The 115343-nt window shown below is 64.1% G+C and carries 99 protein-coding genes (1 of these 99 running past the window's edge); 33 read left to right on the forward strand and 66 right to left on the reverse strand.

Annotation, left to right across the window (positions count from 1 at the left end; translation table 11 throughout):
• The 5 genes from BLU15_RS25090 to BLU15_RS25110 form a co-directional block, all read left to right on the forward strand.
• On the forward strand, nt 1–1037 hold a 1037-nt coding region (locus tag BLU15_RS25090; protein ID WP_143034256.1), incomplete at its 5' end, for an amidohydrolase family protein.
• Between the two features lie 23 nt (nt 1038–1060).
• Nucleotides 1061–1276, forward strand: a complete 216-nt coding sequence (locus BLU15_RS25095; RefSeq protein WP_060520016.1) for a hypothetical protein — start codon at nt 1061–1063, stop codon at nt 1274–1276.
• A 54-nt stretch (nt 1277–1330) separates the two neighbouring features.
• The gene (locus BLU15_RS25100) at nt 1331–1786 is read left to right on the forward strand and encodes a DoxX family protein (protein WP_090299074.1); all 456 of its coding nucleotides are present in this window, start codon (nt 1331–1333) and stop codon (nt 1784–1786) included.
• Complete coding sequence (locus BLU15_RS25105; RefSeq protein WP_090299078.1) at nt 1783–3384, forward strand: MFS transporter; 1602 nt, start codon at nt 1783–1785, stop codon at nt 3382–3384. Before BLU15_RS25100 ends, BLU15_RS25105 begins: the two co-directional genes overlap by 4 nt.
• 85 nt (nt 3385–3469) lie before the next feature.
• Nucleotides 3470–4300 (forward strand): alpha/beta fold hydrolase, encoded by an 831-nt coding sequence (locus tag BLU15_RS25110; protein ID WP_060520010.1) that lies wholly within the window; start codon nt 3470–3472, stop codon nt 4298–4300.
• A 218-nt stretch (nt 4301–4518) separates the two neighbouring features.
• Here the strand turns inward: BLU15_RS25110 and BLU15_RS25115 are convergent, their stop codons facing one another.
• Together BLU15_RS25115 and BLU15_RS25120 are read right to left on the reverse strand one after the other, a co-directional pair.
• Entirely contained in the window at nt 4519–5160 is a 642-nt protein-coding gene (locus BLU15_RS25115; protein ID WP_090299081.1) for a Vgb family protein, read from the reverse strand.
• Nucleotides 5161–5170: 10 nt separating this feature from the next.
• Entirely contained in the window at nt 5171–6391 is a 1221-nt protein-coding gene (locus tag BLU15_RS25120) for a hypothetical protein (protein WP_034790274.1), read from the reverse strand.
• Between the two features lie 320 nt (nt 6392–6711).
• Between BLU15_RS25120 and BLU15_RS25125 the strand changes: the two genes are divergently transcribed.
• Nucleotides 6712–7926, forward strand: coding sequence for an MFS transporter (locus tag BLU15_RS25125; protein WP_090299083.1), 1215 nt, complete (start codon nt 6712–6714; stop codon nt 7924–7926).
• Nucleotides 7927–8011: 85 nt separating this feature from the next.
• Here the strand turns inward: BLU15_RS25125 and BLU15_RS25130 are convergent, their stop codons facing one another.
• The 11 genes from BLU15_RS25130 to BLU15_RS25180 form a co-directional block, all read right to left on the reverse strand.
• On the reverse strand, nt 8012–9316 hold the full coding sequence (locus BLU15_RS25130; RefSeq protein WP_090299086.1) for a CynX/NimT family MFS transporter: 1305 nt from the start codon (nt 9314–9316) through the stop codon (nt 8012–8014).
• Nucleotides 9313–9990, reverse strand: a complete 678-nt coding sequence (locus BLU15_RS25135; RefSeq protein WP_090299089.1) for a FadR/GntR family transcriptional regulator — start codon at nt 9988–9990, stop codon at nt 9313–9315. The genes BLU15_RS25130 and BLU15_RS25135 overlap by 4 nt, the downstream gene beginning before the upstream one ends.
• A gap of 234 nt (nt 9991–10224) precedes the next feature.
• Nucleotides 10225–10566 (reverse strand): slr1659 superfamily regulator, encoded by a 342-nt coding sequence (locus BLU15_RS25140; RefSeq protein WP_034790268.1) that lies wholly within the window; start codon nt 10564–10566, stop codon nt 10225–10227.
• 13 nt (nt 10567–10579) lie between these two features.
• Nucleotides 10580–11140 carry a slr1658 superfamily regulator gene (locus BLU15_RS25145; protein WP_034790266.1) on the reverse strand — a complete coding sequence of 187 codons (561 nt, stop codon included), beginning with the start codon at nt 11138–11140 and terminating at the stop codon, nt 10580–10582.
• A gap of 4 nt (nt 11141–11144) precedes the next feature.
• Entirely contained in the window at nt 11145–13505 is a 2361-nt protein-coding gene (locus BLU15_RS25150; protein ID WP_090299092.1) for a SpoIIE family protein phosphatase, read from the reverse strand.
• The gene (locus BLU15_RS25155; protein ID WP_090299095.1) at nt 13502–14674 is read right to left on the reverse strand and encodes a class I SAM-dependent methyltransferase; all 1173 of its coding nucleotides are present in this window, start codon (nt 14672–14674) and stop codon (nt 13502–13504) included. The genes BLU15_RS25150 and BLU15_RS25155 overlap by 4 nt, the downstream gene beginning before the upstream one ends.
• Nucleotides 14674–15192 carry a ubiquinone biosynthesis methyltransferase UbiE gene (locus BLU15_RS25160; RefSeq protein WP_090299098.1) on the reverse strand — a complete coding sequence of 173 codons (519 nt, stop codon included), beginning with the start codon at nt 15190–15192 and terminating at the stop codon, nt 14674–14676. Before BLU15_RS25160 ends, BLU15_RS25155 begins: the two co-directional genes overlap by 1 nt.
• Before the next feature lie 149 nt (nt 15193–15341).
• A complete protein-coding gene (locus BLU15_RS25165) occupies nt 15342–17018 on the reverse strand; it encodes a putative bifunctional diguanylate cyclase/phosphodiesterase (protein WP_060606168.1) in 1677 nt (558 codons plus the stop codon).
• Between the two features lie 530 nt (nt 17019–17548).
• Nucleotides 17549–19345: an adenine deaminase gene (gene ade / locus BLU15_RS25170; RefSeq protein ID WP_090299101.1), complete on the reverse strand. Its 1797-nt coding sequence runs from the start codon at nt 19343–19345 to the stop codon at nt 17549–17551.
• 67 nt (nt 19346–19412) lie between these two features.
• The gene (locus tag BLU15_RS25175; protein WP_090299238.1) at nt 19413–20813 is read right to left on the reverse strand and encodes an NCS2 family permease; all 1401 of its coding nucleotides are present in this window, start codon (nt 20811–20813) and stop codon (nt 19413–19415) included.
• A 60-nt stretch (nt 20814–20873) separates the two neighbouring features.
• The gene (locus BLU15_RS25180) at nt 20874–22673 is read right to left on the reverse strand and encodes an adenine deaminase (RefSeq protein WP_090299104.1); all 1800 of its coding nucleotides are present in this window, start codon (nt 22671–22673) and stop codon (nt 20874–20876) included.
• Between the two features lie 111 nt (nt 22674–22784).
• Between BLU15_RS25180 and BLU15_RS25185 the strand changes: the two genes are divergently transcribed.
• Nucleotides 22785–23726, forward strand: a complete 942-nt coding sequence (locus BLU15_RS25185) for a LysR family transcriptional regulator (RefSeq protein ID WP_090299107.1) — start codon at nt 22785–22787, stop codon at nt 23724–23726.
• Between the two features lie 34 nt (nt 23727–23760).
• On the opposite strand, the gene BLU15_RS25190 is transcribed toward BLU15_RS25185, so the two are convergent.
• The 6 genes from BLU15_RS25190 to BLU15_RS25215 form a co-directional block, all read right to left on the reverse strand.
• Nucleotides 23761–24723, reverse strand: coding sequence for a pyridoxal-phosphate dependent enzyme (locus tag BLU15_RS25190; protein WP_090299109.1), 963 nt, complete (start codon nt 24721–24723; stop codon nt 23761–23763).
• Nucleotides 24720–25697 (reverse strand): ornithine cyclodeaminase family protein, encoded by a 978-nt coding sequence (locus BLU15_RS25195; RefSeq protein ID WP_090299112.1) that lies wholly within the window; start codon nt 25695–25697, stop codon nt 24720–24722. The genes BLU15_RS25190 and BLU15_RS25195 overlap by 4 nt, the downstream gene beginning before the upstream one ends.
• Nucleotides 25694–26305, reverse strand: a complete 612-nt coding sequence (locus tag BLU15_RS25200; protein ID WP_226020738.1) for a helix-turn-helix transcriptional regulator — start codon at nt 26303–26305, stop codon at nt 25694–25696. Before BLU15_RS25200 ends, BLU15_RS25195 begins: the two co-directional genes overlap by 4 nt.
• Nucleotides 26306–26458: 153 nt before the next feature.
• The gene (locus BLU15_RS25205; RefSeq protein ID WP_090299117.1) at nt 26459–27964 is read right to left on the reverse strand and encodes a tripartite tricarboxylate transporter permease; all 1506 of its coding nucleotides are present in this window, start codon (nt 27962–27964) and stop codon (nt 26459–26461) included.
• 24 nt (nt 27965–27988) lie between these two features.
• A complete protein-coding gene (locus tag BLU15_RS25210) occupies nt 27989–28447 on the reverse strand; it encodes a tripartite tricarboxylate transporter TctB family protein (protein WP_060606191.1) in 459 nt (152 codons plus the stop codon).
• Nucleotides 28448–28576: 129 nt separating this feature from the next.
• Entirely contained in the window at nt 28577–29548 is a 972-nt protein-coding gene (locus BLU15_RS25215; protein WP_090299120.1) for a Bug family tripartite tricarboxylate transporter substrate binding protein, read from the reverse strand.
• 279 nt (nt 29549–29827) lie between these two features.
• On the opposite strand from BLU15_RS25215, the gene BLU15_RS25220 reads away from it, so the two are divergent.
• Genes BLU15_RS25220 through BLU15_RS25230 form a run of 3 tightly spaced genes read left to right on the forward strand, consistent with a single transcriptional unit; the run spans nt 29828 to nt 32977 of the window.
• Complete coding sequence (locus BLU15_RS25220; protein WP_034790222.1) at nt 29828–30502, forward strand: response regulator transcription factor; 675 nt, start codon at nt 29828–29830, stop codon at nt 30500–30502.
• Nucleotides 30489–31874, forward strand: coding sequence for a sensor histidine kinase (locus tag BLU15_RS25225; RefSeq protein ID WP_090299122.1), 1386 nt, complete (start codon nt 30489–30491; stop codon nt 31872–31874). Before BLU15_RS25220 ends, BLU15_RS25225 begins: the two co-directional genes overlap by 14 nt.
• Nucleotides 31875–31876: 2 nt before the next feature.
• Complete coding sequence (locus tag BLU15_RS25230) at nt 31877–32977, forward strand: ABC transporter substrate-binding protein (RefSeq protein WP_090299127.1); 1101 nt, start codon at nt 31877–31879, stop codon at nt 32975–32977.
• A 45-nt stretch (nt 32978–33022) separates the two neighbouring features.
• Here BLU15_RS25230 and BLU15_RS25235 read toward each other — a convergent pair whose 3' ends face one another.
• From BLU15_RS25235 to BLU15_RS25250, 4 genes are all read right to left on the reverse strand, one after another.
• The gene (locus tag BLU15_RS25235) at nt 33023–33532 is read right to left on the reverse strand and encodes a DoxX family protein (protein WP_371590044.1); all 510 of its coding nucleotides are present in this window, start codon (nt 33530–33532) and stop codon (nt 33023–33025) included.
• Between the two features lie 4 nt (nt 33533–33536).
• A complete protein-coding gene (locus BLU15_RS25240; RefSeq protein ID WP_090299130.1) occupies nt 33537–34313 on the reverse strand; it encodes an HvfC/BufC N-terminal domain-containing protein in 777 nt (258 codons plus the stop codon).
• 13 nt (nt 34314–34326) lie between these two features.
• Nucleotides 34327–35253 carry an MNIO family bufferin maturase gene (locus BLU15_RS25245; RefSeq protein ID WP_090299133.1) on the reverse strand — a complete coding sequence of 309 codons (927 nt, stop codon included), beginning with the start codon at nt 35251–35253 and terminating at the stop codon, nt 34327–34329.
• Between the two features lie 126 nt (nt 35254–35379).
• Nucleotides 35380–35703, reverse strand: a complete 324-nt coding sequence (locus BLU15_RS25250) for a BufA1 family periplasmic bufferin-type metallophore (RefSeq protein ID WP_176960351.1) — start codon at nt 35701–35703, stop codon at nt 35380–35382.
• Nucleotides 35704–35911: 208 nt separating this feature from the next.
• Here BLU15_RS25250 and BLU15_RS25255 point away from each other — a divergent pair, with 208 nt between their 5' ends.
• Together BLU15_RS25255 and BLU15_RS25260 are read left to right on the forward strand one after the other, a co-directional pair.
• Nucleotides 35912–36448, forward strand: a complete 537-nt coding sequence (locus BLU15_RS25255) for a sigma-70 family RNA polymerase sigma factor (RefSeq protein ID WP_090299139.1) — start codon at nt 35912–35914, stop codon at nt 36446–36448.
• 2 nt (nt 36449–36450) lie between these two features.
• Complete coding sequence (locus tag BLU15_RS25260) at nt 36451–37089, forward strand: NrsF family protein (RefSeq protein ID WP_090299142.1); 639 nt, start codon at nt 36451–36453, stop codon at nt 37087–37089.
• Nucleotides 37090–37343: 254 nt separating this feature from the next.
• Here BLU15_RS25260 and BLU15_RS25265 read toward each other — a convergent pair whose 3' ends face one another.
• Nucleotides 37344–38126, reverse strand: a complete 783-nt coding sequence (locus tag BLU15_RS25265) for a DeoR/GlpR family DNA-binding transcription regulator (RefSeq protein ID WP_371273763.1) — start codon at nt 38124–38126, stop codon at nt 37344–37346.
• A gap of 248 nt (nt 38127–38374) precedes the next feature.
• Between BLU15_RS25265 and BLU15_RS25270 the strand changes: the two genes are divergently transcribed.
• On the forward strand, nt 38375–41674 hold the full coding sequence (locus tag BLU15_RS25270) for an autotransporter domain-containing protein (RefSeq protein ID WP_090299145.1): 3300 nt from the start codon (nt 38375–38377) through the stop codon (nt 41672–41674).
• Nucleotides 41675–41762: 88 nt separating this feature from the next.
• On the opposite strand, the gene BLU15_RS25275 is transcribed toward BLU15_RS25270, so the two are convergent.
• From BLU15_RS25275 to BLU15_RS25305, 7 genes are all read right to left on the reverse strand, one after another.
• A complete protein-coding gene (locus BLU15_RS25275) occupies nt 41763–42425 on the reverse strand; it encodes a histidine phosphatase family protein (RefSeq protein ID WP_060606209.1) in 663 nt (220 codons plus the stop codon).
• Between the two features lie 88 nt (nt 42426–42513).
• Nucleotides 42514–43614: an ABC transporter ATP-binding protein gene (locus BLU15_RS25280; RefSeq protein ID WP_060606212.1), complete on the reverse strand. Its 1101-nt coding sequence runs from the start codon at nt 43612–43614 to the stop codon at nt 42514–42516.
• A gap of 14 nt (nt 43615–43628) precedes the next feature.
• Nucleotides 43629–45338: an ABC transporter permease gene (locus BLU15_RS25285; RefSeq protein ID WP_090299148.1), complete on the reverse strand. Its 1710-nt coding sequence runs from the start codon at nt 45336–45338 to the stop codon at nt 43629–43631.
• 121 nt (nt 45339–45459) lie between these two features.
• The gene (locus BLU15_RS25290) at nt 45460–46779 is read right to left on the reverse strand and encodes an ABC transporter substrate-binding protein (protein WP_060643977.1); all 1320 of its coding nucleotides are present in this window, start codon (nt 46777–46779) and stop codon (nt 45460–45462) included.
• Nucleotides 46780–46938: 159 nt separating this feature from the next.
• On the reverse strand, nt 46939–48279 hold the full coding sequence (locus tag BLU15_RS25295) for a sigma-54-dependent transcriptional regulator (RefSeq protein ID WP_090299151.1): 1341 nt from the start codon (nt 48277–48279) through the stop codon (nt 46939–46941).
• Nucleotides 48276–50177 (reverse strand): ATP-binding protein, encoded by a 1902-nt coding sequence (locus BLU15_RS25300; protein WP_090299154.1) that lies wholly within the window; start codon nt 50175–50177, stop codon nt 48276–48278. Before BLU15_RS25300 ends, BLU15_RS25295 begins: the two co-directional genes overlap by 4 nt.
• A 2-nt stretch (nt 50178–50179) precedes the next feature.
• Complete coding sequence (locus BLU15_RS25305) at nt 50180–51535, reverse strand: ABC transporter substrate-binding protein (RefSeq protein ID WP_060529140.1); 1356 nt, start codon at nt 51533–51535, stop codon at nt 50180–50182.
• A gap of 511 nt (nt 51536–52046) precedes the next feature.
• Here BLU15_RS25305 and BLU15_RS25310 point away from each other — a divergent pair.
• Complete coding sequence (locus BLU15_RS25310) at nt 52047–53861, forward strand: ABC transporter ATP-binding protein (protein ID WP_090299157.1); 1815 nt, start codon at nt 52047–52049, stop codon at nt 53859–53861.
• 54 nt (nt 53862–53915) lie between these two features.
• Here the strand turns inward: BLU15_RS25310 and BLU15_RS25315 are convergent, their stop codons facing one another.
• The 4 genes from BLU15_RS25315 to BLU15_RS25330 form a co-directional block, all read right to left on the reverse strand.
• Nucleotides 53916–55130 carry a TIGR03862 family flavoprotein gene (locus BLU15_RS25315; RefSeq protein ID WP_090299161.1) on the reverse strand — a complete coding sequence of 405 codons (1215 nt, stop codon included), beginning with the start codon at nt 55128–55130 and terminating at the stop codon, nt 53916–53918.
• A gap of 80 nt (nt 55131–55210) precedes the next feature.
• The gene (locus BLU15_RS25320; protein WP_060585750.1) at nt 55211–56284 is read right to left on the reverse strand and encodes an amino acid ABC transporter permease; all 1074 of its coding nucleotides are present in this window, start codon (nt 56282–56284) and stop codon (nt 55211–55213) included.
• The gene (locus BLU15_RS25325) at nt 56281–57471 is read right to left on the reverse strand and encodes an amino acid ABC transporter permease (protein WP_060585823.1); all 1191 of its coding nucleotides are present in this window, start codon (nt 57469–57471) and stop codon (nt 56281–56283) included. The genes BLU15_RS25320 and BLU15_RS25325 overlap by 4 nt, the downstream gene beginning before the upstream one ends.
• Before the next feature lie 20 nt (nt 57472–57491).
• Nucleotides 57492–58535, reverse strand: a complete 1044-nt coding sequence (locus BLU15_RS25330; RefSeq protein WP_034790164.1) for an amino acid ABC transporter substrate-binding protein — start codon at nt 58533–58535, stop codon at nt 57492–57494.
• A 374-nt stretch (nt 58536–58909) separates the two neighbouring features.
• Between BLU15_RS25330 and BLU15_RS25335 the strand changes: the two genes are divergently transcribed.
• Nucleotides 58910–59992 (forward strand): DUF930 domain-containing protein, encoded by a 1083-nt coding sequence (locus tag BLU15_RS25335; RefSeq protein ID WP_113135503.1) that lies wholly within the window; start codon nt 58910–58912, stop codon nt 59990–59992.
• Between the two features lie 200 nt (nt 59993–60192).
• On the opposite strand, the gene BLU15_RS25340 is transcribed toward BLU15_RS25335, so the two are convergent.
• A complete protein-coding gene (locus BLU15_RS25340) occupies nt 60193–61395 on the reverse strand; it encodes an MFS transporter (RefSeq protein WP_051659184.1) in 1203 nt (400 codons plus the stop codon).
• A gap of 108 nt (nt 61396–61503) precedes the next feature.
• On the opposite strand from BLU15_RS25340, the gene BLU15_RS25345 reads away from it, so the two are divergent.
• Nucleotides 61504–62442 (forward strand): AraC family transcriptional regulator, encoded by a 939-nt coding sequence (locus BLU15_RS25345; protein WP_090299167.1) that lies wholly within the window; start codon nt 61504–61506, stop codon nt 62440–62442.
• 21 nt (nt 62443–62463) lie between these two features.
• Here the strand turns inward: BLU15_RS25345 and BLU15_RS25350 are convergent, their stop codons facing one another.
• The 4 genes from BLU15_RS25350 to BLU15_RS25365 all read right to left on the reverse strand — a co-directional run bounded on the left by BLU15_RS25350 (nt 62464) and on the right by BLU15_RS25365 (nt 70899).
• Nucleotides 62464–65262, reverse strand: coding sequence for an autotransporter domain-containing protein (locus tag BLU15_RS25350; protein WP_176960352.1), 2799 nt, complete (start codon nt 65260–65262; stop codon nt 62464–62466).
• A gap of 309 nt (nt 65263–65571) precedes the next feature.
• Nucleotides 65572–67137 (reverse strand): arginine/agmatine antiporter, encoded by a 1566-nt coding sequence (gene adiC / locus BLU15_RS25355; RefSeq protein WP_060519942.1) that lies wholly within the window; start codon nt 67135–67137, stop codon nt 65572–65574.
• A gap of 22 nt (nt 67138–67159) precedes the next feature.
• A complete protein-coding gene (locus tag BLU15_RS25360) occupies nt 67160–69460 on the reverse strand; it encodes an Orn/Lys/Arg family decarboxylase (RefSeq protein ID WP_090299172.1) in 2301 nt (766 codons plus the stop codon).
• 56 nt (nt 69461–69516) lie between these two features.
• Nucleotides 69517–70899: an amino acid permease gene (locus BLU15_RS25365; RefSeq protein ID WP_234824512.1), complete on the reverse strand. Its 1383-nt coding sequence runs from the start codon at nt 70897–70899 to the stop codon at nt 69517–69519.
• A gap of 288 nt (nt 70900–71187) precedes the next feature.
• Here BLU15_RS25365 and BLU15_RS25370 point away from each other — a divergent pair, with 288 nt between their 5' ends.
• Nucleotides 71188–72246, forward strand: coding sequence for a P1 family peptidase (locus BLU15_RS25370; protein ID WP_060585760.1), 1059 nt, complete (start codon nt 71188–71190; stop codon nt 72244–72246).
• 71 nt (nt 72247–72317) lie between these two features.
• Nucleotides 72318–73178, forward strand: a complete 861-nt coding sequence (locus tag BLU15_RS25375) for a D-amino-acid transaminase (RefSeq protein WP_090299175.1) — start codon at nt 72318–72320, stop codon at nt 73176–73178.
• Between the two features lie 27 nt (nt 73179–73205).
• Here BLU15_RS25375 and BLU15_RS25380 read toward each other — a convergent pair whose 3' ends face one another.
• Both BLU15_RS25380 and BLU15_RS25385 read right to left on the reverse strand, forming a co-directional pair.
• On the reverse strand, nt 73206–74105 hold the full coding sequence (locus BLU15_RS25380; protein WP_034790308.1) for a LysR substrate-binding domain-containing protein: 900 nt from the start codon (nt 74103–74105) through the stop codon (nt 73206–73208).
• 84 nt (nt 74106–74189) lie between these two features.
• Nucleotides 74190–75710: a serine hydrolase domain-containing protein gene (locus BLU15_RS25385; protein ID WP_090299183.1), complete on the reverse strand. Its 1521-nt coding sequence runs from the start codon at nt 75708–75710 to the stop codon at nt 74190–74192.
• A gap of 244 nt (nt 75711–75954) precedes the next feature.
• On the opposite strand from BLU15_RS25385, the gene BLU15_RS25390 reads away from it, so the two are divergent.
• Complete coding sequence (locus tag BLU15_RS25390) at nt 75955–76995, forward strand: dipeptidase (protein ID WP_090299186.1); 1041 nt, start codon at nt 75955–75957, stop codon at nt 76993–76995.
• A 25-nt stretch (nt 76996–77020) separates the two neighbouring features.
• Here the strand turns inward: BLU15_RS25390 and BLU15_RS25395 are convergent, their stop codons facing one another.
• Nucleotides 77021–77890 carry a LysR substrate-binding domain-containing protein gene (locus BLU15_RS25395; RefSeq protein ID WP_060519931.1) on the reverse strand — a complete coding sequence of 290 codons (870 nt, stop codon included), beginning with the start codon at nt 77888–77890 and terminating at the stop codon, nt 77021–77023.
• Between the two features lie 166 nt (nt 77891–78056).
• On the opposite strand from BLU15_RS25395, the gene BLU15_RS25400 reads away from it, so the two are divergent.
• Nucleotides 78057–79028 (forward strand): quinone oxidoreductase family protein, encoded by a 972-nt coding sequence (locus BLU15_RS25400; protein WP_090299189.1) that lies wholly within the window; start codon nt 78057–78059, stop codon nt 79026–79028.
• A gap of 58 nt (nt 79029–79086) precedes the next feature.
• On the opposite strand, the gene BLU15_RS25405 is transcribed toward BLU15_RS25400, so the two are convergent.
• From BLU15_RS25405 to BLU15_RS25415, 3 genes are all read right to left on the reverse strand, one after another.
• Nucleotides 79087–79767: a helix-turn-helix domain-containing protein gene (locus BLU15_RS25405; protein ID WP_063891316.1), complete on the reverse strand. Its 681-nt coding sequence runs from the start codon at nt 79765–79767 to the stop codon at nt 79087–79089.
• Nucleotides 79768–79894: 127 nt separating this feature from the next.
• The gene (locus tag BLU15_RS25410; RefSeq protein WP_034790124.1) at nt 79895–80140 is read right to left on the reverse strand and encodes a DUF2798 domain-containing protein; all 246 of its coding nucleotides are present in this window, start codon (nt 80138–80140) and stop codon (nt 79895–79897) included.
• A gap of 45 nt (nt 80141–80185) precedes the next feature.
• Nucleotides 80186–81055, reverse strand: a complete 870-nt coding sequence (locus tag BLU15_RS25415) for an NmrA family NAD(P)-binding protein (protein ID WP_034790122.1) — start codon at nt 81053–81055, stop codon at nt 80186–80188.
• Nucleotides 81056–81167: 112 nt separating this feature from the next.
• Between BLU15_RS25415 and BLU15_RS25420 the strand changes: the two genes are divergently transcribed.
• Nucleotides 81168–82061: a LysR family transcriptional regulator gene (locus BLU15_RS25420; RefSeq protein ID WP_034790120.1), complete on the forward strand. Its 894-nt coding sequence runs from the start codon at nt 81168–81170 to the stop codon at nt 82059–82061.
• Nucleotides 82062–82095: 34 nt separating this feature from the next.
• Here BLU15_RS25420 and BLU15_RS25425 read toward each other — a convergent pair whose 3' ends face one another.
• Entirely contained in the window at nt 82096–82959 is an 864-nt protein-coding gene (locus BLU15_RS25425) for a DMT family transporter (RefSeq protein ID WP_034790119.1), read from the reverse strand.
• Nucleotides 82960–83060: 101 nt separating this feature from the next.
• On the opposite strand from BLU15_RS25425, the gene BLU15_RS25430 reads away from it, so the two are divergent.
• Complete coding sequence (locus BLU15_RS25430) at nt 83061–84476, forward strand: aminotransferase-like domain-containing protein (RefSeq protein WP_090299192.1); 1416 nt, start codon at nt 83061–83063, stop codon at nt 84474–84476.
• 339 nt (nt 84477–84815) lie between these two features.
• Nucleotides 84816–85856: a glutamine synthetase beta-grasp domain-containing protein gene (locus BLU15_RS25435; RefSeq protein WP_034790086.1), complete on the forward strand. Its 1041-nt coding sequence runs from the start codon at nt 84816–84818 to the stop codon at nt 85854–85856.
• A gap of 121 nt (nt 85857–85977) precedes the next feature.
• On the opposite strand, the gene BLU15_RS25440 is transcribed toward BLU15_RS25435, so the two are convergent.
• The 9 genes from BLU15_RS25440 to BLU15_RS25480 all read right to left on the reverse strand — a co-directional run bounded on the left by BLU15_RS25440 (nt 85978) and on the right by BLU15_RS25480 (nt 94484).
• A complete protein-coding gene (locus BLU15_RS25440; RefSeq protein ID WP_090299244.1) occupies nt 85978–86877 on the reverse strand; it encodes an ABC transporter ATP-binding protein in 900 nt (299 codons plus the stop codon).
• A 5-nt stretch (nt 86878–86882) separates the two neighbouring features.
• A complete protein-coding gene (locus BLU15_RS25445) occupies nt 86883–87686 on the reverse strand; it encodes an ABC transporter ATP-binding protein (protein ID WP_034790084.1) in 804 nt (267 codons plus the stop codon).
• On the reverse strand, nt 87683–88573 hold the full coding sequence (locus tag BLU15_RS25450; protein WP_034790082.1) for an ABC transporter permease: 891 nt from the start codon (nt 88571–88573) through the stop codon (nt 87683–87685). Before BLU15_RS25450 ends, BLU15_RS25445 begins: the two co-directional genes overlap by 4 nt.
• A 1-nt stretch (nt 88574) precedes the next feature.
• On the reverse strand, nt 88575–89552 hold the full coding sequence (locus tag BLU15_RS25455; protein WP_060529168.1) for an ABC transporter permease: 978 nt from the start codon (nt 89550–89552) through the stop codon (nt 88575–88577).
• 193 nt (nt 89553–89745) lie between these two features.
• On the reverse strand, nt 89746–91395 hold the full coding sequence (locus BLU15_RS25460) for an ABC transporter substrate-binding protein (RefSeq protein WP_090299195.1): 1650 nt from the start codon (nt 91393–91395) through the stop codon (nt 89746–89748).
• Nucleotides 91396–91435: 40 nt separating this feature from the next.
• Nucleotides 91436–92458 carry a glycoside hydrolase family 3 N-terminal domain-containing protein gene (locus BLU15_RS25465; protein ID WP_060529129.1) on the reverse strand — a complete coding sequence of 341 codons (1023 nt, stop codon included), beginning with the start codon at nt 92456–92458 and terminating at the stop codon, nt 91436–91438.
• A gap of 21 nt (nt 92459–92479) precedes the next feature.
• The gene (locus tag BLU15_RS25470; RefSeq protein ID WP_034790046.1) at nt 92480–92959 is read right to left on the reverse strand and encodes a GNAT family N-acetyltransferase; all 480 of its coding nucleotides are present in this window, start codon (nt 92957–92959) and stop codon (nt 92480–92482) included.
• 447 nt (nt 92960–93406) lie between these two features.
• A complete protein-coding gene (locus BLU15_RS25475; RefSeq protein ID WP_090299196.1) occupies nt 93407–93775 on the reverse strand; it encodes a YbaN family protein in 369 nt (122 codons plus the stop codon).
• 19 nt (nt 93776–93794) lie between these two features.
• Nucleotides 93795–94484, reverse strand: a complete 690-nt coding sequence (locus BLU15_RS25480) for a DUF2161 domain-containing phosphodiesterase (RefSeq protein ID WP_060585768.1) — start codon at nt 94482–94484, stop codon at nt 93795–93797.
• Between the two features lie 275 nt (nt 94485–94759).
• Between BLU15_RS25480 and BLU15_RS25485 the strand changes: the two genes are divergently transcribed.
• Both BLU15_RS25485 and BLU15_RS25490 read left to right on the forward strand, forming a co-directional pair.
• On the forward strand, nt 94760–96094 hold the full coding sequence (locus BLU15_RS25485) for an NfeD family protein (protein ID WP_090299198.1): 1335 nt from the start codon (nt 94760–94762) through the stop codon (nt 96092–96094).
• A gap of 54 nt (nt 96095–96148) precedes the next feature.
• A complete protein-coding gene (locus BLU15_RS25490) occupies nt 96149–96934 on the forward strand; it encodes a slipin family protein (protein WP_034790039.1) in 786 nt (261 codons plus the stop codon).
• On the opposite strand, the gene BLU15_RS25495 is transcribed toward BLU15_RS25490, so the two are convergent.
• From BLU15_RS25495 to BLU15_RS25515, 5 genes are all read right to left on the reverse strand, one after another.
• On the reverse strand, nt 96935–97747 hold the full coding sequence (locus tag BLU15_RS25495) for an inositol monophosphatase family protein (RefSeq protein WP_060585772.1): 813 nt from the start codon (nt 97745–97747) through the stop codon (nt 96935–96937).
• Between the two features lie 33 nt (nt 97748–97780).
• Entirely contained in the window at nt 97781–98842 is a 1062-nt protein-coding gene (locus tag BLU15_RS25500) for an ABC transporter ATP-binding protein (RefSeq protein ID WP_090299246.1), read from the reverse strand.
• Between the two features lie 8 nt (nt 98843–98850).
• Complete coding sequence (locus BLU15_RS25505; RefSeq protein WP_090299200.1) at nt 98851–101085, reverse strand: ABC transporter permease; 2235 nt, start codon at nt 101083–101085, stop codon at nt 98851–98853.
• A gap of 140 nt (nt 101086–101225) precedes the next feature.
• A complete protein-coding gene (locus tag BLU15_RS25510; RefSeq protein ID WP_034790034.1) occupies nt 101226–102251 on the reverse strand; it encodes an ABC transporter substrate-binding protein in 1026 nt (341 codons plus the stop codon).
• 128 nt (nt 102252–102379) lie between these two features.
• Nucleotides 102380–103402: an ABC transporter substrate-binding protein gene (locus BLU15_RS25515; RefSeq protein WP_234798799.1), complete on the reverse strand. Its 1023-nt coding sequence runs from the start codon at nt 103400–103402 to the stop codon at nt 102380–102382.
• Between the two features lie 218 nt (nt 103403–103620).
• Between BLU15_RS25515 and BLU15_RS25520 the strand changes: the two genes are divergently transcribed.
• Nucleotides 103621–104361, forward strand: a complete 741-nt coding sequence (locus tag BLU15_RS25520; RefSeq protein ID WP_034790032.1) for a response regulator — start codon at nt 103621–103623, stop codon at nt 104359–104361.
• Complete coding sequence (locus BLU15_RS25525; RefSeq protein WP_090299201.1) at nt 104358–106451, forward strand: two-component system sensor histidine kinase NtrB; 2094 nt, start codon at nt 104358–104360, stop codon at nt 106449–106451. Before BLU15_RS25520 ends, BLU15_RS25525 begins: the two co-directional genes overlap by 4 nt.
• Nucleotides 106452–106475: 24 nt before the next feature.
• On the opposite strand, the gene BLU15_RS25530 is transcribed toward BLU15_RS25525, so the two are convergent.
• Nucleotides 106476–107366 (reverse strand): phosphatase PAP2 family protein, encoded by an 891-nt coding sequence (locus BLU15_RS25530; protein WP_162741420.1) that lies wholly within the window; start codon nt 107364–107366, stop codon nt 106476–106478.
• Between the two features lie 278 nt (nt 107367–107644).
• Here BLU15_RS25530 and BLU15_RS25535 point away from each other — a divergent pair, with 278 nt between their 5' ends.
• From BLU15_RS25535 to BLU15_RS25545, 3 genes are all read left to right on the forward strand, one after another.
• The gene (locus tag BLU15_RS25535) at nt 107645–108340 is read left to right on the forward strand and encodes a response regulator (RefSeq protein ID WP_060643952.1); all 696 of its coding nucleotides are present in this window, start codon (nt 107645–107647) and stop codon (nt 108338–108340) included.
• Entirely contained in the window at nt 108337–109509 is a 1173-nt protein-coding gene (locus BLU15_RS25540; RefSeq protein WP_034790027.1) for an ATP-binding protein, read from the forward strand. The genes BLU15_RS25535 and BLU15_RS25540 overlap by 4 nt, the downstream gene beginning before the upstream one ends.
• 200 nt (nt 109510–109709) lie before the next feature.
• Nucleotides 109710–110702 carry a DUF535 family protein gene (locus BLU15_RS25545; protein ID WP_090299206.1) on the forward strand — a complete coding sequence of 331 codons (993 nt, stop codon included), beginning with the start codon at nt 109710–109712 and terminating at the stop codon, nt 110700–110702.
• Between the two features lie 28 nt (nt 110703–110730).
• Here BLU15_RS25545 and BLU15_RS39590 read toward each other — a convergent pair whose 3' ends face one another.
• A complete protein-coding gene (locus BLU15_RS39590; protein WP_156624128.1) occupies nt 110731–110889 on the reverse strand; it encodes a hypothetical protein in 159 nt (52 codons plus the stop codon).
• A gap of 14 nt (nt 110890–110903) precedes the next feature.
• Between BLU15_RS39590 and BLU15_RS25550 the strand changes: the two genes are divergently transcribed.
• Nucleotides 110904–111173: a GFA family protein gene (locus BLU15_RS25550; RefSeq protein WP_244546810.1), complete on the forward strand. Its 270-nt coding sequence runs from the start codon at nt 110904–110906 to the stop codon at nt 111171–111173.
• A 54-nt stretch (nt 111174–111227) separates the two neighbouring features.
• Here BLU15_RS25550 and BLU15_RS25555 read toward each other — a convergent pair whose 3' ends face one another.
• The 3 genes from BLU15_RS25555 to BLU15_RS25565 form a co-directional block, all read right to left on the reverse strand.
• Nucleotides 111228–111851, reverse strand: coding sequence for a LysE family translocator (locus BLU15_RS25555; protein ID WP_060529120.1), 624 nt, complete (start codon nt 111849–111851; stop codon nt 111228–111230).
• Between the two features lie 96 nt (nt 111852–111947).
• Nucleotides 111948–112400 carry an Lrp/AsnC family transcriptional regulator gene (locus BLU15_RS25560; protein ID WP_090299210.1) on the reverse strand — a complete coding sequence of 151 codons (453 nt, stop codon included), beginning with the start codon at nt 112398–112400 and terminating at the stop codon, nt 111948–111950.
• A gap of 88 nt (nt 112401–112488) precedes the next feature.
• The gene (locus BLU15_RS25565) at nt 112489–113547 is read right to left on the reverse strand and encodes a LacI family DNA-binding transcriptional regulator (RefSeq protein WP_034789995.1); all 1059 of its coding nucleotides are present in this window, start codon (nt 113545–113547) and stop codon (nt 112489–112491) included.
• A gap of 244 nt (nt 113548–113791) precedes the next feature.
• On the opposite strand from BLU15_RS25565, the gene BLU15_RS25570 reads away from it, so the two are divergent.
• Complete coding sequence (locus BLU15_RS25570) at nt 113792–114784, forward strand: autoinducer 2 ABC transporter substrate-binding protein (protein WP_090299213.1); 993 nt, start codon at nt 113792–113794, stop codon at nt 114782–114784.
• Between the two features lie 140 nt (nt 114785–114924).
• Nucleotides 114925–115343 carry the beginning of a sugar ABC transporter ATP-binding protein gene (locus tag BLU15_RS25575; RefSeq protein WP_090299215.1) on the forward strand. It continues 1096 nt past the right edge of the window, so the window shows 419 of its 1515 coding nt (coding positions 1–419); its start codon is at nt 114925–114927; its stop codon lies off the right edge, out of view.

Below are 115343 nucleotides of genomic sequence, written 5' to 3' on the forward strand. Positions count from 1 at the left end.
TCAAGTACAAGCAGGGTAACGACTATTTCCGCCACAACGGTGCCGGCGAGATGCTGGTGTTTTCCGCCGCCGACTTCGAGGACTTCCGCGAGCCGCGCCCGGACATGCCGCCGGAGATGGAGGGCGAACTCGAAGAGGTCGTGCGCATTCTTGCGGAGAACCGCTGGCCCTGGCGACTGCATGCCACCTATGACGAGACGATCACCCGTGCGCTCGACGTCTTCGAGAAGGTCAACCAGGATATCCCGCTTGAGGGCATCAACTGGTTCTTCGACCATGCGGAGACGATCTCTGACCGCTCGATCGACCGGATCGCCGCCCTTGGCGGCGGCATCGCCGTGCAGCACCGCATGGCCTATCAGGGCGAGTACTTCGTCGAGCGCTACGGCCATGGTGTCGCTGAAGCGACGCCGCCGGTGGCCAAGATGCTGGCAAAGGGCGTCAACGTCTCCGCCGGCACCGATGCGACCCGCGTCGCATCCTACAACCCCTGGGTTTCGCTGTCGTGGATGGTGACCGGCAAGACTGTCGGCGGCCTGCAGCTCTACCCGCGCGCCAACTGCCTCGATCGCGAGACGGCGCTTCGGATGTGGACCGAGAAGGTGCAGTGGTTTTCAAACGAGGAAGGCAAGAAAGGCCGGATTGAGAAAGGGCAGTTCGCCGACCTCATCGTGCCGAACAAGGATTTTTTCAACTGCGCCGAGGACGAGATTTCCTTCCTCACGTCAGAGCTCACGATGGTCGGCGGCAAGATCGTCTATGCGGCCGGCGAATTTGCCTCTCACGACGAGAACAAGGTGCCGCCGGCAATGCCCGACTGGTCGCCGGTCCGCACCTTCGGCGGTTATGCCGCCTGGGGTGAGCCCGAGGGCGCCGGAAAGCGCTCGCTCCGGCGCACCGCGATCACGTCGTGCGGCTGCGCCAGCGATTGCGGCGTCCATGGCCACGATCATGCCGGCGCCTGGACGTCGAAACTGCCGATCGCCGACCTTAAGGGTTTCTTCGGCGCGCTTGGATGCTCCTGCTGGGCGGTGTGACGATAGCGGAAGGGAAACGCAGAATGCGCACGAAAGCCGGCGCCGTCGCGATGGCCGCGGTCTCAATCTTGCTCAACGCATCGCTCGGACCGGAGCAGGCCTCGGCCTCGCCGACTGAGGGCGTCCGGCACCTCTCGGCGAAAGTCGTGGTGAACCATCCGCCGGCGAAGCATGGAGCCTACTACCAAGGCATATCCCAGAGCGCGATCACCGCTTTGAAATGGCCGAAAAATCGATGAGGGGCGGCTTTGCCGCCCATCAAGCCGAAGACCGCCTGACAAGGAAACGAAAGATTGAGCCCCTCTTCCCTCGAAAACCGTCTCGCCGTTCGCCTCCGGCCGGGCCTTTCCGGCAACCGTGTCATATTCGTCGGGTTGCTGGCGCTCTGCTCGGCCTATATCCAGGGACCCTTGACGAAAATTTTCGACTTCCCGGGCGCGCTTGCCGAGATGGAGCATTTCGGCCTCTATCCGGCACCGCTCTTTGCTGTCGGCGTCATCGTGTTTGAGCTTGCGATGTCGGCTCTCGTTCTCTCAGGCTTCTACCGCTGGGCGGCGGCAAGCGCGCTTGCGGCCTTCACGCTCGCCGCCACCTTGCTCGCATTCCGCTTCTGGGAACAGCCGCCCGGCATGGAGCGCGCGATGGCGACAAACGGTTTCTTCGAACATATCGGCCTTGCCGGCGCATTCGTGCTCGTTGCAGTCTATGATCTGCGCGAACGTGCATCCACGGAGAGGGGCGGCCAATGACGCAGGCAGCGACCAACAACGCCGGCACTTTCGCGCCCTTGCGCCAGAAGGTTTTCGCCGTGCTCTGGGTGGCGACCATCATCGGCAACACCGGCAGCTTCATCCGCGATGTCGCAAGCTCCTGGCTCGTCACCGACCTGTCGGCAACGCCCGCCGCCGTCTCGATGATCCAGGCGGCCGCGACGCTGCCGATCTTCCTGCTCGCCATTCCCGCCGGCGTGCTCTCCGATATTCTCGACCGACGCAAATTCCTGATCGTCGTGCAGTTCCTGCTCGCATCTGCGAGCCTCTGCCTGTTGTTCCTCTCTGCAAGCGGGCTGCAGTCGGTGACCTCGCTGATTGCGCTTACCTTTGTCGGTGGCATCGGCGCAGCGCTGGTTGCCCCCACCTGGCAGGCGATCGTGCCGGAGCTCGTGTCGCGACCGGACGTCAAGGGCGCGGTCGCGCTGAACTCGCTCGGCATCAACATCTCCCGCGCGATCGGCCCGGCGCTTGGCGGCTTGCTGCTTGCCTGGTTTGGCGCGGCCGTCACCTATGGCGTCGATGTCATCAGCTATGTCTTCGTCATTGCCGCATTGGTCTGGTGGCGGCGGCAGGTGCCGGAGGACGACGCGCTCGCCGAGCGCTTCCTCGGCGCCTTCCGGGCCGGCCTGCGCTATGCGCGCGCCAGCCGCGAGCTGCATGTGGTGCTTTTGCGTGCAGCCGTGTTTTTCGCTTTTTCAAGTGCGATCTGGGCGCTGCTGCCGCTGGTCGCCCGCCAGCTTCTCGGCGGCGGCGCCAGCTTCTACGGCATCCTGCTCGGCGCCGTCGGCGCCGGCGCAATCGGCGGCGCGCTGGTGATGCCGCGCTTGCGGGCCCGGATGGATGCCGACGGATTGCTGCTTTTGTCCGCGGTCCTGACCGCCGCCGTCATGGGCGTGCTTTCCTTCGCGCCGGCGCAATGGGTGGCGGTGGCGGCGCTGCTCGTCTGTGGTGCGGCCTGGATCACGGCGTTGACGACGCTGAACAGCACCGCGCAAGCGATCCTGCCCAACTGGGTGCGCGGACGCACGCTCGCCGTCTATCTGACCGTCTTCAACGGCGCGATGACCGGCGGGAGCCTTGCCTGGGGCGCGACCGCCTCGGCGATCGGCGTGCCCTTCACGCTCGCCGTGGCGGCCATCGGCCTTCTCTGCGTCGGCTTCGCCTTCCACGCCATGAAGCTGCCGAAAGGTGAGGCGGATCTCATACCTTCCAATCATTGGCCGGAGCCGCTGACCAGCGAGCCGGTCGAACACGACCGCGGACCGGTTCTCGTCCTGATCGAATATACGATCGACAAGGCTGATCGGTCCGAGTTCCTGAAGGCGCTCGCCCGCCTGTCGCACGAGCGGCGGCGCGACGGCGCCTATGGCTGGGGCGTGACCGAGGACGCGGCCGATCCCGGACGGCTGGTCGAATGGTTTATGGTCGAATCCTGGGCAGAGCATCTGCGCCAGCACAAGCGCGTGTCGAAGGCCGATGCCGACATCCAGGACGATGTCCGCCGCTACCACAAGGGGCCGGCCGCGCCGGTCGTCAACCACTTTCTCGCGATCAACCACCCCCATCTCGGTTGACGCCGACCGCACGTCCCGGCGCGGATCTCGCGCCGCGGCCACATCTGGAAGACATACACCCAACCCAAACAAAGGAACCGTTCCCATGACCGAGAACTTCGTCAGGACTGAAGACGGCGTCGATATCTTCTACAAGGATTGGGGCTCGGGCCAGCCCATCGTCTTTCACCATGGCTGGCCGCTGTCGGCGGACGATTGGGATGCGCAGATGCTCTATTTCGTCAGCAAGGGCTACCGGGTCATCGCCCATGACCGCCGCGGCCATGGCCGTTCGACGCAGGTGAGCGAGGGACACGACATTGCACACTACGCGAAGGATGTTGCGGCGCTGACCACCAAGCTCGGCCTCAGCGATGCAATCCACATCGGTCACTCCACCGGTGGCGGCGAAGCGGTGGCTTACGTGGCGCGCCACGGCGGCGGCCGGGTTTCCAAGCTGATCATCGTCGGCGCCGTGCCGCCGATCATGGTCAAGACCGAAAACAATCCGGGCGGCCTGCCGATCGAGGTGTTCGACGGTTTCCGGGCGGCGCTTGCTGCCAACCGCGCCCAGTTCTTTCTCGACGTTCCGGCCGGCCCGTTCTACGGCTACAACCGCCCGGGTGCCGAAGTATCGGAAGGCGTCGTCCGCAACTGGTGGCGTCAGGGCATGATGGGCAGCGCCAAGGCCCATTACGAAGGCATCAAGGCCTTCTCCGAAACCGACTTCACCGAAGACCTGAAGGCGATCGACGTGCCGACGCTGGTCATGCACGGCGACGACGACCAGATCGTGCCGATCGACGACAGCGCGCGACTGGCGGTGAAGCTGCTGAAGAACGGCACGCTCAAGGTCTATGAGGGTTATCCACATGGCATGTTGACAACCCATGCCGATGTCATCAATCCCGACCTGCTCGCCTTCATTAAGGCCTAAAGCTCGGGCACGGTCCGCGGTGTCCGGGTATTGCGGACCGTGCCGGGACAACGCTACTGCATGGTTCCCTATTCATCGCCGGTTTTGCGGACGGAACATGCAGCGCTTCGAAGCGCTACAGCGCCCTCTATGCGCCTCAAAGGCGCGCGGCGCTGTAGTGCCGGCGCCGCACCGACAGCGTCGCGCAGCCGCGCCGATCCTGGATCTTATCGCGAGTTTCAGCGCGCCCGCTTCGGCCGGCGAACAGCCCGGACGACGCCGCTCGGCCCGCCGCCACAGAAGAAGCGCTCGCCGCCATCGGACTCCAGGCCCGATACGCCCATTCCGGACGGCATGGCGACCGTTTCGAGCACGACTCCCGTTTGCGGATCGATGCGCCTGATATCGCTTTCGTCACCCTCCCAGGTGCCGTGCCAGAGTTCGCCGTCGACCCAGGTCACCCCGGTCACGACGCGCTTGGATTCGATCGTGCGCAGGATTGCGCCGTTCTCGGGATCGATCTGATGAATTTTGCGGCCCCGATGCTGCCCAACCCAAAGCGTGCCCTCGGCCCAGGCAAGGCCGGAATCGCCGCCACCGCCTGGCGCCGGGATTGTCGCGAGAATTTTCCCGGTTTCCGGATCGATCTTCTGGATGCGATCTTCGGCGATCTGGAAGAGGTGCTTGCCGTCAAACGCCGTACCGGCATGCGCGGCGACGTCGATCGAGCGGACGGGCGCACCGTTTTCCGGGTCGAAGGCGTTGATCGTGTCACCGGCGGCGAACCATACGTTCCGGCCGTCGAAGGTGACGCCATGGACCTGGTCTGCCCCGGGGAACGGGCCATATATCTGGATGATTTCGGCTTCGGATCTTTTCATGGGTCTGATCCTATTCGTTTGGCAAAGGGCCAGGGAGTAACAACACTGTCGGGAATGCGGCAATCGGCGGCACGACCCAGCGCCGTGCCCGCCCGCGCCCGATCGGCATAACCTTGCCTTGCGAGGCGAGCTCTTCGAGCGCCCGCTGCACGGTGCGCGCGCTGGCGTCGAGCGCGATTGCGAGCGCCGAACTTGACCAGGCCTCGCCGTCCGCCAGCAGCGCCCGCATCGTCGCATGTCGCTCGTCGACCGGCGGGGCAAGGACGACGACCGTGTGCTTGCCGTGCGGCACCAGCCGGAAGCCATCGCTCGTCGCCGTGATATCCGCAAGCGGGCGCAGTTCCTCGCGCAGCCGGCCGATTTCGACACGCAGCCTTGCCCGGTGGGATTCGTCGACATGTCGTGCGCCGAAGGCCCGGGCGAGCAAGGTTCGCCTTGAGACGTCTCCCGGCCAGGCTTCGCCCAGCGCGCGCGCCAGCGCAAAGAGCACCGGCCGAGTGGCAAGCGTGCACAAGGTCGCTTGTCTTCGGACGAGGTTCCGGCAGGCGTCGATGACGAGGGCGCCGGAAGCAAGCAGCTCTTCGACCTCGCCAAGCAGCAGCGAGCGCTCTTCCCCATCCGCCATGAGGCGGGCAGCCGGCGCTTTAAGCACGGCGGCCGCGTTTTCAACTTCCAAGATCAGGGCCGGAATGCCGGTCGCCCGTGCCGCTTCGCCCGCCCGCCCGAAGGCGGCGGTGGCGGCCTCGGTTCGCAACCGGCGCACGGCGATGCCGGCGAGCGCCAGGTCGTGGGCGGCTTTCGACAGCGGTGTCAGCCGCGCCGTATCGATATCGGCAAGCAAGTTCTCGGCCTCGTCCAGACGGCCGATCAAGAGCAGGCGCCGTGCCCCGAGATTGCGGGCGTGGGCGGCGTTGAGGTGGTCGCCATGGGTTTCGAGCGTCGAGCGGGCGGCGTCGAGCGCCCGCATCGGCCAGGAAAGATCACGGGAGACGATGGCGATCTCTGCCTCGGCGACGATGCACCGCGCCCGCGCTACCGCTTCCTTCGTGCCGAAGGCGCGCGCGGCGTTCTTCAGCAGGACCTTTGCGCGGGTGAAGTCTCCAAGCTGGGCCATGGCGATGCCGCGCAGCGCCAGTGCCGGCGGATCGTCGCGTAGCGCCACCCGCTTCAGCGCGCCGAGCGGGTCGCCCGACGCCAGTGCTCGCGCCGCGGCGGTGATCAGCGAATCCATCGAAATCCCGTCACACTTGTCACTCCCGCAAGCCGTGTTCCAGCCTTTATCTATCTCTCAGGTGGCAACGGACAACAGAAAGAAGCTTCGTCGCACAATCAAGCGGAAACAGTCGGGCGCATGCCTTCAAGGCTGCATCGAATGTGAATCTGCACCTATTATGAAATTCTTTCGAAGCTCCTGTCGGCTTGGCACCGGCGTGAGCGTCTTTCAATCGGGCGGGTGAGGGGATGTCCCAGGCACGGTCCGTCGCGCGATCAGGTTGCACAATTTTTCGGCGTGGCCGGACGTCGGGCCGGGCGGATTTAAGGAGATTTGCAATGACCAATTTGCATTACCGTTGGGTCATCGTGGCGGCGGGCGGGCTGCTCGGCTGCCTGGCGATCGGCGCCATGTTTTCGCTTCCGGTGTTCCTGCTGCCGATTTCGCGCGACACCGGCTGGTCGGTGACAGGCGTTTCGAGCGCCATGACCATCGGCTTCCTGGCCATGGCATTTGCCAGCATCGCTTGGGGCAGCCTTTCCGACCGATGGGGCGCGCGTCCGATCGTGCTCATCGGCTCGGTGCTCTTGGCCGTCAGCCTGATGGCAGCGAGCTGGACGACCTCGCTGATCGCCTTCCAGATCCTTTTCGGTGTCGTGGTCGGCACCGCGACGGCGGCGATCTTCGCGCCGATGATGGCTTGCGTTACCGGCTGGTTCGATACGCATCGCAGCCTCGCGGTCTCGCTCGTCTCGGCCGGTATGGGCATGGCGCCGATGACGATGTCGCCCTTTGCCGCCTGGCTGGTATCCGCCTACGACTGGAGAACCGCTCTGCAGATCATCGCGCTGGTCGTTGCCGTCATCATGATCCCGGTCTCGTTTCTCGTTCGCCAGGCGCCGGCACTTGCCGACGGCGCTGCCGCGGCCTCGCCCGGGGAAGAGCCCCATTCGTCGATGACGACCAGCCAGGTGCTGAAATCGCCGCTCTTCATCATCCTGCTTCTGACCAACTTCTTCTGCTGCGCCACCCATTCCGGCCCGATCTTCCACACGGTGAGCTACGCGATCACCTGCGGCATTCCGGTCATGGCGGCCGTGTCGATCTACAGCGTCGAGGGTCTTGCCGGCATGGGCGGCCGCGTCGTCTTCGGTCTGCTCGGCGACCGTTTCGGGGCCAAACGTGTGCTCGTTCTTGGACTTCTGGCCCAGGCCTTCGGCGCGCTTGCCTATGTCTTTGCCGCCGGGCTCGGCTCGTTCTATGCGGTCGCCGCCCTGTTCGGCTTCATCTATGCGGGCGTCATGCCGCTCTATGCGGTGCTTGCCCGCGAGAATTTCCCCTTGCGGATGATGGGGACGGTGATCGGGGGGACGGCCATGGCTGGCAGCCTTGGCATGGCGACGGGACCGATTGCCGGGGGCCTGATCTATGATGCGCTGGCAAGCTACACCTGGCTTTACATCGGTTCCTGGGGCATCGGCCTCGGCGCGTTCCTGATCGCGCTCGCCTTCCGGCCGGCGCCGCGCTACCAGGCGGCGGTGGCCGCGGCCTGATGCGAGCGTGCTGACAGCGAGAGAAAGGGCTCCGCCTGGGAAGGGGAGCCCTTTGGATCATTGCAGGCGCTGATCCGCGTCCGTCTTAGCGGTCGTCTATCCGGACCGTTCGTGCGCCGACATGCAGCGCCCGGCCGGCGCCGAGACCCATGATCGCCACGCCGATGCCGAGCGCGATGAAGAGAACGGCGCTGGCGGCGAAGCTGCCGGTCCAGCTGCGGATGAAGCCGACAAGCAGGGGGCCGATGGCGGCAAGCACGTAGCCGACGCCCTGGGCCATGCCGGAGAGATGGGCCGCCACGTGCGAATCGGGCGAGCGCAGCACAATGAGGGTCATCGCCGCAGCAATCAGGCCGCCCTGTCCGATCCCTTGCAGAACGGCCCAGGCGAGCACCGTCGAGAGCGGCGCGAAAAGGATGCCGATCAGTGCGATGACGGCGGCGGCGACGAGCGCCACGCAGACGGCGCGCTGGTCGCGGCGCCTTACGGCGAAGGATGGCACGAGCAGGCAGGTGACGACCTGCATCATGATCGAGGCGGAGACGACCGCACCGGCAGTTGCGGCATCGAGGCCACGCTCACGCAGGATCGGCGCCATCCAGCCGAAGACGCAATAGGCGAGTGCGGATTGCAGACCCATGAAGAGCGTCACCTGCCAGGCGAGCCGATCGCGCCAGAGGCCGACGACGCGGAAGCCGCTATGGCGGGCTTGCGCCTTGCCGCGCAGCGCCTGCGGTGCCCAGATCATCAGCACGATGAGGGCGGGTACCGCCCAGGCCGCGAGCGCGCCGGACCAGGAGCCGACCACATGGTGTTCGATCGTCAGCGTCAGGCCGGCGGCGCTGGCAGCACCGGCGCAGAGCGCCATGGTATAGAGGCCCGTCATCATCGCGGCGCGGTCGGGAAAGTCACGCTTGACGAGCCCGGGAAGCAGCACGTTGCCGATCGCGATCGCCGCACCTGCCGCAAATGTCGAAAGGAAAAGCAGCGGCACGGACTGAACGCCGCGCAGACCCGTGCCGAGCGTCAGCAGGACGAGCACCCCGAGAAGCGTGCGTTCGGCACCGAAGCGTTGGGCGAGCTTCGGCGCAAGCGGCGCGAAAAGGCCGAGGCAGAGCACCGGCAGGGTGGTGAGCACGCTGGCGCTGGCGGTGGAAAGGCCGGTCGCCTGCATCACCTCGGGCAGCAGCACCGAGAGACTTGAAAACAGCGGCCTGAGGTTGAAAGCGATGAGCACGAGGCTGGCGCCCAGCAGGATGCGGGCGCTGCGGCTCAGCACCGGTGGTTGCGGTGCCGGCAGGCTGTCGGCCTCGGCATCGATAAGCTGGTTTTCGATGTCCAGCGGTTCGGCGGCTTCGGCTTTGTGGGGATCACGAAAAGTCTGGTTCATTGGGAAAGTAGCCGATCAAGTTCAGCGAGGACGGGGGCCATGAACGCCCGAACGGCGGCCGCGGCCTTGTCCGGATCACTGGCCGCAATGGCCTCGACGATCGCCGCATGCGCCCGGTCGTCCGGCTCCGGCAGGTCGCCTGACAGCGTCGAGTGAATGGTTTCGAGAATGGCCGAAGTGAAAAAGTCATAGAGCTCGACGATGGCCCTGTTGCCGGAGGCCTCGACGATCGACCGATGAAAGGCAATGTCGCGCCGTCCGAAGGCCTCACGCCCACCATCGGAAACCGTGCCGCGGGCGAGAAGAAGGCGCTTCATATGTTCCAGATCCTTGGGCGTATGCCGCAGCGCCGCCAGGCGGGCGGCTTCCACGTCGAGGGCCGCGCGCGCCTCCCATTGGTCGCGCAGGCTCGCCCGCTTGACGCGGTCAAGCGCGCCCGAGCTATCGACCGTCGAGCGGACATAGGTGCCGGAGCCCTGGCGGGCGTCGAGCAGCCCCTTCGAGATCAGGACCCGAACGGCCTCCCGCACGGTTCCGCGGCTCACCGCCAGAAGCTCGGTCAGCGCCGTCTCGTTGGGAATGCGTTCGCCGATAGCCCAGCGGCCGCTGAGGATTTCCGCCCGCAGGCTTTCGGCAGCGCTCTCGGCAAGGTTGGTACGATTGATCGGTTTCATTGTCTGCTCATCAAGTCATCAGATGATTTGATGGATAGGGTGAGGCGTTCGCAGAGTCAAGCGTGACGACGGGGAATGAAGAAGGCGTCGCAGCGTCGTGCGGCCGGTTTCGGCGACGGATTTGTCGATGGCTGGGGTGCGGAAGCGCTGGCGCGCGGAATCGCGGTCGCGCGCCGGTCGGCGCGCGATACTCAGGCTTTAGCTACGGGAATCCAGTCCCGGCACCGCGTGATCTCAGTTGAGCCTGAGATCGAGGCCGGGATGCAGCTTCTTGAGGTTCGGCAGCGATTTCGACTGCCACGGGATCTCAGAGGTTCCGCGCACCGTCAATTGCACGTTCGGGCGGTTGCGTGCCTCGATCGTCAGCTTGGCGAGCAGGTTGATCCCGGACGAGTTCAGGAACTGCAGTTCGGTGAGGTCGATCGTGATGTGCTCAGGCTCGGTCTCCAGAACGCCCATCACCGTCGAGAAGATCGGGGCATAGGCCTCCGTTCCCGGCAGCCGCATCGTGCCTTCAAAATGAATATCGTTGCCTTCGGACCAAACGCGATACTCTTCTTCGTCCTTGTTTTCCATGTTCACCGGCTCATCAGTTCGAGAGGTCTGGGACCGCAATGGAGGCATAAGTCTCCAATGAGGTTTCGCCGTCGTCACCCTGGGCGCCAAAAACCCAAGCGAAACGAACGCCATAATCGCTCATCAGCGTCAAAAGACCAAGCCCCGAGCCGCTCTTGCCGAGCCCGGTTGCGTTGGCTTCGATGCGCTCGATGAGCAGGTCGCCCGGGTCGCCGTCGGCGATCTCGGACAAAAGATCCTGGAAGCGCGCAGCCGCTTCGTTGTCGATCACGTTCGACACTTTCGTGCGGAAGCTGTGGCCTTCGAGGGCGGCCTCGACGACCACGGAACCGGAAGCGCGGAACTTCACGGCATTCTCGACCAGTTCGTTGGTGAGGTAGCCGATGTTGTGGCGCACTTCCCGATAGGTGTTGCGCGACGCGCGATAGCGCAGCGCCGCCAGTTCGGCGACGAAATCCGAAGCCATGGCGCAATGCTTCCAGCTGAGATCCAGCGGCCCGTCGTAAAGACGCAGCCGGGTCATCTTCTGGTGGGCGCCGATCGTCAGGTCCGCCAGTCCGTAGAGCGTGGTCATCTGATCACCTGTGTCTCATGACGACGAGCGTGATGTCGTCGTAGATCTTCTGCTTGCCGATATGCGCCATCAGGTCGTTGATGATACCCGATTTGACGTCCTCGGCGCTCTGTCCGTAAAACTTTCCGGCACTCTCGCACAGTCGCTCGATGCCAAACAGTTCGCCCTTGGCGTTCGCTGCCTCGGTCACGCCGTCCGTATGCAGCACGATCATGTCGCCGCGGCCGAACGAGATCTCGCGGGTGGCAACAAAGCGCGAAATGTCCGATTCCAGGCCAATCGGCAGGCCGAGGTCGAGCGTGTCGATCCGCTCGATTTCCGCACCCTTGCGCACGACGATCAGTTCCTCGTGCTGCCCCGACAGCGTCAGGCGGCCCTGGTCGTAGTCGAGGAAGGCCAACGACAGATGCTTGTCAGTGTTGGTGCGCACGATGTTCTTGTAGATGGCGCGGTTGAGGCGGTTGAGAAACTGCTCCGGGTCCATGTCGCCGGCTTCCTGCAGGGCCCTTGCGACCGACTGCACCATCAGCATCAGCACCCCGCTTTCGAGGCCATGACCGGTCACGTCGCCGATGCCGATCTTCAGCCGCTCACCGTCGCGCAGCACATCGTAGTAGTCGCCGCCCACCTCGTCGGCCGGGCGCATATAGGCGGCGATTTCGAGATCGGCGATTTCCGCGAGCTCGCCGGCCTTCGGCAGCACCATCATCTGGATCTGCTTGGCGACGGCGAGTTCGGCGCCAAGGCGCAGGTTCTCGCTGCGCAGTTGGGTATTCAGCGTCGAAATCTGATGGTTGGCGTCCTCGAGCTGCTTGGTGCGTTCGGTCACCAGGTTTTCGAGGTTCTCGGTATGGTAGCTGATCTCCTCAGCCATTCTATTGAACGCGATAGCGGCTTCACCGACTTCGTCGCGCGTCGTGATGGGCACACGGACGGAGTAGTCCTTCGCCTCGATGCTGGTTGCCGCTCCGGCGAGCGCGCTGATGCCGCGGGTAACCCGCTTGGAGATGCCGAATACGGCGAGCGTGACGAACAGCAGCGAAGCGAGCAGGGCCAGGATCTGATAGATGAGGATGCGGTTCGTCGCTTCAGAGATACTCGCCTGTGCCGCAAACAGCGAGGCATAGATTTCGCGCTCCGGCACGACGATGCCGATCGACATGGTCTCGCGGCGCACCGGGCCGGAAACCCAGAGGTTCTCCGGCTCGAGCTGCTTGAGGAGAATGAGATAGGGGACCTTCTCACCACTCTCATCGAGCAGCACCCGCTGAATGGCGCCATCCGTGCCAAGCGGCAGCTCTGCGATCGCGGGCTGCGCGCTGCGGCGCAGCGAGCGCTCCAACCCGGTGACGCCTTGTCCACCCGTGTCGCTGGAGCGCCGCAGGCCGATCACCTTTTCGCCGACCGGATTGATGGCAAGCACGTTGCCGTCGGACATCACCAGAAATCCGAAGCCGCTGTCGCCGACCTTGACGCTTTCGACAACCTCGGCCAGCTGGTCGAGCGTGATATCGGTTCCGGTTGCTCCGGCGACACCTTTGCGGTCGGGCGTCCAGAGCGGCTGGAAGAAACTGACGATCAGTTTGCCCGAGGCGGCATCGGTGTAAGGTGCAGTTTGCGTGGTATCGGCTGCAACGGGCCTGAGGCTCGGTTGCTTCGCCCATTCCTCCCAGGACTCATAGAGGCCGGGGAAGAAGAAGTTCCAGAAGTTGGCTTCGTTATGGCCGGGGTAGAGACGGTCGAACGTCTGCGCCTGATCCGCATAGGGCGCCATCCGCAAGATCGGCCGCTCTTTTGGTCCGACGTAGTACATCTGCAGTTTGGAGCGGCCGTGCGCAAGCAGGGCGGGCGCAACCAGATCAAGAACGGCGCTGTTCTCGATATCGGCCTGTACCTCGGGTAGTGGCCGATGGTCGGGGCCAAGGAGATAGCTCCAGACGCTTACGCTCGAGAGCGGCCCCGGAAGGTTCTGCGCCCACCCACCTTTGGCATCGTAAGTGACGGTAACGGACTCCGGTGCGTGCCGCGCAAGTGCCTCACCGACGTCGGACCGGCGCACGGGGCGGTCGATCTGCGCCTGGATTACGCCCGCGAGCGTGGCGACGTCGGCGTGAACCTGGCCGAGCAGAAGATTAACCCGCGCGGCCGTCGATTCCGCGTAGGTGAGCATGTAGTCTTCGTTGGCGTTTTGCAGGCCCTGTCCGACTTCCGTCGTCGCGTCGCGCGACAGTCTTTGAACGTTCCAGAGCGCCAGCCCGCCTGTCAGCAGGAGGTCGAAGAGCACGGCGCTGCCGACGACCAGCACGAACTTGGCGCGAAAGGATCTCAAACCGAACCGGGGACGTTTGATATTGCTCGCGCTCATAGTGGTTTGCGCCCGGACGCTGCCCAGATCGGCCAGCCCGCATAGCCCTTCGGATGCAGTGCAGCGAAGATGTGATCCCGGAAGCCCTGGCGGAACCGCTCGATGAATTCGGGTGTTTCGCCGTGCCTCACCGCCATGTCCGCAAACATCTTCTCCCAGCCGGCGATGATATCGGCGAAATCCTGTGGGTCACCGTCCAGATTGGTGACCATGAAGGATTCGACCAGGATGTCGTCGAAGCCCGTGTCGGCAAGATAGCGCCGGCTCTTCGGCCCGAACTCCACATCTATCTCGAAATTGCCCAAAAGCCGCGCGAGCTCATTGTAGGTCCATTGGATGCTTTGCGCCCGCGGTTCGCCGAGGCAGTGCGAGTTCTTCTCGTTGGTGATGTAGACGCGGCCGCCCGGCTTCACGATCCGATAGAGTTCCTTGAGAAGCAGCTCCGGCTGATTGAAGACCTGCAGCGAGTGGCGGCAACTCACGAAGTCGAACTGGTTGTCCTCAAGCAGCATCTCCGACGCGTCGCCGTAGGTGTATTCGATACCCGTCACGCCGAACTCGGCGGCCACCTTGCGGGCATAGGCGAGGCTCGGCTTCGAGTGGTCGAGCGCGACGATCCGCGACGGCTGGAACTCCTTCTGCGCGAGAACGGCGAAATCGCCGATGCCGCAGCAGATGTCGGCCACGGCGATGCCGGGCCGCATGCCGTGGCGCGGCAGGATGGTGCGCTCGTGGCGCCACGTCAATTTCGTCTGCGCGCGCAGGATTGGAATGAAGCTCGTATCCTCGAAGTAGTCCTGGCCGGGATAGAACATCGAATCATAGACCTCGACGGAGATCTGCGGCTCGATTGTGCTCAGGTGCCGGAACATGCGCGTCGTCCAGCTGACGACGCTTGACGTGATGACGATCAGGCGCAGGTCCGACCGCTCCCGGCAGGCGTCGAGGGCGACCCGGATGAAGGCCTGGAAGGCCGTGTTGTTCATCTGGATGAGGCGCTTCACATCGATATAGAGAACGCCGCGCACCGTATCGATGGCTTCCCTCAGCGCATGGATACTCTCGGCGATTTCATCGATCGAACGCGGCCGAATCGTTCCGGCAAGCGAGAAGATCTGGCTGTTCGGATCGAAGTCGACCTTGAAACGCTGAGGAAGGCTCGCCGCCATCAACTCACCATTCCTTCAAGAGGAAGATCCACGATCAGGGTGATGGCCGGAGCCGCAGCCTCGTCAAGCCGGAGGCGGGCGTCATAGTTGACCGCCAGGTCCAGAAGCACCGATTCCCGGCTGGGGGCAAGGTCGTTGGAAATGGCGTCGAGATAGCGGGCCTGGGCATCGCTCTCATGGGTTTTCGAAACAGCCTCGCGATAGAAGCGCGCCTGACCAGGTGGGCATGGAAAGCTCAGTTGAACCCGTTCCGTGGCGCCTTGGCGATAGATCGACAGGCCGATCTTTCCGTCGGTGGTGCCGCCGCGAAACGAAACCTCCAGAAGCTCGTTGAGGGCGGAGGAAAAGAAGTTGGAATGCCGTACCGGATCGGTCCTGTTGTGGCTGATCATCCGGGCGAGGTAGCTCGAGACATGATCGCAATGGTGCCAGTCCGAAAGGAAATCTTCCATCTCCATATCGAACTGAAGCAGCGGCTCGAAAGCCGTTTCCGTGGTCTTATTGACACTAGCACCCATGCAGCAATGTCCTCCGCACCCCGAACTCTGCCACGGCCATACGCCACTTTCTATAATGATTTCTAACCACGCAACCCCGGGATCTTGCATGAAGACAACCCAGGTATTGCCTCGCGCCATATCGGGCGCAACGCACAGATGCGGGGGGACTACAGCGTCGCCATTGCCGATGAGCGGCGAAGATAGGCGCCGATCGCGTCCGCCGGCATGGGCATGCCCAGGAAATATCCCTGCAGACGGTCGCAACCCTCTTTTCGAAGCCAGACGGCCTGACCGATCGTCTCGACGCCCTCGGCGGTCACGCGCATGCCGAGACCGTGGGCAAGGGCGATGATCGATCGGACGATCGTCTGGCTCTTTTCGTCGCTCTCCAGATCCTTGATGAAATAGCGGTCGATCTTGATCGTATCGAAGGGGAAGTTCTTGAGGTAGCTGAGCGACGAATAGAAGGTGCCGAAATCGTCGAGCGAGATCTGGATGCCGAGCACGTTGAGGGTGTTCAGCGTGTCCAGATTGTTGGTCGTGCGTTCAAGCAGCACCGATTCGGTAACTTCCAGCTCCAGCCGGTCGGCCCTCAGGCCCGCCATGTCGAGCGCCTGGGCGATCCGGTCCGTCAGGCCCTCGCGCAGGAACTCCGCCGGCGACAGGTTGACGGCGACGGTGAAATGCGACGGCCAAGTGGCAGCCTGCCGGCAGGCCTCCTCCAGCACCCATTGGCCGATCTCGTTCATCAGGCCGTCGGCTTCCGCCATCGGGATGAAGACGTTGGGCGGGATCGTGCCGACCAGCGGATGATGCCAGCGCACCAGCGCCTCGAAGCCGACGATCGAAAATGGCGGCTCGACGAGCGGCTGGTATTCGATTGAAAACTGCTTGTCCTGCAGCGCGGTGCGCAGACTGCGGCGCAGCATCTCGCGCTGTTCCAGCACGATCAGCATGGAACGGCTGAAGGTCTTTGCCCGGCCTCGTCCATCCTTCTTGGCGGCATAGAGCGCAATGTCCGCCGCCTTCATCAGTTGCTCGATGTCGTTTCCGTCGTTCGGCGCAATGGCAATGCCGATGCTGGCGCCGACGAAGACGGAGATGCCGTCGATCGTGAAAGGTTCGCTGAACGCCTCGATCAGTGCCTCGGCGAGATACTCGGCGTCCGCCGGTTGGTCGCTTTGACGCTGGATGACGGCGAATTCGTCGCCGGCCAGGCGATAGGCGACTTCGCCGTCGCGAAGGGCGCCGCGAATGCGCTCGGCCGCCATCTTGAGGACGGCGTCGCCGGCGCCGTGGCCGAGTGTGTCGTTGACCGGCTTGAAATCGTCGAGGTCGATCTGCATCAGCGCCAGCTTCTCGCCGGATGTCGGCAGGATGCTCTGCAGGTCGTCGCTGAACTGCCGTCGGTTGGGCAGGCCCGTCAGCACGTCGTGGGTCGCCTGGTGCAACAGCAGCGCACGTTCGCTTTCGCCATGGCTGCCGATCTCGCGGCGGGTCGCGCGGCCGCTCGTTTCGAGCACGCCGATGCCGCGCATGGCGCGAAAGACGAGCAGCGTGCGCCGCGACTTGGTGGCGGCGTCGACCACCTCGACGCTGCGCGGCACGCCGTAAGCGATGACGGATTCCACCGCCGCCTTGGAAACGGGCGCAAGCAATTCGGGATAGAGATGCCACAGGGTGGCATCGACAAGCGTGCCGACTTCGTAGGTTTCCTGCAGCGCCGGCGAGGCGCTGGTCAGATGAAAGGCCTCGTCATAGAACGAGAGAACCTCGTCCATATGAGCCGCAACGGGATCCTGCACTGAAGCTGAAGCAGACAAGGTTGCATCAGTGTCCGGCATGCTTGCCTTTCCCTCTCTGTTTCGAACGCGCCGGAAGAATATAAAAGCCCGCTCCAGCGGCGCTCCGTTTCGGCTCGTCCTTCTGCAAAGCTACCGCGTCGCCCGCCCGGGTCAATGCCAATAGGCTGCCTGCGATCTTACCTGTGGAAACCTCGCTTCGGAGCATGGCGAGCGCTGCTCGATATCCCTTGCCCCACACGGTTGTATATAAGCTTCCTCTTGTATCATTTGCCATCATTGCATGCAATTTGGGGCGGAACAGCTGTGGGCGTTTCGGCTCCGCCTATACGCATGTCCCATTGTGGGACGCCATATCAGCAAGGGTTTCGGGCGTCTACTGCGGCCGGTCGCGGTTAAGCAAACGACAGATACGCCCGCGCAACGGGGCCGTTGGGCTCCGTTTAAGTTTCGGTTAACCATAAAGGAAGTTTTCAGGGGATTATGTGGCTTGACCCATCCCGCGATCACCCGGAATTAAGAACCACGGGCGGGTTGGCCACCGGGTTGCCGGTGGCCAACCGCTATTAAGCTCAGTGCGTGCTCAGAATCACGTCGGTCTTCTGGAAGGTCCGGACGTCGATCAGGCCCTTGTCGGAAATGCGCAGTTCCGGAATGACGACGAGCGCCAGCAGCGAGTGCTGCATATAGGCGTTGTTCAGCCGGCAGCCACAGGCGCGCATGGCCTCGACGATGGCGGCCGCTTTCTCGGCGACGATCTCCGCTCGCTGATCCGACATCAGGCCGGCGACGGGCAGCTCGACCAGGGCCAGTTCGCGGCCTTCCTTGATGACGACGATGCCGCCGCCGACCTCGTGCAGGCGGTTGGCGGCCTTGGCCATGTCCGCCTTGTTCGTGCCGACCACGATCATATGGTGGCTGTCATGGGCGACCGTGCTCGCCATGGCGCAATCGCTGTCATAGCCGAAGCCGGAGACGAAGGCGTTGACCACGTCGCCGGTGCCGCGGTGGCGCTCGACGAGCGCGATCTGGCAGACGTCGTTGGCCCGGTCCATCTGCACGAGGCCGTTCTCGATCGCCACCTCGGCCTGAAGCGCCCGCGTCGGCGCCTGGTTCTCGACGACGCCGATGACGTTGACCCGCGCGCGCGTCGCCTGTGCGTTGGATGGGATGTCGAAATCCGCGGCGGCCAGTAACCGGCCAAGGTGGACGGTGTTGCGGGCGCTTTCCGGGTAGACATAGGCCGGGATATCGCGCGCGAGTGTGCCGTTCTCGGCCATCAGCTCGCCGCGGGCAAAGACCATTTCGATCGGCAGCGCGGCGAGGTCCGAGGTGACGATCAGATCTGCCCGGCGACCCGGTGCGATCGAGCCGATTTCGCGCTCCAGGCCGAAATGCTGGGCGGTGTTGAGCGTCGCCATCTGGATCGCGGTCACGGGTTTCAGACCTTGAGCGATGGCATGGCGCACGACGCGGTTCATGTGTCCGTCGTGCACCAGCGTGCCGGAGTGGCTATCGTCGGTGCAGAGCAGGAAGTTGCGCGGGTCGAGGCCGGATTCGGTGACGGCCTTGATCTGCGCGGCAACGTCGTACCAGGCGGAGCCGAGGCGCAACATGGCGCGCATGCCCTGGCGCACACGGGCGATCGCGTCGTCGACCGTCGTGCCTTCATGGTCGTCGGCCGGTCCGCCGGCGGCATAGGCGTGGAACTCGCGGCCGAGATGCGGCGAGGCATAGTGCCCGCCGACGGTCAGCCGCGCATCCTGGGTAGCGGCGATCTCGGCCATCATCTTCGGATCGTTTCCGGCAACGCCGGGGAAATTCATCATCTCGCCGAGACCGATGACGTTCGGCCAGGCAAGCGCCTCGGCGACATCCTGTGCTGAAAGCTCGGCGCCGGCAGTCTCAAGACCCGGGGCGCTCGGCACGCAGCTTGGTACCTGGACCAGCACGTTGATCGGCAGGCTCTGGGCTTCCTCGTTCATCAGCCGGACGCCGTCGAGGCCGAGCACATTGGCGATCTCGTGCGGGTCGATGAACATGGTGGTGGTGCCGTGCGGAATGACCGCGCGGGCAAATTCGGTGACGGTGACGAGGCCGCTCTCCACATGCATATGCGCGTCGCAGAGGCCGGGAACAAGATAGCGCCCGGCGGCGTCGACGACCTTGGTGCCTTCGCCGATCGTGTGGCTGGCATCCGGACCGACATAGGCGAAGCGGCCGGCTTTGACGGCGATGTCGGTGCCGGGGATGATTTCGCCGGAGTAGACGTTGACCCATTTGCCGTTGCGGATCACGAGATCGGCGGGCTTGCGGCCCATGGCGACGTCGACCAGTTCGGGTGCGGTCTTCGACCAGGATTGAAGCATGACTGTTTCCTTCGGATGGGCGATGTCGGCGCCCTTGCATTAAGGGCGCCGTCGGATTTTCTGGCGGTTACTGGGTCTGGGCGACGAGCGCTGCGGCGAGCAGTGCCACGAGCCACATGACCGGTCTTACATCGCCAGCCCGGCCGCAGACCAGCTTGATCAGCACATAGGCGATGATCGCAAGCGACAGGCCGAGCGTGATCGAGAAGGTGAGCGGGATCAATACGATCGCAAGGAAGGCCGGGATCGCCTCGTCGAGCGCGCTCCAGCGGATGTTGCTGATAGGCTCGGACATGAAGAGGCCGGTGAGGATCAGCACCGGTGCGGTCGCAACCGCCGGCACCAGAGAAAGCAGCGGCGACAAAAACAGGAAGGGCACGAAGAGCAGACCCGCGACCAGCGCGACGAGACCGGTGCGTCCACCCTGCTGGATGCCGGCGCCGGATTCGAGATAGACGGTCGCCGGGCTGGTGCCGAGCGGTGCGGAAATCAGTGCCGCGATGGCGTCGACATGCATCGATTCCCGGATGTTGCGGGGCATGCCGTTTTCATCCTTGAGGTCTGCCGCTTCCGCGAGGCCAAGGAAGGTCGAGAGCGCCTCGATGAAGTTGGTGAACAGGAAGACAAAGATGAAGGGCAGGTAGATCAGGTTCAGCGCGCCCAGGAGATCGATCTGGCCGACGAAGCTGAAATCCGGTGCAGCGGAGAAACCGCTCCAGTTGACCAGCGTGTGCACATCCGGCGTCTCCGGCCAAAACGCGCTGCCGTCGCCCCACCAGCGACCGATCGGGATCGAGAGAATAGTGGTGAGGATCATGCCGGCCATCATCGCGCCCGGAACCCGCCGCACCACCAGCGCCACCGTGAGCACGAAGCCGGCGATGAAGGTGAGGGTGACCGGGTTGAACTGCGTGAGACCAACGATCGTGTCGGGGTTGGCGACGATGAACTTGGCGTTTTCCAGGCCGATCAGCGCGATGAAGAGGCCGATGCCGCAGGCGATGCCATAGCGCAGATCGACCGGGATCGCCTCGATGATCGTCTGGCGCAGATTGAAGAACGCCATGACGGTAAAGAGCACGCCGGCCCAGAAGACGCAGCCAAGCGCGACCTCGAGCGGCACTTTGGCGCCGACCACCATGGTGTAGGCAAAGAGCGCGTTGATGCCCATGCCCGGCGCCACCAGAATGGGGCTGCGCGCATAAAGCCCCATGGCGCAGCTGCCGATGAAACTGACGAGCACCGTCGCCGTCACGCCGGCCGAAAATGGAATGCCGGCATGCGCCAGGATCGAGGGATTGACGACGATGACGTAGGAGGCGGCGAGGAAGGTGGTGAGGCCTGCGAGGATCTCGGTGCGGACGGTCGAGCCGAGCCGCGAAATCTGGAAGTAGCGGTCGAGCAGCGCTGCGAGCCAGGATGTCTCCGGGCTTAGTGCCGCCTCCACGGACTTGTTCTGATAGTTCATCTTGTTCCCCTTTTTTTGAACGAAGAAGGGGGCCGGCATGACCGGCCCCCTTCCAAGGCATCATTCCGCAGCGACGGCGCGCTCGTCCCCACCGGCGGGCGAAAACGGCGAGATCACCTTCAGCCCGACGCAGTCGACGACACCGAGATCGGTGATCGCATATTCCGGGATCGCCGTGATCTGCAACACGAACATGTACATGAAGGGCCAGGGCAGCGGGCAGCCGAGCGCGCGGGCCGCGTCGTCGAGCTGGTCTTCCAGCGCTGCCATCTCGGCCGGCTCGATGTCGGAAACGATGCCGCCGATCGGCAGGTGCAGGAAGGCCTCGACCTTGCCGTTCCTGACCACGACCTGGCCGCCATTGTTGGCGATCAGGTGGTTGATGGCGATACGCATATCCTCGAGATCGGCGCCGATGCAGATGATGTTGTTGTCATCGGGCGCAGTGGAGCTGGCGATCGCGCCTTGCTTGAGGCCGAAGCCGGAGGCAAAGGCGACCGGACGGTTGCTCGTCTTGCCGTAGCGTTCGACGACGGTGACGTATTGCACGTCCCGTGCGGGGTCGGCGAGCACCTGGCCGTCCTCGACCGCAAGCGTCACGTCGCGGCGAGTGCGCACGAAGATCTTTTCCGGGGTGACGGCGATCGCCATGGCGTCTGCCGTCTCGCCGGCGCCGTGATAGGCGACCTTGAGATCGCCGGGCTGAAGCGGCGAGACCTTCACCGAGTTCAGAAGTGCGACGCTGCGCTGCGGCGGGATCAGTTCGATCGCCATCTTGCCGTTGCGGGCGACGACTTCACCCTTGGCGACGACGGTTTCGATGGTGAAGTTGCGCAGGTCGTCGACGAGCAGGATGTCGGCCGCGCGGCCGGGCGAGATCGAGCCGACCTTGTCGTCGATGCGGAGCGCATCGGCGCCGTTGATCGTCGCCATCTGGATCGCCGCCATCGGCGAAATGCCCATGGCGATCGCCATGCGCACCATGTTGTCGAGATGGCCGCGCTTAAGGATGTCGCTTGCTACCACGTCATCGGTGCAGAAGCTGATGCGGCGCAGCGCCTTAACGCCCATTTCCGTGACGATGCGCAGGTTGTCGGCGAGGAAGTGCGAGATCGAGGATTCTCGTACAACGACATGCATGCCGGCGCGCAGCTTTTCGAGCATTTCTTCCGGCGTGTAGCTCTCGTGGTCGGCGCGAACGCCGGACTGCTGGTAGCCGTTGAGCCGCGCGCCACGGGTCATCGGGCAGCAGCCGAGAACCGGCAGGCGGCTCTTTTCGGCGAGTTCGAGCGCCGCGAGCACGTCGGCGTCCTCCTCCTGGATGAACTCGCGCACGGTTTCCCATATGCCGACGCATTCCGGCCAGTGGTGCGTCGCCTGGTGGTCGGCCGGGCTGAAATAGTGGCCGACGGTCGAGCGCGGCATGGTGTAGGGCGTCTTGCACGGCGCGCCCCAGAAGACCTTGAGTGGCGTCTGTTTTGCCTCGTCGAGGAACTCGCGCGCCGCGGCCGGGCCGCCGACGACGATGATCTGGTCGAGGCCGGTGACGATCGAGGTGGTGCCGAGCGGCACGACGGCCTTGGCAAAGCTCGTCAACGACATCTTCGAGCATTCGACATGCAGATGCCCGTCGATCATGCCGGGTGCCAGGTATTTGCCGGTGGCATCGACGATCCTGGTCTCTGGCCCGATATAGTCGGAGATGTCGCCGACGGCGATGATCCGTTCGCCATAGATCGCGACGTCGGCCTGATAGATCTCTTCGGAGACGACGTTGACGAGGCGACCGCCGCGGATCGCCAACGTTGCCTTGCCGCCGGTGCCCGATGCGGCGCGAATGAATTCTCTGATATCGCTCACTGGAACCTCTTCTCCCTTAGCTCCAGTGAATATTCCCAATTCCCAGTCGTTTACACAATGGGCCGAAATAGGCTATTCTCTGGACATATCGTGCAAGATTTTGGACGAAATATGGATCTCTCGCTCATAGACTGTTTCGTGAAAGTTGCGGATTCCCGCTCGATTTCTGCGGCTTCCAGGCGCTATCGCCTGCCGAAATCAACACTCAGCCACAAGATCCGGCAATTGGAGGATGAGTTCGGCATCGAGCTCTTCGTGCGCGAGGGTCATCAGTTGCATGTGACCGACGCGGGCGCGGAGTTCCTGCGCTACGCCCGGCTCATTCAGTCGAATTGCGACGATGCGGCAACCGCGATGGCGGAGATGCGCCAGGAGGTGGCGGGCACCCTGCGCGTGGGCTCGACCGGCGAGTTCGGCACGACGATCACCTCGGAACTGCTCTATGCCTTTCGCCAGCAATATCCGCAGGTCAATCTCGACGTTGTGTTCCTGTCCTCGCGCCAGCCATTCTCCGACGTTACCGAACAGGCGCTCGACGGCATCTTCCATTGGGGCGAGCCGTCCGATGTCGACTACATCAGCCGCAGACTTTCGGTCTCGTCCTATGGCCTCTTCGCCAGCCCGCACTACATCGCCCGGCATGGCCAGCCGGATAATCCGGATGCGCTCGCCGGCCATCGCGGCCTCGTCTTCCGCCAGCCGACGCGGCTGCAGTCCTGGTATCTGACACAGTCAGGTGAAGACGAGGTGGACCTGCTGCCGACGGCGACCTGCACAACCAACGACTACTGGACGATCAAGTATTTCGCCGTCGCCGGTGAGGGCATCGCCTATCTGCCCGACTTTTTCGTCGAGACCGAGCGGCAAGCCGGCCTGCTGGAGCCGGTGCTATCGGACTGGCGCTCGCCGCAGACGGCGATCAACCTCATCTATTCGCGCCGCCGGCACGTCTCGAAGCGGTTCAAGGCCTTCGTCGACTTCTGCATCGACTTCTACCGCGACCGGGACCGGGTGAAGATCCCGCGCTACTACGTGGAGCGCGTCAGCCTCTAGAGGCGAGGCGGGGCAGCGCCATGCAGCGGCGTCTCTAGCCCAGCAACGAAGGCAGCGCGCTGGCGCCGTCGACATTGCCGCCACAAAGCAGGATGACGTTGGTCTGGCCGGTGCACCTCGCCGCGATCTGCCGGAAGCCGGCAAGTGCGAGAGCTGCCGCCCCCTCTACCAGCATATGCTCGTCGAGCAGCAGGTCCCGCATTGCGGCCGCGATCTCTGCTTCCGAGCAGGTCACGACCTCATCGACCACGGCCATCGACAATGGGAGGGTCACGCTGTCTTCGTCGAGACCGCCGGCAACGGCATCGGCGAGCGTTTCGAGGTGTTCGGTTTCGACCACCCGGCCGGCCCTTATCGAGGCCGCAAGCGCTGCCGAATTTGCAGCGGACACGCCGATGACGCGAGTATGCGGGCGGAAACTCTTCAGCACCGAGCCGATGCCGCTGATCAGTCCGCCGCCGCCCATGGCGATGAAGACATTGTCGATGCGTTCGGCTTGCTCAAGGAGTTCAAGTGCGATCGTGCCCTGGCCGGCGATGATTTCCGGGTCGTTGTAGGGCGAGACGTAGCCGAGCTTTTCGGTCGCGGCCAGCTGCTGCGCATGCTGTTCGGCAAGCCCGGTTTCGGAACCGTGAAGGACGACCTCGACGCCGTAGGCGCGGATGTGCTCCAGCTTCGCCGGCTTGACAATCTCGGGCAGCACCACCGTCAGCTTCTGGCCGATCGCGCTTGCCGCATGGGCAGTACCGATGCCGTGATTGCCGGAGGAGGCAGTGATCACCCGCTGGTCCCTTGGCAGCGAGGTCATCTTGCTCGCAGCCCCCCGGATCTTGAAGGAGCCGGTCAGCTGCAGGTTTTCCGCCTTGAACAGTACCGTCGAGGCTGTCTGCGGACCGATCGCGCGCGACGGGATCAGTGGCGTCTCGTAGATGAAGGGGCGGATGCGCTGGCGTGCGCGGACAGCGCGCGCGGCCGTTTCGAAGACGTCTTTGGTCATGCGGTTGTTCCTTGCGAACGGCCGAGCAAGCCGAGTTCATCGAGCACCGTGCGGGCAATGGCGATGTCCTGCGTCGCGATCCCTGTCAGGTCGGCGATGGTGATGTCGTTGTCCGAACGTCGACCTTCGGCCGCACCGGAAAGGACCGCGCCGAGGGCGACACAGCGTTCCTCCTGGATCACCACGGCCCGAGCCGCTGCAGAAAATTCCCCGTGGTCCAGGCATTGCTCGGCGAGATCGACAAAGAGGCGGTCGGCGCGGGCAACGAGGGCAGTTTCGAGCTCCTGCTTGCCGGGTGCGTCCGCGCCCATGGCGGTGATATGGGTGCTAGGCCCGATCCAGGCCGATCGGATCAGCGGCTTCTTCGATGGCGTCGTGGTTACGATTGCATCGGACTGGCGGCAGAGCGCTTCGAGATCGGTTGTCGCAGCGATGGGAAGGCCGAGGTCCGCGAGGTCGGCAAGCACGGCGTTCGCCCGTTCCATTGATCGCCCCCAGACCGTGAACCGCAATGGACGATTCGAAAGGGAGGCAAGCGCCCGGATCTGGATGCGCGCCTGCGTGCCGGCGCCGACGATCCCGATCGAGCCGGCGTCCTTGCGCCAGAGCGCCGTGGTCGCGATCGCACCGCCGAGACCGGTGCGAAGATCGGTGAGGAGACCCTTGTCGTCGAGCACGGCCACCACGTCGCCGGTCTCTGTCGAGACCGCAACCATCATGCCGGTGCTCGACGGCAGTCCCTTGGCCGGATTGTCGTAGAAGCCGGAGGCGATCTTCACGACGAAGATTGGATCGCCTTCGATGTAGCCGTATTTGATGTGGCAATCGGCGTTGCGACCGGGAAGCGGCAGATAGCCGACCGGCGGCAGATTGGCGCGACCGTCGGTGACGGCGATATAGGCGTCGCGGATGGCCGGTGCCGCGAGCGTCAGCAACGGCAGCTCGGCCAGCCTTTCTCGATCGATGACGATCATGGCGCGCTCCCCTGGCTCAGATATTTGTAGACGGTCGCCCGGCCCATGCCGAGGATGCGCGAGATGTAGGAGGCGGCATTCTTGCCGCCGAAGGCGCCATCAGCAGAAAGGGCGATCACCAGCGCCTGCTTGTCGTTGCGGCTCAGGCTCGAGACTGTCAGCCCGCGCGCCGCGGTCCATTGCTGCACATATTCGTTGACGCGCTCGTGCCAGTCTTCCTTGAACAGGCTTTCGGGCTTGTCTGCGTCGATGGGAACGCGGACGAGCGCGTTGAGCGTGCGGAGTGCTGCGTGAAAGTCGGAGACATCGGCATTGATGCAGAGTACGCCGATCGCCTTGCCGTCCGCGTCTCGCAGCACGGCGCTGATCGCCTTGATCGAGCGTCCGTCCCAATTGACCTTCTCGTAGGGGCCGATGATCGCATCGCCTTGGCTGAAGCCGATTTCGCTCAGCAGCGAAGCTTCGCCGATCTCGCGCTTGGAGAAGTTGCCAGCGATATGGACGACGGTTTCAGTCGCCAGATCGTGCAGCACGACCTCGGCATAGGGCTGGAACAGCAAGGCGATCGCGTCGCAGACCAGGCAATAGGGGCGGAGTTCTGGAGTCACGGCGTTCCTCTTCCTCGATAGCAATCCATAAATCATGCGTAGACGAAAAAGTCTAGATTGGATTTATAGTCTGAATACTGCTTAAAACGACAACGGCGGCGCGCGATGGGCTCGCGCGCCGCTTTCCAAGCAGCCGACGGGGAGGGGGATCAGCTAGCTCGTGGCGGTCTTGACGACCTTCGTCTGCCTCCAGCCGGCGACGAGTGGCATCACGGCCATGGCGCCCGCCAGGATCCAGAGAATGATCGAGATCTTGCTCTGGAACAGAATCGAGATATCGCCGCCGCTGATCGCCAGCGCATTGCGCAGGTTCACCTCCATCACATGGCCGAGCACGAACCCGAGGATGATCGGCGCCATGTCGAAGCCGGCCTTTCGAAGCAGCCAGCCGATGATGCCGATGCCGAGCATCAGGAGGATCGAGAACACCGAGGCGTGGGTGGAATAGACGCCGACAACCGACAGCACGAGGATGCCCGGAACCAGCAGCCAGTTCGGTACCGTCAAGACGCGGGCGAAGATGTTGACGAGCGGCAGGTTGAGGAGAAGCAAGAGCACGTTGCCGATGAAGAGCGATGCGACGAGACCGCCGACCACTTCCGGCCGCTCGGTGATCAGCATCGGGCCCGGCTGGATGTTGTAGAGCATCAATGCGCCGAGCATGACGGCGGTCGTGCCGGAGCCGGGCACGCCGAGCGTCAGCATCGGCACGAAGGCGCCGCAGGCGGTGGCGTTGTTGGCAGCCTCAGGGGCCGTGAGACCTCGTACGTCGCCCTTGCCGAAGGTGCCTTCGCTGTCGGAGATGCGCTTCTCCGTGGTGTAGGAAACGGCGCTCGAAACCGATGCGCCGGTGCCCGGCAACACGCCAACGATGAAGCCGATGACCGAACCACGCAGCGTCGCACCGATCGATTTGCGGATGTCGTCGAGGCGGGCGGTCATGCGGCCGAGTTCGCGGATGACCGTGACGCCGCTTGCCTGGTGTTCGAGGATCAGCAGCGCCTCGGATACCGAGAAGAGACCGATGACCAGCACGACGAATTCGATGCCGTCGCCGAGTTCCGGCTCGTTGAAGGTGAAGCGATAGGCGCCGGAGGTGGCGTCGAGCCCGACGGTAGCAAGCATCAGGCCGAGCGTGCAGCCGATCAGCGTCTTTACCGGCTGGCTACCGACCATGGAACCGAGGGTCGCGAAGGCAAAGACCATCAGCACGAAGTATTCGGCCGGGCCGAAGCCGATGGCGAGGCCCGCAAGCAGCGGCGCGAACAGCGCCAGCCCGACGGCGCCGAAGACCCCGCCGACGAAGGAGGAGAGGCCGGAGAGCATCAACGCTTCGCCGGCGCGGCCCTGGCGGGCCATCGGGTTGCCGTCGAGCGCCGTCATGACGGCGCCGGCATCGCCCGGCACGTTCAGAAGGATCGAGGAAATGCGGCCGCCATATTCGGCCCCGCAATAGACGGCGGCGAGCAGGATCATCGTGCTTTCGGCCGGCAGGCCCATCGTATAGGCGATCGGGATCAGCAGCGCGATGCCGTTGATCGGCCCGATCGCCGGCAGCGCGCCGACCAGGGTGCCGATGAAGCAGCCTGCAAGACCGATGAGCAGGTTCTGCAGGGTCAGGGCGACGGTAAAACCGTTCCAGAGGTAATCGAGATTCATTGAGATCACTCCATAACCGGCGGATCAGCCAAACAGCCGGCCGGCGGGCAGATAGACGTCGAGCAGGTAGGAAAAGACGAACCACCAGAGGGCGGCTTGCCCGACGCCGCCAATCAGCGCGAGACGCAGCGGCGCGCCGAAGATCCAGCCGACGCCGAAGGTCAGCAGGAAGATCGAGGCGGCGAAGCCGGCGGGCTCCAGAAGCAGTGCCGATGCAAGAAGCAGGAGCGGTACTGCAATGATCTTCACGAGAAGCTGCCCCTGCGGAAAGGCTTCGGTCGTTCCCGGGCTTTTCAGGTAGAAGAGGCAAAGCACCGAGAGGGTGATGGCGAGCAGCACCGGCACGACGCGTGGACCGAGCGGGTCCGAGGCGAAGGCATATTCGATCTGGCTGCCGCCGATGCCATAGGCAATCGCCAGCGCGAGCATCAAGAGCCCGCCGACCCTGCCGATGCGGGAGGATGAGGAAGTGGTGTCTGACATGGTTCTGTTCCCGATGTTTACGCCAGGGAACGGGTCTTCAATCCGGCCGGATGAGACGACCGGCAGGAGGAGCCCGTAAAGTGGTGGCAAACAAGCGGAGCGGGAGACTGTCCCGCTCCACCGTCCGGCTTACATGCCGGCTTCCTTGGCGATGATCTTGAAGCGTGCCACGTCCGCCTTGACCTGCTGGTCGAAGGCGTCGCCCACCTGGGTGTATTCGTAGAGGCCGCGCGCCTCGCGCTCCTTCACGAATTCCGGCGTTGCGGCGAGCTTGGTGAAGGCATCGGCCCACCATTTGTAGTCGGCGTCGGAGACGTCCTTGCCGACGTAGTAGCCGCGCCAGACCGGCCATTCGATGTCGACGCCCTGTTCTTTGGCGGTCGGCACTTCGGCGAGTTCGCCCGGCAGGCGATCGGGCGCCATGACCGCGAGCACGCGGACCTTGCCGGCCGCATGGTGCTTGGACATTTCCGCCGCATCGCCGGCACCGACCTTGACGTGGCCGCCTTCGAGCGCCGTCAGTACTGCGCCGCCGCCTTCAAGCGCGACGTAGCGCATCTGCTTCGGCTCCTGTCCCGCAGCTTTTGCCAAGAGCGAGCCCTTCATCCAGTCCTGCGAGCCGACAGCGCCGCCGCCGGCGACTGACAAGTCGGTCGGGCTTGCCTTGTAGGCGGCGATCAGCTCGCCGAGGCTCTTGTAGGGGGAATCCGCGGCGACCACGAGCACGCCGTAGTCGGCGCCGAGCGCGCCGAGCCAGCGCACGGCGTTTTCGTCATATTGCCCGAACTTGCCCTGGGCGATCAGGAGCGCCGAGCCGGAGGAAGCAGCGGTGATCAGGTTGCCGTCGGCGCCGCGCTTGCCGATGACATGGTTGTAGGCAACCGCACCGACGCCGCCTTCCATATAGGTAACGGCCATCGGCTTGCCGATGATCTTGGCTTCGAGCAGCGCATTGGCGGCAAGCCGGCAGGTAAGGTCGAAGCCACCGCCGGGCTTGGCGCCGGCCAGGCACTCGGGCTTCGACGGCTCCGCACCGGCGGGCGATGCCACGGCGGCGAAAAAGCCGGCCGCCAGAAGGGTCTTCACAAAGGTTCGGGTCATGGTCTCTCTCCCATCCATGAGTTCTTCTTTCAAAGGCGCTATCGCGCGCCTGCCTCCACCGTGACATCCAGGATCCGGACGGCATCGACCCGCATCGACGGACCGCGTAGCGGCCGCCTGAAAATGCCTCGGCGATGATTGTCCTCCAGACCCTGGCCGCATCTCCCGTTGTGGCGATCAGGCAGTCCTCTTTCCTCCGCGAACCTGTCACCACGCTGTCACGAAAGCGGTCAAATCCGCCGGGTTGATCGGTGAAATCTTCCGTGTCACTGCTTGCCCATGCGCATCTTTCTGGTGGAGGACACGAGGGATGTCGGGGAGGCAATCAGCCGGCGACTGGAAAAGGTCGGGCACACCGTCGATTGGCAGACGGACGGTCAAGCCGCCGCCGACATACTCGAATTTACCGACTATGATCTCGTGATCCTCGACGTCATGTTGCCGGGGCTCGACGGGTTTGAGATCCTGCGCCATCTGCGCGCCCGGAAAAAGACGACGCCGGTGCTGGTGCTGACGGCGCGTTCTGAAATTGAGGACCGGGTCGGCGCGCTGGACCTTGGCGCCGACGACTATCTCGTCAAGCCGTTCGATTTCCGCGAGCTCGAAGCGCGCACGCGCGTGCTCCTGCGCCGCCGCCAGGGCGACCCGACCAACCTCATCGAGTGCGGCGATCTGGTGCTCGACCGCAACAGCCGCTCCGTGCGGGTCGGCAACCGCGAGGTCCAGCTCAAGCGGCGCGAGATCACGCTTCTCGAAGTGCTGGCCGCCCGGCCGGGCCGGGTTTTCAGCAAGGACGAACTGCTCGATCGGCTCTTCGGTTTCGACGAAAACGTCAACCCCAACGCCGTCGAACTCTATGTCGGAAGGCTGCGCAAGAAGATCGAGGGCTCGTCGGTGCGCATCGTCACCATCCGCGGTCTCGGCTATCAACTGGTGGCCGATGAAGCGGCGTGAAACCTCGCTCTTCTGGCGGCTCGTGCTGCGCGTGGCGCTGGTGCTTTGTGGTGGTGCGACGCTGCTTTCCGCCGCCGCCTGGTACTATGCCCGCGCGGCCGCCGACGATGCCTATGACCGGCTGCTCCTCGGGGCGGCGATCCAGATCACCGCGAACATGACTGTGGATGCGGGCAATCTGGGTGTAACGCTTCCGTCGTCGGCCTTCGAGTTGCTTGGCCTTGCCGAGCGCGACCGCATTTTCTATCGCGTGGTTGGCCCCGACGGCCGAACCTTGACCGGCTACGACGATCTCGACATCGGCATAAACGTCACCGCGGCGCGGGCCGGCCCGGTGTTCCTGACGACGGAATATCGCAACGTGCCGGTCCGCGTGGCCGTGGTCTCGCGGGCGCTTTCGGATCCGTCCTTCTCCGGCTGGGCCTATGTGGTCATGGCGCAGACGACCGAAGCGCGGCGCGGGCTTGCCGGGGAATTGACGACCCGCGCCATGATCCTCGTCGGCATCATGAGCCTGCTTGCGCTTGCCGGCACCGTGCTTGCCATCCGCTATTCACTGCTGCCCGTCGATGCCCTTGCCGCGACGCTGCGTGCCCGCGATCCGCAGGATCTGACCCCCGTCGAGGCCGACATGCCCAGGGAGCTCAAGCCTTTCGTCGGGTCGATCAATCACTTCATGGGCCGCCTCGACGAGCGCGTCACCTTGCTTCAGCGCTTCATCGCCGATGCGGCGCATCAGATACGCACGCCGCTGACAGCCCTTTCGGCACAGGTCGACATGCTCGAAGACGACGACCTCGACGTCAACCGCAAGCGGCATCTCGGGCGCGTGCGGGACCGCGTCAGCCAGCTGGCGCGCCTCACCAACCAGTTGCTCAGCCATGCCATGGTCATCCACCGGTCCGATTCCGTGCGCTTCAAGCCCGTCGACCTTGGCGATATCGCCCGGAAGGCTTTCCGCTCGACGGTGCCGATTACAGTCGACCCGGACGTCGTCGTTTCCTTCGAGGACAGTGCCGAGCCGGTCTTCGTGCGCGGCGATGCGGTGAGCCTGCGTGAGGCGATAGCCAATATCATCGACAACGCGCTGCAGCATGGTGTCGAGCAACGGCTGGCCGTGCGCGTGAGGCGCGAGGATGACCGGGCCCTGGTGGAGGTCGCCGACGACGGTCCCGGCATTCCGCCAGCAGAATGGGCGGCGGTCACGACGCGGTTCGTCAGTTCCAAGACGGGAGAGGGAAGCATGGGGCTCGGCTTTGCAATCGCGGCGGAGGTGGCGCTGGCGCATCGCGGCACAGTTCGGTTTCTGGAGAAAGGCGCGCGCGACTTCACGGTCATTCTCGATGTTCCCCTTTATCGGGAGGGAACATGAGGATGTGGCGGCAACTTCGACCGATCGCACTTGTTGCGGTCCTTGGCTTTGCCAGCCCGGCCGGCGCGGTCGAGGGCACGCGGGCGTTCTTTCCGGCGCTCGACGCCGAGCGCGGTCGGCTTGTCATCAACGGCGCGACCGACATCGAGGCGATGGAGCCGCTGATCCGCGATTTTCAGGAGACGGCGCGCGATGTCGCCATCGATTATACGGACTACGTGACCAACGATCTCTATCGGGACGCCGACATCGCCTGCCGATTGAAGCAGCCTTTCGGTGATCTCCTGCTGTCTTCGTCCGTCGATCAGTTGGTGAAGCTTGCAAACGACGGCTGTGCGCTCGCGCATGTCTCGCCGGAAACCCGCGACGTGCCGGCCTGGGCGAACTGGCGTGACGAGGTCTTCGGCTTTACCTTCGAGCCCTCCGTCATGGTCTACCACAAGGATTTCGTGCCGCCGGAGGATGTGCCGCACACCCATGGAGAGCTCACCGACCTGCTGCGCTTCAAACCGGACTATTATCGCGGCCGCATCGGCACCTACGACCTGCGCCAGTCCGGCATCGGCTATCTGCTCGCCTTCCTCGATGCCCAGCAAGCCTCGACGACCTACGGCCGTCTGCTCGAAAGCCTCAGCCGCGCCGAAGCCGTGCTGCGCTGCTGCAACAATGCGGTGTTGTCTGAACTCGACAGCGGCAACGTCTATATCGGCTACAACATCCTCGGCTCCTACGCCTATGCCGCGGCGCGACGTAACGGCAAGCTCAGGATCGTGCTGCCGCGCGACTACACGCTGATCCTCAGCCGCGGCGCCCTGGTTCCGACGGGCGCCAAGCGCCCCGAGCTTGCCGGTCGCTTCCTCGATTATCTGCTGTCCGAACGAGGACAGGACGTGGCACGGGAGAAAGCGTTTTTCTTCTCGCGGAGCGGCGCACTGCCGGCCGAGGTCGACGGACCCGAAAAACTGGTGGAGTCCGGGATCGGCCGGCCGATCCGGATCGGCCCGGCCTTGCTTGCCGCGCAGGACCGGCTGCAGCGCTCTCGGTTCATTGACGACTGGACCAAGCTGATCGTCGATACCCCGGTTCGGCTGCGCCCGAATTGAAGGGCGCTGTCTGCGGTCAAAGCAGGCGCCGGGATCGCGCGCGGCCTATCGCTCGCCCTTGCGCCAGGCGCACAGTGCGTGGTCGAGCGACAGCGTGCCGGGACCGGAGGCCATCAGCGCGAGCGCCATGGCAGCCCAGGTGATGTGGATGGGCCAGCCGTCCGGTACGGTCAGCTGCACAACAATTGTCATGACCAGCAGCCCGAGGGCGGCAAAACGCGTTCCCAGGCCGAAGACAAGCAAGATGGGAAGAATGATTTCCGCCGAACCGGCGGCAAAGGCCGTCACGGCGGGAGCCGGATAGGGATAGGGGCCGCCGGGTAGATGCAGCCGGAATTCCGAGCTGAACAGCAGGACCGCCACGTCGTTCAATTGCAGGAACCCGTCCCACTTGCTCATGCCTGACCGAAAGAAGGGAACGGCAAGGCCGAAGCGCAGGACAAGCTGGGAGAGCCAGAGCGGCGCGAGCGCGCCGACGGCTCGGTTCGCCCGACGGGTCCATTGCGACAGATCGGCTGTATGGCCGTTTTGCGAAAATCTGGATGCGGACATCATGGTTTCATCCTCCGTGATGAGTTGCCGTAAAGGCCCCCGCTTCGAGCGCGGTGGCGATTGCGGCTGCGAGATCAAGCGTGGGGCATTGCGTGGCAGCATCCGCGGCAGCCGCGGCGAGGGGGATGCCTGCCAGCAGCCGCGAAAGCAGAAGATCGGCGCCGGGCGCGAGACGGCGAACGATGACCTCCAGGTCAGGGCGGGTGATCAGCGCGCTCTCCGCATCAGCCGTTTCGATTCGTCCGACCGGCCCGCTCTCGCGGTTGACGGCAAAGATCGTGACGGCCGGATAATCGGAACGGACAAGCCTGGTCGCCGGATGCGGATCGAAGACGACGCCGCCGAGCTGCTCGGGCGCAATCAGGGAAAGTGCAGAAGGCGGAAGCGCCGGGGCGTCGGCGGCGTGATAGGCGTCGAGCCAGGCCCGTTCGATCCTTGCTACATCGGCAAGCCATGGCATGGATTGGGCATACTCGTAGCGGGCAATGAAACCCGGAAAGTCGCGGCCATATTCGAAGAGCAGCGGCGAGACTGGCGGTGTTTCGCGCACGTGAAAGCGGGCCATGGCGCGAAAGAAAGCTTCGCCGGTAATGCGTTCGGTCGCCGGGAAGGTCGCCGCCAGCGCTTCGATCAGGCTGACGGTGACGTTGTTGCGGTAGACATTGAAGCGCTTCACCGCCGCCTTGCCGTTCGGGCCGGCGACCAGAGCCGGCGTCGGCCGGTCAGGTGCGAGCAGCGGCGGCACGAAACCGGCGGCATAATTGCCGATGCGGTTAAGAAGCATGGGGAGCAACCCGTCAGGCGCGGACACGGATCTTCTCCCGCGATATCCGCTGCCCGTAGGCATCGAGGATCGTCTGCGCCGCCGTGGCCTCACGTTTCAAGACCGGCCAGTCCGGAATGGCGCTGTCCCACTCGATCAGCGTCGGGATGGCGCCGACGCGGGCGATGACGATGTCGTAGAGTTTCCAGACGGCGTCGGCCACCGGGCCGTCATGGCTGTCGATCAGGAGCAGGTCGCCTTCGTCGTCCTGCTGCTCCGCATGCCCGGCAAGGTGGATTTCTCCGACATGTTCAAGTGGGAAGTCATCGAGATAGGCAAGCGCCGAATAGCTCTTGTTGGTGGCGGAAACGAAGACATTGTTGATGTCGAGCAGCAGCCCGCAGCCGGTGCGCTTCACCAGTTCGCGGATGAACGCCGTCTCGCTCATCGTCGAATCTTGGAAGGTGACGTAGGTCGACGGGTTTTCGAGAAGCAGCCGGCGGCCGATCGCGTCCTGAACCTCGTCGATATGATCGGATACGCGGGCAACGGTCGCCTCGGTGTAGGGCAGCGGCAAGAGATCGTTGTAGAAGGTGGTCTCGTGGGTCGACCAGGCGAGATGCTCGGAGACGAGGGCCGGTTCATAGCGGTCGACCAGTGCCTTGAACCGCCCCAGGTGCGCTCTGTCGAGCGGCTGTGGGCCGCCGATCGACATGCAGACACCATGCAGAGACACCGGAAAATCCTGGCGAATGCGGGCGAGCGCCGCATGCGGCGGTCCGCCGGCACCCATGTAGTTCTCCGCATGAATTTCGAAGAAGCCGCCGCAGGCATCATCGGCAAGGATCGCCTGGAGGTGCTGATGCTTGAAGCTCGTTCCGGCGAGCCCGGCGATTTCGTGTTTCGGCAGGTGAGGACCTACCGGGGCAAGTCTGCTGCCGTCGTCCGTTGATGTGCGCATTGCCAATCCCGTCATAATCCTGAGACCCTGGATGGCGGGTGGGAACGTCCCTGGACCGCTACCCCTTGAAAACCGAGGCGGAACGGGACGCGATCGCCCCGCGTCCCGTTCCTGAATTGCGATCGATCAGGACGGCATGTCGCGCGAAAGCGCCTCGGGCGAACCCATGCGGCCGTCGGGCAGCTTCATCGTCGTGCAGGTGCCGCCGTCGACGAATTTCCAGGCATTGCCCTGATAGTCGACGGTGGATGTTGCCTGGCACGTCGTGCCCGGGCCGGCGGCGCAATCGTTCTGGCCCTTGAGCGCGACGCCGAAGCATTTCTCCTTGCCGGCATCCATGGCGGACTTGACCTGCGCTTCAGTCAGTGGGCTCGCAATCGCGAGCGACGACAGGGCGGCGGCGACCGCGCTTGCCAGCATTGCGCTGCTGATCGTGGACTTCATGGACATCATATTATCTCCGTGTTGAACTGTTCCCGTGCGTCCTGTCTGAGGCGCACATCGGCTCTTTCGCCGCGGCGACACCGGGCGTTACATAACGTTGGCAACACGCTTTCGTGATGGGCTCGCGAGGTCGGTCTGAGCAGACAGCGGCCGCGAATTTGAGATAGCCGTGTAACAAACGCCGGGAATCGGCGAATGGGGAGGAAAGGCGCGGGTGAGCGGCGCGGACGACGAACATCTCGCAAGACTTCTCCGCGCGGCCGCGGCCGGCGACGAAAAAGCCTATGCCGACTTCCTGCGGGACGCAGCGCAGGCGATCCGTGGCTGGGCCCGACGTTGGACCATCGGCGGAGGCGTCGATGCTGAGGACGTCGTGCAGGAGGCGCTGCTGGCAGCGCACGTCAAGCGTCACACCTGGCGGGAGGATGCGCCGGTCATCCCGTGGCTGCATGCCATTGCCAGGCACAAATACGTCGATGCCGTGCGTCGTCAGGCTCGCCGCCCGACGGTCGGCATCGAGGGGCTTGAAGACACGCTGGCAAGCGTCGAGACGGAAAAGGCCAGGGATTGGGAAATCGGCCGAGCGCTGGAAGGGCTGGCACCTGGGCAGCGCTCAGTGGTCAACGCGATTTCGATCGAGGGTTTCACGGTGGCTGAGACGGCGCAGAAACTGGACATGAATGAAACGGCGGTTCGGGTGGCGCTTCACCGCGGCCTTGCTGCAATCGCCCGCCGATTTGGACGAAACTGACCATGGACACGAACGACCTCATCAAGGCTCTCGCAGCGGACAATCGGCGACCCGGCCTGCCGATGAACACCGTATGGTCCGGCGTCGCCATCGGTGCACTCGTCCTTGCCGGTGTCGTGTTCTCGATCCTGCTCGGACCGCGGCCGGATATCGCCGCTGCCGCCGAGACGGTGCGGTTCCTGTTCAAATTCGTGGTCACGATCGCGCTCGCCGCGGCCGCTTTTGCGGCCATGCGCGTTGCCGCATGGCCCGACGCGGATCCGCGCAAGCTGGTGCCCTACCTTGCCGTCGCGCCGGCGCTCGTTGTCGGCGGTGTGTTGCTCGAGCTTCTTGCAGTGCCATCCGGTAGCTGGGTGACGAAACTCGTTGGAACCAACTATTTGGTCTGCATGACCTTCATTCCGCTGATCGGCCTTGCGCCCTTGGCGTTGTTCCTTCTCGCACTGCGCCATGGCGCCCCGTCGCGTCCCGGGCTTGCAGGCGCCCTGGCAGGGCTCGCGGCCGGCGGCATCGCCGCGACCTTCTACGCGGCCCACTGCCCGGACGATTCACCGCTTTTCGTCGCGACCTGGTACACGATCGCGGTCCTCATGCTGACGGTGCTTGGGGCGTTGGGCGGCCGCTGGGCGCTTCGCTGGTAGGGCCGGCCATATGAGCCTTCGCCGGCGTTCAAAACAAAAAAGGCCGGCAATGCCGACCTTTTCCCGCTCGCTGCGTCACACTGCCAGTACATCCGTGGTCAGCGTTTGCGCGCGAACTACGCCCGGAGCCTTCGGTTGATCATGTCAGTCAGGCTCCACGGGCAATTTCCTGATGCCTATGTGTGGTGCCGCACCAAAGGTTTCAAGCCCCTAGCAAGAGATCGTCGCGGGCTTCCATCGCTTCGGCCCTTACACTAGCAATGAATGCTGACGCCGTGTTCGCGCAGTAGGGAGACGAGACGCTCCTCCGGCAATTCATTGGTTACCAGCGCATCGATATCGGCAAGCGAAGCCAGGCGCACCAGCGCACGCCGGCCAAACTTGCTGCTGTCGACGGCGAGGATCACCCGCTCGGCCTGGCGCATCGCGGCCGAGACGGCGGCGACTTCGGCATGGTCGTCGTCGCCGATATCGCCGTCCTGATCGATGCCGCTGACCGAGATGATGGCGACGTCGAATTTGAACTTGCGGATATAGTCGGCGGTCTCCTCGCGAAACACGCCGGCATCCACTTGCCGCACGAAGCCGCCGGGCACCGCGACGGCAAAGCTGCTGCTTTCGCTGAGCGTGGTTGCGACGCGCAGACTGTAGGTGACGACACGAAGATCGCGGCGCTTGAGCAGACCGCGCGCCACCGCTTCGCAGGTCGTGCCGGTGTCGAGGAAGACGGCAGCGCCGTCGGCAACAAGCTCGGCGGTCAGTTGCCCGATGCGTTCCTTCACCTCCGCGTTGTCGATGCGCCGCTGGCGGTAGATGTTGGGATCAACCGGGGTCGCAATGGTCGCTCCGCCGTGCAGGCGCCGCACCTTGCCCTCCTGTTCGAGCGCCATGATATCGCGCCGTGCCGTCTGCGTGGTGACGCCGAACAGGCCGGTGATCTCCTCGATCGAGATATAGTGGTTCTTCTCGAGGTGGCTGAGAAGTTGCGCCTGCCGGCGCGTCTTCTTGTCCCCATCCGCAATATCCCGATCGTCCATCACCCTCATCCTGATTGCCCCTCAGCACGCTTTGCTACCATAGGGCTGACGCCGATCTCCAAGGAAATCAGCGCAGCACCTATGGGCCGCGTGAAATTTTATGGCGCCCCATGAAATGTTGTAAAACTGACATTTGACTCGCTTAATGTCCGTAATCGTACATTTCAGTGAACTCTTCCGCTCATCAACATCATCGCCATGAAGGTCTTGTGACGGAGCGTGTTCGCATCGCGACATTGGAGCAAGATATGAGACAACGTGGACACCACCTCCGCGGGGTGCGGGCTTTTGCGCGCCTCACGCAACCGTTGCGCCTGGCGACGGCGATCCTTCTGTGCGGAACGAGCCTGACGCTCTCGGCGGCCGAGGCGCGCGCCGCCGACGACAGCATGAAGATCCTGACGCTCAACACCTGGCTGGACCGCTTCAAGGCCAACCCGAGCGTGATGTCGGACTTCTTCATAAAGGGAAACTACGACGTCCTGACCTTCCAGGAGTTTCGCGCCAACAGCACCTACGCCCGTGACATCCCGGGCATCCTGAAGAATGCGGGCCTTGGCACCTACGCGACGCGTCAGGACAGCGATACCGGCGTGTTCTCGCGTCTCCCCGGCACCTTCGGCGCCAGCACGCTCGGCGACATCGTGACCTATACGGTGGTCGACCCTACCGTCAGCAAGCCGCAGGTGGTCGTCGGCACCACGCACCTCAACTATTACGACCCGCCGACGACCCGCATCAACGAAGCCAAGGGCATCAACCAGTGGGCCAAGTCCGAGACGCGGCCCATCATCCTCACCGGTGATTTCAATGCCGGCGACGTCTCGGAGCGCGGCCTGCATTCTGTCAGCCAGCAGGAATTGCTGCTGAAAACCTACGTCAAGAACCCGACCAACAGCTTCTACATGAGCCTGCTGCGCGACTATGCAAAAGACCAGCAGAAGCTGGACGCCTATATCGCCGAGTGGAAGGGCAAGGGTGCTTCGGCGATCAACGCCTCGACGGTTCCCTCTGGCCTCTTTGCCGACGAGATGTATCCGGTTGCCGGCAACCTGCCGCAGACGATGAACATCCTGAAGAAGCAGTTCCAGATCTTGCAGCTTCCAAACGAGCGCGAGCAGTTCTCGCCGCATGGCTTGAACGACGGCAGTGTCACCTGGCCGTCGCACGGCGAAGACGCCACCAACACCTGGGCAAGCTGGCACCGGGTCAAGATCGATCACTTCCTGGCGTCGCGTCCCTTCGGCAAGTGGTGGACGCTGGCCGACGATCCGAAGGATCCCTATTCGGGCGTCATCACCGACGTCAGCTACGTGACCAATCCGGATGGATCGAAGACGCCGCTTTCGGACCACGAGCCGGTTGCGCACACGGTGCGCTGGGTCGGTCCGGTGCTGCAGAACTACACGGATCCGGCGACAGCGACGGCCAGGACCCGGATCGTCTGGGGCGATGAAGCATCGACCTTCGCCGAGAAGGGCAAGGTCTTCAACCTTAGCCGCAACAACATGCGCAACGACGTCTATCTCGGCCAGATCGCCGACGAGAACGGCCTGCCAATTCTGGCCGGTCTGACCGACCAGGAGAAGAAGACGCTGCTTGATTGCAAGAGCAGCGATCCGCGCTTCCAGCAGGCGATCCGCGACTATTGCATCGACGATCATTCGTTCATCGGCGAAACGCTGGTGACCGACGGAGGTACCGTTGTGGTCGAAGAGGACGCTGCGCTTGGCAGCGCTGCGGCCAAGCTGAGGCTCGATGGCGGGGCCCTCAGGATCGCCGGTCGCGACATGCATCAGATCGACCGCGATATCGTTCTCGAAGGTGCCGGTGGCGCGCTCGACGTGGCGGACGCCGCCAACGTGGTTGCCGTCAACAAGGCGATCAGCGGCAGCGGCGGTCTCACCAAGCTCGGCCCCGGCGCGCTCGTGCTTAACGGCCAGAACACCTATACCGGCGCGACCGTGGTCAAGTCCGGCCTGCTTTCGGTGCAAGTGTCGATCGCCTCGTCTTCAGGGCTCACCATCGAAAAGGACGGCGCCATCGGCGGCATCGGGACGTTCGGCAGCATCACGATTGCCGACGGCGGCGTGATTGCCCCCGGCAATTCGATCGGCACGCTCAACGTTGCCGGAGATATCAATTTTGCAGCGGGCTCGACCTATGAGGTCGAGGCCAACGACAAGGGCGAGAGCGACAAGATCGTCGCGTCAGGCAAGGCGACGCTCAACGGCGGCTCTGTCCTGGCGCTCGCAGCCAATGGCAGCTATGCGCCGCAGACCAACTACACGATCCTGACGGCGGCCGGCGGCGTGACCGGTACCTTTGCCGACGTCGCATCGAGCCTCGTCTTCCTCGATCCGACGCTCGGCTACGACGCCAACAACGTGACGCTGACACTCAGCCGCAACGACATCCGCTTCGCGGATGTCACGGAAACCGCCAACCAGCGGGCAACGGCGATCGCCGCAGAAAGCCTCGGCTTCTCCAATGCAGCCTATTCGGCGCTCACCAACCTCGACCGCGCGCAGGCGCGTTTTGCCTTCGACCAGCTCTCGGGTGAAATCTATGCCTCGACCAAGGGTATGCTGCTGCAAGACGGCCTGCTCCTGAACGCTGCAGCCACCAACCGCATCCGCACGGCTTTCGGCGATGACAGCACCAAGGCGACGCCAGTGCTCGCCTATGGCGAAGGCGGCATCGAAAGCGTTGCGGCAGATACCGAGCGCTTCGCCTTCTGGAGCCAGGCCTTCGGCACTTGGGGCGATACGGATGGCAACGGCAATGCGGCGGGCTTCCAGCGTAACGTCGGCGGCTTTCTCATGGGCGCCGATGGCCTCGTCGGCGACAACTGGCGCGCCGGCCTCTTCGGCGGCTACAGCCGCTCGTCCTTCGATGTGGTCGACCGTCGTTCCTCCGGGGACAGCGACAACTACCACATCGGTGCCTATGCCGGGACCGGGCTTGGCGCGCTGTCGCTGACAGCGGGTGCGACCTATAGCTGGCATCGCATCGAAACGGCGCGCAGCGTGTCCTTCGGCGGTTTCGACGACAGCCTGTCGGCGGCCTATGACGCCCGCACCGCCCAGATCTTCGGCGAGGCGAGCTATGCCGCGAGTGCCAGTCGCTTCGATTTCGAAGGCTTCGCCAATCTCGCCTATCTCAACCTCGACACGGACAGTTTCCGTGAAAAGGGCGGGGCAGCGGCGCTCGCCGGCCGCTCGAACAACAACGACACGACCTTCACGACGATTGGCGTGCGCACCTCGACCGACGTTTCTTTCGGCGAAACGGCGGCAGTTCTGAGCGGCACCGTCGGCTGGCGCCATGCCTTCGGCGATGTCGTGCCGACCTCCACGCTTGCCTTTGCCGGCGGCCAGGGCTTTACCGTCGGCGGTGCGCCGATTGCCCGGGATGCGGCACTCGTCGAAGCGGGCATCGACTTCAAAATCGCTCCGGCCGCGACCTTCGGCGTCAACTACACCGGCCAGATCGCCTCAGGCGTTTCCGACCACGGCGTCAACGCCAAGCTGAAGGTGAGTTTCTGAGGCGGCAGCACATCGCTCTGAACATCGAACGCCGCGCATGGTTTCCATGCGCGGCGTTTCTTGTGGTTGGTTGCGGCGGCCTTGTCGATCAGATCCAGACGGTCCTTCCTGCGCCATCGCAGCCAAGGGCGCGTAGGATGTTGAGGGGCACGTCGAGCATGGTCTCGCGACCCGCGGTCAGAAGGAACGAGGCGGTCTGCGGCTCGCGATAGGCAAGAATCTCGTCGCGCGAGGCGGCGGTGTAGATGCCGCGCAGGGCCCTGAGGCAACCGCTATGGGTGACGACGACATGGCGGCGGCCGCGGTCGAGCGTGTCGAGCCAGGCCTGAAGGCGCGCTGAAAGCGCAGTCCGGCTTTCGCCGCCCGGCATCGAATAGTCGAACGGGTCGGCGCTGTGCGCATCGTACTGATCGGCAAGATCGCGCTCGATCTCGTCATGGGCCAGCCCCTCCCAGGCGCCATAGGAGCGTTCGGCAAGGGCAGCCGCCTCGGCAAAACGATCGAAGGGGATCGACCAGGTGTCGGCGAGGATCGATGCGGTCTGGCGGGCGCGGCCGAGCGGGCTCACCCAGAAGGTCAGGGTCTTTTCCTCGTCGGCGATCCGTTCGGCAAGGCGCAGGCCGACGGCGAGTGCCTGGCGCACGCCATTGGCGGTCAGCGGCGTGTCCTTGCGGCCCTGCAGGCGGCCGGCGACGTTCCATTGGGTTTCGCCGTGGCGGATGAGGATGAGGCTTGGGAGATCTCTTTTCATGCGGAACTCGGGTGTCAGCGATCTGGCGCTGCTTGAAATGGGAAAGCTGGCGCCCGCCGGCGAGACCGGCGGACGCGCGTCGTATGCTCTAGTGGGCGAGCCATTGCGCCGACGACGGCTTGAGGCCGAGCGTCGTCGTCGCGCCGGGTTCGAGAAGCGCGTCGCCGGAATGGAACGGCGCGTCGATCAGCACCGTCGCCGCCCCAATCCTGACACCATAGCGCACGGTCGCGCCCAGGAACTCGCGATGCGCGATGATGCCCTCGAGCGCGACGGCGCCGGGCTCGAGGCTGCCGATCGTCGCATATTGCGGCCGGAAGACGAGCTTGGCGCCTGCGGGGACCTCGGTCCCCGCAGGGATCGGGATGGAGCCGCCGCCCACGACCTCGAAGCTTCTGGCAGCGCCGATGCCGGCCACCTTGCCGTCGAGGATGTTGGCCGTGCCGAGGAAGTTGGCGACGAAGAGGTTGGCCGGCTTCTCGTAGAGCCCCATCGGCGTTCCCACCTGCTGGATGCTGCCCTCGTTGAAGACGGCGATCCGGTCGCAGACCGTGTTGGCCTCTTCCTGGTCGTGGGTGACGAAGATCGTCGTCAGTTGCAGCCGCTGCTGCAACTCGCGCAGCTCGCGCCTGACTTCGACACGCATCTTGGCGTCGAGGTTGGACAGCGGCTCGTCGAGCAACAGCACCTTCGGTTCGATCGCGATGGTGCGGGCGAGCGCCACGCGCTGCTGCTGGCCGCCGGAAAGTTGCGACGGGCGGCGATCAGCGAGGTGCTTGAGGCCGACGAGGTCCAGCGCCGCCTTGACCCGACGGTCGACCTCGGCGCGTGGCAGGCGCCGTTCTTCAAGGCCGAAGGCGACATTGGCGGCGACCGTCATGTGCGGCCAGAGCGCGTAGGACTGGAAGACCATGCCGATGTCGCGCTTCCATGCGGGCATGTCGAGCACGTCCTGTCCGCCAATCACGACCTTGCCCTGACGGGCGTTGTTGAAGCCGGCGATCAACCGCAAAAGCGTGGTCTTGCCGCAGCCGGACGGGCCGAGAAAGGCGAAGAATTCCCCCGGCTGTATTTCGAGATTGATGTTCTTCAGGACGTGCAGCGCGCCGTAGTAGAGATTGACGTCGCTGATGCTGATCGCCTTGGCGGGGCCGGCGGCGAGTGCGGCGCTGTTGATGTTCACTGTCATTGTTTCCTCCCGAATTACTTTGCCGTCCCGAGCGCCTTCTGGCGGCGCTCGATGACGTAGTGGGACAGGAGCGTGCAGAGCGCGACCATGATCACGGCGATGACGCCGAGGGCTGCGCCCGGACCGCGACCGGCCGGCGATTGCATGAAGACGTAGAGCCCGTAGGCGATCGGCGCGTCCGAGTTGCTCTGGATCAGCATCAGCGTTGCCGAGAGCTCGACGGCGGCCGTCGAGAAGCTGGTGACGAAGCCGGCAAGCAGGCCGCCGGTCATCAGCGGCAAGACGATGCGGCGGATGGTCCGCTGCTTGGTGGCGCCGAGGTTTTCAGCCGCTTCTTCGAGCGATTCCGACACCTGTTGCAGGGCGGCGTAGCAGGCCCTCAGCGCATAAGGCAGGCGGCGGATGGCAAGCGCCAAAACCACCATGACCCAGAGCGTTGCAAGCGGTGTACCGTCGAGCAGCGTGATGCCGTAGAAGGTCCGGAGATAGCCGATGCCGAGCACGACGCCGGGGATGGCGAGCGCTGCGGTGGCCGCCCAATCGAGCCAGCGGCGGCCGACGACCTTGGTGCGCAGCACCAGATAGGCGATGGCGCCGCCGATGACGACGTCGATCAGGCCCGCAAGGCTGGCGTAGATCAGCGTGTTCTTGATGTAGAGCGAACTCTCGCCGAAAACCCGGCCGTAGTGCGCGACGGTGTAGGCATCGGGCAGCGGGCTGAACGACCATACGGTTGCGAAAGACAGCAGCAACAGGCCGATGTGTGGCGAGAGCACCAGGAGAAGGATCAGAGCGACGACGCCATAGGCGATGACGCTTTCGCCGCGGCTGAGCTTGCGCCTGGAAAGGCCGCCGCCGCCACGCTGCACGGTCGAATAGTCCTTGCCGCGCATGGCGACCGCCGAAAGCCACATGGCGAAGATCGATACCGCGATGAGGATCACCGAGATGACGTAGCCCATCGGGTCGGTGAGGCCGACGGAGGTGACGCGGAGATAGGCCTGCGGCGCCAGCATGTCCTTAACGTTGAGGAGCAGCGGTGTCGCCAGATCGTCGAAGACCTTGACGAAGACGAGCGACGCGCCGGCGAGATAGCCGGGCATGGCAAGCGGAAAGACGATGCGACGGAAGAGCCGGAAGCCGGAGGAGCCGAGGTTCTGGGCAGCTTCCTCCATCGACCGGTCGATATTGCGCAGGCTGGTCGACAGGTTGATCAGGATGAAGGGGAAATAGTGCAGCGACTGCACGAAGATGACGCCGTTCAGCCCCTCCATGAAGGGGATGCGGATGCCGAACCAGTCGTTGAGAAGCAGGTTCACCGTGCCGTTGCGGCCGAAGAGAAGCTGCATCGCCACCGCGCCGACGAAGGGCGGCATGATCAGGGGCACGAAGCCGAGCGTCTGGATGATGAGCGAGCCGCGGAAGTCGAAGCGGGTCGTGAGCACCGCGAGCGGCAGCGCAATGGCGCTCGCCCAGACGACCGACATGCCGGACACATAGACCGAATTGAAGAAGGACCGGCGGAAGAGGTCGGTGTTGAAGAAGTCGATGAAGTTGACGATGGTCAGCGCACCGGTGCCCTTCTCGGTGAAGGCGGTGTAGATGACAGTGCCGGCGGGGATGACCAGGAAGATCGCCAGGAACAGGGCGATCACCGAGACTGCCAGGATCTGGCCTGGTTTGGCCGCGGCGGGCCTGATGGGAACGGAAGCGACGAGCGCCATGGGGCAGACTCCGGAGTGAGTTCGGCCAACGGGCGCGCGCAAGGCGCGCCAGGGTCGGCGAAGCTATGATGTTTTGGGAGCATGACCGCCCGCCAGTTGGGCAGGCGGTCGCTGTCGCGCGTTAGTCGACGAGGTTCAGGGCTTCTTCAGCCTTGGCCTTGGCGGCGGCATATTTCTCCGTCGCGAACGCGGCCCACTTCTGCTCCAGTTCCGCCTGGCGTGCGGTCTTCTCTTCGCCGCCGGTAAAGGCGTCGCGCGTTTCTTTGCTGGCTGCCTCCTCCGCCGTGATCGGCATGGCGGCAGCCAGGGCCTTGGCTTCGTCAAGAAGCGCGCGGGCCGCCGGCTGTTCGTTAGCAGCGAGCGCCTTTTCGGCCGCATGGATCGCCTGGGTGGCGCCCTTCAGGTTTTCGAGCTGGAAGGAGATGAGCTGGTCGAACAGCGTGTCGACGACATCCGTGCGCTTCTTCGAGACGTCGCTGTCAAAGGTGATCATCGACTGGAAGCGCGGATCCTTGAAGGGGTTCGGGAAGCCTTCGGGCGCCTTGGCGTAGAGCGCCGGGTTGATCGGCAGGCGACGGATCGCCGGCTCGAGCAGGACTTCCTGGCCCTTCTCCGACAGGATGTAGTTGACGAAGGCCTCGGCGCCGGCCTGGTTCGGGGCATTGGCGACAATGCCGATATTGGCCGGCACGACCGTCGTGACCGACGGATAGGCGAAGCTCACCGGGAAGCCGCTCGCCTGGGCCGAGAAGGCGAAGAAGTCGATGACGATGCCGATGCCGGTCTGGCCGGAGTTGACGGCGTCCGGAACGCCGAAGGAGCGCTCGGTCACCTGCTGCAGGTTGCCGCCGATGCCCTTGAGCGTGCCCCAGCCCTTGTCCCAGCCTTCGCCCTGCAGGATCGTCTCGATCGTCAGGTGGGTGGTGCCGGAGCGCGACGGGGCGGCGATGGCGACGTGGTCAAAGTATTCCGGCTTGGCGAGGTCGCCCCATTCGGCCGGCTTCGGCAGGTTGTTGGCTTCCAGGTAGCGGTCGTTCGACATGATGCCGTAGCCCGACGCGGCAAAGCCGAAGTAGAAGCCGTCCGGATCGTTGACCGGATAGGAGCCGACCTTTTCGGGCAGTCCCGTCACCGACGGGGTGAACTTCGCCAGCAGTTCCTTGCTCTTCAGGCTGTCGAAGGCGTCAGGCGCCGACGCCCAGAACAGGTCGACCTGGTTGTTGACCTTGGTCTCGTCGATGTATTTCACGCCCGAGCTGGTGCTCTTGTTCTGGACGTCGAGGGTAAAGCCGGGATTGGCGGCCTCGAAGCCCGCCTTGAACGGATCGGTCACGTCCTTGGAGAACGAAGTGACGATCGTCACCTTGCCACCGTCCTGGGCGTGGGCCGTCACGATAAAGGCAGCCGACATCAGCATCGCTGCTGCGATGGTTTTCAACATAGGTATCTCCTCCCAATAGACCGCCAGTGCTTGGCGGCTGTCCTATTGAGAGCAAGGCCCGTGCCAGATCGAAAAACCCCGCAAAACCAGCCAGTTTCACGTCGGGATGGGTAAGAAGGGTAACATCGGGGCGGGCGAGGCGGGGTCAAAAGGGTAACATTACCCCTCGTCGCCATCGGCCCGGGCGTCGATGTCGAACTTGCGCATCTTCAGATAGAGCGTCTTGCGGGAAATGCCGAGCGCATCGGCGGTCGCACCCACGCGGCCCTCATGTCTGGCGAGACTGTTGATGATGATGGTCCGCTCCAGCCGGTCCATCTGCGCTTCCAACGTCTCGCCGCCTGCGGTCGTGGCTTCGCTGTCTGGGCGCTCTTCGAGCCCGAGCACGAAGCGTTCCGCGACATTGCGCAGTTCACGCACGTTGCCGGGCCAGGGCCGGGCGTTGAGATCGGCCAGCAGATCGACGCCGACCGGCGGCGCAGTGCGCCCCTGGCGCTTTGCGGCAAGGCTGAGGAAGTGCTGGAACAGGAGGCCGACATCGCCCTTGCGGCGCGCGAGCGGCGGCAGTTCGACCCGGGCGATGTCGAGGCGGTAGGCGAGGTCTTCGCGGAATTCTCCCCGCCGCGCGGCATCGTGCAGGTCGGCTTTCGTTGCCGCCACCACACAGATGTTGACCGGCAGTTCGACGTTCGATCCGAGCCGTTCGATGACGCGCTCCTGCAGGACGCGTAGCAGCCGCACCTGGGCTGCGATCGGCATGGACTCGATCTCGTCGAGAAACAGCGTGCCGCCATCGGCATATTCGATCTTGCCGATGCGCTTTTCGCGCGCGCCGGTAAAGGCGCCGGCCTCATGGCCGAAAAGCTCGGATTCGAGCATGGTCTCGGGGATGGCGCCGCAGTTGACGGCGACGAAACGGCCCTTGCGGCCGCTGAAATCGTGCAGCGCCCTTGCGGTCACTTCCTTGCCGGTGCCGGTATCGCCGATGATCAGCACGTCGGCGCTGGCGGCAGCGATGCGCTGCAGCTTTTCGCGCAGCGCCACCATCGGCGCCGAATGGCCGATCAGCCGCGTCTCCCAGCCGTCCTTGTCGACGGAGAGGCGCAGCCGCCGATTTTCCAGCAGCAGGCGACGGTGATCGCGGGCCCGGCGCACGGTTTCGATCAGGTGCACCGGATCGGCTGGCTTCTCCAGGAAATCCCAGGCGCCTTCGCGCATTGCACGTAGCGCCATCGGGATATCGCCATGTCCGGACATCAGCACGATCGGGATATCGGGATCGATCTTGCGCACGGCGGCGACCAGGTCGAAGCCGTCATGATCGGGCATGCGCACATCCGAGACGATCACGGTGTCGCTGTCGGCGCGAAGGCCGGCGAGCGCCGAGACGACGGAACCGTGCGGGGAGACTGTGAAATCCTCCAGTTCCAACACCTGGCAGCAGGCCTCAAGCACGCTGGCGTCGTCGTCTATCAGGATGATGTCCGCTTCCGGTCTCATTCCGGGCCTTTCAGGGATACGAGGAATCGTGTGCCGGCCGGGCCGGTGTCGAGGATCGTGATGTCGCCGCCAAAATCCTTGACGATGTTGTAGGAGATCGACAGGCCGAGACCGAGCCCCGAGCCTACCGGCTTGGTGGTGAAGAAGGGATCGAACACGGCTGGCAGGTTTTCCGTGGCGATGCCGTGCCCGGTATCGTCGACGATCAGCCGGGCGACGCCGCCGGTGACTTCAACGCTGACGCTCACGCGCCGAAGTGGCTGGCCAGCGACGGCGTCGAGCGCGTTGCCGACGAGATTGACGGCGACTTGCTCGAGCCGGACCGGTTCGGCCATGACCATGGCTGAACTGTCCTGCGGCAACGAAAGATCGAGGGCGACGTTCTCCTCCTCGAAACGGTGTTCGAGCAGGCTGAGGGCGTCCCGCACCGCCGCGGTGAGATCGACCGGCCGCAGCTGCGCGTCCGGCCGCCGGGCAAAGCGGCGGATATGGCTGATCTGGTCTGCCATGCGTCCCGTCAGCCCCTTCATCTTGTCGAGGTTGTTGACGGCCTGCTCGCCCTTGCCGCGGCCGATTAGAGTGGCGGCGCTGTGAATATGGGCGCGAAGGGCGGCTAGAGGCTGATTGAGTTCGTGGCCGATGCCGGCCGCCATCTGGCCGAGGGCCGCAAGCTTTGCCGACTGGATCAGCTCGTCGCGGGTCTGGCGAAAGAGGGTGAGCGCACGCGAGAGGTCGCCGAGTTCGTCGGCCTCGGGCGGCGGGATCGCCGTGGAGTGCCGGCCCCCGCTGATCGCGCCGGCGGCCGTCGCCAGCAGGCGGATACGGGCAATGAGGTTGCGGTGGACGTAGAAATAGCCGATCGCGCTTGCGACGAGCACCGAGAGAATGGCGATCGCGACCAGCAGGCTTCGCCCGGTCTCGATTGCCGCAGCCGCGCGCCGGGCGGCGTCCCCGGCGCTTGCCTCGATCGCGATCACTTCCGTTTCGATCTTGCGGCCAAGCTCCTCGACGAGCCGGCCGTTTTCGCCGGCAAGTTCGGCAAGTGTGCTGGCCTGCAGCATTTCCGAGCGCTTGCGATTGGGTATGCCCGTCGAGGCGTTGGACTGGTCGAGAATGCGCCCGGCAAGCTGCCGAACGGTGATGCTGTCGGGCCAGCTGTCGAGCGAGCGGATGCGGCTTGCCAGTTCGTCGGCGCTGTCGCCGAGAAAGGCGTTGGTCTCCTGCATTTCCTCTTCGGTCGTGGCGTTGACCAGCCGACCGATCAGGCCTGTCGCAAGGTTCGCCTGGGAGACGACGGTCAGCAGCGCTTCGCTCTTCTGCTGTTCGGCGAGTGCGGCCGCACCCTGACCCTTGCGGGTCTCCGCTTCGATGTTGAAGCGGATGTCGTCGACCAACGGATCGGCTTCTTCCAGAAGATCGGCCTGGACCCAGCGCAACTCGTCGATGTCCGACCGCATCGCCTCGCGCAGCGTGAAGCGCTTGCCCGCGGCAAGGTCGATCTTTTTCAGATTGGTGCCGATGGCCTCGGCGAGCGGCAGCAGCGCCGCCGTGCTCGACTGCGCCGTGTTTTCTTCGAGCAGGGCGCGAAGGGTCTGGAGGCGCGTCGCGTAGACGGCGCGGATCTCGTTGTACTCGGCGCGGCTTTCGGCGCCGGCAAGTACCGACGTCACGGAGCCGATGTCGGCCCCGGCCTTGGAGAGTCGCGACGCGAAGGCGAGCTGCGGCATCTGCTCATCCGCCATGCGCGACAGTTCGCCCGACAGCCGCTCGTAGGAAAGCCAACCGACCAGGCAGGCGCCGACAGCGAGCCCGACGATCGCGACAAAGGCCAGCACGAGGCGGGCGCCGATGCCGAAGCGCCAGCGCGGCTGCTGTGCGGTCGTTTCGAGAACCGCCATCGTCACTGCCGCCACGGATGGAGATTGACGGGACCGCCAGATCGCGCCGCCGAGGACAGCAGCTGCTCCGCCTCGTTGAGGTTCTGTTCGATCAGTGCGCGCAGGCGGCTCGCGAGTTCTGCGTGGGCAGGGGAGCGGGCGACGCCGCGGGGCCATTCGCCTTGCAGGGCCTCAGCAACATTGGCGACTTCGCTTGCCGAAAGCGGAGGCTGACCCAACAGCCGCCGCGCCCGAGCCAGCATGCTCAGCCGTTGCGCATCTTCGATGTTCATCGCCTCCAGATCCGCAGCCCTCTTCCACAGGCGGGCAAGGGTTGCCCGGCGGCGCACGATATAGTCGTCGAAAATCAGATTGACGAGGCCATATCTGCGCGCCGACAGGGCGGCGTCGAAGCCGCCGGATTTCAGCAGGCGCTCGCCGTCTTCCTGCGGCAGCAGGCCGCTGTTGAGCGCCGGATTGACGGGAATACGGGCGATTGCCGGCGACAGCAGGAGTTTCTGGCCAGCCTCCGAAAGCACGAAATCGACGAAGCGTTCGGCTCCCGGCACGTTGCGCGCCCGGGACAGAATGCCGATGCTTGCCGGCACGAACACGGTGTCGGGCGGCAGGACGAAGACATTGCCGGCGCCGGCGAAATCCGGCGAGGTGGCGAGGAAATCGATGGTGATGCCGATGCTGAAGCGCCGCTGCGCCACGCCGGAAGCAACCCCGAAGCTGCGGGCGGTAACCGTTGAGAGATTGCCGCCGAGCTGCGACAGCATCGCCCAGCCTTTCTCCCAGCCGTAGGTTTGCAGCAAGGCTTCGACGATCAGGTGCGTCGTGCCCGAGCGGGAAGGCGTGGTGATGCCGATCTGGCCGGAATAGACGGGGTTCAGCAGATCCTGCCAGTCCTCCGGCACGGGTAGTTTGCTCCGGGCGAGATGGGCGGGATTGTAGACGAAGCCGTAGCCCGACAGCGCGAAGCCCAGATAGTAGCCCTGTGGGTCGTTTACGGGATAACCGAAGACATGATCCGGTGCGCCGGTGTTGCGTGGCGCGATCGGGCGCAGGCTTCCGTTGCGTTTCAAGAGCTCGAAGGCATCGGCCGCCGAGGCCCAGAAGATGTCGGCCGGCACGTCCGCCTTCTCAATGACGAAGCGGCTGGCGCTCGCCGTGTTGCGCTGCACGATCGTCACCCGCATGTCGGCATTGGCGCGTTCGAAAGCGGCGCGAAAGGGCTCGAAGAAGGAGGGCGGGTAGGAGGTGACCACCACGAGTTCCTGCTTCTCGACAGCACGCGCGGGCCCCGCAAACGCCATGAAGCCAAGGATGATCAGCGGCAGCAGGGCCGCGACGATATCGAACCGGAACCTTGTCAATTCACTCCCACCGCGCATCGCCGTCCGGTCATTGCCGGTGCCGGTTGTCGCGGACCCTCCCCAAGATGCCGCCGTTTCGTGCATGCACGGTCGGCGATCGCGGCGTACTCTGCTACGAAGAGCCCACCGCCGTAAACCCCGGGAGGCATGTCGGAGACTGTTGCAAACAGGTCGCAGCCGCGACGATTGGCGCCATGGCAAGATTTCTGCACTTGGCGGTTGCGCGCGATTCGCCTATAGGTCGTCTTCCGGCAACCAATCAGGGAGGTTTCAAAAGATGCCAGCTTTTTCTTTCTCCCTACGGGGCGGCGTGCAGTCTTGAACTGGGCCGGGAAGGGCATTTTCGCCTTTTCGTTTTTCCAGGTCGGATTTCGTTTCGCTGACCTTGGCCCTTCCTCTCCGGAGGATTCGGTCACTCCAATGATGCCGCATCGGAAGCTGGGTTCCTTTTAACGGCATATTCCATTCTGATCTTGTTTGAGGCCGATGCGTCGCGCATCGGGCGATTGTTATGGCTTTTACTCGTATTGACCTGCGCGGCGGTGCGTTCCGCAGCGTTCTTGGATTCACCTGGTCTCACTGGAAAGCGCAGCCGCTGCGCATCAGCGTCATTCTCGGCATGGTTCTCTTGTCGACGCTCGCTGACGTCCTAACGCCGCTCTATTCGGGCCGGCTCGTCGATGCCGTCGTTTCCGGTGTGGCGACCGATCAGCTTGCCTGGGATGCGGCGCTTGCCGCCTTCTGGATGCTGATGGCGCTGTCGCTCGGCGCGATCATTCTCAGGCACCTCACCTTCCTGGGGGTCACCGATCTGACCCTCAAGATGATGACCGACATCGCGTCGGCTGCCTTCTACCGCATCCAGCGCTTCTCGACCGACTGGCATGCCAACAGCTTTGCCGGATCGACGGTTCGCAAGGTGACCCGCGGCATGTGGGCGCTCGATCTCTTGAACGACACCTTGCTCGTCGCCCTGTTTCCGTCCGTCGTGATGCTGGTCGGATCGACAATCCTGATGTCGTTCTACTGGCCGATGATGGGCGTCATCATCGGGATCGGGTCGATCGTCTTCATCCTGATGACGATCGTGCTGTCGCTTGGTTACGTCGCGCCGATGGCAAGCCTTGCCAACCGGTGGGACACCAAGCTCGGCGGGGCGCTCGCCGATGCCGTGAGCTGCAACATCGTCGTCAAGGGTTTTGGCGGCGAAAGCCGCGAGGACGCACGCCTTGCCAAGGTGCTCGCCAAATGGCGTGACCGTACGCGCCGCACCTGGATCCGCGGCACGACCAACGGCACGTCGCAGGGCGCCATGCTGCTCATCCTGCGCGCGGCGGTGATCGGCTTTGCGCTGTTCCTCTGGTCGAAAGGCCAGGCGACGGCCGGCGACATCACCTTCGTGCTTACCTCGTTCTTCATCCTGCAGGGTTATCTGCGTGAAGTCGGGCAGCACATCCGCAACCTGCAGCGCTCGATCAACGACATGGAAGAGCTTGTCGACATCAATGGCCAGTCGCTCGGTATCGACGACAAGGCGGATGCCAAGCCGATCCGCATCACCGACGGCCGCATCGAGTTCAAGGATGTGACGTTCCACTACGGTGCGCACCGCAAGCCGCTCTACGACCGCTTCTCAGTGACGATCCGGGAGGGCGAACGCGTCGGTCTTGTCGGGCACTCAGGTTCGGGCAAGACGACCTTCGTCAAGCTGATCCAGCGTCTGCATGACCTGAAGGCCGGCGAGATCCGGATCGATGGTCAGGACATCGCATCGGTGACGCAGACGTCGCTGCGCCAGCAGATCGCGATCGTCCAGCAGGAGCCGATCCTGTTCCATCGCTCTCTGTCGGAGAACATCGCCTATGCGCGGCCGGACGCCACGCAGAGCGAGATCGAGAAGGCGGCAAGGCTTGCGAGCGCCCACGACTTCATCACGGCTCTGCCGAAAGGTTACGGCACGCTGGTGGGCGAACGCGGGGTCAAGCTCTCGGGCGGCGAGCGCCAGCGCATCGCAATTGCCCGCGCGTTCCTCGCGGACGCACCGATCCTGATCCTCGACGAGGCGACATCGAGCCTCGATTCGGAATCGGAAGTGCTGATCCAGCAGGCGATGGAGCGGCTGATGCTGGGGCGCACGACGCTCGTCATCGCGCACCGGCTCTCGACGGTGCGGGCGCTCGACCGGCTGCTGGTCTTCGACCACGGCCGGATTGCCGAGGAGGGCACGCACGACGCGCTGATCCGCCTCGACGGTGGCATCTACCGCGGTCTCTTCGAGCGCCAGGCGCTGGAGCTGACCAAGGGGTTGGTGCTGAACGACCAGTAAGGCTTTGACGCCACCTGAAACCATCGCCGCGCCTGCCAAAGGCGCGGCGATCTTTTATGCTGGCCGGTTAAGCCAACGATCGAGGCCGCGAGCCGCCGCACGGCCTGTGGCAAAGCAGGCGGTCAGCAGATAGCCCCCGGTCGGCGCTTCCCAATCGATCATTTCGCCGGCGACGAAGGTGCCGGGCAGCGCTCTTAACATGTATTCGTCATCGATCGCGGACCAGGCGATGCCGCCGGCGGAGGAGATGGCCTCGGCGATCGGGCGTGGGCGGATGAGCGGGATTGGCAACGCCTTGATCAAGGCCGCAAGTTCTGGAGGCGGCAAGCGCGCGGCATCAGGCGAAACCTCACGCAGCAGCGCCGCTTTCACCCCTTCGAGCCCGGCCCCCTTGCGCAGGCGGTTGGAAAAGCTGGTCTTGGTGTCGAGGCGGCCAAGGTCTTTTGCCAATTTCCCGACGTCACGTCCCGGGGTGAGGTCGACCACCAGGTCGGCCAGTTCGCCGCGCGACAGCCGGTCCCTGAGCGCGCTCGTATGGGCGTAGACGAGGCTGCCTTCGATGCCGGTCCTGCTGATGACGAATTCGCCCGGGACGGTGCCGGCTTCCGACGTTGCGGTGACGCCCTTCAGCGCGGCGCCAGCAAAGCGATCGCGGAAGGTCTCGCTCCAGTCGACGTCGAAGCCGCAATTGGCGGGCTGGAATTTGGCGACAGACACGTCCCTCTGTTCCAGCCAGGAAACCCAGGCGGCATCCGACCCGAGACGCGGATAGCTGGCGCCGCCGAGGGCGAGCAGAGTCGCATCTGCGCTGACAAGCGTCTTGCCGTCCGGGGTATCGAACGCGGGTGCTTTGCCTTCAAAGCCAGTCCAGCGGTGCCGCGTCAGGATACGAACGCCTCGGCTTTCCAGCGACTTGAGCCAGGCGCGCAGCAGCGGCGACGCCTTCATCACCTCCGGGAAGACACGGCCCGAGGAGCCGACGAAGGTCCTGGTTCCGAGGTCTGCCGCCCATTGCCTGATGTCATCGGGCGTGAAGGCGTCCAGCGCCGCACGCAATCGCGGCGAGGCATTGCCGAAGCGCTCCGCAAAGGCCGTATAGGGCTCCGAATGGGTGATGTTCAGGCCCGACTTGCCGGCCAGCAGAAATTTGCGCGCGACCGTCGGCATGCTGTCATAGACGGTGACCGCGTGGCCGCGCTCGGACAGCACCTCGGCGGCCATCAAGCCGCTCGGTCCGCCGCCAATGACGGCGATGTTCTTTTGTCCCATGCGCTTTGCCCGGTCACAGATTTCGCTTCGGCGCACTCTTGGCCCGGCGGCGCGTGGCACGCAACCCCCGTCAGATGCCGCTATCGGCGATGGGCGCCGTTGAGCTTCTTCTCCAGCCACAGGCTGTAGCGCGAACCGGAAAAGCAGATGGCGAAATAGACCAATGCCGCGAAGATATAGGCCTCGCTGTAAAAGCCGAGCCAGGCGGGATCGGTGGCCGAGGTCTTGGCGGCATTGAGCAGATCGTAGATGCCGATGACCGCAAGCAGCGAGGTGTTGAGCACGATGCCGATCGACAGGTTGACGATGGCCGGGATGACGGCTCGCAGCGCCTGCGGCAGCACCACCAGCCGGAGCATCTGGATCCGGCTGAGGCCAAGCGACAGCGCCGCCTCCTTCTGACCCGTCGGGATCACCTGCAATCCGGCGCGGATGATCTCGGCGAGGTAGGCCGAGAAGAACAGGGTGACGCCGATCTGCGCCCGAAGCAGCTTGTCGATGGCCGCGCCGCTCGGTAGCGCCATCGGCACGATCAGTATGGCGACATAGAGCACGGCGATCATCGGCACACCGCGCAGCACTTCGATGAAGGCAATGGCCAAGGAGCGCACGAGCCCCATGTCCGACTGGCGGGCAAGCGCCAGCAGCAGCGCGATCGGAAAGGCGAAGGCAAGGCCGGCGATCGAGACTGTGAGCGTGATCGGCAGCCCGCCCCAATGATTGGTCGAGACCGGTTCCAAGCCCGACGTCCCCGCCATCAGCAGCCAGATGCCGACGAGCGCCAGCAACCAGACCGGCACCAGGCGGAAGCTCCAGAAACGGGGAATGGCGGAGACGGTCAGGAGCGCAGCAATGAGGGCGATCACCAGCGCCGGGCGCCATTGCAGCGGCGGCGGGAAGAAGGCGAAGAGCATGAAACGAAACTTGGCGCCGACAAACGCCCAGCAGGCGCCCGCCGTTTCCGTGGCGCAATCGGCCGCGGTGCCGGTCCAGACGGCATCGATGACGGCCCAGCGGACAAAGGGAAGTGCAATCCAGAGGATTGCGGCGAGCGTCGCCAGCGTGACGAGGCCATTGGCCCAACCGTTGAAGAGGCCTTCACGCCAGCGGTGCCAGTCGGGCGCGACCGGCGGCGCAAGTTCGATCTGGCTCATCGTTTTCCTTCTCCGCGCAGAACGACGCGCCTGTTGTAGAGGTTCATGAGGGCCGAAACCGCAAGACTGATCGTCAGGTAGACGGCGCCGATGATGATGATCGCTTCTAGAGCCTGACCGGTGGTGTTGGCCGTCGTGTTGGCGACGCTGACGAGATCGGGGTAACCAATTGCGACCGCGAGGCTCGAATTCTTGGTCAGATCGAGAAAGCTCGAAATCATCAGCGGCGTGATCACCCGAAGCGCCTGCGGCAGTACGACGAGGCGCATGATCTGCGCGGGCTTCAGCCCGAGTGCGCGAGCGGCTTCCCATTGACCCGATGCCACCGACTGGATGCCGCTGCGCACGATCTCGGAAATCGAAGCGGAGGCATTGACGACGAGGCCGATCAGCAGCGCGGCGAATTCCGGGGTCAGCGATAGGCCGCCGCGAATGTTGAAGCCGCCCTTGGCAGGCACTTCGACCGATGCGCTGAAGCCGAGGGATACGAGAGCGAAATAGAAGATTGCCAACGCGCCGAGTACGGTGCCGGCGGCTTTCGGCAGATAGAACGTCGCGCCCACCAGCAGGCGCCTGGAAATGACGAGTGCCGCGAAGACGGTCAGGAGCACCGCGGGCAGCCATACGGAGGCCGGCAGGCCGTCGACCGAAAGCGAGGGCAGAAAGACGCCGCGATTGCTGAGATAGACGCTGTCCAGAAACGTATAGGCGCCGCGCGGCGGCGGAAGCGCGCGGATGATCGCACTCCACAGGAACAGTTGCAGCAACAAAGGCGTGTTGCGCAGAAGCTCGACATAGCCATGGGCGAAGGTCGCTAGCAGCAGATTGCCGGACAGCCTGAAGATGCCGAGTGCGACACCGAGCACGGTTGCAAGCAGACATCCGACGAGCGCGACCTTGACGGTATTGGCGATGCCGGCGGCAAGCGCCCGGGCGTAGCTGTCGCCGGCCGCGTAAGGAAGAACGCTTTCGCCGATCTCGAAATTGGCCTGATGGGAGAGGAAGGCAAAGCCCGGCGTCAGTCCCATGCGGTGCATGCTCTCGGCGGTGTTCTGGCCGAGAAAGGCAAAGAGCAGCAGCACGCCGACAAAGAGCAGGCCTTGCTGCAAAGGCAGCGGCCCGATCCAGGACAGGAGGCGCGAGACGGGTCCGGGCCCCGAAGGGCCCGGTTGGAGTTGGCGTGTCATGGGAAGGACCATGAACCGGCTCAACGGAACGGCGGCGAATAGAGCAGGCCGCCGGCCGTCCAGGGCTGGTTGTAGCCGCGCTCGAAGTTGAGCGGCGTGCCCTTGCCGACGTTGCGCTCGAAGATCTCGCCGTAGTTGCCGACGGTCTTGACGATGTTGTAGGCGAATTTCGGATCGAGGCCGATCGCTTCGCCGAGCGACGGATCGACGCCGAGGAAGCGCTTGATCGCCGGATCCTCGCTCGCAAGGAACGTGTCGACGTTCTCCTTGGTGATGCCGAACTCTTCGGCCTGGATCGTCGCGTAAACGGTCCAGTTGACGATTTCGAGCCACTGGTCGTCACCGGCGCGGATCGCCGGCGCCAAGGGCTCCTTCGACAGGCGCTCGGGCAGAAGCACGTAATCGTCGGGCTTGGAAAGCTGGGTGCGCTTGGCCGCAAGGTCGGTCGCGTCCTGGGTCAGGGCGTCGACGCGGCCCGAGTCGAGCGCCTTCAGGAACTCGCCGGTTTCCTCGATCGTGACCGGCGTGAAAGCCTTGCCGGTCTTGCGGAAGAAGTCGGCGATGTTGAGTTCGCCGGTCGTGCCGCTCTGGACGCCGATCGTTGCGCCGTCGAGTTCCTCGCCCTTGGCTACGCCAAGGTCCTTGCGCACCAGCAGTCCCTGGCCGTCGTAGAAGACGACGGGGCCGAAGTGGAAGCCAAGCTTGAAGGCGCGGCTCACCGTCTGGGTCACGCCGGAAAGCAGGATGTCGAACTCGCCCGACTGCAGCGCCGGCAGACGCTGCTGCGGCGACGAGTTGGTGAACTCGACCTTTTCGGCATCGTTGAAGACGGTGATGGCGATGGCGCGGCCGAAATCGACGAAGAAGCCCTGCCAGCGGCCGTTGCTGTCGGGTGAGAAGAAGCCCGGCGTGGTGCCGACGCCGACCTTGATGACGCCGCGCGCCTTGATCTTGTCGAGCGTTTCGCCGGCAAGCGCCGAGGTGGCGATGAGGCCCGCCGCCAGCGCTGCCGTCGCGGCAAAGGCTTTTGTGAAAAGTTTTCGGTGAGTGGAAGTTCGCTGCATGAGGGTCCCCAAAGCCAAAAGAATGTCATTGCGCCACCGGGCGAAGCCGTTCGGGCGTGAGTAAAAATTAAATCTATAGAAATTATATAATAGGTATTTTTGTGCGAAATTGGCGCGTGGCCCGAAACAGATTTCGCCGCCTCGTTTTTGCCGGGAACGTTTTTGACAAGAAGCCAGCGGTTGATGGCGGCGACCCCCGAAGGCGTCAATTTCATTCGCCCACGATCGATGGCCCGCAAGCTGCAGCGCGAACCTCCGGCTGCATATGCAGGCCTATGCCTCTTGTTGAGATCGGCGGAAGCTCCTAGGTTCCGCCCGTCGATTGGTTTATCTCCTTGGCGATGCAGCTTTTTGCGGGAAATTGGCGGGAACGGATGGGATGGGGCGCGCCGGTGTCGGTCGCCCTGCACCTCGTCGTAGCCCTTTTTCTTTTGTACGACCTGCCCTTCGAGCTGCCGACGCCGCCGAAGGAGCAGACCGTCAACGTCGAGCTCGTTCCGCCGCCAGCAGAGGCGAAGGAGCCGAAGAAGGCCGAGCAGAAACAGGCAGAGCAGAAGAAGGCGGGGCCGAAAAAGGGCGAAGAGAAGAAGGCTGAACAGCCAAAGCCGCAGCCCAAACCCAAGCCCCAGCCGAAGGCAGACCCGAAGCCGCAACCCAAGCCGGCGCAGCAACTGCCGCAATCCTTCGCCTCGGCCATGGCCAAGACCAAGCAGGACAACAAGGAGGCAGAGCTTCCGCCGGCTGCGCGCGAGACGGAGAAAAAGACGGAGGCGTCCGAGCCGGCAAGGGCCGTGGATGACAAGGCAAAGCCGGCGGATGCGCCGGCAACGGTGTCCTCGACCGAGAAAAAAGAACCGGTCAAGGAACCGAAACCGCCGTCAACGCTTGCCGTGCCTGCGAGATCCACTGACAGCGCCACACAGAAGGCGGATGAAAAGGCAGCGGCGACGGTAGCCGAAGCCAAGCCTGAAGCAGAAGAAACGCCTGACGCCAAGCCGCAGACGGTCAAATCGGAAGACGGGACGGCAAAGGCAAAGCCGGCCGATGCTGCGGCAAAGGTCGAACTCAAGCCCGTTCCAAGCAAATTGACGAAAGCAAAAGAACTTTATTCTGCAAAATCGATTGCCGATCCGCGGGTGAAACAGGCCCTGATCAACCTGCCGGTCAAGAGGCGGATCCTGCAACTGTGCAATCTCGAGGCGCTGGAGCAGATCCGCAGCCAGCGGCCGGATACCCCGCCCGAAGGACTGGTGCCCTTCGGGCCGAGGGGTGGCTTCATCGCCAAAAACCGTATGGACGCCAGCGGTGGGGCCTACCAGAACAAATCGAACTGGTACGACGTCGACTTCAATTGCGTCGTCAATGAAGATGCGACCGAAGTGACCTCCTTCAGCATTGCCATCGGTGGCGAAGTGCCGAAAGCTGCCTGGAAGGAGCGGCGGCTTCCGGGGAATTGATCCTTCCGACACGGATGGGGGCATGTCGTTGTCCTGACCAAACCCCCTTCCGCAACAGCGCCCCACTGCGTGCAGCGCCTGTTGCCAGACGTCACGGATCGCCGCGCTGCACCTAAAACATTCTTGCCTGCCGGACTCTTCCGAGCCCGGCAGGCGCGAGTGCGAGTTGCCACTCTCGCACCAAGCTGGCGCGGATGTTGTTACTCCGCCGGTTGAAGAGCCCGCTCGCGATAGACCGAAACCAGTGAGGTGCCGAGCATTGCGGCAACCGCCGCAAAGAGGAAGACGCCGGCCGGGCCCTGCAGTTCGACAAGGAGGCCGCCGAGGATCGCACCGGTGGAAATGGCGATCTGGAAGGTGGTGAGCGTCGCCGCTCCAGCTCCTTCGGCCTCATCACCGGCCGCACGGCTCAGGAACGACTGGACGCTGACCGGCAGGGCGCCGAAGGCGAAACCCCAGGCGGCGGTCGCGACGATGGCGACGGCCGGCAGCGCGCCCGCCAGGGCCAGGACCAGCGTGGTGGCAGCGACGCCGGCGGCCGCCGACATCATCGAGAGCCGCGTGCTGCGCTCGGCGAGGAAGCCGCCGGCAATGTTGCCGAAGAAGCCGCCGATGCCGAAGGCGAGCAGGATCGCGGTTATCGCCTCGACGCCGAACTGCGGCACCTGTTCAAGGAACGGGCGGACATAGGTGAAGCCGGCAAAGTGGCCGGTGACGACCAAGAGGATGGTCGCAAGGCCGAGCCGGATCGCCGGGCGCTTCAGGACGTTGAGGATCGTGTCGAGGCCGGTTGTGCCGATGGGAGGCAGGCGCGGAACCGTTAGCGCCTGGACGATGAAGGTGACGATGCCGACGGCGGCGGCAAGCAGGAAGGCGTAGCGCCAGCCGAGCGTCGCGCCGATCCAGGCGCCGACCGGGGCCGCGCAGACGGTTGCGATCGAGACGCCGGACATCACGATTGCCATCGCCCGCGGCATCAGCCGGCCGGGAACGAGCCGCATGGCGAGCGCCAAAGACAGCGCCCAGAAACCGCCTAGGCCGATGCCGAGGAGGAAACGGGCGACGAGCAGCATCGAAAGGCTGGACGCGAAACCGGCGATCAGGCTGGAAACGATGAGCAGCGCGGTTAGGGACAAGAGCACGTTGCGGCGGTCGAAACGTCCGGTATAGACGACGATCGCCGGGCCGGCGATGGCCGCGACCACGGCCGTAGTGGTGACCGACTGGCCGGCGGCGCCGACGGTCACGCCGAGATCCGCCGACATCGGCGTCAGCAGGCTTGCCGGCAGAAACTCTGCCGTGACCAGGCCGAAGACCCCGAGCGACAGGGAAACGACAGCCGCCCACAAGGGCTTGTCCCGTTCATCCGCCTGTCCCGTGGGCTTGGCGACAATACCATCCATGACTTTCATCTCCTTTGCATGTGATGATGAAAATATGCATGGCCATCTGGAGTTTCTATGCTAGAAAATCCAAAACACTGTGCTGTTTGTCCAAAGGTGAGATGTAATATGAGCGATGCGCTGACGGAGATCCTGCGCGGCCTCAGGCTCGACGGTGTCGAATATGGGCGCTGCCAGCCCTGCGCGCCATGGGCGACCTCCTATCCCGAACAGGAACCGGCACGATTTCATTTTCTTGCCTCCGGTTCCGCCCATCTGCAATCGCCAGATGGTTCGTGGATGGAGTTGACGCCCGGGGATGCCGTGCTGTTGCCGCGGGGCGATGCGCACGTGCTCGCGAGCAAGCCCGGCCTGCCGACGATATCGATCCGCGACCTGCCGAAACGGCAGCTTTGCGACGGCATCGTCGATGTGCAGTGCCCCAACTCGGACAGCCAGAACCTCCTGTTCTTCGCGGTGATGCAGTTCAACGTCGACCGGCTCCATCCGCTCTTGCAACTGATGCCGTCGGTGATGCGCACCAGCGACCTTGCCAAGAGTGAGCCGTCGATCCCGTCGCTTCTCGATACCATGACGCGGGAGGCCGCGATGCAGCGCGTCGGTGCGGGCGGTATCCTGGCGCGCCTTGCCGACGTGCTGACCGCCACGATCATCCGCGCCTGGGTGGAACACGGTTGCGGCACGTCAACCGGCTGGCTTGCAGCCGTGCGCCATCCGGAGGTGGGCCGGGTGCTCGCCGCCATCCATCTCGACCCGACGAAGGACTGGACAGTGCCGGAACTGGCAAAGCTCATGGGGGCGTCGCGCTCCGGTTTTGCCCAGCGCTTCGCCGATACGGTCGGCGAGACACCGGCCCGCTACGTGGCACGCATGCGCATGCACCAGGCGCATCAGTGGCTGCGCGAGGGCAAACGGGTCGCCCATGTCGCCAATCGTCTGGGCTACGATTCCGAGGCGTCGTTCAGCCGCGCCTTCCGCAAGATAATGGGCGCGCCGCCAAGCCATTCGCGCAGCCTGACTATGTCAGCGGATCAACTGGCATCCTGATCCGCTTTCGGTCGCGAAACCTCAGAACTTGACATTGAGACCGGCTCGGACCCCGTGCTCCCGGGCCGTCGAGGCGATCTGACCCTGATAGGAAACGCTGAGCGTCGATGCTGGCGTCAGCGCGGAATCGATACCGGCCTCGAGGATGGCGCCGTCGCGCGCGATCGGGGCACCGGCGACCGAGAAGGCCTCGCTGCCGGAGAACGCCTGGGCGAGAGCAGGGGTAACGTCGCCATAGGCATGCCGCCAGCCGATGAGACCGCGCGCCGTTGCCTTTGCCGCGCCGAGTTCGAAATCGGCTGACGCGCGAAGCCCTGATGTGGTGAAGGCCATGTCGCTGGAACCGCCATGGACGGAGAGCGCTGCCGCACCGCCCTTCTCCTTGAACCCATTGGTGTGCACGTTGACATAGGCGAGGTTGGCGAAGGGCTCGAACGCGAAATCGCCGGCCCTGAAATCATATCCGAGTTCGCCAAACACCTGCGTGGTGCCGGCGCGGTAATCCGCAGTCAGGCTGTCGACGAGCGCTGGCGAAACGACGAGCCGGCTGCTGTCGATCTCGCTAAAGGTGTAGGCAAGGCCGGATCGGAACGACAAACCGCCCCAGGTCCCACCGCCATAGACCCCGAGGTGGTAGTTGTCGCTCGAGGCCCGCGAGCGGCGGTCGTCGACCTTGAAGCTGGAATGGCTGTAGCCGCCGAGGAAGCCGAGCCGCCAGTCGCTACCGATGTCGCCATCGAGACCGGCGACGAAGCCGCCTATGGACCGCGACAGGTCGGCTGCATTGCCGTCGCCGTCGGTATCCCCCCAGGACCCGAACGCCGAGCCCCACGCGCCCATGGTTTCTGGCGAAGAAATCGATGCCGTGGTGATCTCGTCGGTGTTAACGATCGGCCGCGCCGTGGCGCCGACAGTTTCAAAGGCTGCACGCAGCCGGTCGTTCATCCGGTTGCCGATGAGCTGGCTGTTTTCGATGAGGCCCGTGACGGTCGAGCTGTGAACGTCGCCCGGCAGCTGTCCGAAGAGGTCGGCTGCGGTTTGTCCGTCGAGGGTGACGGCGAGATCGTGGAGCGTCCCGCCGATACCGAGCCGCTCGACGGCAAAGGCAGCCGCGGCGGCGTTGCGGGTCTCGGCAAAGTCCGCGAAGGCAACGCCGTTGCGGGCGACGTCGAGGTAGACCGCGCTCGGCTCGTAGGCGAGCGAGAGGTCGAGGAAGGCGTAGCAGCCGCAGTCGTGCTCGAACCGCCCGGTCACGCCGCCGACCGCGGAGAGAATGGTGTGGCGGCCGTCGCCCTTGTAATTTTCGGGCCGGACCCTGACGTCGACTGCACCGGCGATTTCGGCCGTGCCGGTGACGTCGAGCCGGCTCGTGCCATCGGGTGCGTCGAGATTGACGAGGAACCAGCCGTCGCCCGACTGGCGATAGTTGCCGGCCACGGTCAGCGTGCCGCCCCTGCGGCCCCAGCCCGGATTGACGGCGCCGTTGTTGTCGACATTGCCGTAGATGGTACCGTTGCCGGAGAGTATGCCGTTTCCGTCAGCAAAGGTCTCGGAGGCAATGCTGCCGGCAATCGCCAGGAAGCCACCATCGACGCGTGTGGAGCCGTGATAGGTGCTGTCACCGGCCAAGATCAATATGCCGTCGCCCGACTTGATCAGCCCTCCCGCGCCGGTGATGTTATTGGACCATGCGCTTTCGCCGTCCTCGATCACGGCGTGGAAATCACCCCAGTCGAACTTGCCCGGACCTCGCACTGCCCGCCCGGCGTTGACCATGCCATAGCCAAACACGGGATCGACGCCCCGGTCGCCATAGTCGATGGCCGTTCCCAACAGGACTTGGCGGACCTGGTCCATCGTCATGTACGGGAATGCCTGCGCGACCAGCGCGGCCGTTCCGGCCACGAACGGTGCAGCCAGGGATGTGCCGTTTTCCCTGCTGTATCCTCCACCGGGGACGGCGACCATGATGTTGTCCTGAGGATTGGCCCAGACCCATTCGCCTCTTTCCGGGTCCCAGCGCGTGGCGTCGTCTCCACCAGGTGCGGCAAGACACCAATTTAATGCAACGCCACACCTGTTCGACCAATCGGGCATGTGTGTAGGACTGGTCGCCACCACGGCGAGCCAGCCCTGTTCCAGCTCCGGGAAAAGATAGGGGAGACCCGCATCGATGGACGGCTGTGCCGCGCCGTCGTTCATCGCTGCGAAGACGAGAAGTGCACCACGCGAAACCGCGTAGCGATAGGCGGACAGATTGTTTGAGAGCGTCGCTTCGGCCCGGTCGGCCGTCATTTCTGTAATGAAGCCGTCGCCATAACTGTTGTTGATGATCTTCACGCCGCGGTCGACGAGTGTACGGATTCCGTAGTTGGCGGCAGCATTGTTGATGTAGCCCGGTATGTCGGATGCCCCTGCCTGAACGATGGTCGCGCGCGGGGCAACACCGTGCATGCCGACCCCATCGCGATTGGCGGCGATGACCGAGGCGACCGTTGTGCCGTGACCCTCCCCTACGAACGTCCAAGGCTTCTCCGGATCATAGGTGATACCCTCTACATAGCGTCCGGCAAACTCCGGGTGGGTAATGTCGAGGCCGCTGTCGACCACGCCGACCTTGATGCCGCTGCCGTCGTAGCCCAGCATGTAGGCATATTCAGCGTGGATAGTTGCCAGTCCCCACTGGGCGTTGAACTCTGGTGTACGCCACGTTGCCGGATCGCCGGGGTCGCCCGCATCCTGTGCGAACCCGGAGGATGACAGCGCGGTCGACACGACGAGCGTGGCGATGTGAGCGGCGGTTCGGCGGTTCTTTTGCAAGGCAGTTCCCCAATGCCCGGCATCGCGGCGCATCCGTGGCGCAGGGTATTGAAGAAAAACGGAAATTCACAAGGCGGGCGCGCGAAAGCTAGTCGCGCACGCTGCTTTGGAAAATACGGCAGGTGACGTATTTCGTCGCCCGAAACCGATATTTGTGTTGGTGGATCGCGGCAGGCAACAGGCGGTTCGTCGAAGAAGCCGCGGCGACAGCGATGAGGGCACCTGAAACACGCGCGGCCGAGGTCGCGCGTTCTCGACGACATCGATGCAAGAAGGGGCGGTGGCTGCATCCACCACCCCTCCTTTTGGCTATTGCGCCGGCTGGCTCTCGGCCGGAAGCACGGCCGCCGGCGAACCGGCCGCGGGCTGGACGGTGCTTTCGACAGGCGGAACCGGCGAGCGGGTGCGCAGCGTTTCGGCGCGGTGACGGCCGACCGAGACCCAGAAGAGCGCGACGAGCGCGGCAATGGTCACGGTGACGGTAACGTAGCGGATCCAGGTCGGGGCGTGCCCACCCGGATCGATGTGCTTCTCGTCGATCTCGCGCTTGCGGGTGATCGCGGCCGAATAGAACACGATCGTCGAGATCACGAAGATCAGCGACCAGCGCGTCTGCTCGCCGTCGGAGCCGATGAGCGCCACCAGGCTGTAGATCGCCGCCGCAAGGCCGATGATGACGTACCAATTGTAGGTGCTTGCCGGCATCTTCTTGTAGCCGAGCACCTTGATGGAGATCGCCGAGTAGATATAGGGCAGCAGCGTCATGATCACTGCGATCGAGGCGATCTTGCCGAACTGCTCGCTGGCGGTCGGCGACATCGTGGCGAAGACCTGCACGGTCATGATGACGGCGACGATCGCAAGGCCGGCCGAGGGCACGCCCTTGGAATTGACCTTGGCGAAGATCGAGCCGAAGAGGCCGTCGTCGGCCGCAGCTTTCGCGGTCTGCCCGACGAGCAGCGTCCAGCCGGCAAGCGAGCCGAGGCAACCGAGTGCTGCGCAGATGGCGACCACCGCACCCGCGGTATCGCCGAGCGCCAACCGCGCGGCGTCTGCGAAAGGTGCCGAAGACGCGATCAGCTCCTTGTTCGGGATCATGCCCATGATCACCGTCGAAGACAGGATATAGGCGACGGCGGCGAGGATGACGCCGCCGACGGTGGCGATCGGGACGTTGCGCTGCGGGTCGCGAACGACTCCGGCCGAAACTGACGCGCTTTCCACCCCGATGAAGGCCCAGAGGGTGAAGTTGAGCGTCGCCATGATCGCCGCCCAGCTGTCCTTGCCCGACACGTTCCAGCCTTCGGAGAAGGTCGCCGGCGAGAACCAGAACCAGCCGAAGATCGCCATGCCGAGGATCGGCACCAGCGCGAAGGAGGTGGTGAAGGATTGCAGCCGTCCGACAACGTTCGGGCCGAGGATGTTGGCGTAGGTGAAGAACCAGATCAGCGCCACCTGCGCCAGCGCCGAGACCAGCGGGTCGCGCAACATCGGGAAGAAGGCCGTGAGGTAGCCGAGACCGGCGACCGCAAGGCCGACGTTACCAACCACATTGGCGAGCCAGTAGATCAGGTTGGTCTGGTAACCCATGTAGTCGCCGAAGGCCTTGCGCGTGTAGGCGTAAGGCCCGCCGGCGGCGGGATCGATCGCCGCGAGCTTGGCGAAGGTCAGCGCCAGCGCGATCGCGCCGGCAATGGTGATCAGCCATCCGAAGACGGCGATGGACCCGACCGCGGCGAGGTTCGCCGGCAGCATGAAGACGCCCGAGCCCATCATGTTGCCCGCGACCATCAGGGTCGCGGGCACGAGGCCGATCTTGGCGGATTCCGCGACGCCCGCGGATGTGGTTTTGGAAGCCGTATCGACAGCAGCCATTGTTCTCGCTCCTGAAGCCGGGTCAGCGGGTCAACACATAGACGCGATAGAGGCCGTCCTCGACCTCCACCCCGTGCGTGTCATGGGTGAAGCCCGGGAACCGGAGATCATAGGCCTCCAGCGCCTTGAGGTAGCCGAGGACTGGACCATCGGCGGGCCCAGCGTTTTCGCCCGGCATTAGAAGCGGGATGCCGGGCGGATAGGGCACGACGCCCGTTGCGACCGTGCGGCCGGCCAGATGGTCGAGCGTCACCTGTTCCACCTCGCCGCGCACCAGCCGCTCGTAGGCGCGCACCGGGCTCAGGTCCGGATGTGGCAGGACAGAGAAGCCGGCGGCCATGGAGGCGGTGGTCTTCAGTTGGTCCATCGCCTGGAACATTGTGTCGGCGAGATCCTTGAGACCCATGCCGGCGTAGCGTTCCGGGTGGTCCTCGATCAGCGACGGGATGGCCACTTCGAGCGTGAGGTTGGCGTCGTAGTCGCGCTTGAAGTCGCAAAGCGCGCTGACAAGCGAGCCCCATTTGCCCTTGGTGATGCCGAGCGAGAAGAGGAAGAGGATGGTGAAGTCGGTCGTCTTCTCGACAACGATGCCGCGGGCATCGAGATAGGCGGTGACGAGGCTTGCGGGTATGCCGACCGGCATCAGCCCGCCGCCGGGCGCAACACCCGGTGTGACGATCGAGACCTTGATCGGATCGAGCATGCAATAGCCGTCCTCGATCTCGCCGAAGCCGTGCCACGCTGCCCCGGGCTTCAGCACCCAGCAGGACGGATCGGTCGCGAGGGATTCCGGCGAGGCTTCATGGAAGGGGCTTGTGCGGCCGGTTTTCGGGTCGCGCACCGTATCCGGTTGCCAGCAATCGAAGAACCAGTCGCCGCGCTCTGCCGCGTCGTTGGCCAGCCGCGACATCATCAGGCGGAACGCCACGGCTTCCTCGATCGACTCGTTGGTGAGCGCCGCGCCGCCGGGCCCGTCCATCATCGCCGCCGAGACGTCGTTCGAGGCAATGATCGCGTAGTTCGGCGAGGTCGAGGCGTGCATCATGAACGTCTCGTTGAAAATGCCATGCGGGATCGGCTTGCGGCCGTCGCGTACGTGAATGAAGGACGCCTGAGAAAGGGCCGCCAGCAGCTTGTGCGTCGACTGGGTGGCAAATACCGTCGGCTTGTCGGCCGTATGCGCCTTCGGATCACCGTGCATTGCGTGGCGGTCGCGATAGATCGGGTTGAAGCGGGCGTAGCCGTACCAGGCCTCGTCGAAATGCAGGCGGTCGACGCTGGCGCCGAGCAGTTCCTCGACGCGGGTTACGTTGTAGCAAAGACCGTCATAGGTCGAGTTGGTGATGATGGCGTGCTTTGGCTCCTTGTCCGAAAGGTCCGCGGCAAGCGGGTTCTGGTCGATCGCCTTGCGGATCGCGACCGCGGTCAGCCGTTCCGGCGGGATCGGCCCGATGATGCCGTAGTGGTTCCGGGTCGGCACCATATAGGTCGGCACGGCGCCCGACATGGTCATCGCGTGTTCGGCCGACTTATGGCAATTGCGGTCGCACAGCGCGATCTGGTCGCGGCTGACGCTCGCCATCAGAATGACGCGGTTGGAGGTCGAGGAGCCGTTGGTGACGTGGTAGCTGCGGTGCGAGCCGAAGACGCGGGCAGCGTATTTTTCACTGGCGCCGATCGGGCCGGAATGGTCGAGCAGAGATCCGAGTTCACCGACCGAGATCGAGAGATCCGAGCGCAGCAGCGGTTCGCCGAAGAACTCGAAGAAGGCGCGGCCGGGCGGCGACTTCAGGAAACCCGTGCCGCCGGTGTGTCCGGGCGTGTGCCAGGAGTATTCGTGCACCTGGGAGAACTGGGCGAGCGCCTTGAACATCGGCGGCAGCACGGTCGAACGATAGCGCTCGATTGCCGCCTGGATACGGCCGCCGACGAAGTCCATCGTGTCTTCGAGCATCCAGACAAAATCGTCGACCTTCGCCATGATATCGGCCGGAACCGACGAGGCGACGCTGCGGTCGGCGAGCAGCAGCAGCGGAACGGTGCCGTTGCGCTTGCGCAGCGCCTCGACGACGCCGATCGATTGTTCGTGGCCGTCCGACCCGAGATCCCAGTCGACCAATACGCATTGGAGAGCGGGGTCCGACCGGATCACCGCAATACCGTCATCGGCGCTTTCTGCGGTCACCACCTCGATCTGGCGGCGCTCCAGTTCCGCGATCAGCGACCGGACGGCGCGGCCGGCCGCACTTTCCTCGCTGATCTCGTCGTCAAGAACGAGTGCTTTCATGCCGAGACGGCGGTGACCCCTGTTTAACGTACTCATATCCAATCCTCTCTCTAGTTCGGTGCTAGGTGCAGGTGGGGGTATTCTTTTTGACGTCAGCCAGTGGACGGCTCCTTCCTTTCGACTGACAGGTAGACGGGCAGTGCCACGAGCAGCAGCAGCAGGCACCAGAGGCCCGCCTGAGGTCCGCTGCCGTAGACCGTCCAAAGCGAAAAGATGAAAGCGACCAGGGCATAGGGCTTGTAGGGGCCAAGGCGGAAGCCGCCCCATTCCTCGTCGCGCGGACGTGTGAGTGCCAGGAACAGCGCGCCCTCGACGAGGCTGCAGAAGACGTAAGGCACCATGGCTGCGGTGGTCGAAAGGTCGACGGCGAACCTATAGACGGCCATCAGTCCCGACACGCCCGAGGTCTGCAGAACGAGAAGGGCCGAAGCAAGCAGCATCGAGAGGACGATACCCCACTGCGGCACGCCACGGCTGGAAAGGCGCCCGAAAACTGGAGGGAACAGCCCATCGCGGGCCGCTGCCATCGGCACCTGAGCCATCAGCAGCGTCCAGCCGTTGAGCGCGCCGATCGACGAAAGAACGACGGCGGCCGCAACCAGCGTGCTCCCCCACCAGCCCCACATCATGAAGGCCGCATCGGAGAAGGGAGCGGCGGAACGCGTAAGCGTTTCGCGCGGGACCGTGCCCATGACCACGAGCGTGCCTAGGATGAAGATGAGGCCGCAGCAGAGCGTGCCGAGCACGGTCGCCCGCGGGATCGTGCGTTTCGGATCGTCGACATCGCCGGCCGGAACGGTGGCAGACTCGATGCCGAGAAAGGCGAACATCGTCAACGGTGCGGTCGCGGAGATCAGACCGAGCATGGACAGCCCGCTCGGGTTGATGGGTGTCAGGTTCTGCGGCTCGATCCAGAAGAGGCCGAGAAGCGCAATCGCGATGAAGGGAAGGAGTTTCAATCCGACGGTCACGATCTGGAAACGCCCGGCGCTCCTTACGCCGAACATGTTGATGGCGGCAACCAGCCACATGGCGGCGAGCGAAACCGCCGTGAAGCCGCCCGGCATATGCTGAAGGTTCGGGACGAACACGCCGAGATAACCGGTGAAGGCCATGGCGATCGCCGGCAGCGACGCCCAGATCGAGATCCAGTAGGCCCAGGCGACCAGAAAGCCGGCAAACGGACCGAAAGCCATGCGACTGTAGGCGTAGGGGCCGCCGGTCGCGGGCCTGACGCCTGCGAGCCGCGCAAACACAAGGCCGAGGCACATGGCGGCAACCGCCATGCAGACCCAGCCGACGAGGGCTGCGGCGCCGTAGGGCGCGAGTGCGGCGGGAGAGAGATAGAAGCCGGAGCCGATGATGTTGCCGACGACGAGCGCGGAGCAAGCCCAGATGCCGAGGCTCGGCCGTGTCGCCATTTCGGGCGTCGTCTGCTGAGACCTGCCTGAGGTTGCATCAAGCGGCTTCGTCATGGATGGGAGGCTCCCTTGCCAAAGACGAGGCGAACTTATGAACTGTTTCTTATGGTTGCAACTGCTTTATTTCACTCGACTATCAGTCGCCGCGCTGATCCATGGGCCCATGCGGAAAAGTCGCATTCGGCTCATAGCTCCACGACCGACCGCGAAGGGCGGCGTTGCAGGCTTCTCATGAAACTATTCCATTTTTGCGATGCCGTTTTGCCGCCGATACAGGTAGGGTCGCCTGCGACGAAATGACTGCTTCGCGACCGCGGCGATGGGTGAGGAAAACGGCGAAAAATGACAAATATCAAGCGTTTACGGCTTCGCGACATCGGTTTCCGCCCGGGTGCTTACGAACCCGGACCGCTCAATGCGATCACCGATGTGATGGGTGTCGCGGTGGGCCATGCCACCGTTGTCGAGGCCGACTGCATCCGCACCGGCGCCACCGCCATACTGCCTCATGACGGCAACCTCTTTCAGGACAAGGTGCCGGCCGGCTTCGCTGTGCTCAACGGCTTCGGCAAGTTTGCGGGCTCCACCCAGGTAGAGGAGCTCGGCGAGCTGGAAACGCCCGTCGTTCTCACCAACACGCTGGCGACGGGACGCGCCATCGAGGTCGTCAATCGCTGGACGCTGGCGCAGCCGGGCAACGAGAAGGTCGTGTCGCTGAACGCGGTCGTCGGCGAGACTAACGACTCCCGCCTCAACGATATCCGCGCCGGTCGCCCGACGATCGACGAGATCGGCGCTGCCCTTGCCGCCGCGAAGACCGGTGCCGTCGAGGAGGGGGCTGTCGGTGCCGGAACCGGCACGGTGGCCTTCGGGCTGAAGGGCGGCATCGGTACGAGCTCGCGACTTGTGAAGGCGGCAGGCGAGGTCTTTACGCTCGGCGTGCTCGTCCAATCCAATTATGGCGGCCGGCTCACCGTCTGCGGTCGTGCCTATGAGGCGCCGGCGGCACACGACCGCGACGGTTCGATCGTCATCGTGATCGCGACCGATGCGCCGCTCTCTTCCCGCAACCTCAAGCGTCTGGCCGAACGCGCCTTCGGCGGCCTGGCCCGCACCGGCGCCGCGCTCAGCAATGGTTCCGGCGATTATGCGCTCGCCTTCTCGACGGCTGCCGCCGTTCGTCGCACCAAGGCGCGCCGGGCCGCGATTGCCGACTATCCCGATCTTCCAAACGACCTAATATCGCCGCTCTTCGAAGCGGCCATCGAGGCGACGGAGGAGGCCATCCTCAATTCGCTGACCATGGCCCGCACGACGCATGGTTTCAATGCCGCGAACGGCAAGCCGAGCACGGTCGAGGCGATCTCGCTCGAACGGCTTCGCGCGCTCAGCGAACACTGATTTGTGCCCCTGGATCGCGTTCGGTGTTGCGGTCCATGCGCCTCTGCCAAACCAATTTTTACGGAGCCTACATGTCCCAGCCGTCCATCCGCACCGTCTATCTCAACGGCGAGTTTTTGCCCGAGAACGAGGCGCGCCTCTCGATCTTCGATCGCGGCTTCCTCTTCGGTGATGGCATCTACGAGGTCACCGCCGTGCTTGAGGGCAGGCTGATCGACAGCGCATCGCATATGGCGCGCCTGGAGCGCTGCGCGCGTGAAATCGATGTGCCTTTGCCGGTATCGACCGACGAGATCGTCGCGATCGAAAAGCGGCTGATCGAAGAGAACGGCCTTGTCGAAGGCATGGTCTATCTGCAGCTCACCCGGGGCGCCGAGGACCGGAACTTTCTGTTCTCCGAGGATATCAAGCCGACGCTGGTGCTCTTCACCCAGGCAAAGACGCTGGTGACGGCCACCACCAAGGGGCTGTCGGTCAAGACCGTGCCCGACCAGCGCTGGGCGCGCCGCGACATCAAGAGCGTGTGCCTGCTGCCGCAGGTGATCGCGAAGCGCATCGCCAAGGCTGAAGGCTGCGATGAGGCGTGGATGATCGAGGACGGGTTCGTGACGGAAGGTGCTTCCTCCACCGCCTACATCGTCACGGCGGACAACCGCATCGTCACGCGCGGCAACAGCCACAAGACGCTGCCCGGCTGCACCCGGCTCGCCGCTCTCGCGCTCGCCGCCGAACAGGGAATGACGCTGGAAGAACGCCCCTTCACGCTCGAAGAGGCGCTCAACGCCCGCGAAGCGTGCCTCACCAGCGCTTCGAACTTCGTTGCGCCGATCACCCGCATCGACGGCAAGCCTGTCGGTAGCGGTGAACCGGGCCCGGTGGTCAAGCGCCTGCGCGAACTCTATCTGGAACGTGCACGGCAGACGGCGATCTAGCTCGCCCGTGCGGGCCAGGGCTGTCGCTTAGGCGACAGCTTCCAGGCTCTGCCAGACGCGGCCGACGATCGGGCGGCGGTTTTCCTTGGCGCGATAGAGCCGGATCTCGACACTGACGTCCCAGCGTGGGTCGGCGGCCCTGACCAGCGAGCCGTTCGCCAGCTCATCCGTCATCAGGCTTTCGGGCACCCAGGCGATGCCCCATCCGGATTCGGCCATGGCTTTCAGCCCCACCGACATGCTGCCTTCGTGCACCCTTTGCGCCGGCGGCAGCTCGCGCCCGATCAGATCATCCAGAAGCTGGCCGAAGAACGACGATTTTTCGTAGCTCAAATGCGGGAACGGTTTCGTGCCGCCTTCCAGCCGGTGCAGGGGCTCCCCCGCTTCATTCGCCGCCGAAACGGGGATGATGCGTTCGTGGCCGAGCACGCGATGTTCGAAGGCCTGCGGGTCGAGCAGGTGCGGGACCTGGGTATGGGCGTAGGTCAGCAGGAAGTCGCATTCGCCGTCGACAAGCGAATTGAGGTTTTCCTCCATGCTGCCGGAATCGGGGCGAAGTCGGGAGAAGAGCGGCCCGCTCCGGGCGTTGACCCGTGTCATCCATGCGGGAAAGAAGGTGAAGGAGAGCGTGTGCAGCGCTGTCAGCTTGATGGTGCGGGCGTCGGAGCCTTCCTCCTGCTGCAGATTGCGCCTTGCCTGGTAGAGCTGTTTCAGAGTCTCCTGCGCCACCGGCACGAATTTCGACCCCGCCTCCGTCAGGCGCGAAGGATAGGTCGCGCGGTCGACGAGCGTGGCGCCGAGCCAGGCCTCCAACTGCCGGATGCGGCGGCTGAAGGCGGATTGGGTGACATGGCGCTCGTCCGCCGCCTTTGAGAAGTTCAGCGTACTGGCGAGCGCCAGAAAGTCCTCAAGCCATTTGATTTCCACGGGCATGCACTCCTGAAGTCCGGTCCGTCATTCGCCGGCGACCGGGCTTCTTTTGTGGCAGCGCCCGCGCGTCATCAAGAAAAATCAGGCGCGTCGGCGATATTCGATCATCCGGGCTCGGCTCGTCACCAGTTCGAGGTGATCGGGCCCGAGGAGATGCAGGCAGATGCGCTTGACCCAGGGGCCATCGCTCAGCGTGAACAGGAAGCGACCATTGCCGAGCGGAGTGAGCGCCATCGTCTGACGAACGGGGCCGACGCCCATCAGGACCGCGCCGTTCTCGACCGTGAATTCCGCCCTTTCGTCGGAGCGCCAGACCCCGGAGAGCGACGCCGGCAGCGGCTCATGCGTCGCCGCTGGAAGGAAGCACTGTGCCGCATGGCCGACCTCGCCGACAAGGGCGGAGCCGTCGCGGCGCAGCCGGACAGGGGATGAGGCCGAGCGCGACGAGGCCCAGCCGTCGCCGTCGTCATAGAGCGTCTCATCCGCATCGAGATAGGTGCAGGTGCTGCCCTTGACCTCGACCCACCAGGGACCGGCCTCCGTCACGTAGAGACCGTCGCCGAGATCGGCTGCCGGGGTCGGCAGAGGAATGCCGGTGAGCGCTGCCATGCTTTCGAGCGCGATCTTGTAACCGTTGGTGTCCTCGCGGTTGGAGACGACGACGAAGCCGGCGCCCGTTTCGGGATCGAGGAGGAAATAGGTCTTGTAGCCGGGATGTGAACCGCCATGGCCAACGAATTCGCGGCCGCCGAGCGACGAGTTGCGCAGGCCGAGCCCGTATCCTGTTGGTCGCCCGTCGGCGAGATATCGGGGCGCCTGCAACTTCTGCAGAAGACCGGCGAAGCGGCCTTCGCCACCGAGCAGCGCCTGCAGCCAGGTGGCAAGCGCCCCGGCGCTGCCGGTGAGGCTGCCCGATGCGGAAATGTGCAGGCCAGCGGCAGATAGCTGCCAGGTTTCGCCCGAGTGCCAGTAGCCGGGAACGAGGTCCCTCACCGGATCGTTCCAGACATCCGGCGCCTTCAGCGCGATGCCAAGCGGGGCCGCGATTTCCCGTTGGACGAAATCGTTGAAGCGGAAGCCCTTGCGCTCCAAAGCCGCTTCGATGAGGCGATAGCCGGTGTTGGAGTATGAGACCTCGGTGCCGGCGTCAAAGTTCAGCCGCTCCAGGCGTGAGAGGTACTCCAGCAGCGGTCCGGCCCTGGTCTCCGTGTAGACGGAAAGGCCGAGCAACGACAGGCATTCGCGGGTATCCGGCAGGCCGCCACTCATGTCGAGCGCCTGCCCGACCGTCACGCGCGCAAGTGGCGACCGCAGTTCCGGAAGATGCTGGCCGAGCGGATCGTCGAGACCGATAAGGTCGGCGTGGGCGAGCACCATCGCTGAGAAGACGTGCTTGGTGAGGGACGCATAGCGCACGACGCTGTCGAGCGTGAACGGGGCGGATGTCGCGAGGCTCTCGACGCCGGCCGCATGCGAGAAGCGCGGTCCGGATGCATCGAAGCCGATGACCGCGCCGCCCGGTTCGTCTGCCACCCATTGTGCGGTCAGGCGCCTCGCAGCCGCTTCGGCGGCTTGCCAATCCAGCGATGCCGGCTTCGTCATGTCCATTCTCCAATTCTGGTCGCAGTGGTTTCCCACGCGTATCTCCGACTAAGCACGACAGAACCTCGTGCCGCCAATTCCGATTCCGGCAGGGCCTATGCACGGTTTGCATTTGCCCGGCCCGCCTGCATTGCGTTAGGCCGGCGGGGAAAAGGGTGCGGTTCCCGCACCCAATGTCTATGGTCCGTCGGCGACTATCCATGAGTCGCACTTGAGGACAACAGGTTGAGAAGGCGATCCAGAATTGGCGACGCAAGCGAAAATCCCGGTCTTTGACGGACATAACGACGTGCTGTCGCGGCTCTGGCGTTCGCCGGGCGGCGCTGCCGAGCGCCGCTTCCTCGATGGCGTCGATACCGGGCATATCGATCTCGACAAGGCCGCGGCGGGTGGCCTTGCCGGCGGCCTCTGCGCCGTCTACGTCGCCTCGCCCGGCCTTGCCAAGGATGGCAGCGGCGAGTTTGCAACGCCCGATCAACAAAGCGCACTCGAAGCCACGCTCGGCATGACGAGCCTGCTGATGCGGATCGAACGCCAGTCGGAGGGCCGGCTGAAGATTTGCCGCAGTGCTGCCGATATCCGCGCCGCCATGGACGAGGGTGCCTTTGCCTCGGTGCTGCACATCGAGGGTATCGAGGCGGTCGGCGCCGATCTCGACGCGCTCTATGTGCTTCACGCCGCGGGTCTGCGCACGCTCGGCCCCGTCTGGAGCCGGCCGAACCTCTTTGCCTATGGCGTTCCCTTCCGCTTTCCCTCTTCACCCGATATCGGTCCAGGCCTCAGCGAGGCCGGCAAGGATCTCGTGCGCGCCTGCAACGAGCTGAAGATCATGCTTGATCTCTCGCACATGAACGAGCAGGGCTTCTGGGACATCGCCGCGCTGTCGCAGGCGCCGCTCGTCGCCTCCCATTCCAACGTGCACGCGCTCTGCCCGCATAGCCGCAACCTGACGGACCGTCAGCTCGACGCGATCAGGGACACCGGCGGTTTGGCCGGCATCAACTTCGGCGTCCTTTTCCTGCGCGCGGACGGGACCAGGAACACGGATACGCCGCTCTCGCTCCTTGTCGACCACATCGACTATATCGTCGAGCGTATCGGTATCGATCATGTGGCGCTCGGCTCTGACTTCGACGGTACGGCCATCCCTGCTGCGATGCGCAGCGCGGCCGATCTGCCGCTGCTCGTCGACCTGCTGCGCACCCGCGGCTATGACGATGCGGCACTCGTAAAGATCTGCCACGGCAACTGGATCCGCGTGCTGGAGACAACCTGGGGCGGGTGAGCGCCGCGCTCAGCCGCGAAGGACGTTAGGTCCTTGAAGCGATCGGCAAGCCTTCGAGCAGCACGCTGATCGCGCAATCGACGACGGCCGATCGCCGATCCCTGGCAAAAAGCCCATACTGGACGGCAAACGGCTTCGGTACGGCTGACGAGGCGGGCAGCGCCCGCATCGTGCCCGCGCGTATCGCGTCCGGCGGAAGCAAACCAATGCCGAGCCCGTTCTCGATCGCGGCCTGCAGCGCCGTGATGCTCTGGCTGGTAAAAGTGATCCGGTGTTCCCGGCCCTGGTCGGCCAAGGTCTCGATCATGCGTCGGCGCCAGAGGCAGGGTGCGGCGAAGGCAACAAGGTCGATCGGTCGGGTCTCGTCGAAGGCGTAGTCCGTCGCGCAGACCCATTGCAGCTCCACATTCCAGGTGGTGAGGGCGTCGGCTGTGATCACGGAGGTCGGCACGACCATGATATCGAGGTCGCCTTCAGGCCAGGTCTTTCCAAGCGCCACGCATTGCTCGACCACCACGTCGAGCCGGATCTCCTGGTAGCCGCGCCGCAGTCGACCGAGCGCTTCGGGCAGCGCCGTCGTTGCCACTTCCTCGGCCAGCCCGACCCGCACGCCACCGCTCAGGTCAGCCTGCCGCAGCCGCGCCGCCGCTTCGTCGCCAAGCGCCAGCATGCGCGTGGCGTATCCGAGGAACAATTCGCCTTCGGGTGTCGGCACGACGCCGCGACCGGTGCGGGTGAAGAGTTGTCGGCCGAGCAGATCTTCGAGCCGGCGCATCTGCATGCTCAGCGCCGATTGCGTGCGGCCGGTCTGGGTGGCGACGCGGTTCAGGCTACCCTGCCGGCAGACCGCGACGAAGCTGCGAAGGAGGTCGATGCCAATCTGGTCAGATATCATGAAGTTTGAACTCTGTTGTCATTGATATCAGTCTACACGGGCAACTCACGCATGGCTATCTGTCAGATGTGATCAGCGAGGAAGGCGAGGCAGCATCAGGCAGATCGGCATCGGCCGCCGCCTGGAGGCGGCCAGGACCAGCCAACTCAACCAGAGGACCAGATCCATGAAAGCTATCCGCGTGCATCAGCACGGCGGGCCCGATATGCTCGCCTACGAAAATTTCGAACTCGGCGAACCCGGCCCGGGGGAAGTGCGCGTGCGCAACCGGGCGATCGGCGTCAACTTCGTCGACATCTATTTGCGCAGCGGCGCCTACCCGCCGCCGCAGCTTCCATTCATCCCAGGTAAGGAGGGAGCCGGAGAGGTGGTCTCTGTCGGGCCCGATGTCGAGGGCTTCAAGCCGGGTGACCGCGTTGCCTATGCCGAGGCGCTCGGAGCCTATGCCGAGGAACACAATGTGCCGGCCCGTGTCCTCGTGCATCTGCCTGAGGATATCGACTTCGAGACGGGTGCGGCGATGATGCTGAAAGGGCTGACGGCGCAATATCTGTTGCGTCGCACCTTCCGGGTCGAGGCCGGCCACACCCTCCTCGTTCATGCGGCCGCGGGCGGTGTCGGCCTGATCCTGACGCAATGGGCGAAACATCTTGGGGCAAAGGTCATTGGCACCGTCGGTTCGCCGGAGAAGGCCGAACTGGCGCGGGCCAATGGTGCGGACTACGTGATCGACTACGGCAAGGAGAACTTTGCAACGCGCGTGCTCGAAATCACCGAAGGCGAGGGGGTCGACGTCGTCTACGACAGCATCGGCAAGGCGACGTTCGAAGGTTCGCTCGACAGCCTGCGCCCCTTCGGTCATTTCGTCAGTTTCGGCGCCGCTTCCGGCTCGATCCCTCCCTTCGACATCACGACGCTGGCGCAGAAGGGATCGCTTTATGCCACCTGGCCGCTGTTACCGGCGCATCTATCGCGACGCGAGGACGTGCTGGCGATGAGCAAGGATCTCTTCGACGTTGTCGCGCGCGGCGCGGTCAATATCCGCGTGCACGCGAGTCTGCCATTGGCCGAGGCAGCCGAGGCGCATCGCCGGCTCGAAGGACGCCAGACGACAGGCGCCTTGGTGCTCCTGCCGTAAGGCCAGCGATGGGGCGATATGTTCTAAGAACTCGTGGCGGCGCTGGCTGTGGCGCCCGTCACTTGCCTTCGGCGATCCCCTCGAGCCGGTTCTCGGCCCGGGTCACGGCGAGGCTGTCGGTGGGGCTTCCTGAGGGCGCTCCGTCGCCGAAGACGTCCATGGTGCAGGTGTGCAGGATCGTGGTCGGCTCACTGGTGTGGTTCCACATCGTATGGGTGCGCAGCGACGGGAAATGAGCGGAATCGCCCGCTTCGAGAACCATCGCTTCGCCGTCCACCTCCAGCGTCAACGCTCCCTTCAGGATGAAGAAGATTTCCTCTCCCTCATGCGACATTGGCTCGCTGCGATGGCCGGGCGGCTCGTGGATAATAGTGCTTCTGAGCACGTTGCCGGGAAAGGAGGCGGAGAGCCGCTCATAGGAGACGGCCTTGCCGCTTTCTCCGCCGAGCCCATAGACCGGACGGTGTTCGCGCCGGGTAAATGGCGTCGCCACCTTCGGCGGATTGAGGAAGCTGCCGGCCTCGACTTTCAAGGTCCGGCAGACAGCGATCAGCGAGGTCAGCGACGGGACGGTGATGCCGCGCTCGATCTGCGAGATGAAGCCGACGGAAAAACCGGCCTCGTCGGCGACCTCTTGAAGCGTCATCTTCAGGGCCTTTCGCCGTTGGCGCAGGCGATCGCCGAGCGGCGGCGTTTCTGCCTCGCCGGTCGAAGCGCCGCTGGCATGGTCCGTCGTCACTGTCTGTCCCCTTCTCGTCTCTCCTCAAGCTAGGGCGCGGCCCGATTTCCTGTCAATCGTTTTTAGATATCCTAAAAATATCGGTTGCGCCCGAAAGGTCGGCTCGGGGTGAATAGCGCGAGATCGGTCAGTTGCTGCGCGGCTGTTCGACGGTCGCCGCCACGATGCGGCGCACGAGCGGAAGAACCACGAGCAGGCTCGGAAAGGCGACCAGCCAGGAGAAAGCCCAGGCCTTGATCCATAGTGCGAGAATATCGGGATGGATGCCGTTGCCGATGGCCGTCGAGACGAAGGAGACGATGCCCGACATCAGGACGGAAAGAACAAGCGGCATGACGATGGCCTGGTATCGATGCGGAAGCTTTTTTGACATGAGGTGAACTCCGGGGGGTAAGGGAATAGGTGTGGCCGCCGACCGTTAGGCCTGCGCCAGCTCGCGAATGAAACTCTCGAGATTGCGCGGTTCGCGCTGAAGAGCGGCGCGCAGCGTCAGGCTGTTTCCGCCAAGTCCGACTTCGGCATAGTGGGCGTGAACCTTGGACAGCAGCTCCAGCTGGTGGTCGGTGTATTTCGCGGCGATCGGTTTTGCCCATTCGTGAAAGCCGATGGTTGCCGCAACGATCGGCCGACCGAGCGCGGCGCTCATCATTCGGGCGATTTCCTCGCGGTTGTGCCGGCCCTCGGCGCTAAGTTCCAGCGTCGCATAGGCGAGCCGGTCCTCCGTGAGGGCAATGGCCGCGACTTCGGCGACATCACGGTAGTCGACACGGGCGATGCGCGTTGCTGTCGGAAACGGCTCGGCGAAGCTGCCGGTGGCAAGCACGCTCGCCCAGGCCGACCGCAGGTTCTGCATGAAGTTTGCCGGATGCAAAATGGTGTATTCGAGCGGCGAGGAATAGAGCGCGTCCTCCACCGGGATCTTGGCTGCATGGTTCTTCAGCCGCACATGGGTTGGCTGGATGACCGAGGAGAAAACGAACTTCCGGACGCTGGCGCGAACGGCGGCTTCGACCATCGATACGCCCATCGCCGCCTCGTCCGGCGCAAAGGCCGGGCCGATGTGGAAGACGCCGTCAGCGCCCTCAAGTGCCCGGTCAAGGCTGGTGCGCTCGCGCAGATCGCCGATCGCGATCTCCGATGCACCGAGCGATTTCGCAATCGTGCCCTGCGCTTCGTCGCGGATGAGGGCACGGACCCTGGCGCCGCGCCGCGCCAGTTCGGGAAGGACAAGGCCGGCGAAGCGGCCGGTGGCACCGACGACAAGGATCGTGTTGGAGCGCTGGTTCATGGGGTCTGCCTTTCGAGCCGTCGTGATGTGACGATCTCAAGCTAGTGCTGCACAACAATGCGGACAATCGACGCAAAATGTGATTTATTCTCCAGCAAAACGGGATTATCGAATGAGCCGCATCGAAGATCTGGAGGCCTTTCTGGCCATCGTCGAGCAGGGGAGCCTGACGGCCGCGGCGAAACGCCTGGGCAGACCGCTCCAGACCATCAGCCGGTCGCTCGCCATGCTCGAAGCCGATGTCGGTGTCGAGCTGGTGCATCGCACGACCCGCCGCTCAATGCCGAGCGAGGCGGGCGAGAGCTTTTATCTGCGCATCAAGCCTGCGGTGGAGGAGATACACGACGCGCGCGAGGAGGCCGCACAGCGGCGCTCCGAGCCGTCAGGCGTGCTGCGCCTTGGGGCGCCCAATCTGTTTGCGCCGCGGTTCCTGATACCTGTGATCGCCGAGTACATGGCGAAATATCCGGAAGTCGAGGTCGATCTCGACCTCTCCGATGCCTTCGTCGATCTGGCAGCGAGCGGACTCGATCTGGTCTTGCGGATCGGCGATCTGCAGGATTCTGGCCTGACCGGCAAGCGCCTGGGCGCGCTTCGCCGCGTCGTCTTCGGCTCGCCCGCCTATTTTGCGAGCTTCGGCCGGCCGTCTCATCCGCAGGAACTCGCTGCGCATCGTTGCGTCACGCGCACGGGCGACGAGCGACCCGGCGTCTGGATGTTCAGCATCGACGGGCGGGCTCGCGCCGTCAAGGTGAGCGGCGGGTTTCGCACCAACTCGATGAATGCGATCTATGCGGCGGTGGAGCAGGGCCTCGGCCTTGGCTTTTCGCCGCTCTGGCAGATCAAACATCTGATCGATGCCGACAAGGTCGAAACCGTGCTTGAAGACTTCGAGCCGGCCCCGGTGCCGATCCATGCGCTGTGGTTGGAAGGGCGGACCCCATCTGCAAAGATCCGCCGCTTTCTCGATCTGCTCGGCGCGCGGTTGAAGCTCGACCGCCTCTGAAGGGCTTGGGCTGCGCCGCCCCGTGAAAAGCCGCCTATTTCGCGAATTTCTTGGCGCCGGCAACGCAGAGCACGATCGCGCCGGTCGCGGCCAGCATGCTCCAGCTGACCGGCTCGCCGAGAAGTGTTGCAGCGAGTGCCAGGCCGAAGAAGGGCTGCAGCAACTGCAACTGTCCGACGCCGGCGACGCCGCCGAGCGCAAGGCCGCGATACCAGAAGACAAAGCCGACGAGCATGCTGAAGAGCGAGACATAGGCAAGGCCCGCCCAGGCGCCGTTGGTGACGGCTGCGAAGGAGGCCGGCAGCGTGAAGAGCGTCAGCGCCAGCATGATCGGCAAGGACAGGACCAGCGCCCAGCAGATCACCTGCCAGCCGCCAAGCTTGCGCGAAAGGCTGGCGCCTTCGGCATAGCCGAGGCCGCAGACAATGATGGCGCCGAGCATCAGGAGGTCGCCGACGGGCGATGCGGCAAAGCCCTGCACCAGCGCGAAACCGACGACCGCGGCGCTGCCGAGCGAGGAAAAGAACCAGAAGGCTGGGCGCGGCCGCTCGCCGGCACGAAGCACGCCGAAGATCGCGGTTGCCAATGGCAGAAGTCCGACGAAGACGATCAGATGCGCCGAGGTGACGTGCTGCAAGGCCAGCGCGGTTAGCAGCGGAAAGCCGAGCACGACGCCGAAGGCGACGATTGCCAGCGAAACGAGATCGGCCTTGGCCGGTCGCGGCTGGCGGAAGATGAGAAGCAGCAAGAGGCCGAGCAGGCCGGCGATCGCCGCGCGCGCGACTGTCAGAAACACCGGATCAAAGTCCATCACTGCGACGCGGGTCGCTGGCAATGATCCGCTGAAGATCAGCACCCCGAGAAAACCGCTCATCCAACCGTCTGCCGTCTTGTCCATAGCATTCTCCTTTTTCGTCTGTATCCGTCGAACGGACTGGCTCTGCCAGAGACAATGCGGTACAGTTTTGCAAAACTGTATTGGATGTATGAGCAGTACGGATGACGGTTCAGGAGTTGGAGCTCGGCAGCGAAACGCTGCTCGAAGGCGTGATGTCGACGATCCGGCAGCGGATCGCCGGGCGTGTCCTAACGCCGGGGGCGAAGCTTCCGTCGATCCGCGCCTTCGCCAACACCATGCGCGTTTCGAAATCCACCGTCGTCGAAGCCTATGAACGGCTGGTGGCCGAAGGTGTCATTCGCTCGAAGCCCGGCGCCGGCTTCTTCGTGGCGGCGCCGCTGGCGCCTCTGTCTTTGGCCGAGATCGGTCCGCGGCTCGACCGGGCCGTCGATCCGCTGTGGGTATCGCGCCAGGCGCTGGAAACGGGCGATAGCGTGCTGAAGCCCGGCTGCGGCTGGCTGCCGCCGAACTGGATGCCGGAAACTGCAATCCGCCGTGCTCTTAAATCGGCATCCAAGCTGGAGGCGAGCGGGCTGACGGACTACGGAACGCCGCTTGGCCATCGGCCCTTACGCCAGCTTCTGGCGCGGCGTCTCGGCGAGCACGGTGTCGAGGCATCGCCCGACCAGATCATCCTGACGGAATCCGGGACGCAGGCGATCGATCTGCTCTGCCGCTTCCTGATTGAGCCAGGCGATACGGTCGTGGTCGACGACCCCTGCTATTTCAATTTCCATGCTCTGCTGCGCGCCCATCGGGCAGAGGTCGTAAGCGTGCCCTATACGCCTTCGGGGCCCGATCTCGAGAAATTCGCTGAGGTTCTCGCAACCCACCGGCCGCGGCTCTACATCACCAATTCCGGGCTTCACAATCCGACAAGCGCCACGCTCTCGCCGGTCGTTGCCCATCGTCTGCTGAAGCTCGCCGAACAGGCCGGGCTGACGATCGTCGAGGACGATATCTTCGCCGATTTCGAGCATACGCCGGCGCCGCGGCTTGCCGCCTTCGACGGGCTCGAGCGTGTCGTGCAGATCGGCAGCTTCTCCAAGACTCTCTCGGCCTCCATCCGCTGCGGCTTCATCGCCGCGCCGCGGGGGTGGATCGAGGGGCTGGTCGACCTGAAGATCGCCACCACGTTCGGTGGGCCGAGCCTTGCGGCGGAGCTGGTTTTTGCGATGCTCAAGGACGGCAGCTACCGCAAGCACATGGAGGCACTGCGCGAGCGCCTGGCACGGTCGATGAACGAGACGGCGGCGCGGCTCGGGGAGATCGGCATCACGCCATGGATCGAGCCGCAGGCCGGCATGTTTCTCTGGTGCCGTTTGCCCGATGGCATCGACGCGGCCGAGGTGGCGCAGAAATCACTGCAGCAGGAAATCGTGCTGGCGCCCGGCAACGTCTTTTCTCACGCCGGAACCGCCAACGGCTTCATGCGCTTCAATGTTTCCCAGTGCGAGGACGCGCGGCTGTTCAAGGTCCTGCCCGCGATCATGCGCCAATGCGTCGTCGGGCGCTGAAGTTGACCTGTCCGGTTCATTGCGCCACTGCACGTTTTGCAGGCAATCGCCGGCATCTACTGACGCTGGATCTTTGACCGCAGACTTGCCGCCCTGCTTTGCCGCGGAGTCGGGCAGGTTTTGCCTATTTTTTGTGCGAATCGCTGCTTCCTTGCGCTGTGCCATCGGTTCGGCCGCGCTCGCACCTGCCCCTAGTGACCCTTTTTTCTGGATTCTCGACGCTTAATTCGAGTTGGCACGATTAATGCTTCTTAACGCTCATCGGTCGTCGGGCAGCCAGTCTGGATTGCCCAACCGCTTCGGAACCAAGCCATTCCTGGCGTCATGTGAGAGAACGAAATGACAAAGTTTAAGCTCGAATACATCTGGCTCGACGGTTACAAGCCCACCCCGAACCTGCGCGGCAAGACCCTGATCAAGGAATTCGATGCTTTCCCGACGCTGGAACAGCTGCCCTTCTGGGGCTTCGACGGTTCGTCGACGATGCAGGCCGAAGGCAGCAGCTCGGACTGCGTGCTGAAGCCGGTCGCCGTCTATCCGGATCCGGAGCGCAAGAACGGCGTTCTCGTCCTTTGCGAAGTCATGATGCCGGATGCCAAGACGCCGCATCCGTCCAACACCCGCGCTACGGTTCTGGATGACGACGGCGCCTGGTTCGGTTTCGAGCAGGAATACTTCTTCTATCAGAACGGCCGCCCGCTCGGCTTCCCGGATGCCGGTTACCCCGCGCCGCAGGGCCCCTACTACTGCGGCGTCGGCTTCAGCAACGTTGGCGACGTGGCCCGCAAGATCGTCGAAGAGCATCTCGACATCTGCCTGGCTGCCGGTATCAACCATGAAGGCATCAATGCGGAAGTCGCCAAGGGCCAGTGGGAATTCCAGGTGTTCGGCAAGGGCTCGCGCAAGGCTGCCGACGAAATCTGGCTTGCCCGCTACCTGCTGCAGCGCCTGACCGAAAAGTACGGCATCGACGTCGAATACCACTGCAAGCCGCTCGGCGACACCGACTGGAACGGCTCGGGCATGCACGCCAACTTCTCGACCGCCTACATGCGCGAAGTCGGTGGCAAGGAATACTTCGAAGAGCTGATGGCTGCTTTCGCCGAAGCTCGTGCCGACCACATCGCCGTCTACGGCCCGGACAACCACATGCGCCTGACCGGCAAGCACGAAACCGCTTCGATCCACCAGTTCAGCTACGGTGTTGCTGACCGTGGTGCGTCGATCCGCGTTCCGCACAGCTTCGTCAACAACGACTACAAGGGCTATCTCGAAGATCGCCGCCCGAACTCCAAGGGCGACCCCTACCAGATCGCTTCGCAGATCCTGAAGACGATCTCCACCGTTCCGACCGACGTCGAAAAGCGCGAAGCCGCCTGATTTTATGGCCCGGCGCACGAGGGCGCCGGGCCAAAAATCGACGGGGTTGCGCTTTTCGCGACCAAACAAAAACGCCCCGCGGTAAGCGGGGCGTTTTTGTTTTAGCCAGTCGGTGGGCGGCTCAGGCCGCGCGCACGAAATGATCGGGCTCGACCTCGCGGATTGTCTCCTGGGTCGCCGCCGAACGCCGGCGCGTTTCATCGGCTTCGGCTGAGCTCACCTGCGCGTTCGGATCGTCGAAGCGGATGTCCGGATCCGGCACAGCCGAGAGCAGCAGCTTGGTATAGGGATGGGCCGGGTTGTCGATGACCTTACTGGTATTGCCCCATTCGACGATCTGGCCTGCATACATCACCGCGATATCCTCGGCGACGTAGCGGGCCGTCGCGATGTCGTGGGTGATGTAAAGCAGGCCGAGATTCATCTCGCGCTTCATTTCGCTCAAGAGATTGAGCACGCCGAGCCGCACGGAAACGTCGAGCATCGAGGTCGGCTCGTCGGCGACGATGACTTCGGGCTTGGCCGCGAGCGCCCGGGCGATGTTGACGCGCTGGCGCTGGCCACCGGAAAGTTCGTGGGGGTACTTCGGCGCGACGATCTCAGGATCGAGCTTCACCTGCCGAAGCAGGGCCTTGATCTCTTCGTCGACCGCCGCACCCCTGATGTCAGCACGATGCAGCATCAGCGGCCGCTTCAGGTGGTAGGCGATGGTGTGGGCCGGATTGAGCGAAGCGAAGGGATCCTGGAAGATCATCTGCACCGAGCGGCGATAGTCGGCGATTTCCTTGGATCCGGCCGCGTCGACGGGCTTGCCCTTATAGAGCAGCCGTCCTTCGCTCGGCTCGTATTCGCGCATGGCGATGCGGGCGCAGGTGGTCTTGCCGCTGCCGGATTCGCCAACGACGGCAAGCGCCCGGCCCGCATGCAATGAGAACGAGATAGCCCTCGCCGCGCGCACGGCGGCGGGGCCATTGCCGAAGGTCTTGCTGACCTTGTCCAGGGTAAGAATGGGTGCGGACATGCCGGTCATCGAAGAACGCCTCCGTGCAGCGAGGGGAAGGAGGCCCAGAGCTTCTTGGTATAGTCGTGCTCCGGTGTCCGGTAGATGGCGTCGGCGGTGCCCTGTTCGACCAGCTTGCCGCCGAGCATGATGCCGATGCGGTCGCAGAACTGCACCATCAGCCCGAGGTCGTGGGTAATGAAGAGCACGGCAAAACCGAGCTTGCGCCGGAGTTCGTTGATCCGCTGCAGGATTTCGCGCTGCACCACCACGTCGAGCGCCGTCGTCGGCTCGTCCATGACGATCAGCCGCGGATCGAGCGCAAGGCAGATGGCGATGACGATGCGCTGGCGCATGCCGCCGGAAAACTGGTGCGGATAATCGCGCATCCGGTCCGGCGAGATATCGACGAGCTTGAGCATCTCGGCGGTGCGATCACGCGCCTGTGCGCGGGTGATGCGCTTGTGCGTCTTCAAGACGTCGTAGAACTGCTGTTCGATGCGCAACACCGGGTTCAGTGAGTTCATTGCGCTCTGGAACACCATCGCCACTTCGCGCCAGCGGAAGTCGGCGAGATCCTTCTGGTCGAGGTCGAGCACGTCGCGGCCGTCGAGCAGGATGGCGCTTTCCTTGCGGATCAGCGCCGGCGGCTTGTGCAGCCGGCTGATGGCAAAGGCGATCGTGCTCTTGCCGCAGCCGGATTCGCCGGCAAGGCCGAAGACCTCACCGGGGGCAACGTCGAAGCTGACATTGTCGACGGCGCGGAAATCGTTGGTCTCGCCAATGTAATCGATGGTCAGGTTCTTGACCGAAAGCAAAGGTGCGGTCACAGGCGGCCCTCCCCGGAACGGATGAGCGCGGACCAGCGGCCGAGCCGGTTGCCGGTGCGAAGCCGCGGATTGGCGATTTCGTCGACGGCGAAGTTGAGCAGCGACAGGCCAATGCCGAGGAAGGCGAGCGCGAAGCAGGGCGTCAGGATGTCCCACCAGGCGCCGACCGAAAGGGCGGAGGCCTTCTGCGCCGCATAGAGCATCGTGCCCCAGGAAACGACCTTGGGATCGCCGAGGCCCAGGAACTCGAGCGTCGCCTGGGTGATGATCGCGAAAATCACACTGCCGATGAAGTTGATGCCGACGATCGAGATGAGGTTGGGGAAGATTTCGAAGGTCATGATGCGCCAGCGTGGCTCGCCCATCATCTCGGCGGATTTCACATAGTCCTTCTGTTTGACCGACAGCGTCTCTGCGCGGGTGACACGGGCACCCCAGGCCCAGGACGTGCAGCCGAGAATGAGCGCGATGACCCACGGACTTGCCTGGCCGATGAAGGCGGCGAGCACGAGCAGCAGCGGCAGGTTCGGCACGACCAGCACCATGTTGGTGAAGAAGCTGATGACCTCGTCGATCTTGCCGCCGCGATAGCCGGCGATGATGCCGAGTGCTGTGCCAACAATGGTGATGAGAAGCCCGGCGCCGAAGCCGACGGCGAGCGACGTGCGTGCGCCGTAGATGAGGCGGGCGAAGACGTCCTGGCCGATACGGGTGGTACCGAGCCAGTGCTCGAGCGACGGTGACTGATGCGGCCGTCCGACGCGCGCGCCCGGGTCATAGGAGGTCAGCAAGGGGGCTGCGATCGCGACAGCCAGGATGAAGGCGACGATCAGCGCGCCGACCATGGCCTTGCGGTTGTGGATGAGCGGAAAGGAGGAGGTTTTCATATCACGCCCTCTTCAGTCGCGGGTCGAGCAGCACGTAGCTGACGTCGACGATGAAATTGGCAATGAGCATGGTGGCGGTCATGATCAAGAGCTGTCCCTGGATGACGGGGTAATCGCGGGCGAGGATCGCCTGGTAGAGAATGTTGCCGAGGCCCGGATAGTTGAACACCACCTCGGTCACCAGCGAGCCGCCGAGCACAGTGCCGATGGCGATGGCAAGGCTCGAGACGGTCGGCAGCAGGGCGTTGCGCGCCGCATACCAGATCATCACGCGGGTGTCGGAGAGCCCCTTCGCGCGGGCCATGACGATGTAGTCTTCGCCGAGCAGGTTGATCATGTTGTTGCGCATGGTCACGGCGAAGCCGCCGGTCAGAACCGCGCAAAGCGTCAGCATCGGCAGGATGCCGTGGTAGAGGATGCTGCCGATATATTCGAACGTGAAGGCGGGATCGAGCGCCGGATCGGCGGCATAGCCGGTCGGGAACCAGCCAAGCGTGAAGCCGAAGGTGAAGACGACGATCAGCGAGGTGACGACGGCGGGAACCGAGGTCGCGAAGATCGCGCCGACGGAAACGATGACGTCGAACAGGCTGCCACGGCGCCAGGCCGCGAGAATGCCGAGGAAGGTGCCGAGCGCGAAACTGACGATGGTGGCAGTTCCCATCAGACCGACGGTCCAGACGAGTGCGTTGCCGAGCACGGTGGTCACCGGCAGCGGGAAATACTTGATGGAACGGCCGAGGTCGCCGCTGAAGATGCTGCCGAGATAGGTGAGGTACTGCTGCCAAAGGGGGCCATCGACGAAGCCGAAGGTGAGTTTCAGGGCCTGCAGGCTTTCGGGCGGCAGTTCAGCGCCGGCGCTCGAAAACATGATCTGCACCGGATCACCGGGCATCAGCCGCGGCAGGAAAAAGTTGATCGTCGCCGCTGCGACGAAGGCCGCCAGATAGAAGCAGAGGCGGCGAAGCAAAAAGGCCATCGGGAACTCCATCGACTGCGGCTGCCGCAAGAGCGCGTCAGGCGGCAGGGCTGTCTTCTTGTCGAACCGCCCGTGGAGACTGACCCCAAGGACGATTGCGTGGCGGACGAAAAGCGCCCGCCACCGTTGCCGATCGAGATGCGGCGCCCTCCCGGATCGTCGTCCGAAAGGGCGCCGCGCCTTCGATCAGGGATCACTTCACCGGTTCAAGCGCCAGCAGGTGCAGAAGACGCGCCGGGTTGTTGCGGGTGATCGACGGGTTGACGAAGGGGTTTTCCGCCGTCGCCCAGCCCTTGAAGCGCTTGGTGTTGTACTGGTACCAGTTCGGGTTGTTGAACACCGGGATCATCGGCATGTTTTCGGCGACGATGCGCTGTGCCTTGTTCATCGCTTCCTTCTGCTTGGCCGGGTCGGCGGTCTGGGTGAACTCGGTCAGAAGCGCTTCGACATCCGGATTGAACCAGCGTTGCGAGGTAAAGCGGGTCTTGCCCTTGTCCGACGCGCTGAAGGCGCGCTTGTAGGGGTAGTAGGGCGAGGCCGATGCCGGCAGGCTGTTGATCGCCGCATCGAAGGTGCCGTTGATGAGGTTGCCGGTCCAGACCGCTTCCTCGGGCGTCTCGATCTTGCCGTCGAGGCCGACGGCCTGCAGGCCCTCGACGGCGATCGTCACCGTGTCGATCCAGTCGGTCCAGGAGCTCGGAACGATGATCGAGAACGAGATCTTGCTGCCATCCGGGTTGTCGCGGAAGCCGTCGCCGTCCTTGTCGGCGTAGCCGGCCTCGTCGAGCAGCGCCTTGGCGGCATCCGCATCGTACTTGCCGTACTTGCCGAAATCGGCGGCGACCGACGGATCGGCCCAGCTCTTGTAGAGCTCGCCCATTCCTGCCGGGTCTTCGTTGAGCGTCGGGTAGCCGTAGCCGGCGACGTCGACCATGGTGCCGCGGTCGAGCGCCATCGAGGCGGCACGGCGGAACTTCACGTCGTTGAAGGCCTTGCGGTTGTTTTCGTTCGCCGTTTCCTGGTTGAACAGGAAGGCGACCATGCTGCTTGGCGAATACCAGAAGTGGAAGTGTTCCGGATCCTTGGCGACATAGACGTTCTCGATATCCGGGATGAAGGAGACGCCCCAGTCGAGCGTGCCCGACGCGGTCGCCGTCAGGATCTGGTTATTGTCGGCAAGCTGCGGGAAGCGCACGCAGTCGACCTTGAGCGTTGCTGCGTCCCAGTAGTGCGGGTTGCGGCACTGGTCGTAGGTCTGGCCGGTGAAGCGCGGGATTTCGGTCAGCGGACCGCTGCCGACGGGCGTTTCGTTGGCGAAGGTGACCGGCTCGGCAATGTCCTTCCAGACGTGCTCGGGCACGATCGGCAGCTGCGCCAGCTGTTCGGCTGCAAGCGAGCTCGGATTGGCGAGCGTGAAGCGCACGGTCTCAGCGTCCACGGCCTCGACACCGGTGATGAAGGTCCAGATGCTGACGAAGTCGAGCGCCGGGAACTTCTTCAGGTAGTCGTAGGTGAACTTGACGTCGGTCGCCGTCAGCGGCTTGCCGTCGGACCACTTGAGGTTTGGACGAAGCTTGAACTCGATCGACTTCAGGTCGTCCGAGAGCTTGAAGCTTTCGGCCAGCCGGAAGACCGGCTTGTTGCCGTCGAAGCGGTTGAAGACGACCAGCGGCTCGTAGATGAAGTCGAGCGTGCTCTGGCGCGCCGAGGTCTGGTTGAACGGGTTGAAGTTGCGAACCCAGGTGGTCGCCGGCTCGATATTGGCCGTCAGCACGGTCTGTGCCGCCGCCGGGCCGGCGATGAGGGCGAGCGCGGTCGCTGCGCCGAGAAGCGATTTTTTCACGGTAGTTCCCCTTTTAGATCGCTAGGATTTCTTGTTTCGGTCAGGCCACGAGGGCGCTGTTGAACATGTCCTCGACTTCCGCATGCACGGCGCGCACATCGACCTTGAGCGTGCCGAGCCGGGCGTTGGCGGCGTCGATGCGTTTCTGCGCGGCGGCGGTCAGCGGGCTTGCCGCCTTGGCTGCCGCTTCGCTTTCGGCGAGATCACCATGGCTGTGGAGCGCGATGTCGAAGCCGGCATCGAGCACCTGGCGAACACGCTCCGGCAGGGTGCCGCGCAGCGATTCCATGAAGATGCAGTCGGAGATGAGGACGCCGTCATAGCCCATGTTTTTGCGGATGACGTCGTGCATGATCGGCGAGATGGACGCCGGCAGTTCCTTGTCGAAGGCCGAGTAAACGACGTGGGCGACCATGGCCCAGGGCGTGTCGCGCAGGGCGACGAAGGGCTTGAAATCGGTGGACGTCAGCAATTCACGCGAGGCGTCGACGACCGGGCGCTCCTTGTGCGAATCGAGCGTCGCGCGGCCATGGCCGGGAATGTGCTTCATGATCGGCATGTTGCCGGTCTCGAGCAGGCCGTCGACCACTTCGCGGCCGAGTGCGGCGATGAAGTCCGGGTCGGCGCCGAAGGCGCGGGCGCCAATGACGGAGCTCGTCGTCGAGAAGACGAGGTCGAGCACCGGCGAGCAGCCGCTCGTCAGGCCAAGATCGGTCATCATCGTGCCCATGGCCTGGCTTGACAGGCGCAGGGCCTTCTTGCCGAGGGCAAAGTCACGGCGGGCGAGTTCGGCGAATTCGCCGAAGGAGCGGAACAGCGGCCAGGGGCCGGCGTCGAGATGCTGAACGCGTCCGCCTTCCTGGTCGGTGAAGACGGGAGCGTCTTCGCGGCCGACGGCTTCGCGGAAGCGTTCGATCAGAGCCTTTGCCTGCTGCGGATCACGCAGGTTACGGCGGCCAACGAAGAGACCGAGCGGGTTGGTTTCGCGAAACAGGGCGAACTCGTCGTCCGAAAGCGTAGGGTTCGGAAGACCGACAAAAAGGGCGAGGGGTGTCGAGGACATTCAGAGGCTCCGAGATTGGAATTATTTGGAGGGGCGGCGCAGCATGCCCTGGTAGATCCCCTTGTCGGGGGCGGGGATCGGCACGGCGCCCACGGTCTTTGCGTAGAAATCGACCGGGCCGGCGTCGCCGATGAAGGCATAGGCGTGGCCAAGCGTCTTCATGGTGTCGAGGCAGTCGGAAAGCAGGGCGACGCCGATGCCCTTGCCGCGGGCGACGGGATCGACGCCAGTCGGGCCGAAGAAGCCGGGAGCGGTCGTGTCGTAGCAGGCGAAGCCGACGAGCTTGCCGTCGTCAACCGCGATAAGACAGGCGACGGGCCTGCGCGTGAAGGCGACAGTCACCTCGCTCGCCCAGTTCTCGCTAAAATTCTCCCGAACCCAGCCGACGACCAGGCCCATTTCCGGCGGCAAGGCGGGACGGATCGTCACCTTGTCGGTTTTTGTTCTGCGCTTGAGTTCACCGAGGATCGGCGAATACAAGCTCACCAGCATGTCAGGCATATGCTCCTCCACATATTCCTTTATTAAGGAATTGCTGCCTTTGTAATGCAATAGATGGAGCCAACCGGACCGGCTTGTCAATCGCCAATCGTCAGTTTTGGGGGTCTATCTGCGTTCAGCAGGTGCCTATGTGAGCCGATGAAACGTTTCCACGGCCGTTCGCGATGCATAAATTCACGCGATCGTGCATTGCGTGGATGCGGAACAACGGTCGAGCAAGAGAGCGAGCCGCTGCGCGGCCGCGGAAATTGCACATTTGTACAACTTTGTTCTTGAGTTGTTCGAATTATATTTTGATTTACAAAAACACTAAGTATGGATGTATACGCTTATAGCGTGTGCGCCCGGAGAATATTTCGACCTTTTCGCGCGCAATCAAGTATTTCTTGAGAGGAAAAGTATCGTTTCCCGTTTGCACCGGCCTGGTTCGTTGGCCGTGCCGACCGGCTACTCCGCTGGACGCGTCAGGATGAAAAGCGCGGGAAGCGCCATTGCGGCTGCGACGATAGCGGCGAGCGAGAGGCTCGGATTGCCGAAGAAAAGGAAGAGGCCGAAGCTGGCGGCCATCAGGCTGACCGCACCGGTCTTGGCCCGCCGGGATATCGCCCCCTTTTCGCGCCACAGCCGAAGTGGGGCCCCGAAGACCCGGTGGTTGAGCAGCCATTGCTCCAGCCGGGGCGAGGCGCGGGCAAAGAGCCCGGCTGCCAGCAACAGGAACGGCGTCGTCGGCACGATCGGAAGAAAGGCGCCGATGACGCCGAGACCGACCATCAGCCATGCGAGGCAAAGATAGAGAAGGCGAAGCGCGGGGTTCACCGGCGGGCTCCAGGCTGTGTCATGCTTCGGATGCCTCGGCGATCACGACCGTTGCGGTCTCGAGCGGAGGCCAGCGGCGAAGTGCTTCGGCGCCCTGTTCCGACAGCGCGTAGATGCCGCGGTCGACCCGGTCGAACCAGCCATAGACGTTGCTGAGCAGGATTTTGGCGGCATCGGGTGCTACCGGGCGCAGATCGCGCGGGCGCTGCTGGCCGGCTTGCAGGGCGGCAGCGCAGGCGAGCGCCTGCTGCCGATACGCGGTCATGATCGGTGTGCGCGTGGCGCCACCCGCGGTCGGATCGCCCTTGCGGCGGCGATGCTCGCTGATCAGGCGCGCTCTTTTCCTGTTGTTCTTGCGCGGCATCACCGCGGAAGCCGCGAGAATAACATCGACCATGCCGTTGTCGGCGACCGCCAGCATCCCGAAGCCGAGCCGGCGGCAGAGATCGCGGAAACGCCGGTCACTCTCCCGCCCCTTGCCCTTGGCCGAAACACGGGCGGCGACCCACACCTCGTCGCCGGCGGTGGCGCGATCGACCGCTTGCAGGATCAGTTCGAGGTTGAAGCTCAGCTTCAGTTCGCACACGACCACCAGTGGCGGTTCGTCGTCGCTGAGCGCGACGATATCGCAGCCGCCGATCTCGCCCTTGACGCTGTAGCCGCGGGTTTCGAGGAAGCTCTTGATCGGTTGGTAGAGGGTCGTCTCCAAACCCAAAAATCCTGTTCTGCTGAAACCGGAAGGCGCCACGAAGGCAGCCTCGAATAGGCGGCGAAGCGTTGCCGCTCAAATGAACATCTAGCAGATAACGCCGATCGCCGCCGTTGTCATCCCGTCGCAACCGAGAGGCCGCCGGCGTCCCGTGCTCTGACGTGCGAGCCCGCGGGCGCAGTAGAGGCCTTCGCTTCGTGCTAACCTTGTGTTGTGCTATCATGCGGCGAGTGGCCCTCTTCGCAGGTGTCGAGCATGCGAGGTTCTGACGACGGATGTTGCGAACCCTCACGCTGTTGTTTTTGTTGATCTTGTCCTTCGCGTTTCCAGCTTCGTCGCGGGCCGAAAACGATCGGGTCGCCTTGGTGCTGCATGTCAACGGCGCCATCGGTCCGGCGACCGCCGAATATGTCAGGCGTGGCCTGACGAAGGCGGAAGAGCACCGCCTGCCGCTGGTGGTCCTGCAGGTGGATACGCCCGGCGGCCTCGACACCTCGATGCGCGAGATTATCCGCGCGATCCTTGGCTCGCCCATACCCGTCGCAACCTACGTTGCGCCGAGCGGCGCGCGGGCGGCGAGCGCCGGCACTTACATCCTTTATGCCAGCCACATTGCGGCGATGGCGCCGGGAACGAACCTCGGCGCCGCGACGCCGATTGCGATCGGTGGCGACATGTTCGGTGAGGGTAAGGACGGCGACAAACAGCCGGCGGCGCAGAGCCCTGCCGAGGCAAAAATGGTCAACGATGCCGTGGCCTATATCCGCGGGCTGGCGGAGTTGCGCGGGCGCAATGCCGACTGGGCCGAAAAGGCGGTGCGCGAGGCTGCAAGCCTCTCGGCCGAGGCGGCCGTCCGGGAAAAGGCCGTCGATTTCACCGCGACCGACGTTACCGATCTCCTGAAGCAGGCGAACGGGCGGACGGTGCGCGTGGGGCAGCGAGAGATCGTGCTCGATACCCCAGGTCTTACGACCGAGGACTTCGTGCCCGACTGGCGCACCCGGCTGCTTTCAGTGGTCACTGATCCCAATATCGCGGTCATCCTGATGATGATCGGCATCTACGGCTTGATCTTCGAGTTCCTGTCGCCGGGGTCGGTGGCGCCGGGAACGATCGGCGGCATCTGCCTGTTGCTCGGGCTCTATGCGCTTTCGGTGCTGCCCGTCAGTTATGCCGGCATAGGGCTGATCATGCTCGGGATCGGATTGATGGTCGCCGAGGCGCATTCGCCATCCTTCGGCGTGCTCGGCGCCGGCGGCAGTTTTGCACTGGTTCTGGGCGCGGCCATTCTCTTCGATACGGATACGCCGGGTTTTGGGGTTTCTTGGTCCGTGCTGGCGGCGCTTGCGGTTGCAAGCCTCGGTTTTAGCCTTCTGGTCGCTCGGCTCGCCTTCAGTTCGCGGCGCCATGCGGTGGTGACCGGCAGCGAACAGATGATCGGCCTTGCCGGCACGGTCGAAAATTGGACCGGCGCGGCCGGTTACGTCATCGCCCATGGCGAGCGCTGGCAGGCCGTCAGCACGGAGACGCTGTCGAGGGGCGAGAACGTGAAGGTCATCGGGCGGAACGGACTGACGCTCGAAGTGATCCGCGACGGACCAAAGACATAGCGCCCGCGGATCGGGTGAGGGCGCGGTGAAGGCGCCCGGAATGGAGGAATGGTCATGGACATGTTCGGGAGCCTTGCTCCTTTTGCTGCGTTGCTGGTGCTCGTCATTCTCGTCATCGCCTATTCGATCCGGATCCTGCGTGAATATGAACGGGGCGTGATCTTTACCCTCGGCCGGTTCACCGGCGTCAAGGGGCCGGGGCTGATCCTGCTTGTGCCCTATGTGCAGCAGATGGTGCGGGTCGATCTCAGAACCCGGGTGCTGGACGTGCCGAGCCAGGACGTCATCTCTCATGACAACGTGTCCGTCCGGGTCAGCGCCGTGATCTATTTCCGGGTGATCGACGCCGAGAAATCGACGATCCAGGTCGAGGACTTCATGATGGCGACGAGCCAGCTGGCGCAGACGACCCTGCGGTCCGTGCTTGGCAAACATGATCTCGACGAGATGCTGGCCGAGCGTGATCGGCTGAACGACGATATCCAGAAGATCCTCGACAGCCAGACGGATGCCTGGGGCATCAAGGTGGCGACCGTCGAGATCAAGCATGTCGACATCAACGAGAGCATGGTTCGGGCGATTGCCCGTCAGGCGGAGGCCGAACGCGAGCGGCGCGCCAAGGTGATCAATGCCGAGGGTGAGCAGCAGGCCGCGGCCAAGTTGCTCGAGGCCGCCGAGATCCTCGCCCGGCAGCCTCAGGCCATGCAGTTGCGATATCTGAGCACCTTGAACGTCATTGCCGGCGAGAAGAACTCGACCGTGATCTTCCCATTCCCGATGGAACTCGGTGGTCTGCTGGGGTTCAAGCCCGACAAACCCACCGGCTCGACGCAAGAGTGATCAAGCTGCTGCCCGGTCAAGCTGGGCGACCTTCAGCAGGTCATCGACGGCGCTGGGGGCTGCGGCCAACACCGGCGCCCAATGCGTCAGCGCCTCGCCTCGCGCGGGGAAAGGCAGCGTCCAGCCGCCGGCTTCGGTCACCAGGCAATAGCCGCCAAGGCAGTCCCAGGCATGCATGTAGGGTTCGTAGTAACCGACGAGGCGACCTGCCGCCACATAGGCGATCATCAGTGCGCCGGAACCGTTGCGCATGAAGTTGCCGCCATTCGAGAGCAGGCGCTCGACGATGGCACCCATCTCGCCAGGTTTCACCTGATCGTTGGCGCCAAGCCCGGTGACGGCGTTGCGGATCGTGCGCGTGCCGTCGAGACGAAGCGGCTTGCCGTTCAGCGTCGCGCCCCGGCCGGTTGCAGCGGCATAGATTTCCTGGTGGCAGGGCGAGTGGATCACGCCGATAACGGGTTTCTCCGCATAGACAACCGCAATCGAGACGCACCAGTTTGGCATGCCGTTGACGAAGGGCGTGGTGCCGTCAATCGGATCGAGCACCCAGGTGAAGCCGGATGTGCCGTCGAGAAGTCCATGCTCCTCTCCGAGCACGCCATCGTCCGGAAACGCGGCGGCGATCTTGTCGCGGATCAACGTCTCGACGTTGCGGTCGGCGATCGAGACGACGTCGTGGGCGTCACGCTTGGTTTCGATGACGAGCGTTTCCCGCTTCAGGAAGTAATCGTAGGCGAGCCGGCCGGCCTCCTCGGCCATGGATTTGGCAAGCGCGAACCGGGCATCGAGGCCGGCAATTTCAGCAGTCATGCAAGTGTCCTTCTCGTATCCAGTTGTGAAAAGTCATGCGTCAATCAAAGCGAGGCCGCGGCTGCGGAAACCGATCGCGACCTCCGTTGCCGGAGATAGCATTTCCTCCACCGCCTGATCGACAACAAAGAGGAGACCCGCCGGCGTTTCGACCTCGTATTCGACGTGGCCGCCGAGATAGGCGGCGCTGCTGATCGTGCCTGAAAGAGCGGCTCCCTTGGCCGGCGTCAGCGTCACCGCGTTGGGCCTTACGGCGAGTTTCGACGGACCCGGCCGGGCGCCCTTGGAGGGCAGGCGGTGCTCAAATCCGCCTATGCGGATCGTCGCCAGGCCGGCGTCGGTCGCGGTCACCTCGCAGGGCAGCACATTGGCCTCGCCCATGAAGTCGGCGATGAAGGTGGAGGCCGGCGCTTCATAGAGGTCGCGCGGCGCACCTTGCTGCGCGATCGCGCCATCTTTCATGACGATGATGCGGTCGGAAACGGCAAGCGCCTCGTCCTGGTCGTGGGTGACGTAGACGGCGGTGAACCCAAGGCGCTGCTGCAACTCGCGGATTTCTGTGCGCACCTTGCGGCGCAGTCGCGCGTCGAGGTTGGACAGCGGTTCGTCGAGCAGCAACACCTGCGGTTCGAGCACGAGCGCGCGGGCAACGGCGACGCGTTGCTGCTGGCCGCCCGAAAGTTCGGCCGGAAGCCGCTGGCCGAGGCCGCCGAGGCCGACGAGCTGCAGGCCTTCTTCGGCGCGCTCACGCGCTTCCTTCTTCTTGATTCCCGAGGATTCGAGGCCGTAGGCGACATTGTCGAGCGCCGACATGTGCGGGAAGAGCGCATAGGACTGGAAGACCATCGACACGTCGCGCTCGTTGGCCGGCAGCATGGTCACGTCCTTGCCGCCGATCAGGATCCGGCCGGCGGAAGGGTGTTCGAGGCCGGCCAGCATACGCAGCGTCGTCGTCTTGCCGCAGCCAGAGGGGCCAAGCAGGGTCACCAGCGTGCCCGGCTCGATGGTGAGCGACAGGTCGTGGATGGCGGTGAAGCTGCCGAACTGCTTGCGCACGTTCTGGAAGACGACCGAGCCGGTGCGCGGGGTGCTCATGGAGGTGCTCATGCGGTTTTCTCCTGGGAGATGGTGTTGGACGAACGGACCGGAGCGGCGCCGAGGACGCGGTTCTCGCGCCTCAGCTTGCGTTCGCCGACGAGGAGTTGCAGGCCGGTGATAACGGTGATCATCACCAGGATGAGGGCCGAGGAGTAGGCGATCGCCACGCCGAACTCGCCGTTTTCGACAAGGCCGACGATGTAGGCGGTGGCCATGTTGTACTCGGCGCTGACGAGGAAGACGACGGCGCTGATCGAGGTGATCGCCCGGACGAAGGAGTAGACGAGTGCCGCGACGATCGCCGGACGCAGCAAGGGCAGGATGACCTTGCGCAACGTGCGGAAGCTCGTTGCCCGAAGCGTCAGCGACGCCTCGTCGAGGCTCTTGTCGAGCTGGCTCATCGCCGCAATGCCACCGCGCACGCCGACCGGCATGTTGCGGAAGACGAAGCAGGCGACGAGGATCAGCGCCGTGCCGGTCATTTCGAGCGGCGGCAGGTTGAAGGCGATGATGTAGCTGATGCCGATGACGGTGCCGGGGATAGCAAAGCTCAGCATCAGCGCGAACTCGAAGACATCACGGCCGGCGAAACGCTGGCGCACGATCAGATAGGCCGTCAGCAACCCGACCATAGCCGTCAGTGGTGCTGCGATCAGCGAGATCTCCATGGTCGTCCAGAAGGAGTTCCAGGCGACACCCGTCCAGGCGATTGCGCCGTCGGCAAACGAGATCGAGAAGGCCTTGGCGTAGTGGTCGAGCGTCAGCGAATTGTCGAGACCCCAGGTCTTAACGAAGCCGCCGAAGAGGATCATGCTGTAAACGACGACGGTGAAGATCATCCAGGGAATGACGATGGCGTGAACGCCGATCGAGATCGAGCGTGGCAGTGCACTGTGGGCACCGGAATCGCCCTTGCCGGTCACGGTCGAATAGTTCTTGCCGGCAAGCCAGTAGCGTTGCGCCACGAAGGCCGTGAGCGTGAAGCAGAGAAGGATGATGGCTAGCACGGCCGCACGGGACGGATCGTTCTGCGCGCCGACGACGGCGAAGAAGATTTCGGTCGAGAGCACGCCGTGGCTGCCGCCGAGCACCAGCGGATTGCCGAAGTCGGCCATACTTTCGATGAAGCCGATGAGGAAGGCGTTCGCCAGGCCCGGCTTCATCAGCGGCAGAGAGACGGTCCAGAAGGTGCGCCAACGATCGGCGCGCAACGTCTGCGACGCCTCTTCCATCGAAGGGCTGACCCCTTCGACGACGCCGATCAGCACGAGGAACGAAATCGGGGTGAAGGAGAGGACCTGCGCGATCCAGATGCCGGTGAGGCCATAGAGCCAGCGCCCCGGTTCGACGCCGAAGGCATCCGAGAGAAATTCGGTAACGACCCCGGCGCGGCCGAACAGCAGCGTCAACGCCAGGCCGATAACGAAGGGCGGCGTGATGATCGGCAACACCGTCAAGAGCCGCATGCCCTTCTTGAAGGGGAAGCGGGTGCGGGTGGCGACAAGCGCGAAGGCAAGGCCAAGCAGCGTCGAGCCGGACGCCGTCATCAGCGCCAGCCATAGGGTGCGCCAGGCGACGCCGCAGCGGCCTTCGCCGACGACACAGCTCAGGCTCCAGATCGAGGCGTCCTGGATATTGCGGATGAAACCATCCGGTTTGAACGAGCCGTCGAAATCCTGAACCGACGCCGCGAACATGCTGCCGACCGGATAGAAGACGAAGACGGTGACGAGGGTCACGAGCAGGGAAATCGCCGCGACGATGAAGGCGTCGCCCTTGAGCACGCCGCGCTCGGCCAGCCCGAAGGCGAACAGAAGAACGAAGGTGAGTGCCATAAGCACGGCGCCGGCGCCCATTGACGGCTGACCGTCGGAAAGCGTGCCGAACAGGGTCTCGCTGATCGTCCAGGTCCAGCCGGAAAAGCCGATCGCCAGCCCCTGGAGAGCGAGATAGAGAACCCCCGCTGCGCCGGCGACGGCAAGCAGAAGCCCTCGACGCGCGGGATCGCGGACGAAACGCGCTGCCACGCAGATGCCGAGCAGCGCCAGCGCCACGATCAGCCACGGCTTACCATGGGCGAAAATCTGCATCAGGCCGGGGGCAACGGCTGGATCCCCGGGGAAATCGGCAAGCCAGCCGAGCCCGAAGAAGCCGCCTTCGATGCGATACCAGGGGACAGCCAAGAATGCGGCCAGTCCGAGTCCGAGCGTGAGGTCGAGCCTGCGGTTGCGATGTTCCATGACGGTCCTCGCGCAATTTGGAATGAAAGATGATGTGACATTGCATCGCCGCGGCGCCTGCCGGAAGCGATGAACGACGGTTGGGACCGTTGGGCGGTGCCGGCCGGATCAATCACCCGGCCGAACCGTTCAGGCCGCGATCAGTTGGCGCTCGCGCCGACCTCGCGGTCCCAGCGCTCGAGCAGGGCTTTGCGCTTCTCGGCATCGCCGAAGGTGGCGAAATCGTAGTCGATCAGCTTGATGTCCTCGAACTTCGGTGCTTCCTTCGGCACTTCGGCCGATTTGTTGGACGGCAGCTGGAAGGACTTGGCGTCCTTCATGCGCGACTGGACCTCGGGCTTCAACGCCCAGTCGTACCAGGCCTTGGCATTGTCCAGGTTCTTGGCGCCGCGGATGATCGACATCGAGCCGATCTCGTAGCCGGTGCCCTCGCAAGGCGCGATCGACTTGATCGGGAAGCCTTCGGCAGTCTGTGCCACCGCGTCGTGCATGAAGACGATGCCGAGGCCGGCTTCGCCGCGTGCGGCCGCCTTCACCGGTGCCGAGCCGGACTTGGTGTACTGCGCGATGTTGCCGTTGAGCTTCTTCAAATAGTCGAATGCCTGGTCCTCGCCCATGATCTGCACCAGTGAGGCAAGCGCGGTATAGGCCGTACCGGAAGAGTTCGGGTTGGCCATCTGGATCTCGCCCTTCAGCGAGGCGTCGAGCAGGTCGGCCCAGCACTTCGGCTCCTTCAGGCCCTTCTTCTGGAAGATCTCGGTGTTGTAGCCCCAGCCGAGCGCGCCGGCATAAACGCCGACGGTGCGATAGCCGGAGCCTTCAGCCTGCTTCTTCGCCCAGTCCTGGAGCTGGTCCAGCATCGGTGACTTGTATTCAAGTGTCAGGCCGTCCGATGCCGCCTGCAGGTGCGGGTCGCCGGTGCCTGCCCACCAGATGTCGGTCTTCGGGTTGCGCGCCTCGGCGCGGATCTTGGCGTAGGTTTCGCCCGAAGACAGGCGAACCATATTGACCTTGATGCCGGTTTCCTTCTGGAAATCGCCGGTCATCTGTTCGCAGATGACCACGTCTGCGGAGCAGATGAGGTTGAGGCTGCCGGCAGCCTGGGCGGGCAGGGCGGCAAGCGCCGTGCCTGCAAAGAGCATGAGGGAAAGCGTCGTTGTTTTCATTGGGGCATCCTCCTGTTGCCTGTTTGAAATTTGGGCGCGAACGGGCATGGCGCGGCCATCGGCCTGCCCGCCGGGCGGCACGTTCACGATTTCGGTGCTGTGGATTTTGCTACGCTTCTGCGAAGCGCTCAGTTCGTCGCGGCGATCTCCGCGTCGAACCGTTTGAGCAATCGACTTCGTTCCTCCGGCGAGCCGAAGGTGGCGAAGTCGAAATCGACCATCTTGATCAGCGATATGTCCGGTGCGCCAGGCGGCAACTCCGCGCGGGCGTTGGATGGGACCTGGTTCTGGCCGGCAGCTGCACCCGTACCCTGGCCTTCCGGGGTGAGCGCGAAATCAACGAAGCTTTTCGCGTTTTCGAGATGGCGCGCGCCCTTGACGATGCTGACGGCGCCGATTTCGTAGCCGGTCCCTTCGCACGGCGCGACGATGACGAGTGGAAAGCCCGCCTGCTTCTGCGTGACCGCGTCATGCATGAAGGAGATGCCGATCAGGGTTTCCCCGCGTGCTGCCGCCTTGACCGGTGCCGAGCCGGCCGTGGTGTACTGGTCTATGTTGCGGTTGAGTGCGCCCATGAACCGGAAGGCCTCATCCTCGCCGAAGAGCTGCACCAGCGTTGCAAGCGTGGTGAAGGCGGTGCCCGATGAGTTCGGATTGCCGCTGCGGATACGGCCGCGATAGGCGTTGTCGGCGAGATCCTTCCAGCAGGTCGGGGCCGGCAATTTCAGCGTATGCAGCAGGTCGGCATTGTAGGCAAAGCCAAGCGCTCCGGCATAAATGCCCGCCGAACGTCCGCCGGAGATGGCGAAGAAATTCTGCGCCCAGGGCAGCATGTCGCGCTCATGCGCCGGCCGATAGGGTTCGAGCAAGTTCTCCGATCCCGCCTGCAGATGGGTGTCGCCTGTCCCGCCCCACCACACATCGACGGTAGGGGTGTCCTTTTCGGCCCGGATCTGGGTGAGGATGTCGCCGTTGCTCTTTCGGGTCATAGCGACCTCGATGCCCGACTTCGCCTCGAAAGCGGCCTTCATCGTCGCGCACCACGCTTCGTCGACACCGCAAAGCACGGTGAGCGCCGGTGCCGTCATGCCTGACGTGGCGGCGCACAGCCATAGGGCCACGCCCGCGCCGATAGCGGTAATGCCTTTCACGATGTCCTCCCATTTGGAGCGTTGCCGCCCCAATCTCCGCAATCAGGATGTCGGTATTCCCTGCGGGTCGCAACCCGCAGAATGGTTACCGTTCTTACAACACGGATACGGCTTTGCCGTTTCAAGATTACAAAGATTACAAATGTGACAATGCGGATAACGCGAGCCGCTTTGATCATTGGGGCAGCCCCGCCTATGATGGCGGCGGGAGGACGTGCATGCTGAGTGAGAGAATACGGATTCTGATCGTCGAAGACGATCCGGACATGGCGGAGCTTGTTTCCGATCTGGTGGAGGCCGAAGGCTGGATGCCGCTGACGGCGCCATCGGCGGAGGCCGCCGCTGTCGTCCTCGAGCGGGAAACGGTGCACCTGGTGCTCGTCGACCACAACCTGCCTGGAGCCTCGGGCCGGACCTTTGCCCAGCGGCTGCGGGCGCGCACCAATATCGGCATCGTCATGGTAACGGCGGCAGGCAGCGCCGCGGATCGGGTGCTGGGACTGGAGACGGCCGCCGACGATTATGTCGTCAAGCCGTTCGAGCCGATCGAACTGACGGCCCGGATCAAGGCCGTGCTTCGACGGACTTACCCGTCGCTGAAGCCGGAGCGGGAGACCGAGCGCGAGCACGAGCCCGCGGCGCTGAAACTCGGCGACTGGTCGATCGACCTCAAGAGCCGGCGCGCGGTATGCCTTTCCGATGCGACCCGCTCGCTCACCAGCGCCGAGTTCGCTCTGCTGGAAATTCTCGCGGAAACGCCGAACACGCCGGTCACCCGCGCCCATATCCTCGATCGGCTGGGCGCCGAAAGCGATCGCTACATCGACCGCAACGTCGATGTGCTCGTGCTTCGGCTCCGGCGCAAGATCGAGCGCAATCCGGACCTTCCGCGCCACATCAAGACGCGGCGCGGCAAGGGTTATGTGCTGGATACCGACGACGACGAGGCCCGGCCGTGATCAGCCGCCCGTTCCTTTCGTCGATCGCCTTCCGCCTGCCGTTTGCGATCGTCTTCATCTGCGTGCTCGTTTTCAGCCTGGCAACGGTCGCCGTGTTCGGCCTGCAACGGGCGCGTGACGAGATGGCGGCCTACGGGCTGCAGGCCTTTTCGAGCCTTGCCAAGGCCTCGCTGGTTTCGCGCCAGGTTTCCGATCTCGTGTCCAGCGCGCCGTTCCTGATGAACGCAACCTCGCCCTATCGGGTGTCGAGCGAAAGCCGCTCGGTCGTCGCGCAGGTCGACGTCCTGCTTCAGACCATGGCGCCGGAGACCGGCAAGACAGTGGTCGAGGGCTTTGCCAGCGCCCACATCGTCGAGTTGCTGGATGCGATCCGCACACAGACGGTGACACTCGCCGCCGACGCGGATTCGGCCCAGCAGTACAAGGCCGATGCGGCAGCAGCGCTCGGAGAGATCGCCACCGGCAACGGCATAGCCGACGCAGAGGTTCGCCAGAGCCTCAACGCGATCGTGCAATCGGCATCCAATTCCGACAGCCTGTTCCAGCTTGGCGAACTGCGCCGCCGCTACGTTGCCGTAACGACGCCCCGGCTGGCGCCCGCCGGGCCGGATAGCCGGATTTCGGCAGCCGAGCTGACGCCCTATGAACGGGTGTTCGAGGCGCAGACCCACTATCTTCTGGAAATTTTCGCCATCCGCGCCGCGGTGGCGCGGCTGCACACGGTCTCGCGCGATCTTTCGCACGCCACAGAAACACAAAGCGAGGCCGTTGCCCGGGGGCTCAACGAGGATCTCGCCTCGACCTCTGATGCGCTGAGCCGACTGCTCGTCATCGTCGCGGTCTCCGCCCTGCTGGTGCTCGTCATGGCGATCTTCTCGATCCGCTCCGTCATGCGGGTGTCGCGCGGGATCGTGTCGCTCTCCAAGGGCATGAACGCGCTTGCCCAGGGGCGCCGTGACGTCGATACACCGAGCTACAAGGGGACTGAGACCGAGTTCCTGCGGCTGCTTGAAGCCTTCAGCGCCTTCCGCGAAAGCGTCGAGCGCGTGTCGCGGCTTCGTCGGACGGCCGAGGCGGCGGCGCGCACCATTCGCTCGACCTTCCGCAACATGAACGAAGGGATCGCGCTTTTCGATCCCGGCGGCAAACCGATCACGATGAATCGTCGCGTCATGGAGCTCGTCGGCTGGCCAGGCTCGGCGCGGAAGCTTCCGCTGCGCCGGTTCGTGAGCCCAATGCCGGAGATCGATCCAACCCTCTTGCCCGCCGATCGCGACGCGGGATCGCTCGACGACAGGTTGGTGCTGCGCCATCGCTCCGACATGGGCCGGGTGACCGAGGTCTCCCTGTCGCGGCAGCCGGACCGGGGCATCGTGCTGCTGGCGCGGGACGTGACGGAGATCGACCGGCAGGAGGCCGAGGCGGCGAAGGCGCAGCGGCTGGACGGGATCATGAGGATGACCCACCAGGTGAGCCATGAGGTCGGCAACATGATCGGCATCATCACTGGCAGCCTGGGGCTGCTGGAGCGCGAGACAGGCTTCAGCGACCGGCAGAAACGCCATATTGCCCGCATTCGCAAGGCGGCCGACCGGGGGCGTTCGCTGGCCTCGAGCATGCTGTCTGTCGGCAGCCAGCATCCACTCCAGCCGGGCGCGCTCGAAATCGGCGCGGTGCTCCGCGGCATGGCCGACGTGCTTGAAATCGCCGTCGGCGAAAAATGCCGGCTCGCCTTCGAGATTGCGGACGGCTTGCCCAACGCGCATCTCGATGCAGCGCTCTTCGAGCAGGCTATCCTCAACCTTTGCCTCAATGCCGCCGCGGCGATGCCGCTCGGCGGCACCATCCTCGTCCGCGCGGGCTGCGTCGAGAGTGATGTCGTCGTCTCGGTGACCGATGCGGGGATCGGCATGTCGCCGGAGGCGGTGGACAAGGCGTTCGAGCCCTACTTCACCACCCGTGACCAGGAGGGCGGTGCCGGACTTGGCCTCGCCGTTGTCTACGGCTTCGTTCGGCAAAGCGGCGGCGATGCCCGCATTCTCTCGCAGCCTGGGCGCGGGACGACGGTGGAACTCGTCTTTCCGCGCTGAAGCGATACCGGTTTCTCGGGCGCTCTATGGCGCGCTTCGGCGCGAAAGGCGCATAACGGCGGCATCGATCCGTTCGCCGTTGTCGGCAAATACGGCCCACAGCCACGCCATCAGCCACAGCATCAGGCACCACGCCAGAACGACATCGGACAGATAATGCGCGCCGAACACGATCCGGTTCAGCGAGAAGGCGAGGACAAGGGGGACGAGGGCGATGATTGTCGCCCGTCGCCATTGAACCGGTAACAGCAGTGCGAGCGCCACGAGCGCGATCGCGGTGGCGGATTCGCCCGACGCAAAAGAGCAACTGCGCGAGCAGGCGCCGGACACTTGCCAGGCCGGCGTAAACGGCAGGCTGCCGCCGAAATCGGTGATCTCATGGGGGCGCGCCCGTCCGATCAGCCGCTTCAGCGCCTGAATAAGGAGCCCCGGCCCGAGCGCAAAGAAGGTCAGGAAGAACAGTGCCTTGTGCGGGCGGGGCAGCCATGGGCGGGGTGCGATGGCCTGCGCAACCAGAAGCGCCAGAACGCAAGGCAGAATGAAAACCGGCAAGATACGGTTGAAGTCGCGAAGGGCCCGTAGCTCCGGTTCCCGCGAGAGCGGAAAGTCGCCGGTGGCGAAGGCGGCCCAGCGCGAGACGGCAAGATCGATCCCGGGAAAGGCCATGAAGACGAAGGCCGCGCAAATGGTCAGTGCGCCGGCGGCCGCGATTGGCCGGTGTTCCAGGCGCGCGCGCGCCTGCCCCGGCCAGAGACGAGGATTGGCACGCGGCCATCGGCCGCTGTCTGAAGAGGTCGCCGTGGATGAATAAAGGCTGGGCATGCGGTCGCTCGCAAGTTGTCTGTGTGGGTGGGCCGGACACTTGCGCCGCTCTGTCAAGGCTGCGTCGAGGAACTGGGAGCGCTTGATGCGCAAGATCGAACGGTTGGCCGATACAGCTTCTGGTCGAGCGCGACCGACATGCGGGAAGGAGGTCTCCGGCACTCTGCCCCGCATTTCGGCCGCGGGGAGAGGCCCGGTTTGTCGGTTGTGCGGCGCGTCCGTCGCCAATTGTCAAGAAACGGCGAAGATTTGTACGGAGCTCTATCCGGAGGGCCGATCAAGCGACCATTGGGCCGCGCGGACGAATTGCAACGCGGGCTTATTCGTCACATAAGCTGCTGATCACAACATCAGACCCAGGGAGTTAGTTCATGGTCGATAAGGGTCTCATCCTTCTGGCGGAGGACGAGCCGGAGATTGCGCAGATCCTAGATGCCTATCTCGTGCGCGACGGTTTCCGGACGGTGCGTGCCGCCGACGGCGAGACGGCGCTGACCCACCATGCGGTGCTGTCGCCGGACCTGGTGCTGCTGGACGTTCGCATGCCGAAGCTCGATGGGTTCGAGGTTCTCGCCCGCCTTCGCCGCGAGGGGAATACGCCGGTTATCATGGTCACGGCACTGGCAGAAGATCTCGACCGGCTGACCGGACTGAGGCTCGGCGCCGATGACTACGTGATCAAGCCGTTCAACCCGCAGGAGGTGGTGGCGCGCGTCAACGCGGTGCTGCGCCGTACCCGCAACGGCGCCGGCGCCACCGTGCTTCGCTTCGAGAGTGTCGAGGTCGATCTCGATGCCCATGTCGCCTTCGTCGAAAGGGCCGGCAATCGCCAGTCGGTGCCGCTGACGCTCAGCGAATTCCGCATCCTTGCCCACATGATCCGCCGACCGACGCATGCCTTCGATCGCGCCGATATCCTCGACGCCTGCCTGCCGGACAGCGATGCGCTCGCCCGCACGGTCGATACCCATATCGCCAATCTCAGGCGCAAGCTGGAAGATCTCGGTGCCTGCGGCTTCTTCAGTGCCGTGCGCGGCGTCGGCTACCGTTTCGTGGAGCCCAGATGAAGATCGGTCTCTCGCGCCTGCCGCTCGGCATTCTCACCGCGCTCGTGACGATCGCGCTGCTCATCATCAGCGTGTTCATCATCTATGCCGGCGTCGAATTTATGGAGCCGCGGCTGGAGGCGAGACTGCTGGAGCGGATGCCTGCGGAGGCGGCTCAGGCTTACAAGGACATCAATGCCGGCAAGCTGCCGCGCCAGGAGTCGCTGCAAAAGCTACTTTCGACGATGCCGGAACTCGAAGACTGGGCGAACTGGGAGGTGGACAAGATCATCCTCGGTTTCGGAGCGACGGCAGTCACTTTCTGCGGGCTGGTGGGCTACTGGCTGGCGCGCAAGATCAGCCGACCACTGGAAGTGCTGGCGCAGGCGACGCAGGACCTCAGGACGGGCGACTTCGCGGTGCGCGTCGGATCGTTTCGCAAGGGTGCCAAGGAGGTGGCGACGCTCGTGAAGACCTTCGATGAGTTGGCAGCCGAACTGGAAAACATGGAGAACCGGCTGCGCTTCAATACGATGGCGGTGGCGCACGAACTGCGTACGCCGCTGACGATCCTGCAGGGCAACCTTCAGGGAATGGCCGACGGTGTTTTCCCTCTCGAGCCGGAAAGGGTGCGGCAGTTGCTGCTGCAGGTGGAGGGGCTTTCCGCCCTGGTTGAAGATCTGCGTACGCTTTCGCTCGCCGCCGGCCAGAAGTTGGTCACCCAGCGTCAGACGGTGGACCTCGCCGTGGAGGCGACCCAGGTGCTTGGTGCGTCAAACACCCTGCTTGGCTCTGTTGGCATGTCGGTGGAGGTCGCGCTTGAGCCGGTGCGGGTCTCCGGCGATTCGCAGCGTCTGCGCCAGGCGCTGCTGGCGCTGATCGAAAACGCTACACGCTACGCCGCAGACGGCCGTGTCCTGCGCTGCGAGACCGGGCGGCGGGGTGCCGACGAGGCTTTTATCCGGATGCTGGACCGTGGTCCCGGTCTTCCGGACGACGTTTCGATCCATTCGATCGACCTGTTCTGGCGCGGCGACGCCTCGCGGTCGCGTGCGACGGGCGGCACGGGCCTTGGGCTTTCCGTCGTCCAGGCGATCGCCAAGGCGCATGGCGGACGGCTGGAATTTTCCGCGCGTGCCGGCGGCGGCGCCGTGATCACGCTCGTCCTGCCGCGGGAAATCGCCCTGTGAGCGATTGGCGCAACAGCCGTTGCGCTAAGCAATTTTCCGCTTTTCCCGATCGGAACATCGGCGGCTTCGCCGCCCTCGCGCCCGCTTAGAATCGGCGTGCAATTGCCCACCGGTTCTCCGCAAATCCTTGACAGTGCCCGGGCAAACCTGAGCTCGGCCGAGTCCTTCGGCCAACAGCGTTTGCTCTCAAGGATAGCACCATGTCCCTGGAATTCAGTCAGGAATACAGCGCGGATCTGCGGTTGCCGGTCGATGGCAAGGCATTCGTCGGCGAACAGCTGACGCCTTCGGGCCGGCCGGTTTCTGCGCCCGTCGTCGGTGAAGGCTCGCGAGAGACGTCGATCACCAGCCATGTGCTAAAGCTCGGCCTGAGGGTGAGCTTGAAGCGCGCCGTCGTATTTTCCATGCGGTTTGCGCGCCATCCGTTCCTGACATCGCGCTGGATCGGCTTTCTAGGCGAATTCGCCGAACGCTACCGGCTGGGTCTGCCGCACGATGATCTCGTGCGCAAGTCGATCCCGACATTCTTCCTGCACGGCGCGTCGTCGACAGCAAGGCTCGACCTGCTGCTCAATCACTTCGATGTCGCAAGCGAGGTCCTGTCGCGCCGTTCACTGATGGCCCTTTGGCGCGGCAGCACGCTGGAAATGGGCACGGTTTCCGGCCGCAGCGAGAACTATCGCATCCAGCTGCAACTGGCCGACCATGGCGGCGCCCGCCATGAGGGGGCATTCGCGATCCGGCTGCGCCGGCAGAGCGATGGCTATGCGCTCTGCACTGTCGGCTTCATCTTCGTGCGTTGCGAGGGCGACACCTATAGTCTCGCCATCGGCGGGATGCAGGGGCCGAAGGGCGAAGAGGCCAAGCGATCCCTGATCACGGCAACTCGCGATCTCGGCGGGCTCCGGCCGAAGGATGCAGCGCTGCTCGTCCTCAATGGCCTGGTGACGGAAGGCCACGCGGGCCACGTCTTTGCGGTCTCGAACGACAAGCACGTCATCAACCGCCGCCGCTTGAAGCGGCGCCGCATGATGAGGGCCGACCTCGATGCCTATTGGTGCGATCGCGGCGGCGTGCCGGCCGAGCCTTTCGGCTTCAGTCTGCCGATCGGCGACGACCCGGCGGCGCGGGATGGCAACAGGCGCGATCAGAGCAAACGCGCGTTTCGCGACATCGGCGCGTGGTTCTACTGAGCCGGTACCGGCATGTAAGCTGCCGCGATTACGGGATCTTCGTGAAGTCCATCTCGAAGGCGCCGGAGACGATCCGGCCCTTCGGCGTTGGCCCGGCTGCAGACGGGCGCACACCATCCTCAGCCATCGCCTCGCCTGCGATGCCGCCGACAACCACAAGGGCAGATATCACCCGAATTGCACGCATGGATGCCTCCAATTTTGTCGCGGTTCTTTATACCGAGCGAAGCCGTAACCTGGACCGGACCGGGCGGCGCGCCATCGGTCTATCACTCCTCGGACTATTCCAGCCGCGCCTTCTGCCCGGCCTGCGGCAGCAGTCTCGGTGCGATCGACGATGCGCCGGTGGTTGCCCTTCTGCTCGGCGTCTTCGACAAGACGAGTGCCATCGATCTGATCCCGAAGAGCCACAGCTATCGCACTGCCCGACCCAAGTGGTGGCACGTGGAGGCGGTGAAGCCCACGACCTGACGAGCAGGGGTCGAAGGTGATTGACGCAGCCGGTAGAGGCTGCGTCGACAGGGGCTAGAGCAGCCCCTTCACGGCGGCTCCGATGGCAATGATGCCGAAAGCGATCAGAACCAGCCCCGAAATGCGCGATACCCAGACGACGAAGCTGTCGGGCAGTCGCGTCCGGGCGATCGCAACACCGCCGCTTAGGAAGAACCACCAGCCGAGCGATCCCAGGAAGACGCCCATGACCACGACGGCAGCGCTGAGCGCGTCGCCCGCTTCGGCAAGGCCGAGGCCGGCGAAGATCGCGGCAAAGGAGAGGATCGTCGCCGGGCTCGTCATCGTCAGGAAAAAGGTGGCGATGGTCGTGCGAATGAGATCGCGTCCGCCGACATCGGCGGCTGCCGTCACCGACCTTGGCCGTAATCCGCTCCACCCGAGCCAGATCATGAACAGTCCGCCGGCCAAGCTAAGCGGCGTGGCGATGATGGCAAGGACCGCTGCGAAGGCCGCGAAGCCGATCGCAGCCAGTGCTGCATACGTGGCATCGGCGGCGGCTGTCCCGAGGCCGCCGGCCACGCCCGCCCAGAAGCCGCGCTCCAGCGTGCGGTTGATGCAGAGCGCCCCGATCGGGCCTAGAGGGGCTGCGACCGCGAGGCCGACGAGGAGGCTTTTTCCAAACAACAATGTGGACATGGCATAGGGCTCCGGCCGGGGCATGGTTGCGCCGTTCGCTTCGAGGACGGTGCATGCCCGGCAAACAAAAAGTGTTGCAGCAGTTTTCGCGTCCGGTCAGGCGCGCGGCGCGGTCGTTGCCAGGCTTTCCCGTACGGTCGACAGCGCGATCACCGTTTCGCTTCGCGCCAGGAACCGCCGTTGCTTCATTTCGGCAAGGAACGGCTCGAGGTCGCCGAGCGATGGCATCCGGACCTTGACGCAATAGGACCAGGCGCCGGTGACATGGTGGCATTCCGCTACGGCAGGGTGACCGGCCATGAAGCTGCGGAACGCTTCCTCGTCCGCGTCCGGCGCAAGGCCGACCCAGACGAAGGCGAGTACGTCGAGGCCGAGCGCGCGATGATCGACCTCGACGGTGAAATTTCGGATCACGCCATTGGCGACGAGCCGGCGAATGCGTTCGTTGACGGCCGACGGCGACAACTCCACCGCAGCACCGATATCGGTCAGCGATCGCCTCGCATCGTCAACGAGAATTTCGACGATTTTTCTGTCAACGTCATCCATTTCCAATGAATACGCTGCTTCTAATAGAATGTACAGATGATTTTTTTGTATGAAGCTGCAGTTTCCGCGGAAACGTTGGTCGCCGGGGCTATTCGATGTCTTTCAAGGCGTCGAGCGGGCCGGTCAGTGCCGTGCGCGGCTGCACCAGTTCGGGCTGGATCAGGTGAATGCGCGGCTGCGGCCGGGCTTCCTCGATGACGTCGAAGGCCTTGGTGATCATGCCCTCGACGTCCTGGCGGATCATGATGACGGGGAAGGGCAGGAAGGACGCGAAGGGATCGTAATCGTAGCAGCCGACCACGAGGTCGGCGAAGTTTTCGTGCGGATGCCCTGCCATGAAACGCAGCAGCCCCTCGAAGTTGATCGACGAGTTGACGAAGAGACCACGCGGCAGCTTGCCGTGCTTTTCGTAGAAGGCCTCGAAGGCGAGGCGGGCATTGTTCGGCGCATAGCCCGTCGGCTGGATGCATTCGTCCGGATCGGCGCCGAGCAGTTCGCTTTTGACGGCACGGAAGCCGCGGATGCGCTCGCGGCTGGCATGGTCGTTGCGGCCGCCGAAAAGGTAGAGATCGTGCGGCGCAAGCGGACCTGATGCCTGGAAGTGGCGGATGATCGCCTCGGTCAGCATTCGCCCGCCCTCGTAGTTGTCGCTGATGACGGAGGGCACCTTGGTGCCGGGCAGGTCGATGTTGATGTGTTTGAGGCCGGCCGCCTCGCAGACCTCGTGCACGCCGTCGGGGTCGGTCGCGCCGCAGATGAACAGCTCGTCGATCGAATAGGAGATCAGCGTTTCGGCGGTCTTGCGCTCTTCCTCCGGATCGCGGCTGGCACTGACGACGATCGGGCATTGCCCCTTGCTTCGGACATGCGCCTCGAAGGTCTGCGCCATCGACGAGAAGTAGCGGTTGTCATGGATCGGCAGGAGCAGCCCGATCAGGCCGGAGCGCGAACTGCGCAGTCCGCGCGCCTGGCGGTTGGCCGTATATTGGTGCGTCTCGGCGAGGTTGCGGATCAGTTCTGCCGTGCTCTCCTTGATCCGGCGCTTCTGCCAGGTGCCGTTCAGGACCGCACTTACGGTTGAAGGCGAGCTTCCTGACAACACCGACAGGTCGTAGATCGTCGCTTTCTTTTTGCTGCTGCTGGCCATCGGTTTCTCCCCTGGTGGTTTTAGTGCCGATTTCCCCTTGACGAAAGATTAAGTCTGCACAATAGTTCTTGCACCATCGATTGTGCAAACAAGAAATATCGATTGTGCACATTTGATGGTGTCGTCTGAGGAGGCGGCGTTTCAGGGAGGCGAGGAACACTTCGCCAGTGATGATTTGAAACTGGAGGCCGGCGCTGAGGCGACCGGGCGCGTTCCCCCTATGGGAACGAGTGGAGGAGAGAACATGATCAGGAAAATTCTCGTCGCCGCCCTGGCGACATCGCTGGCGCTTGCGAGTTCGGCGACCGCCTTTGCGCAGGATGCCGGTAAGGTCGGCGTCGTCGTCAAGATCGGCGGCATTCCGTGGTTCAACGCCATGGAAGCCGGCATCAAGGAACGCGGCCAGAAGCTCGGTATCGACGCCTTCATGGTCGGCCCGACCAGCGCCGACCCGGCGCTGCAGGTGCGCGCCATCGAGGATCTCATCGCCCAAGGCGTGAAGGTCATCGGCGTGGTGCCGAACGACGCCAAGGTGCTTGAGCCGGTGCTGACCAAGGCCAAGGAAAAGGGCATCATCGTCATCACCCACGAATCCCCGGGCCAGAAGGGTGCCGACTGGGACTTCGAGCTCGCATCCTCGACCGGTTTCGGTGAGGCGCATGGCAAGCTGCTGGCCGAGAAGATGGGCGGCAAGGGCGAATATGCCGTCTTCGTCGGCTCGCTGACCGTGCCGCTGCACAATGCCTGGGCCGATGCGGCAATCGCCTACATCAAGAAGAACCATCCGGACATGACGCTGGTCGGCGATCGCTACGGTGTTGCCGAAGACGTCGACAAGAGCCGGTCGACTGCACTCGACTTGATCTCTGCCCATCCGAACCTGAAAGGCTTCCTCGCCTTCGGCAGCCAGGGGCCGATCGGCGCCGGCCGCGCCGTCGAAGAGCGCCGCAAGGTCGGCGAGATCTTCGTCCTCGGTCCCTTCTCTCCCGGCCAAGGCCAGAAGCTGGTGAAGTCCGACGCGATCTCCGGCGGCTTCATGTGGAATCCGAAGCAGGCCGGCGAAGTCTTCGTCACGCTTGCCGACAAGCTGATGAAGGGCGAGGAGGTCAAGGACGGTGACGAGATCGAAGGTCTCGGCAAGGTCAAGCCGGACTTCGAAAACCGCAACATCATCGTCGATCAGCTCGTGCCGATCAACAAGGACACGGTCGCGGATCTCGCGGCCATGGGTCTCTGATCCTCAAGGGTTCTCCCGGCTGCTGGGCCGGCTTCGGCCGGCCTGGCAAGTCCCTCAACCGTACCGGAGCCGGATGAGGAAAGGTGTTTGCGGTTTCTGCCCGCATCTTGCTCGGACTTAACGTGATTTAGGGGCAGTCCATGCACCAGCTTGCGACCGCGGGAGGAGGCGAGAAGCCGCTTCTGGCCCTGCGCGATATCAACATGACGTTTGGTGGGGTTCGTGCGCTCAAGAATGTGAGCTTCGACGTCCGACCGGGCGAGGTTCATTGCCTTGCCGGCGAAAACGGTTGCGGCAAGAGCACGCTGATCAAGATCATCACCGGCGTTTACCGCCCCGCCGATGGCGCCTCGATCGAGTTCGATGGCGAAACCTATTCCCACATGTCACCGGTGACCGCGCAGGATCGCGGCATCCAGGTGATCTGGCAGGACCTGGCGCTGTTTCCCGAAATGAGCGTCGCCGAAAACATCGCCTTCCAGACGGTGCTCGGCCGCTGGCCGAAACTGGTCGATTATGGCCGAATGCGCCAGATCGCGACCGATGCGCTCGCCCGTCT

Source organism: Ensifer sp. YR511, from assembly GCF_900103045.1.
Lineage (GTDB): Bacteria > Pseudomonadota > Alphaproteobacteria > Rhizobiales > Rhizobiaceae > Ensifer > Ensifer adhaerens.

Coding starts and splice junctions, on each gene's coding strand:
- BLU15_RS25250 (WP_176960351.1), bottom strand. CDS start 35,703: ATGTCCATGAAGTCCACGATCAGCAGCGCAATGCTGGCAAGCGCGGTC.
- BLU15_RS25420 (WP_034790120.1), top strand. CDS start 81,168: ATGAGCCGCATCGAAGATCTGGAGGCCTTTCTGGCCATCGTCGAGCAG.
- BLU15_RS25230 (WP_090299127.1), top strand. CDS start 31,877: ATGTGGCGGCAACTTCGACCGATCGCACTTGTTGCGGTCCTTGGCTTT.
- BLU15_RS25185 (WP_090299107.1), top strand. CDS start 22,785: ATGGATCTCTCGCTCATAGACTGTTTCGTGAAAGTTGCGGATTCCCGC.
- BLU15_RS25145 (WP_034790266.1), bottom strand. CDS start 11,140: ATGACCACGCTCTACGGACTGGCGGACCTGACGATCGGCGCCCACCAG.
- BLU15_RS25195 (WP_090299112.1), bottom strand. CDS start 25,697: ATGATCGTCATCGATCGAGAAAGGCTGGCCGAGCTGCCGTTGCTGACG.
- BLU15_RS25235 (WP_371590044.1), bottom strand. CDS start 33,532: ATGATGTCCGCATCCAGATTTTCGCAAAACGGCCATACAGCCGATCTG.
- BLU15_RS25495 (WP_060585772.1), bottom strand. CDS start 97,747: ATGACTGCTGAAATTGCCGGCCTCGATGCCCGGTTCGCGCTTGCCAAA.
- BLU15_RS25435 (WP_034790086.1), top strand. CDS start 84,816: ATGACAAAGTTTAAGCTCGAATACATCTGGCTCGACGGTTACAAGCCC.
- BLU15_RS25155 (WP_090299095.1), bottom strand. CDS start 14,674: ATGGCGGCGAGCCTTCCTCAGCGTTTCAAGGTCGACTTCGATCCGAAC.
- BLU15_RS25275 (WP_060606209.1), bottom strand. CDS start 42,425: ATGAAAAGAGATCTCCCAAGCCTCATCCTCATCCGCCACGGCGAAACC.
- BLU15_RS25165 (WP_060606168.1), bottom strand. CDS start 17,018: ATGCCGGACACTGATGCAACCTTGTCTGCTTCAGCTTCAGTGCAGGAT.
- BLU15_RS25190 (WP_090299109.1), bottom strand. CDS start 24,723: ATGACCAAAGACGTCTTCGAAACGGCCGCGCGCGCTGTCCGCGCACGC.
- BLU15_RS25115 (WP_090299081.1), bottom strand. CDS start 5,160: ATGAAAAGATCCGAAGCCGAAATCATCCAGATATATGGCCCGTTCCCC.
- BLU15_RS25105 (WP_090299078.1), top strand. CDS start 1,783: ATGACGCAGGCAGCGACCAACAACGCCGGCACTTTCGCGCCCTTGCGC.
- BLU15_RS25150 (WP_090299092.1), bottom strand. CDS start 13,505: ATGAGCGCGAGCAATATCAAACGTCCCCGGTTCGGTTTGAGATCCTTT.
- BLU15_RS25415 (WP_034790122.1), bottom strand. CDS start 81,055: ATGAACCAGCGCTCCAACACGATCCTTGTCGTCGGTGCCACCGGCCGC.
- BLU15_RS25555 (WP_060529120.1), bottom strand. CDS start 111,851: ATGTCCACATTGTTGTTTGGAAAAAGCCTCCTCGTCGGCCTCGCGGTC.
- BLU15_RS25260 (WP_090299142.1), top strand. CDS start 36,451: ATGGACACGAACGACCTCATCAAGGCTCTCGCAGCGGACAATCGGCGA.
- BLU15_RS25225 (WP_090299122.1), top strand. CDS start 30,489: ATGAAGCGGCGTGAAACCTCGCTCTTCTGGCGGCTCGTGCTGCGCGTG.
- BLU15_RS25465 (WP_060529129.1), bottom strand. CDS start 92,458: ATGTCCTCGACACCCCTCGCCCTTTTTGTCGGTCTTCCGAACCCTACG.
- BLU15_RS25545 (WP_090299206.1), top strand. CDS start 109,710: ATGTCCCTGGAATTCAGTCAGGAATACAGCGCGGATCTGCGGTTGCCG.
- BLU15_RS25540 (WP_034790027.1), top strand. CDS start 108,337: ATGAAGATCGGTCTCTCGCGCCTGCCGCTCGGCATTCTCACCGCGCTC.
- BLU15_RS25095 (WP_060520016.1), top strand. CDS start 1,061: ATGCGCACGAAAGCCGGCGCCGTCGCGATGGCCGCGGTCTCAATCTTG.
- BLU15_RS25285 (WP_090299148.1), bottom strand. CDS start 45,338: ATGGCGCTCGTCGCTTCCGTTCCCATCAGGCCCGCCGCGGCCAAACCA.
- BLU15_RS25295 (WP_090299151.1), bottom strand. CDS start 48,279: ATGAGACCGGAAGCGGACATCATCCTGATAGACGACGACGCCAGCGTG.
- BLU15_RS25400 (WP_090299189.1), top strand. CDS start 78,057: ATGAAAGCTATCCGCGTGCATCAGCACGGCGGGCCCGATATGCTCGCC.
- adiC (WP_060519942.1), bottom strand. CDS start 67,137: ATGGCTGCTGTCGATACGGCTTCCAAAACCACATCCGCGGGCGTCGCG.
- BLU15_RS25505 (WP_090299200.1), bottom strand. CDS start 101,085: ATGGAACATCGCAACCGCAGGCTCGACCTCACGCTCGGACTCGGACTG.
- BLU15_RS25245 (WP_090299133.1), bottom strand. CDS start 35,253: ATGCGCACATCAACGGACGACGGCAGCAGACTTGCCCCGGTAGGTCCT.
- BLU15_RS25120 (WP_034790274.1), bottom strand. CDS start 6,391: ATGGATTCGCTGATCACCGCCGCGGCGCGAGCACTGGCGTCGGGCGAC.
- BLU15_RS25385 (WP_090299183.1), bottom strand. CDS start 75,710: ATGACGAAGCCGGCATCGCTGGATTGGCAAGCCGCCGAAGCGGCTGCG.
- BLU15_RS25565 (WP_034789995.1), bottom strand. CDS start 113,547: ATGGCCAGCAGCAGCAAAAAGAAAGCGACGATCTACGACCTGTCGGTG.
- BLU15_RS25280 (WP_060606212.1), bottom strand. CDS start 43,614: ATGACAGTGAACATCAACAGCGCCGCACTCGCCGCCGGCCCCGCCAAG.
- BLU15_RS25325 (WP_060585823.1), bottom strand. CDS start 57,471: ATGACACGCCAACTCCAACCGGGCCCTTCGGGGCCCGGACCCGTCTCG.
- BLU15_RS25345 (WP_090299167.1), top strand. CDS start 61,504: ATGAGCGATGCGCTGACGGAGATCCTGCGCGGCCTCAGGCTCGACGGT.
- BLU15_RS25335 (WP_113135503.1), top strand. CDS start 58,910: ATGGGATGGGGCGCGCCGGTGTCGGTCGCCCTGCACCTCGTCGTAGCC.
- BLU15_RS25300 (WP_090299154.1), bottom strand. CDS start 50,177: ATGGCGGTTCTCGAAACGACCGCACAGCAGCCGCGCTGGCGCTTCGGC.
- BLU15_RS25375 (WP_090299175.1), top strand. CDS start 72,318: ATGTCCCAGCCGTCCATCCGCACCGTCTATCTCAACGGCGAGTTTTTG.
- BLU15_RS25160 (WP_090299098.1), bottom strand. CDS start 15,192: ATGGGTGCTAGTGTCAATAAGACCACGGAAACGGCTTTCGAGCCGCTG.
- BLU15_RS25430 (WP_090299192.1), top strand. CDS start 83,061: ATGACGGTTCAGGAGTTGGAGCTCGGCAGCGAAACGCTGCTCGAAGGC.
- BLU15_RS25130 (WP_090299086.1), bottom strand. CDS start 9,316: ATGAACCAGACTTTTCGTGATCCCCACAAAGCCGAAGCCGCCGAACCG.
- BLU15_RS25490 (WP_034790039.1), top strand. CDS start 96,149: ATGGACATGTTCGGGAGCCTTGCTCCTTTTGCTGCGTTGCTGGTGCTC.
- BLU15_RS25110 (WP_060520010.1), top strand. CDS start 3,470: ATGACCGAGAACTTCGTCAGGACTGAAGACGGCGTCGATATCTTCTAC.
- BLU15_RS25320 (WP_060585750.1), bottom strand. CDS start 56,284: ATGAGCCAGATCGAACTTGCGCCGCCGGTCGCGCCCGACTGGCACCGC.
- BLU15_RS25315 (WP_090299161.1), bottom strand. CDS start 55,130: ATGGGACAAAAGAACATCGCCGTCATTGGCGGCGGACCGAGCGGCTTG.
- BLU15_RS25570 (WP_090299213.1), top strand. CDS start 113,792: ATGATCAGGAAAATTCTCGTCGCCGCCCTGGCGACATCGCTGGCGCTT.
- BLU15_RS25440 (WP_090299244.1), bottom strand. CDS start 86,877: ATGTCCGCACCCATTCTTACCCTGGACAAGGTCAGCAAGACCTTCGGC.
- BLU15_RS25470 (WP_034790046.1), bottom strand. CDS start 92,959: ATGCCTGACATGCTGGTGAGCTTGTATTCGCCGATCCTCGGTGAACTC.
- BLU15_RS25220 (WP_034790222.1), top strand. CDS start 29,828: ATGCGCATCTTTCTGGTGGAGGACACGAGGGATGTCGGGGAGGCAATC.
- BLU15_RS25310 (WP_090299157.1), top strand. CDS start 52,047: ATGGCTTTTACTCGTATTGACCTGCGCGGCGGTGCGTTCCGCAGCGTT.
- BLU15_RS25175 (WP_090299238.1), bottom strand. CDS start 20,813: ATGAACTATCAGAACAAGTCCGTGGAGGCGGCACTAAGCCCGGAGACA.
- BLU15_RS39590 (WP_156624128.1), bottom strand. CDS start 110,889: ATGCGTGCAATTCGGGTGATATCTGCCCTTGTGGTTGTCGGCGGCATC.
- BLU15_RS25140 (WP_034790268.1), bottom strand. CDS start 10,566: ATGGAAAACAAGGACGAAGAAGAGTATCGCGTTTGGTCCGAAGGCAAC.
- BLU15_RS25455 (WP_060529168.1), bottom strand. CDS start 89,552: ATGGCCTTTTTGCTTCGCCGCCTCTGCTTCTATCTGGCGGCCTTCGTC.
- BLU15_RS25425 (WP_034790119.1), bottom strand. CDS start 82,959: ATGGACAAGACGGCAGACGGTTGGATGAGCGGTTTTCTCGGGGTGCTG.
- BLU15_RS25215 (WP_090299120.1), bottom strand. CDS start 29,548: ATGACCCGAACCTTTGTGAAGACCCTTCTGGCGGCCGGCTTTTTCGCC.
- BLU15_RS25520 (WP_034790032.1), top strand. CDS start 103,621: ATGCTGAGTGAGAGAATACGGATTCTGATCGTCGAAGACGATCCGGAC.
- BLU15_RS25205 (WP_090299117.1), bottom strand. CDS start 27,964: ATGAATCTCGATTACCTCTGGAACGGTTTTACCGTCGCCCTGACCCTG.
- BLU15_RS25410 (WP_034790124.1), bottom strand. CDS start 80,140: ATGTCAAAAAAGCTTCCGCATCGATACCAGGCCATCGTCATGCCGCTT.
- BLU15_RS25125 (WP_090299083.1), top strand. CDS start 6,712: ATGACCAATTTGCATTACCGTTGGGTCATCGTGGCGGCGGGCGGGCTG.
- ade (WP_090299101.1), bottom strand. CDS start 19,345: ATGCTTCAATCCTGGTCGAAGACCGCACCCGAACTGGTCGACGTCGCC.
- BLU15_RS25270 (WP_090299145.1), top strand. CDS start 38,375: ATGAGACAACGTGGACACCACCTCCGCGGGGTGCGGGCTTTTGCGCGC.
- BLU15_RS25340 (WP_051659184.1), bottom strand. CDS start 61,395: ATGGATGGTATTGTCGCCAAGCCCACGGGACAGGCGGATGAACGGGAC.
- BLU15_RS25370 (WP_060585760.1), top strand. CDS start 71,188: ATGACAAATATCAAGCGTTTACGGCTTCGCGACATCGGTTTCCGCCCG.
- BLU15_RS25360 (WP_090299172.1), bottom strand. CDS start 69,460: ATGAGTACGTTAAACAGGGGTCACCGCCGTCTCGGCATGAAAGCACTC.
- BLU15_RS25330 (WP_034790164.1), bottom strand. CDS start 58,535: ATGCAGCGAACTTCCACTCACCGAAAACTTTTCACAAAAGCCTTTGCC.
- BLU15_RS25535 (WP_060643952.1), top strand. CDS start 107,645: ATGGTCGATAAGGGTCTCATCCTTCTGGCGGAGGACGAGCCGGAGATT.
- BLU15_RS25265 (WP_371273763.1), bottom strand. CDS start 38,126: ATGGACGATCGGGATATTGCGGATGGGGACAAGAAGACGCGCCGGCAG.
- BLU15_RS25395 (WP_060519931.1), bottom strand. CDS start 77,890: ATGATATCTGACCAGATTGGCATCGACCTCCTTCGCAGCTTCGTCGCG.
- BLU15_RS25290 (WP_060643977.1), bottom strand. CDS start 46,779: ATGTTGAAAACCATCGCAGCAGCGATGCTGATGTCGGCTGCCTTTATC.
- BLU15_RS25135 (WP_090299089.1), bottom strand. CDS start 9,990: ATGAAACCGATCAATCGTACCAACCTTGCCGAGAGCGCTGCCGAAAGC.
- BLU15_RS25485 (WP_090299198.1), top strand. CDS start 94,760: ATGTTGCGAACCCTCACGCTGTTGTTTTTGTTGATCTTGTCCTTCGCG.
- BLU15_RS25365 (WP_234824512.1), bottom strand. CDS start 70,899: ATGACGAAGCCGCTTGATGCAACCTCAGGCAGGTCTCAGCAGACGACG.
- BLU15_RS25450 (WP_034790082.1), bottom strand. CDS start 88,573: ATGAAAACCTCCTCCTTTCCGCTCATCCACAACCGCAAGGCCATGGTC.
- BLU15_RS25500 (WP_090299246.1), bottom strand. CDS start 98,842: ATGAGCACCCCGCGCACCGGCTCGGTCGTCTTCCAGAACGTGCGCAAG.
- BLU15_RS25240 (WP_090299130.1), bottom strand. CDS start 34,313: ATGCTTCTTAACCGCATCGGCAATTATGCCGCCGGTTTCGTGCCGCCG.
- BLU15_RS25210 (WP_060606191.1), bottom strand. CDS start 28,447: ATGTCAGACACCACTTCCTCATCCTCCCGCATCGGCAGGGTCGGCGGG.
- BLU15_RS25560 (WP_090299210.1), bottom strand. CDS start 112,400: ATGGATGACGTTGACAGAAAAATCGTCGAAATTCTCGTTGACGATGCG.
- BLU15_RS25510 (WP_034790034.1), bottom strand. CDS start 102,251: ATGAAAACAACGACGCTTTCCCTCATGCTCTTTGCAGGCACGGCGCTT.